The 113219-nt window shown below is 65.9% G+C and carries 106 protein-coding genes, 6 tRNA genes and 3 pseudogenes (1 of these 115 running past the window's edge); 45 read left to right on the plus strand and 70 right to left on the minus strand.

Annotated elements, in window-relative coordinates; genetic code table 11:
* Positions 1 to 114 precede the first annotated feature (114 nt).
* The gene (murA, locus tag VVR85_RS04700; RefSeq protein ID WP_368519804.1) at positions 115 to 1383 is read right to left on the minus strand and encodes a UDP-N-acetylglucosamine 1-carboxyvinyltransferase; all 1269 of its coding nucleotides are present in this window, start codon (positions 1381 to 1383) and stop codon (positions 115 to 117) included.
* Positions 1384 to 1403: 20 nt separating this feature from the next.
* Positions 1404 to 2246: an acetate metabolism transcriptional regulator RamA gene (gene ramA / locus VVR85_RS04705; RefSeq protein WP_368519805.1), complete on the minus strand. Its 843-nt coding sequence runs from the start codon at positions 2244 to 2246 to the stop codon at positions 1404 to 1406.
* Between the two features lie 358 nt (positions 2247 to 2604).
* Here ramA and cysK point away from each other — a divergent pair, with 358 nt between their 5' ends.
* Positions 2605 to 3543, plus strand: a complete 939-nt coding sequence (gene cysK, locus VVR85_RS04710) for a cysteine synthase A (protein ID WP_368519806.1) — start codon at positions 2605 to 2607, stop codon at positions 3541 to 3543.
* A 92-nt stretch (positions 3544 to 3635) separates the two neighbouring features.
* Positions 3636 to 4199, plus strand: coding sequence for a serine O-acetyltransferase EpsC (gene epsC, locus VVR85_RS04715; RefSeq protein WP_368519807.1), 564 nt, complete (start codon positions 3636 to 3638; stop codon positions 4197 to 4199).
* A 74-nt stretch (positions 4200 to 4273) separates the two neighbouring features.
* Here the strand turns inward: epsC and VVR85_RS04720 are convergent, their stop codons facing one another.
* The 5 genes from VVR85_RS04720 to VVR85_RS04740 all read right to left on the minus strand — a co-directional run bounded on the left by VVR85_RS04720 (position 4274) and on the right by VVR85_RS04740 (position 5220).
* Complete coding sequence (locus VVR85_RS04720; protein ID WP_368519808.1) at positions 4274 to 4648, minus strand: GNAT family N-acetyltransferase; 375 nt, start codon at positions 4646 to 4648, stop codon at positions 4274 to 4276.
* A tRNA-Phe gene (locus VVR85_RS04725) sits at positions 4613 to 4688 on the minus strand. The genes VVR85_RS04720 and VVR85_RS04725 overlap by 36 nt, the downstream gene beginning before the upstream one ends.
* Positions 4689 to 4708: 20 nt before the next feature.
* A tRNA-Asp gene (locus VVR85_RS04730) sits at positions 4709 to 4785 on the minus strand.
* A 233-nt stretch (positions 4786 to 5018) separates the two neighbouring features.
* Positions 5019 to 5092 (minus strand) — tRNA-Asp (locus VVR85_RS04735).
* Positions 5093 to 5147: 55 nt separating this feature from the next.
* A tRNA-Glu gene (locus tag VVR85_RS04740) sits at positions 5148 to 5220 on the minus strand.
* Between the two features lie 116 nt (positions 5221 to 5336).
* Here VVR85_RS04740 and VVR85_RS04745 point away from each other — a divergent pair.
* Entirely contained in the window at positions 5337 to 5669 is a 333-nt protein-coding gene (locus VVR85_RS04745) for a metal-sensitive transcriptional regulator (RefSeq protein ID WP_368519809.1), read from the plus strand.
* Positions 5670 to 5812: 143 nt separating this feature from the next.
* Here VVR85_RS04745 and VVR85_RS04750 read toward each other — a convergent pair.
* Positions 5813 to 5885 (minus strand) — tRNA-Lys (locus VVR85_RS04750).
* Between the two features lie 113 nt (positions 5886 to 5998).
* A complete protein-coding gene (locus VVR85_RS04755) occupies positions 5999 to 7498 on the minus strand; it encodes an acetyl-CoA hydrolase/transferase family protein (protein WP_368519810.1) in 1500 nt (499 codons plus the stop codon).
* 182 nt (positions 7499 to 7680) lie between these two features.
* Here VVR85_RS04755 and dusB point away from each other — a divergent pair, with 182 nt between their 5' ends.
* Together dusB and phoU are read left to right on the plus strand one after the other, a co-directional pair.
* Positions 7681 to 8826: a tRNA dihydrouridine synthase DusB gene (gene dusB, locus VVR85_RS04760; protein ID WP_368519811.1), complete on the plus strand. Its 1146-nt coding sequence runs from the start codon at positions 7681 to 7683 to the stop codon at positions 8824 to 8826.
* Positions 8827 to 8914: 88 nt separating this feature from the next.
* A complete protein-coding gene (gene phoU, locus VVR85_RS04765) occupies positions 8915 to 9643 on the plus strand; it encodes a phosphate signaling complex protein PhoU (RefSeq protein WP_368519812.1) in 729 nt (242 codons plus the stop codon).
* A gap of 166 nt (positions 9644 to 9809) precedes the next feature.
* Here phoU and pstB read toward each other — a convergent pair whose 3' ends face one another.
* From pstB to mshD, 5 genes are all read right to left on the minus strand, one after another.
* Positions 9810 to 10583 (minus strand): phosphate ABC transporter ATP-binding protein PstB, encoded by a 774-nt coding sequence (gene pstB, locus VVR85_RS04770; RefSeq protein WP_368519813.1) that lies wholly within the window; start codon positions 10581 to 10583, stop codon positions 9810 to 9812.
* 55 nt (positions 10584 to 10638) lie between these two features.
* On the minus strand, positions 10639 to 11553 hold the full coding sequence (gene pstA, locus VVR85_RS04775; protein WP_368519814.1) for a phosphate ABC transporter permease PstA: 915 nt from the start codon (positions 11551 to 11553) through the stop codon (positions 10639 to 10641).
* A 20-nt stretch (positions 11554 to 11573) separates the two neighbouring features.
* Complete coding sequence (pstC, locus tag VVR85_RS04780) at positions 11574 to 12650, minus strand: phosphate ABC transporter permease subunit PstC (protein ID WP_368519815.1); 1077 nt, start codon at positions 12648 to 12650, stop codon at positions 11574 to 11576.
* Positions 12651 to 12816: 166 nt separating this feature from the next.
* On the minus strand, positions 12817 to 13905 hold the full coding sequence (pstS, locus tag VVR85_RS04785) for a phosphate ABC transporter substrate-binding protein PstS (RefSeq protein WP_368519816.1): 1089 nt from the start codon (positions 13903 to 13905) through the stop codon (positions 12817 to 12819).
* A 327-nt stretch (positions 13906 to 14232) separates the two neighbouring features.
* Positions 14233 to 15153 (minus strand): mycothiol synthase, encoded by a 921-nt coding sequence (mshD, locus tag VVR85_RS04790; RefSeq protein ID WP_368519817.1) that lies wholly within the window; start codon positions 15151 to 15153, stop codon positions 14233 to 14235.
* A gap of 32 nt (positions 15154 to 15185) precedes the next feature.
* Here mshD and VVR85_RS04795 point away from each other — a divergent pair, with 32 nt between their 5' ends.
* Positions 15186 to 16004 (plus strand): DUF2993 domain-containing protein, encoded by an 819-nt coding sequence (locus VVR85_RS04795; protein WP_368519818.1) that lies wholly within the window; start codon positions 15186 to 15188, stop codon positions 16002 to 16004.
* Between the two features lie 6 nt (positions 16005 to 16010).
* On the opposite strand, the gene VVR85_RS04800 is transcribed toward VVR85_RS04795, so the two are convergent.
* Positions 16011 to 17063, minus strand: coding sequence for a diacylglycerol kinase family protein (locus VVR85_RS04800; protein ID WP_368519819.1), 1053 nt, complete (start codon positions 17061 to 17063; stop codon positions 16011 to 16013).
* Positions 17064 to 17156: 93 nt separating this feature from the next.
* On the opposite strand from VVR85_RS04800, the gene VVR85_RS04805 reads away from it, so the two are divergent.
* Positions 17157 to 17885 (plus strand): FABP family protein, encoded by a 729-nt coding sequence (locus VVR85_RS04805; RefSeq protein ID WP_368519820.1) that lies wholly within the window; start codon positions 17157 to 17159, stop codon positions 17883 to 17885.
* Positions 17886 to 17894: 9 nt separating this feature from the next.
* On the opposite strand, the gene VVR85_RS04810 is transcribed toward VVR85_RS04805, so the two are convergent.
* On the minus strand, positions 17895 to 18740 hold the full coding sequence (locus VVR85_RS04810; protein WP_368519821.1) for an aminodeoxychorismate lyase: 846 nt from the start codon (positions 18738 to 18740) through the stop codon (positions 17895 to 17897).
* A gap of 62 nt (positions 18741 to 18802) precedes the next feature.
* Between VVR85_RS04810 and VVR85_RS04815 the strand changes: the two genes are divergently transcribed.
* The gene (locus VVR85_RS04815) at positions 18803 to 19864 is read left to right on the plus strand and encodes a folate-binding protein YgfZ (RefSeq protein WP_368519822.1); all 1062 of its coding nucleotides are present in this window, start codon (positions 18803 to 18805) and stop codon (positions 19862 to 19864) included.
* A 193-nt stretch (positions 19865 to 20057) separates the two neighbouring features.
* On the plus strand, positions 20058 to 20267 hold the full coding sequence (locus tag VVR85_RS04820) for a DUF3073 domain-containing protein (protein WP_290223174.1): 210 nt from the start codon (positions 20058 to 20060) through the stop codon (positions 20265 to 20267).
* A 70-nt stretch (positions 20268 to 20337) separates the two neighbouring features.
* Here the strand turns inward: VVR85_RS04820 and purM are convergent, their stop codons facing one another.
* From purM to VVR85_RS04835, 3 genes are all read right to left on the minus strand, one after another.
* Entirely contained in the window at positions 20338 to 21399 is a 1062-nt protein-coding gene (gene purM / locus VVR85_RS04825; protein ID WP_368519823.1) for a phosphoribosylformylglycinamidine cyclo-ligase, read from the minus strand.
* A gap of 28 nt (positions 21400 to 21427) precedes the next feature.
* On the minus strand, positions 21428 to 22936 hold the full coding sequence (gene purF / locus VVR85_RS04830) for an amidophosphoribosyltransferase (RefSeq protein ID WP_368519824.1): 1509 nt from the start codon (positions 22934 to 22936) through the stop codon (positions 21428 to 21430).
* Positions 22937 to 23005: 69 nt separating this feature from the next.
* On the minus strand, positions 23006 to 23401 hold the full coding sequence (locus tag VVR85_RS04835; RefSeq protein ID WP_368519825.1) for a sterol carrier family protein: 396 nt from the start codon (positions 23399 to 23401) through the stop codon (positions 23006 to 23008).
* Positions 23402 to 23571: 170 nt separating this feature from the next.
* Between VVR85_RS04835 and VVR85_RS04840 the strand changes: the two genes are divergently transcribed.
* Entirely contained in the window at positions 23572 to 24522 is a 951-nt protein-coding gene (locus VVR85_RS04840; RefSeq protein WP_368519826.1) for an acyl-CoA thioesterase, read from the plus strand.
* A 38-nt stretch (positions 24523 to 24560) separates the two neighbouring features.
* On the opposite strand, the gene VVR85_RS04845 is transcribed toward VVR85_RS04840, so the two are convergent.
* Both VVR85_RS04845 and trhA read right to left on the minus strand, forming a co-directional pair.
* A complete protein-coding gene (locus VVR85_RS04845) occupies positions 24561 to 24752 on the minus strand; it encodes a hypothetical protein (RefSeq protein WP_368519827.1) in 192 nt (63 codons plus the stop codon).
* Positions 24753 to 24865: 113 nt separating this feature from the next.
* The gene (gene trhA / locus VVR85_RS04850) at positions 24866 to 25567 is read right to left on the minus strand and encodes a PAQR family membrane homeostasis protein TrhA (protein WP_368519828.1); all 702 of its coding nucleotides are present in this window, start codon (positions 25565 to 25567) and stop codon (positions 24866 to 24868) included.
* A gap of 127 nt (positions 25568 to 25694) precedes the next feature.
* Here trhA and VVR85_RS04855 point away from each other — a divergent pair, with 127 nt between their 5' ends.
* Both VVR85_RS04855 and VVR85_RS04860 read left to right on the plus strand, forming a co-directional pair.
* Positions 25695 to 26747, plus strand: a complete 1053-nt coding sequence (locus VVR85_RS04855) for an alpha/beta hydrolase (protein ID WP_368519829.1) — start codon at positions 25695 to 25697, stop codon at positions 26745 to 26747.
* Positions 26748 to 26975: 228 nt separating this feature from the next.
* Positions 26976 to 27143 carry a hypothetical protein gene (locus VVR85_RS04860; protein WP_368519830.1) on the plus strand — a complete coding sequence of 56 codons (168 nt, stop codon included), beginning with the start codon at positions 26976 to 26978 and terminating at the stop codon, positions 27141 to 27143.
* A gap of 39 nt (positions 27144 to 27182) precedes the next feature.
* Here the strand turns inward: VVR85_RS04860 and VVR85_RS04865 are convergent, their stop codons facing one another.
* From VVR85_RS04865 to purS, 6 genes are all read right to left on the minus strand, one after another.
* Complete coding sequence (locus VVR85_RS04865; RefSeq protein ID WP_368520045.1) at positions 27183 to 28013, minus strand: hypothetical protein; 831 nt, start codon at positions 28011 to 28013, stop codon at positions 27183 to 27185.
* Complete coding sequence (locus VVR85_RS04870; RefSeq protein ID WP_368519831.1) at positions 27976 to 28821, minus strand: ATP-binding cassette domain-containing protein; 846 nt, start codon at positions 28819 to 28821, stop codon at positions 27976 to 27978. Before VVR85_RS04870 ends, VVR85_RS04865 begins: the two co-directional genes overlap by 38 nt.
* Positions 28821 to 29345, minus strand: coding sequence for a hypothetical protein (locus VVR85_RS04875; RefSeq protein ID WP_368519832.1), 525 nt, complete (start codon positions 29343 to 29345; stop codon positions 28821 to 28823). Before VVR85_RS04875 ends, VVR85_RS04870 begins: the two co-directional genes overlap by 1 nt.
* Before the next feature lie 134 nt (positions 29346 to 29479).
* Positions 29480 to 31750 carry a phosphoribosylformylglycinamidine synthase subunit PurL gene (gene purL / locus VVR85_RS04880; protein WP_368519833.1) on the minus strand — a complete coding sequence of 757 codons (2271 nt, stop codon included), beginning with the start codon at positions 31748 to 31750 and terminating at the stop codon, positions 29480 to 29482.
* A 9-nt stretch (positions 31751 to 31759) separates the two neighbouring features.
* A complete protein-coding gene (purQ, locus tag VVR85_RS04885) occupies positions 31760 to 32437 on the minus strand; it encodes a phosphoribosylformylglycinamidine synthase subunit PurQ (RefSeq protein ID WP_368519834.1) in 678 nt (225 codons plus the stop codon).
* A complete protein-coding gene (purS, locus tag VVR85_RS04890) occupies positions 32437 to 32679 on the minus strand; it encodes a phosphoribosylformylglycinamidine synthase subunit PurS (RefSeq protein ID WP_070768624.1) in 243 nt (80 codons plus the stop codon). Before purS ends, purQ begins: the two co-directional genes overlap by 1 nt.
* A 321-nt stretch (positions 32680 to 33000) precedes the next feature.
* On the opposite strand from purS, the gene VVR85_RS04895 reads away from it, so the two are divergent.
* Complete coding sequence (locus VVR85_RS04895) at positions 33001 to 35730, plus strand: ExeM/NucH family extracellular endonuclease (RefSeq protein WP_368519835.1); 2730 nt, start codon at positions 33001 to 33003, stop codon at positions 35728 to 35730.
* Here the strand turns inward: VVR85_RS04895 and VVR85_RS04900 are convergent.
* From VVR85_RS04900 to purD, 5 genes are all read right to left on the minus strand, one after another.
* The gene (locus tag VVR85_RS04900) at positions 35727 to 36410 is read right to left on the minus strand and encodes a DUF2334 domain-containing protein (RefSeq protein WP_368519836.1); all 684 of its coding nucleotides are present in this window, start codon (positions 36408 to 36410) and stop codon (positions 35727 to 35729) included. The genes VVR85_RS04895 and VVR85_RS04900 overlap by 4 nt on opposite strands.
* 46 nt (positions 36411 to 36456) lie before the next feature.
* The gene (locus VVR85_RS04905; protein WP_368519837.1) at positions 36457 to 38595 is read right to left on the minus strand and encodes a S9 family peptidase; all 2139 of its coding nucleotides are present in this window, start codon (positions 38593 to 38595) and stop codon (positions 36457 to 36459) included.
* Between the two features lie 64 nt (positions 38596 to 38659).
* The gene (locus tag VVR85_RS04910; RefSeq protein ID WP_368519838.1) at positions 38660 to 39544 is read right to left on the minus strand and encodes a phosphoribosylaminoimidazolesuccinocarboxamide synthase; all 885 of its coding nucleotides are present in this window, start codon (positions 39542 to 39544) and stop codon (positions 38660 to 38662) included.
* A 26-nt stretch (positions 39545 to 39570) separates the two neighbouring features.
* Complete coding sequence (purB, locus tag VVR85_RS04915; protein WP_368519839.1) at positions 39571 to 41001, minus strand: adenylosuccinate lyase; 1431 nt, start codon at positions 40999 to 41001, stop codon at positions 39571 to 39573.
* A 102-nt stretch (positions 41002 to 41103) separates the two neighbouring features.
* Positions 41104 to 42393 carry a phosphoribosylamine--glycine ligase gene (gene purD / locus VVR85_RS04920; RefSeq protein ID WP_368519840.1) on the minus strand — a complete coding sequence of 430 codons (1290 nt, stop codon included), beginning with the start codon at positions 42391 to 42393 and terminating at the stop codon, positions 41104 to 41106.
* A gap of 34 nt (positions 42394 to 42427) precedes the next feature.
* On the opposite strand from purD, the gene VVR85_RS04925 reads away from it, so the two are divergent.
* Positions 42428 to 42853 (plus strand): HIT family protein, encoded by a 426-nt coding sequence (locus VVR85_RS04925; protein ID WP_368519841.1) that lies wholly within the window; start codon positions 42428 to 42430, stop codon positions 42851 to 42853.
* On the opposite strand, the gene VVR85_RS04930 is transcribed toward VVR85_RS04925, so the two are convergent.
* From VVR85_RS04930 to VVR85_RS04940, 3 genes are all read right to left on the minus strand, one after another.
* Positions 42850 to 44328 (minus strand): sensor histidine kinase, encoded by a 1479-nt coding sequence (locus tag VVR85_RS04930; protein ID WP_368519842.1) that lies wholly within the window; start codon positions 44326 to 44328, stop codon positions 42850 to 42852. The two genes, VVR85_RS04925 and VVR85_RS04930, sit on opposite strands and share 4 nt — an antisense overlap.
* Positions 44329 to 44371: 43 nt before the next feature.
* Positions 44372 to 45094, minus strand: coding sequence for a response regulator transcription factor (locus VVR85_RS04935; RefSeq protein ID WP_409338181.1), 723 nt, complete (start codon positions 45092 to 45094; stop codon positions 44372 to 44374).
* A gap of 231 nt (positions 45095 to 45325) precedes the next feature.
* Positions 45326 to 47068: a pyruvate dehydrogenase gene (locus tag VVR85_RS04940; protein WP_368519843.1), complete on the minus strand. Its 1743-nt coding sequence runs from the start codon at positions 47066 to 47068 to the stop codon at positions 45326 to 45328.
* 180 nt (positions 47069 to 47248) lie between these two features.
* On the opposite strand from VVR85_RS04940, the pseudogene VVR85_RS04945 reads away from it, so the two are divergent.
* Positions 47249 to 48735, plus strand: a pseudogene (locus tag VVR85_RS04945) (MFS transporter).
* Positions 48722 to 49270, plus strand: coding sequence for a TetR/AcrR family transcriptional regulator (locus VVR85_RS04950; RefSeq protein ID WP_368519844.1), 549 nt, complete (start codon positions 48722 to 48724; stop codon positions 49268 to 49270). Before VVR85_RS04945 ends, VVR85_RS04950 begins: the two are co-directional and overlap by 14 nt.
* Positions 49271 to 49366: 96 nt before the next feature.
* Here VVR85_RS04950 and VVR85_RS04955 read toward each other — a convergent pair.
* Positions 49367 to 49442 (minus strand) — tRNA-Thr (locus tag VVR85_RS04955).
* A 211-nt stretch (positions 49443 to 49653) separates the two neighbouring features.
* Here VVR85_RS04955 and thrE point away from each other — a divergent pair.
* The 5 genes from thrE (at position 49654) to otsB (ending at position 54568) form a co-directional block, all read left to right on the plus strand.
* Positions 49654 to 51399, plus strand: coding sequence for a threonine/serine exporter ThrE (gene thrE, locus VVR85_RS04960; protein WP_368519845.1), 1746 nt, complete (start codon positions 49654 to 49656; stop codon positions 51397 to 51399).
* Positions 51400 to 51474: 75 nt separating this feature from the next.
* Positions 51475 to 51834 carry a hypothetical protein gene (locus VVR85_RS04965; protein ID WP_368519846.1) on the plus strand — a complete coding sequence of 120 codons (360 nt, stop codon included), beginning with the start codon at positions 51475 to 51477 and terminating at the stop codon, positions 51832 to 51834.
* 9 nt (positions 51835 to 51843) lie between these two features.
* Positions 51844 to 53271, plus strand: coding sequence for a trehalose-6-phosphate synthase (locus VVR85_RS04970; RefSeq protein ID WP_368519847.1), 1428 nt, complete (start codon positions 51844 to 51846; stop codon positions 53269 to 53271).
* Positions 53268 to 53774, plus strand: coding sequence for a hypothetical protein (locus VVR85_RS04975; RefSeq protein WP_368519848.1), 507 nt, complete (start codon positions 53268 to 53270; stop codon positions 53772 to 53774). The genes VVR85_RS04970 and VVR85_RS04975 overlap by 4 nt, the downstream gene beginning before the upstream one ends.
* Before the next feature lie 29 nt (positions 53775 to 53803).
* Positions 53804 to 54568 (plus strand): trehalose-phosphatase, encoded by a 765-nt coding sequence (gene otsB / locus VVR85_RS04980; protein WP_368519849.1) that lies wholly within the window; start codon positions 53804 to 53806, stop codon positions 54566 to 54568.
* On the opposite strand, the gene VVR85_RS04985 is transcribed toward otsB, so the two are convergent.
* Positions 54521 to 55609 (minus strand): LacI family DNA-binding transcriptional regulator, encoded by a 1089-nt coding sequence (locus VVR85_RS04985; protein WP_368519850.1) that lies wholly within the window; start codon positions 55607 to 55609, stop codon positions 54521 to 54523. The two genes, otsB and VVR85_RS04985, sit on opposite strands and share 48 nt — an antisense overlap.
* Before the next feature lie 88 nt (positions 55610 to 55697).
* On the opposite strand from VVR85_RS04985, the gene VVR85_RS04990 reads away from it, so the two are divergent.
* The 4 genes from VVR85_RS04990 to VVR85_RS05005 are packed head-to-tail and all read left to right on the plus strand — an operon-like array spanning position 55698 to position 59110.
* Positions 55698 to 56642, plus strand: a complete 945-nt coding sequence (locus VVR85_RS04990) for a metal ABC transporter solute-binding protein, Zn/Mn family (RefSeq protein ID WP_368519851.1) — start codon at positions 55698 to 55700, stop codon at positions 56640 to 56642.
* A complete protein-coding gene (locus VVR85_RS04995; protein ID WP_368519852.1) occupies positions 56643 to 57347 on the plus strand; it encodes a metal ABC transporter ATP-binding protein in 705 nt (234 codons plus the stop codon).
* On the plus strand, positions 57347 to 58225 hold the full coding sequence (locus tag VVR85_RS05000) for a metal ABC transporter permease (protein ID WP_368519853.1): 879 nt from the start codon (positions 57347 to 57349) through the stop codon (positions 58223 to 58225). The genes VVR85_RS04995 and VVR85_RS05000 overlap by 1 nt, the downstream gene beginning before the upstream one ends.
* A gap of 18 nt (positions 58226 to 58243) precedes the next feature.
* Positions 58244 to 59110 carry a PHB depolymerase family esterase gene (locus VVR85_RS05005; RefSeq protein ID WP_368519854.1) on the plus strand — a complete coding sequence of 289 codons (867 nt, stop codon included), beginning with the start codon at positions 58244 to 58246 and terminating at the stop codon, positions 59108 to 59110.
* Here VVR85_RS05005 and rlmB read toward each other — a convergent pair.
* Genes rlmB through VVR85_RS05045 form a run of 8 tightly spaced genes read right to left on the minus strand, consistent with a single transcriptional unit; the run spans position 59072 to position 67332 of the window.
* Positions 59072 to 60019 (minus strand): 23S rRNA (guanosine(2251)-2'-O)-methyltransferase RlmB, encoded by a 948-nt coding sequence (rlmB, locus tag VVR85_RS05010; RefSeq protein ID WP_368519855.1) that lies wholly within the window; start codon positions 60017 to 60019, stop codon positions 59072 to 59074. The genes VVR85_RS05005 and rlmB overlap by 39 nt on opposite strands.
* A gap of 29 nt (positions 60020 to 60048) precedes the next feature.
* Positions 60049 to 61434: a cysteine--tRNA ligase gene (gene cysS, locus VVR85_RS05015; protein WP_368519856.1), complete on the minus strand. Its 1386-nt coding sequence runs from the start codon at positions 61432 to 61434 to the stop codon at positions 60049 to 60051.
* A gap of 32 nt (positions 61435 to 61466) precedes the next feature.
* Positions 61467 to 62213 (minus strand): glucosamine-6-phosphate deaminase, encoded by a 747-nt coding sequence (locus tag VVR85_RS05020; protein ID WP_368519857.1) that lies wholly within the window; start codon positions 62211 to 62213, stop codon positions 61467 to 61469.
* 44 nt (positions 62214 to 62257) lie between these two features.
* Positions 62258 to 63397 (minus strand): N-acetylglucosamine-6-phosphate deacetylase, encoded by a 1140-nt coding sequence (locus tag VVR85_RS05025; protein ID WP_368519858.1) that lies wholly within the window; start codon positions 63395 to 63397, stop codon positions 62258 to 62260.
* On the minus strand, positions 63397 to 65487 hold the full coding sequence (nagE, locus tag VVR85_RS05030; protein ID WP_368519859.1) for an N-acetylglucosamine-specific PTS transporter subunit IIBC: 2091 nt from the start codon (positions 65485 to 65487) through the stop codon (positions 63397 to 63399). Before nagE ends, VVR85_RS05025 begins: the two co-directional genes overlap by 1 nt.
* A gap of 39 nt (positions 65488 to 65526) precedes the next feature.
* On the minus strand, positions 65527 to 66015 hold the full coding sequence (ispF, locus tag VVR85_RS05035) for a 2-C-methyl-D-erythritol 2,4-cyclodiphosphate synthase (protein WP_368519860.1): 489 nt from the start codon (positions 66013 to 66015) through the stop codon (positions 65527 to 65529).
* The gene (gene ispD / locus VVR85_RS05040) at positions 65978 to 66745 is read right to left on the minus strand and encodes a 2-C-methyl-D-erythritol 4-phosphate cytidylyltransferase (RefSeq protein WP_368519861.1); all 768 of its coding nucleotides are present in this window, start codon (positions 66743 to 66745) and stop codon (positions 65978 to 65980) included. The genes ispF and ispD overlap by 38 nt, the downstream gene beginning before the upstream one ends.
* Complete coding sequence (locus VVR85_RS05045) at positions 66745 to 67332, minus strand: CarD family transcriptional regulator (RefSeq protein WP_368519862.1); 588 nt, start codon at positions 67330 to 67332, stop codon at positions 66745 to 66747. Before VVR85_RS05045 ends, ispD begins: the two co-directional genes overlap by 1 nt.
* 255 nt (positions 67333 to 67587) lie before the next feature.
* On the opposite strand from VVR85_RS05045, the gene VVR85_RS05050 reads away from it, so the two are divergent.
* Both VVR85_RS05050 and radA read left to right on the plus strand, forming a co-directional pair.
* Positions 67588 to 68178, plus strand: coding sequence for a hypothetical protein (locus VVR85_RS05050; protein WP_368519863.1), 591 nt, complete (start codon positions 67588 to 67590; stop codon positions 68176 to 68178).
* An 87-nt stretch (positions 68179 to 68265) separates the two neighbouring features.
* Positions 68266 to 69627 carry a DNA repair protein RadA gene (radA, locus tag VVR85_RS05055; RefSeq protein ID WP_368519864.1) on the plus strand — a complete coding sequence of 454 codons (1362 nt, stop codon included), beginning with the start codon at positions 68266 to 68268 and terminating at the stop codon, positions 69625 to 69627.
* Here the strand turns inward: radA and VVR85_RS05060 are convergent.
* Both VVR85_RS05060 and VVR85_RS05065 read right to left on the minus strand, forming a co-directional pair.
* On the minus strand, positions 69624 to 70349 hold the full coding sequence (locus VVR85_RS05060; RefSeq protein ID WP_368519865.1) for a hypothetical protein: 726 nt from the start codon (positions 70347 to 70349) through the stop codon (positions 69624 to 69626). The genes radA and VVR85_RS05060 overlap by 4 nt on opposite strands.
* Positions 70350 to 70430: 81 nt before the next feature.
* Entirely contained in the window at positions 70431 to 71057 is a 627-nt protein-coding gene (locus tag VVR85_RS05065) for a carbonic anhydrase (RefSeq protein WP_368519866.1), read from the minus strand.
* Between the two features lie 50 nt (positions 71058 to 71107).
* On the opposite strand from VVR85_RS05065, the gene VVR85_RS05070 reads away from it, so the two are divergent.
* Positions 71108 to 71977, plus strand: a complete 870-nt coding sequence (locus VVR85_RS05070) for an A/G-specific adenine glycosylase (RefSeq protein WP_368519867.1) — start codon at positions 71108 to 71110, stop codon at positions 71975 to 71977.
* Here the strand turns inward: VVR85_RS05070 and VVR85_RS05075 are convergent.
* The 3 genes from VVR85_RS05075 to VVR85_RS05085 form a co-directional block, all read right to left on the minus strand.
* On the minus strand, positions 71974 to 73227 hold the full coding sequence (locus tag VVR85_RS05075) for a threonine/serine exporter ThrE family protein (protein ID WP_368520040.1): 1254 nt from the start codon (positions 73225 to 73227) through the stop codon (positions 71974 to 71976). The two genes, VVR85_RS05070 and VVR85_RS05075, sit on opposite strands and share 4 nt — an antisense overlap.
* A gap of 34 nt (positions 73228 to 73261) precedes the next feature.
* Positions 73262 to 73432 (minus strand): DUF4236 domain-containing protein, encoded by a 171-nt coding sequence (locus VVR85_RS05080; protein WP_141759328.1) that lies wholly within the window; start codon positions 73430 to 73432, stop codon positions 73262 to 73264.
* Positions 73433 to 73524: 92 nt separating this feature from the next.
* Positions 73525 to 76212 carry an ATP-dependent Clp protease ATP-binding subunit gene (locus tag VVR85_RS05085; protein ID WP_368519868.1) on the minus strand — a complete coding sequence of 896 codons (2688 nt, stop codon included), beginning with the start codon at positions 76210 to 76212 and terminating at the stop codon, positions 73525 to 73527.
* A gap of 215 nt (positions 76213 to 76427) precedes the next feature.
* Between VVR85_RS05085 and VVR85_RS05090 the strand changes: the two genes are divergently transcribed.
* Genes VVR85_RS05090 through VVR85_RS05105 form a run of 4 tightly spaced genes read left to right on the plus strand, consistent with a single transcriptional unit; the run spans position 76428 to position 79298 of the window.
* Positions 76428 to 77273 carry a phytoene/squalene synthase family protein gene (locus VVR85_RS05090; protein WP_368520041.1) on the plus strand — a complete coding sequence of 282 codons (846 nt, stop codon included), beginning with the start codon at positions 76428 to 76430 and terminating at the stop codon, positions 77271 to 77273.
* On the plus strand, positions 77270 to 78763 hold the full coding sequence (crtI, locus tag VVR85_RS05095; RefSeq protein WP_368519869.1) for a phytoene desaturase family protein: 1494 nt from the start codon (positions 77270 to 77272) through the stop codon (positions 78761 to 78763). The genes VVR85_RS05090 and crtI overlap by 4 nt, the downstream gene beginning before the upstream one ends.
* Positions 78764 to 78796: 33 nt before the next feature.
* Entirely contained in the window at positions 78797 to 79225 is a 429-nt protein-coding gene (locus VVR85_RS05100) for a CAP domain-containing protein (protein ID WP_368519870.1), read from the plus strand.
* Entirely contained in the window at positions 79206 to 79298 is a 93-nt protein-coding gene (locus VVR85_RS05105; RefSeq protein WP_368519871.1) for a hypothetical protein, read from the plus strand. Before VVR85_RS05100 ends, VVR85_RS05105 begins: the two co-directional genes overlap by 20 nt.
* Positions 79299 to 79357: 59 nt before the next feature.
* On the opposite strand, the gene lysS is transcribed toward VVR85_RS05105, so the two are convergent.
* Positions 79358 to 80929 carry a lysine--tRNA ligase gene (lysS, locus tag VVR85_RS05110; protein WP_368519872.1) on the minus strand — a complete coding sequence of 524 codons (1572 nt, stop codon included), beginning with the start codon at positions 80927 to 80929 and terminating at the stop codon, positions 79358 to 79360.
* 162 nt (positions 80930 to 81091) lie between these two features.
* Here lysS and VVR85_RS05115 point away from each other — a divergent pair, with 162 nt between their 5' ends.
* The 9 genes from VVR85_RS05115 to VVR85_RS05155 all read left to right on the plus strand — a co-directional run bounded on the left by VVR85_RS05115 (position 81092) and on the right by VVR85_RS05155 (position 91173).
* Positions 81092 to 83158, plus strand: a complete 2067-nt coding sequence (locus VVR85_RS05115) for a PhoX family phosphatase (protein WP_368519873.1) — start codon at positions 81092 to 81094, stop codon at positions 83156 to 83158.
* A 59-nt stretch (positions 83159 to 83217) separates the two neighbouring features.
* Positions 83218 to 84177, plus strand: a complete 960-nt coding sequence (locus tag VVR85_RS05120; protein WP_368519874.1) for a FecCD family ABC transporter permease — start codon at positions 83218 to 83220, stop codon at positions 84175 to 84177.
* An 8-nt stretch (positions 84178 to 84185) separates the two neighbouring features.
* Positions 84186 to 85133 (plus strand): FecCD family ABC transporter permease, encoded by a 948-nt coding sequence (locus tag VVR85_RS05125; protein WP_368519875.1) that lies wholly within the window; start codon positions 84186 to 84188, stop codon positions 85131 to 85133.
* Complete coding sequence (locus VVR85_RS05130) at positions 85133 to 85906, plus strand: ABC transporter ATP-binding protein (protein WP_368519876.1); 774 nt, start codon at positions 85133 to 85135, stop codon at positions 85904 to 85906. The genes VVR85_RS05125 and VVR85_RS05130 overlap by 1 nt, the downstream gene beginning before the upstream one ends.
* A 46-nt stretch (positions 85907 to 85952) precedes the next feature.
* Entirely contained in the window at positions 85953 to 86990 is a 1038-nt protein-coding gene (gene fepB / locus VVR85_RS05135) for a Fe2+-enterobactin ABC transporter substrate-binding protein (RefSeq protein WP_368519877.1), read from the plus strand.
* A gap of 98 nt (positions 86991 to 87088) precedes the next feature.
* Entirely contained in the window at positions 87089 to 88303 is a 1215-nt protein-coding gene (locus VVR85_RS05140; protein WP_368519878.1) for an HNH endonuclease signature motif containing protein, read from the plus strand.
* A gap of 31 nt (positions 88304 to 88334) precedes the next feature.
* Entirely contained in the window at positions 88335 to 90035 is a 1701-nt protein-coding gene (locus VVR85_RS05145) for a carbon starvation protein A (protein ID WP_368519879.1), read from the plus strand.
* Positions 90032 to 90274, plus strand: coding sequence for a cory-CC-star protein (locus VVR85_RS05150; protein WP_290223308.1), 243 nt, complete (start codon positions 90032 to 90034; stop codon positions 90272 to 90274). The genes VVR85_RS05145 and VVR85_RS05150 overlap by 4 nt, the downstream gene beginning before the upstream one ends.
* Entirely contained in the window at positions 90265 to 91173 is a 909-nt protein-coding gene (locus tag VVR85_RS05155) for an ArsA family ATPase (protein ID WP_368519880.1), read from the plus strand. The genes VVR85_RS05150 and VVR85_RS05155 overlap by 10 nt, the downstream gene beginning before the upstream one ends.
* Here VVR85_RS05155 and VVR85_RS05160 read toward each other — a convergent pair.
* From VVR85_RS05160 to dacB, 12 genes and pseudogenes are all read right to left on the minus strand, one after another.
* Positions 91117 to 91935, minus strand: a complete 819-nt coding sequence (locus VVR85_RS05160; RefSeq protein ID WP_368519881.1) for a pantoate--beta-alanine ligase — start codon at positions 91933 to 91935, stop codon at positions 91117 to 91119. The genes VVR85_RS05155 and VVR85_RS05160 overlap by 57 nt on opposite strands.
* Positions 91919 to 92524: a hypothetical protein gene (locus VVR85_RS05165; protein ID WP_368519882.1), complete on the minus strand. Its 606-nt coding sequence runs from the start codon at positions 92522 to 92524 to the stop codon at positions 91919 to 91921. Before VVR85_RS05165 ends, VVR85_RS05160 begins: the two co-directional genes overlap by 17 nt.
* A 2-nt stretch (positions 92525 to 92526) precedes the next feature.
* Positions 92527 to 93231 carry a DUF6779 domain-containing protein gene (locus VVR85_RS05170; protein WP_368519883.1) on the minus strand — a complete coding sequence of 235 codons (705 nt, stop codon included), beginning with the start codon at positions 93229 to 93231 and terminating at the stop codon, positions 92527 to 92529.
* A 5-nt stretch (positions 93232 to 93236) separates the two neighbouring features.
* Positions 93237 to 93707 (minus strand): DUF3180 domain-containing protein, encoded by a 471-nt coding sequence (locus VVR85_RS05175; RefSeq protein WP_368519884.1) that lies wholly within the window; start codon positions 93705 to 93707, stop codon positions 93237 to 93239.
* Positions 93708 to 94175 carry a 2-amino-4-hydroxy-6-hydroxymethyldihydropteridine diphosphokinase gene (gene folK / locus VVR85_RS05180; protein WP_368519885.1) on the minus strand — a complete coding sequence of 156 codons (468 nt, stop codon included), beginning with the start codon at positions 94173 to 94175 and terminating at the stop codon, positions 93708 to 93710.
* Positions 94175 to 94546, minus strand: a complete 372-nt coding sequence (folB, locus tag VVR85_RS05185; protein WP_368519886.1) for a dihydroneopterin aldolase — start codon at positions 94544 to 94546, stop codon at positions 94175 to 94177. The genes folK and folB overlap by 1 nt, the downstream gene beginning before the upstream one ends.
* Positions 94546 to 95406, minus strand: coding sequence for a dihydropteroate synthase (folP, locus tag VVR85_RS05190; protein ID WP_368519887.1), 861 nt, complete (start codon positions 95404 to 95406; stop codon positions 94546 to 94548). The genes folB and folP overlap by 1 nt, the downstream gene beginning before the upstream one ends.
* A 5-nt stretch (positions 95407 to 95411) precedes the next feature.
* The gene (folE, locus tag VVR85_RS05195) at positions 95412 to 95984 is read right to left on the minus strand and encodes a GTP cyclohydrolase I FolE (protein WP_296203329.1); all 573 of its coding nucleotides are present in this window, start codon (positions 95982 to 95984) and stop codon (positions 95412 to 95414) included.
* Positions 95985 to 96057: 73 nt separating this feature from the next.
* Positions 96058 to 98052 (minus strand): annotated as a pseudogene (gene ftsH, locus VVR85_RS05200) (ATP-dependent zinc metalloprotease FtsH); the annotation flags it as partial.
* A 12-nt stretch (positions 98053 to 98064) separates the two neighbouring features.
* A complete protein-coding gene (gene hpt, locus VVR85_RS05205; protein WP_368520042.1) occupies positions 98065 to 98652 on the minus strand; it encodes a hypoxanthine phosphoribosyltransferase in 588 nt (195 codons plus the stop codon).
* Between the two features lie 36 nt (positions 98653 to 98688).
* A pseudogene (gene tilS / locus VVR85_RS05210) lies at positions 98689 to 99573 on the minus strand (tRNA lysidine(34) synthetase TilS); the annotation flags it as partial.
* A gap of 2 nt (positions 99574 to 99575) precedes the next feature.
* Positions 99576 to 100838, minus strand: a complete 1263-nt coding sequence (gene dacB / locus VVR85_RS05215; protein WP_368519888.1) for a D-alanyl-D-alanine carboxypeptidase/D-alanyl-D-alanine-endopeptidase — start codon at positions 100836 to 100838, stop codon at positions 99576 to 99578.
* An 85-nt stretch (positions 100839 to 100923) separates the two neighbouring features.
* Here dacB and VVR85_RS05220 point away from each other — a divergent pair, with 85 nt between their 5' ends.
* Genes VVR85_RS05220 through VVR85_RS05235 form a run of 4 tightly spaced genes read left to right on the plus strand, consistent with a single transcriptional unit; the run spans position 100924 to position 106046 of the window.
* A complete protein-coding gene (locus VVR85_RS05220; protein WP_368519889.1) occupies positions 100924 to 101400 on the plus strand; it encodes an inorganic diphosphatase in 477 nt (158 codons plus the stop codon).
* Between the two features lie 10 nt (positions 101401 to 101410).
* Positions 101411 to 101701: a rhodanese-like domain-containing protein gene (locus VVR85_RS05225; RefSeq protein ID WP_368519890.1), complete on the plus strand. Its 291-nt coding sequence runs from the start codon at positions 101411 to 101413 to the stop codon at positions 101699 to 101701.
* A gap of 58 nt (positions 101702 to 101759) precedes the next feature.
* Positions 101760 to 102203, plus strand: coding sequence for a MarR family winged helix-turn-helix transcriptional regulator (locus tag VVR85_RS05230; RefSeq protein ID WP_368519891.1), 444 nt, complete (start codon positions 101760 to 101762; stop codon positions 102201 to 102203).
* Complete coding sequence (locus VVR85_RS05235) at positions 102204 to 106046, plus strand: Pls/PosA family non-ribosomal peptide synthetase (RefSeq protein ID WP_368519892.1); 3843 nt, start codon at positions 102204 to 102206, stop codon at positions 106044 to 106046. It abuts the gene before it with no gap.
* On the opposite strand, the gene VVR85_RS05240 is transcribed toward VVR85_RS05235, so the two are convergent.
* The 7 genes from VVR85_RS05240 to VVR85_RS05270 all read right to left on the minus strand — a co-directional run.
* Positions 106043 to 107512 carry a metallophosphoesterase gene (locus VVR85_RS05240; RefSeq protein ID WP_368519893.1) on the minus strand — a complete coding sequence of 490 codons (1470 nt, stop codon included), beginning with the start codon at positions 107510 to 107512 and terminating at the stop codon, positions 106043 to 106045. The two genes, VVR85_RS05235 and VVR85_RS05240, sit on opposite strands and share 4 nt — an antisense overlap.
* 202 nt (positions 107513 to 107714) lie before the next feature.
* Positions 107715 to 108614, minus strand: coding sequence for a polyphosphate kinase 2 (gene ppk2, locus VVR85_RS05245; protein WP_070768679.1), 900 nt, complete (start codon positions 108612 to 108614; stop codon positions 107715 to 107717).
* 132 nt (positions 108615 to 108746) lie between these two features.
* Positions 108747 to 108896, minus strand: coding sequence for a hypothetical protein (locus tag VVR85_RS05250; RefSeq protein ID WP_368519894.1), 150 nt, complete (start codon positions 108894 to 108896; stop codon positions 108747 to 108749).
* A 91-nt stretch (positions 108897 to 108987) separates the two neighbouring features.
* A complete protein-coding gene (locus VVR85_RS05255; RefSeq protein ID WP_368519895.1) occupies positions 108988 to 109200 on the minus strand; it encodes a hypothetical protein in 213 nt (70 codons plus the stop codon).
* A 495-nt stretch (positions 109201 to 109695) separates the two neighbouring features.
* Positions 109696 to 111345, minus strand: a complete 1650-nt coding sequence (groL, locus tag VVR85_RS05260; protein ID WP_368519896.1) for a chaperonin GroEL — start codon at positions 111343 to 111345, stop codon at positions 109696 to 109698.
* Between the two features lie 188 nt (positions 111346 to 111533).
* The gene (locus VVR85_RS05265; protein WP_368519897.1) at positions 111534 to 112772 is read right to left on the minus strand and encodes a metallophosphoesterase family protein; all 1239 of its coding nucleotides are present in this window, start codon (positions 112770 to 112772) and stop codon (positions 111534 to 111536) included.
* Positions 112773 to 112879: 107 nt separating this feature from the next.
* Positions 112880 to 113219, minus strand: partial view of an OPT family oligopeptide transporter gene (locus VVR85_RS05270; RefSeq protein ID WP_368519898.1) — the end only. Its footprint extends 1619 nt past the window's final position; the window shows 340 of its 1959 coding nt (coding positions 1620-1959); its start codon lies off the right edge, out of view; it ends in the stop codon at positions 112880 to 112882.

Raw genomic sequence — 113219 nt, forward strand, 5'->3', positions numbered from 1 at the left:
TTAACCTCTCAGCTACCTCGCGGCGACTGGGATTAATTTACACACAGTCCCCGAAAGACACAAATCCGCCGGTCACCGGTAAAATCCGGGGCCGACGGATAGGGGCTTTGAGCGTTAGTACCGCTCCTCTTCCTGGGTCCGCTCCACCTGAGCGCCCAGCCGGTTCAGGTTCTCCACGAAGTTCGGGTAGCCGCGGTCGATATGGAAGACGTCGTGGACCACGGAGACCTCGTCCGCACACAGGCCCGCGAGAACCAGGCCGGCGCCGGCGCGAATATCGGAGCTCCAGACGTGGGTCGAAGACAACCGCTCCTGCCCCCGGACGATGACGTGGTGACCGTCGACTTGTGCGTCCGCCCCGAGGCGGAGCATCTCGTCCACAAAACGGAAGCGGGATTCGAAGACGTTCTCGGTGATCATCGTCGTGCCTTCGGCCACCGCCGACAGGCCAATGGCCATCGGCTGCAGATCGGTCGGGAACCCCGGGAAAGGCAGAGTGTTGAAGTTGACCGCCTTCGGGCGCCCGTCCATACGGACCCTAAAGCCGGTCTCGTAGGTCTCCACGTCGGCGCCCGCGGACTTGAGCTTTTCCAGCGGCAGGTGCAGGTGCTTCGGCGCAATCCCGCCCACAGTCAGATCGCCGCGGGTCATGGCAGCGGCATAGGCCCAGGTGCCGGCGACGATACGGTCGCCCACTACCTCGTGCTCGGTGGGCTGCAACTTGTCCACACCCTCAATGGTGACGGTCGACGTCCCCGCCCCACTGATACGCGCGCCCATGGAGTTGAGCATGTCACACAGGTCCACGATCTCCGGCTCGCGCGCGGCATTGTCCAGGACGGTGGTCCCCTCCGCCAGTACCGCTGCGGTCAGAATGTTCTCGGTGGCACCGACCGAGGGGAAGTCGAGCTTGATCTTCGCGCCGTGGAGGCGCTCCGCCTCGGCCACGACGGCGCCGTGCTCAATCCGGGTCTTGGCACCCATCTTCTCCAGGCCCGACTGGTGCATATCCAGCGGGCGGGAACCGATGGCGTCGCCGCCGGGGAGGGCCACCTTCGCCCGACCACAGCGCGAGGTCAGCGGGCCCAAGACGCAAACGGAAGCGCGGAACTGCCGGACGGCATCGAAGTCCGCGTCCGAACGCGGCTGGTCCGGGGTGTCGATGGTGACTACCGAGCCGTCGATAGTGACCTCGCAGCCCAGCCCCTCAAGAACCTTCTTCATGAGGGGTACGTCCAGAATCTCCGGACAGTTAGTCAACGTCGTGCGGCCCTCCGCCAGCAGGGCGGCCGCCATCAGTTTCAGCACACTATTTTTGGCGCCGTCGACCCTCACAGAACCCTGCAGGCGGGCGCCACCGGTGACAATAAATTGGTCCTTCACACCGACCAACTTACAGCCTCTTAGGGCAGTGCGCCGATCCGGCGAGCGGCATTGACCGCCTCGTAACGGGTGTGCGCGCCGAGTTTACGCATCACAGAGCGCAGATAAGACTTCACGGTTTCGGCGCCGATGCCCATTTCTTCCGCGGCTTCGACGTTCGTGTGCCCCAGAGCTACGCAGGAGAGCACGTCGAGCTCGCGGGCGGACAGCTTGGTGGACTGCTTGACGCGGACCGGCGAGACCATCTGGTCGCACAGGGTCTCGAGCTCCTTGCGGAGATCGTCTTCGGCCACCCGGTTGGCCAGCATGCGCAGCTTCGAGTGGGTGGAACGGACCTGCTCCCACTCCGCACCGTTCATCACGTGGCCACCGCGACCGGCCCCGGCCTTGCCGCCGTCGGTACGGCGCAGCACCGAGTTGACCGCCAGGTCCTGCTCGAGACAGCGAGCGGTCATGGTGACTTCCTCGATGACCTTGTCTCCCAGGCGGACCGGCGAGTGCACGCCGACGTACAGGACGCCGCGGATTTCGCGCTGGACGATGACCGGCACGGCCACGATGGAGTGCAGTCCCTCGTCCTGGATGAGGCGGTCGTTTTCGTGGGAGATGGTCTTGGCGCGCAGGTAATCCGAGACACCCACCGCGCGGCGACTCTTGACGACGCGGCCACCGACGCCGACGCCGGCATCGATAGTCAGGTTCTGCAGGGCGGGGGTGCGCAGGCCGACCCACTGTGTGATCTGCAGGCGATTATCCGGCAGCAAGGTGCCGTACATCGTCACCGGGATACCAGTGGCGGTCTTCAAGGAAGACAATGCGGCCCGTACGGCCTCGTCGTCATCTTTAATTCGGTGCGCTTCCAAGACGTACTCCTACTCGGGGGTACCCATTAAGGTGCACCCAGGGGTGCCCCTTTTGAACGGGTGTATTACAACACTGTTTCCCAACTGTATCGGGCTAACGGGGGTAATTCTAAATCAGAACTCTCATAAAACACGAATCCGCTACCTAATTAAAATACAGGCGGCGGGGTTAACCACGAGCGCCAGCGCGCCCGAACTGGTATAAGCGCCCGTCACCCACGGGACAACCACCACCGCAGCCAGCGTTTCCCACTGAATAAAACTCGGTCTATTTCTTGCGTACTGGTCGGTCTAGACAACTAGTGTAGGGTGGGAAAAGCAAATCGGAAAACAGCTGCACAAGGAGTCCCGAATACCTATGGCAAAGATTTACGACAACATTCTCGAGACCATCGGCGGTACCCCGCTGGTTCGCGTCAACCGTCTGACCGAGGGCCTCAAGGCCGACGTCCTCGTTAAGGTCGAGTCCTTCAACCCGGCTAACTCGGTCAAGGACCGTATCGGCCAGGCCATCGTCGACGCCGCCGAGGCCTCCGGCGAGCTGAAGCCGGGCGGCACCATCGTGGAAGCCACCTCCGGCAACACCGGCATCGCCCTGGCCCTGGTCGGCGCGGCTCGCGGCTACAAGGTCATCCTGACCATGCCGGAGACCATGTCCAACGAGCGCCGCGTCCTGCTGCGCGCCTACGGTGCCGAGATCGTCCTGACCCCGGGCGCCGCCGGCATGCAGGGTGCAGTCGACAAGGCCAACGAGATTATCGAGCAGAACGAAGGCGCCATCCTGGCCCGCCAGTTCGCTAACGAGGCCAACCCGACCGTCCACTACAACACCACCGGCCCGGAGATCTGGAACGACACCGACGGCAACGTCGACATCCTGGTCGCGGGCGTCGGCACCGGCGGCACCATCACCGGTGCGGGCCGCTTCCTGAAGGAGAAGAACCCGGATCTGAAGACCGTAGCCGTCGAGCCGGCCGCTTCCCCGCTGCTGTCCGAGGGCAAGGCCGGCCCGCACAAGATCCAGGGCCTGGGCGCTAACTTCATCCCGGAGGTCCTGGACCGCAAGCTGGTCGACGAGGTCATCGCCATCAGCAACGAGGACGCTGTGGAAACCTCCCGCAAGCTGGCCGTCGCCGATGGCATCCTGGGCGGCATCTCCACCGGCGCTAACCTGAAGGCAGCCCTGGAGCTGGCCCAGCGCCCGGAGAACGAAGGCAAGACCATCGTCACCGTCGTCTGCGACTTCGGCGAGCGCTACGTCTCCACCATCCTCTACGAGGACATCCGCGAAGATTAATTTCACGCGTTAAGTGCCTGCTTGAGCCTTGTATAGCCAAGCAGGCACTTTTTCTTGCCTTTTGGGCGACCGGTTTTTAGTACGCTTTGGATATGAACATCCTCAGCCGAATCCGCGAAGACCTAGCTAACGCCCGCGACCACGATCCCGCTGCCCGCGGCGACGTCGAAAACGCCATCGTCTATTCCGGACTGCACGCCATCTGGGCCCACCGCGTTTCCCACTGGCTCTGGAAGCGCGGCCTGAAGGGACCGGCCCGCGTCCTGGCGCAGCTTAACCGCTTCTTCACCGGCATCGAGATCCACCCCGGCGCCACCATCGGCCGGCGCTTCTTCATCGACCACGGGATGGGCATCGTCATCGGCGAGACCGCCGAAATCGGCGACGGCGTGATGCTCTACCACGGTGTGACCCTGGGCGGCCAGGTGCTCACCCAAACCAAGCGCCACCCCACCATCGAGGACAACGTCGTCATCGGCGCGGGCGCCAAGGTGCTGGGCCCCATCACCATCGGCCACGGCTCCGCCGTCGGCGCCAACGCCGTCGTTACCAAGGACGTGCCCCCGGAGCACAGCGCCATCGGCATCCCGGCTAAGAACCGCCCGCGTCGCCACGAAGAGCGCATCAAGCTCGTCGACCCCGACTACTTCATCTAGCCGGAGCACAATACCGCGCAGCGCCGCGCACGCGGCCCTGCAGCCGCCGCCTAGCTCCCTCGGTAGCTTCCCCCTTAAGAACCCGCCTGCAACTCCTTGTAGGCGGGATTTTTGTCGATAAAGCGCGCCACGGCGGAGCAGGTCGGGCGCACGCGCTTGCCGGCCTCCCGCGCATCATCCAGCGCGGCCTGAATCAGGGGCTTAGACAGGCCCCGACCCTGAAAGTCCGGGTGGACGACCGTGTGGTCGAACTCGCGGACGTCAGCGTCATCGATGTAGTGCGCGTATCCGGCCTCGTGGCCGTCCACGGTGATGACGAACTGAGAACGATCGGTCTGCTTGGCAACGGAGTAGTTTTCCATGGCCCCAGTATGCCAAAAAGGCCCGTTCCCTTTAGCGGAAACGGACCTTGCTGGTGGCCAGAGCCAGGATCGAACTGGCGACCCCACACTTTTCAGGCGTGTGCTCTACCGACTGAGCTATCTGGCCGAAGACTACCGGAGTAGCCTTGGCGACCCTGACGGGACTTGAACCCGCGACCTCCGCCGTGACAGGGCGGCGCGCTAACCAACTGCGCCACAGGGCCATTATTTAATTTGCTGCATTCCAGGGCTTAGCACCCTGTCTTGCACGAGTTATTACTCTACACAGAACGCCGAAACATAGGCAAATCGCCTGCTAGTCATCCATATTCATAGAGAAAGCTCGCACCAGATGGGACACGTCCACAAGTCTTGCCAAACCCTGGCCGCTCCGCCGTCCCCGCGCCCGAAAGACGCGAAAAAGGGCCGAGGTAAAACCTCGACCCTTCTGGTACTGCGACCCTGACGGGACTTGAACCCGCGACCTCCGCCGTGACAGGGCGGCGCGCTAACCAACTGCGCCACAGGGCCAGCACGTCTAAGACGTACATGGTGAAGAAAAACTCTTTAAAAGAGGCCTTCTCCGTACCCCCAACGGGATTCGAACCCGTGCCGCTGCCGTGAAAGGGCAGTGTCCTAGGCCGCTAGACGATGGGGGCCTGCCGCGGTATTCAAGGCAGAAAACTCTCGCTTTCCCTTGCGCGACTTCTCAAAATATACTGGAAGAATCACTCAATACAAAATCGCGCCCTACCCCGGAGATAAAACCACCGCTATGCCCGAAAATCAGGAAGCCTGCTCGTGCCACGCACCGCATAAACACGGCTACAACGCGGACGCCGACTCCAAGAAGAAGTACCTGGCCAGGCTGCGCAAGATCGAGGGCCAAACCCGCGGAATCCACCGCATGATCGACGAGGATCAATACTGCATCGACATCATCACGCAGATCTCCGCGGTCACCTCCGCCTTGGAAAACGTCTCCCTCGCCCTCCTGGAAGACCACATCGCCCACTGCGTGGCCGGCGCCCGCAACGCGGACGGTACCATCGCCCAGGACAAGCTGGACGAGGCCATGCGCGCCATCAAGAAGATGGTCAAGAGCTAGCCCCCCTTCCCCTAGCGCGCCGTCCAACCAACAGCCCCTGCCGGCGATTTAAACGCCGCCTCAGCGGCTGCCAGGCCTTAATCCTTGTAAAGACATGAAAGAACCCGCTAACGGCTCTTAGAGCGCGCTAGCGGGCTGGTGCGTGGGCCCTGAGGGGCTCGAACCCTCGACCTGCGGATTAAAAGTCCGTAGCTCTACCAGCTGAGCTAAAGGCCCAATGCGTTCCTTATTCTAATAGGAGGCCACGACAGGAAGAAAATAGCCCCCGATCCGGGCCTCAAAGGCCCTGTTCATAGGGGCTACTAACTGCCTAATGAGCGTCGGCGCGCTTACTGGGGACGCATATCCCCGGTCTCGGCGAAGCGAATCTGGAAGTCGAAGGCGGACTTCAGATCGTGCGGGGTGTGGATGAACTTGCCCTGCTTAGCACGCTCGAAGTACTCCTCCAGCGCAGGACGGTAATCCGGGTGAGCCACGGCGATGACCTTCTCGGCGCGCTCGCGCGGAGCCAGGCCGCGCAGGTCAGCCACGCCGTACTCGGTGATGATGACCATGGTGTCGTGCTCGGTGTGGTCGGTGTGCGCCACGAAAGGCACGATGGCGGAGATCTTGCCGTCCTTGGCAATCGACGGGGACACGAAGGTGCTGATGTAGGCGTTGCGGGTGAAGTCGCCCGAGCCACCGGTACCGTTCATGATGCGGGTGCCGCCCACGTTGGTGGAGTTGATGTTGCCGTAGATGTCGCCCTCAATCATGCCGTTGGAGGAAATCAGGCCGACGCGGCGGATGACCTCCGGGTGGTTGGAGATCTGCTGCGGGCGCAGCACAATGTGCTTGGCGTAGCGGTCGGCCTCGGCGTTCATCTTCTCCGCGTACTCCGGGGACAGCGCGAAGGAGGTGGCGGAGGCGACGGTCATCTTGCCGGCGTCGATGAGATCCAGCATGCCGTCCTGGATGACCTCGGTGTAGGCCTGGATGTTTTCGAACTTGGAATCCAGCAGGCCGGCCATCACGGCGTTCGGGACGTTGCCCACGCCCGACTGCATGATGAACTGGTCGTATGCCAGACGGCCGGCGGCAACCTCGCCCTCGAGGAAGTTGATGAAGTTCGCGGCGATCTTCTCGGAGGTCTCGTCCGGGGCCTTGAAGGGGGCGTTGCGGTCCGGGGCGTTGGTCTTAACGACGGCGACGACCTTGTCCTTGGGGATCTCGATGTAGGTCTCACCGATACGGTCGCTGACCTTGGTGATCGGGATTGGCTGGCGGTTCGGCAGCTTCTCGATGCGGTAAATATCGTGCATGCCCTCCAGGTTCAGGGACTGCCACTCGTTGACCTCGAGGATGATCTTGTCCGCGGCCTCGATGTACTCGAGGTTGTTGCCCACGGCGGACGACGGCACGATGTTGCCGTCCTCGGTAATGCGGACGACCTCGATGATGGCTACCTGGAAGTCGCCGTAGAAGCCCTCCTCGACCTGCTGGCCCATGTGGGACAGGTGGACGTCCTGGTAGAGCAGCTCGCCGGAGTTAGCCTTGTTACGCAGCACCGGATCGGAGTTGTACGGGGCGCGGAAGCGCAGGGCGTCTGCCTCCGCGAGGACGCCGTCGCAGTCCGGGGCGGTGGAGGCGCCGGAAAAGACGTCAATCTTGAACTCTTCGCCCGCCTCGTGGGCCTTGGTGGCCTTCTCCGCGATAGCGGCCGGCAGCGCCTTCGGGTAACCGGCACCGGTGAAGCCGGAAATGCCCACTCGGTCGCCATTGTTAACGTACTTGGCTGCCTCCTCGGCGGAGACCACGAGGTCCTGGTAATACCCAATCCGCTCAGTCAAGTCTTTACCTCCTGTGATTGTCGCGGCGCGCGGGTGTAACGCACGCCGCATGGTTTTAGTTACACGCACCACATTAGCGAATATTTGCAACCTTTTCCGCAACTGTGCCAAAACTGTGAAGACAAGGTGCACCCGCCGTCCCGGTTTGCCAGCGTTTCTGCCCACAGTCCACAATGTAAAACGTGACTTTGCGCATCGGTTCTATCTCTCTCAACTCCCCCGTCATCCTCGCCCCGATGGCCGGGGTGACCAACGTGGCTTTCCGGACGCTGTGCCGCGAGCAGGAGCTCGCCCGCACCGGCACCGTGGCCGGCCTCTACGTCTGCGAGATGGTCACCGTCCGCGCCCTGGTGGAACGCAACGAGAAGACCATGCACATGACGACCTTCGCCCCGAGCGAGGATCCGCGTTCGCTCCAGCTCTACACCGTCGATCCGGAATACACCTACCGCGCCGCGAAGATGATCGTGGACGAGAACCTGGCCGATCACATCGACATGAACTTCGGCTGCCCAGTCCCGAAGGTCACCCGCCGCGGGGGCGGATCCGCACTGCCGTATAAGCGCCGGCTTTTCGGCAACATCGTCGCGGCCGCCGTCAAGGCCACGGAGGGCACCGACATCCCGGTGACGGTGAAGATGCGCGTCGGCATCGATAGCGAGCACCACACGCACCTGGACGCCGGCCGTATCGCCGTTGAGGAGGGCGCGGCCGCCGTGGCGCTGCACGGGCGCACCGCCGCCCAGCGCTACTCGGGTCAGGCGGACTGGTCGGAAATTGCCCGCCTGAAGGAGCACCTCGCGGACAGTGGGGTGCCGGTCCTAGGCAACGGTGATATCTTCAAGGCTTCCGATGCCGCCGCGATGATGGAAGCCACCGGCTGCGACGGGGTCGTCGTCGGCCGCGGCTGCCTAGGCCGCCCCTGGCTCTTCGCCGAGCTATCTGCCCACCTGCGCGGCGAGCCGGTGCCCGAGGAGCCGACGCTGGGCGAGGTCACGCAGATCGTCTACCGCCACGCGGAGCTGCTCGCGCACTACGACGGCGAGGCCCACGCCTGCCGCGATATTCGTAAACACATTGGGTGGTACCTGCGCGGCTTCCCGGTCGGCGGCGAGGTCCGTTCGCAGCTGTCTAAGGTAAACTCCCTGCCGGATCTGCGCGAGCTGCTCGCCCCCTGGGCCGGCTCTAATGCCCGGGCTGACGATGCCTCTGGGCCCCGCGGACGTCAGGGTTCGCCGGCCAAGGTCGCGCTGCCGGACGGCTGGCTGGACGACCCGGAGGACGAGGCGGTGCCCGCCGGCGCCGAGATCATGAACTCCGGCGGCTAAACCCGCAGCTTGTATACACCTATCAGGGTATTGAAAATTACTAGTTCTTGGCGGGCGTTCCCAATAAACGTGCACTATACTGTTGGGCATGCGAATTGCCTACAGAGAGAAGTTAGATAACTTCGCGCACGACCTGATCCTGATGTGCGACACGGTTCAGGCGATCATGTCTCAGGCTTCGCGGGCACTTCTGACGGCCGCCTTGCAGCCGGCCGAAGATGGTCTATCCCTATCCGACGAGCTAGAAGAGCTGCGCACCCGGTGCGAAGAACGCGCCGTGTCCCTCCTGGCATTGGAAAACCCCATGGCCAAGGACCTGCGCCAAGTGGTCTCCTCTATCTATATCGTGGAGGACCTCTACCGCATGGGCCAGCTGGCCAAGCACATCGCGAAGTCCGCGCGACGCCGCCACCCCAACCACGTGGTTCAGGAAGAGTTCATGGGGTACCTCGAAGAACTCGCCCGCCTGGTCGATGAGATGTGCTCGCGCACCCGCAACGCTCTTATCGATCCGGATCCCCAGCTGGCGCTGGAGCTGGCGAGCGACGATGACGCGGTGGACGACATCAACCACCACCTGATCACCATCCTGACCCAGCGGGATTGGAAGTACTCCACCCGCTCGGCCGTCGACCTGGCTATGCTCTCGCGCTTCTACGAGCGCTACGCGGACCACTGCGTCAACGTGGCCGCCCGCATCCTCTACCTGAGCACCGGCATGCTGCCGGACGAGTACCTGGCCCGCCGCGCCGACGAGGACCGCCGCCAGGACATGGAGGCCCACTTCGCCGCCCTGGAGCGCCAGTTCCGCCGCTAGCCGGCCTCCCCTTACTACTTGCCCGCCCCGCATCCCGCGCGGCGGGTTTTTCTACGACTAATCCCCCGGCACCAGGGCTCAACCTGGCGCCGGGGGATTTAAGTCTTTAGCTCAGACAATCAAGTTTTAGCGCAGCGCGCGGTGCGGCCGCGCGCGGGGAGCCTCCTTAGCCGAAACGGCCGGAGATGTAGTCTTCGGTTTCCTTCTTTTCCGGGTTCTCGAAGATCTTGGTGGTGTCGTTGAACTCCACCAGGTGGCCCGGCTTGCCGGTGGCCTCCAGGGAGAAGAAGCCGGTCTTGTCGGACACACGGGATGCCTGCTGCATGTTGTGCGTCACGATGACGATGGTGAATTCCTGCTTCAGCTCGTGAATCAGGTCCTCGACCGCCAGGGTGGAAATCGGGTCCAGGGCCGAGCAGGGCTCGTCCATGAGCAGCACCTCGGGCTCGACCGCAATGGCGCGGGCGATGCACAGACGCTGCTGCTGACCGCCGGAGAGGCCGCCGCCCGGCTTGTCCAGGCGGTCCTTGACCTCGTCCCAGAGGTTGGCGCCGCGCAGGGACTTCTCCGCGACCTCCTTGAGCTTCTTCTTGTTCTTCTCGCCGGACAGCTTCAGGCCGGCGACGACGTTGTCCTCGATGGACATGGTCGGGAACGGGTTGGCCTTCTGGAAGACCATGCCGATGGTGTTACGCACGGAGACCGGGTCGACCTTGGAGTCGTAGACATTCTGGCCGTCCAGCAGGATCTCGCCCTTGACGTAGGCGCCCGGGATGACCTCGTGCATGCGGTTGAGGGTACGCAGCACGGTCGACTTACCACAGCCGGACGGGCCGATGAACGCAGTTACCGCCTGGGCCGGGATGTGCATGTTGACGTTCTGCACAGCGTGGAAGTCGCCGTAGTAGATATTGACGTCATTGAGTTCGAGTTTGGACATCTTGTGCTCCTGAGTATGAGAGTTGTCGGTGAAAGTTCGGGCCGGGCGAAGCAGATTACTGCTTGACCGAGAACTTCGCGGAGATGATTCGGGCGGCAACGTTGAGCAGCGCGATGAGAAGGACCAAGGTGAAGGCGGCGCCCCACAGCTTGTCGAGGACGGCTTCGGTAACGCCGGCCTTGTACATGTCCAACATCATCAGCGGCAGCGAGGACATGGTGCCACTGGTCGGGTCCCACTTCAGGGCGCTGGTGGAACCGACCAGGATGAGGACCGGAGCGGACTCACCCATGATGCGGGCGATTGCCAGCATGACACCGGTGGCGATACCGGACAGTGCGGTCGGCAGAACAATCTTGGCGATGGTCTTCCACTTCGGCACGCCCAGGGCGTAGGAGGCCTCGCGCAGGTCCATCGGGACCACGCGGAGCATCTCCTCGGTGTTACGGACGACAATCGGAATCATCAGCAGCAACAGGGACCAAGCCAGGGCCAGACCGGAGCGGTCGAAGCCCATGACGCCGATCCAGGCGGCGTAGACGAACAGGGCGGCAACGATGGACGGGACACCGGACAGGATGTCCACCATGAAGGTGGTCACGCGGCCGAGCCACCCGCCACGGGAGTACTCCACCAGGTAGATGGCGGTGAACACGCCAATCGGGACGGCGATGATGGTCGCCAGGCCAGCCTGGATGATGGTACCGACGATGGCGTGCAGCGCACCGCCGCCGGGCTGGTGGTACATGACGCCCAGCATGCCCTCGGTCCACCACTCCACGTTCAGAGTGACGGGCAGGCCCTTGACGATGAGCTCCCAGAGCACCCACACCAGCGGGATGAGAGCGACAATCATGCACAGGTAGATAAGGACGGTCGCCGCGCTGTTGGCGAACTTACGCTTGCCCGAGATGTCGGTAAAGGCGTTGTGTGTGGTCGAAACGTCAGAAGCAGCTACAGCATTAGACATTGTTTGTTATCCTCACTCTTCTACTTCTTGGAGACGATCGCGCGGGCAATGGCGTTGACGATGAACGTCAGCAAGAACAGCACCAGACCGGCGGCGATGTAGGCGCCCGCCTTAATCGGGTTGTTGAACTCCGGTGCCGCGTTCGCAATCGCGGTTGCGAAGGTGGTACCGCCATCGAACAGGGAGAAGCGGAACTCGGACGACGGGCCGACGACCATGTACAGGGCCATGGTCTCACCGAGCGCGCGGCCCAAGCCCAGCATGGCGCCGGAGATGTAGCCCGAGAGGCCGAACGGCAGAACGGTCATGCGGACGACTTCCCAGCGGGTAGCGCCCAGGGCCAGGGCGGACTCGACCTGCCCCTTCGGGGTCTGGACGAAAACCTCACGCGCGGTAGCCGCGATAATCGGCAGAATCATTACGGCCAGCACGATGCCACCGGTGAACATGTTGCGGGCGGTGGCGAACGACGGCGAGTTCTCGTAGACGGTGAAGAGGAAGAATCCGCCGGCCCAGCTGTGAATCCACTCGTAGAAGCCCGACAGCACCGGGCCCAGGACGAGCCAGCCCCACAGACCGTAAACGATGGAAGGAACGGCGGCCAGCATGTCGACCAAAAAGCCCATCGGCTTGACCAGGCGGGCCGGCGCGTAGTTGGACAGGAAGATGGCCACGCCGAGAGCCACCGGCATGGCGATAATCAGAGCCAGCACCGACATGGTGACCGTGGCGGCGAACAGGTTCGGGATACCGAAGTACATTTCGTCCACGTTGGACGTGTCCCACGGACCCGTGTAGATGAAAAAGCCGAGGTAGCCTTCGGCGTTGCGGTTCAGCGCGGGGACGGCACGAATAATCAGGAAGATGCCGATAGCCGCAATGAAGACAGTGATGAGGGTAGCGGACGCGGTGGAGAGAATCTCAAAGACGCGGTCGCCCGGGCGCTTAACGCCGCCGGTCTTCACGCCTTCGGAAGCGCCCTGGGGTTCGTTATCGGGTTTGCCCGCGGCGGTGGTGGTAGCCACGGAGTGGCCTTCCACGTTGCGGTCATCGTCGAGCTTCTTATGCTCACCCGTTGTCGAGTTGTACTCAGCCATGTGGCGGGGATCCTTCAACTTGTAGGGTTTTTACGTTTGTCACATCTTCCCGCTTAACGGGAAGAACCCCCGACGGCGTAACGAGCGGCCGGCGGGGGAAATTCAACCATCTAGCCCATCATCCCGCGCTGGGGCGGGGTGATGAACCAGTCAGTATGAGGATGCTTTAGGACGCCTGGATCTCGTCGACAGCCGTCTTCAGGCGGTCCAGGTGAGCACCGGTGACCGGGATGTGGCCGGCCTCGGTCAGGCCCTCATCCTGGTGGTCCAGAGCGGTCTTCAGGAACTCCTTCAGCAGGGCCGCCTCGGACTCGTCGTAGCCAGCGGAGCAGACGATCTCGTAGGTGGTCAGGATGAGCGGGTAGGAGCCCTCATCGGAGGAGGAGAACAGAGCCTCGGAGTTCACGACCATGTCGTTGCCCTCGGTCTCGAACTGCAGGTTCTCCAGAGCGGTGCCGACGGTCTCCTCGGACAGCTCGGTCGGGCCAGCACCGAAGTCGATCTTGGCAACGCCCAGACCGGCCTGCTCAGCGTGAGAGTGCTCGACGTAGGTGATGCCGCCGTCGATGCTGGAGACCTGGGTAGCAACGCCGGAGGAGCCGTTGGCGCCCTCGCCGACCTCGGTCGGGAAGTTCTTGCCACCCTCGTTGTCCCACTCTTCGGTGGCGTCGTGCAGGAACTTCTGGAAGTTGTCGGAGGTACCGGACTCGTCGGAGCGGTAGACCACGGAGATGCGGGTATCCGGCAGGTCAACGCCCTCGTTGTCAGCCTGGATAGCCTCGTCGTTCCACTCGGTGATGTCGCCCTTGAAGATCTTGGCAACGTTCTCGGTGGAAAGGTTCAGCTCGTCAACGCCCTCCAGGTTGTAAGCGATAGCAACCGGGCCGATAACGAACGGCAGGTGCCAAGCGTCGTTGCCGTTGCAACGGTTTTTAGCAGCCTCAACCTGTTCCTCCTCCAGCGGGGAGTCGGAACCGGCGAAGGTGACCTGGCCGTCGACGAACTGGGTACGGCCGGAGCCGGAACCGGTGGCGTTGTAAGCCAGGCTAGCGTCGCCGCCAGTGGTCTCCTGGAACTTGGAAGCAAAGTAGTCCATAGCGTTCTGCTGGGAGGAAGCGCCCTCACCAGTCAGCTCGCCGGAAACCTCGGTCTCGCCCTCAGCGGAGGAGTCAGAGTCGTTGCAGGCGACCAAAGCGGTAGAAGAAGCCGCGATGATGCCGAAGATTGCAGCGGTGCGCTTGAAATTGCGAATCACGGGAAACCTTTCCTGTGGAGATCAGATTCAACTTGATTGTCCGAGCACCTTTACCCGCGCGCAGCCACCCCATGGGACGGTGGTGCCGGGCTGACCTCCGACGCGGTGGAACTGGCCTATAGCGGTGAACTAGTCCGCGGCGCAGTACCTCCGCGCCTAGAAGGCCTGGATACTCACAACGCTTAAAGCTATCCAGTCTTGGTTAACCGGAAAGGTCCCTTTCGGTTAACGCTGAGTTAACAATCGCCCCAACGCAGGTGATTCTTCTCACCTTTCACACCGATCCATGGTTTCCTACTGAGTTTTCTCAACGTTCTTCCTCAGGTTTTAGACGCCGTAGACGCAGTGCCGCTCGGCCACCTCGAAACCCGCCTTGTCGTAGGAGCGCACGGCCGCGGCGTTGTCCGCCTCCACGTAGAGAATGACCTTGTCAGCGCCTTTGTCCTGCATGCGCTTGAGCCCCAGCGCCAGCAGCGGCCGGGACAGCCCCTGGCCCTGGTAAGAGCTGGCCAGGCCGATGACGTAGACCTCGCCGAAGGACTCGTCCTCCTCGGTGGTCACCGGGGAGTGCCACTTGGTCCAGTGGAAGCCGGCCAGCCTCGGTTCCGCGCCGCGGGTGTCCCACAAGAAGAGCACGTCCGCGGGGTCGTACCAGGAGTTGTCCTTGCCGCGCGCCAAGCGCTCGGCGTCCCAGCCGCCCTGCTCCGGGTGCCAGCTAAACGCCTCGTTGTTGACGGCCAGCCAGGCGCTATCGACGGCCTCGGCTCCGAAGCGCTGGGCGGCCGCCGGGTAGTCCATGGCCTCCAGGCCCGGCGCGTCGGCGGCGTCGAAGGCTGCGGCGGAGCGCAATAGGTCCCCCTCGAGCGCCATAACCAGCAGCTCGCGCTCGATGGTGCGGCCCGCGGCGGCGGCCAGGTGCTGGGCCGCGGGCAGGTTCCCGTGCGCCCAGACCGGCCGATCGCCGAGTTCGCCCAGCAGGGCCTTTCCCTCACCGTTACCGCGGTAGTCGGGGGCGACGAAGAGCTCGGCGCTGTCCCCGTCGTCGGCGGCCACCCCGGCCAGGTCCTCGCCGACCCACAGCAGGGTGTGGGTGTGGCCCAGGCGGGCATCGTCGAGCCCGGCCAGGAACTGCTCGGAGAGCGGCGCTACCCCGTCGGCCTGGGCGGCCTGGCGCGCTAAGGCGGCTACGGCGCGGGCCGTGGCGGCATCGTCGGGCAGGTGCGTGGTTTTAGTGGTAGTCGCTGTCATGGTTTCCAGGATAGTTTGCAACAATGGAGCATGTGACTGACGTTGTTGTGCCCGCCCGCGCCCGCAAGCCCCTCGCCTGGCTCCTGGGCATCGCCGCGGTGAGCGGAAGCCTGTTTGTGGTGGACTCCGGTTTCGCCATGCACGCGGAGCATTCCATTTCCCAGCGGGTCAAGGAAGAATCCAAGCTGGAAAACTCCCCCGAGGTCTACGTCGGGGGCATGCCCTACCTGGGGGCGGCGGTAACCAACGAGATCCCGCTGATCGAGGTCAAGTCCCTCGACGTGGAGGTGCCCCACTTGGGCATGATCAATGCGCAGACCACCCTGCGCGATATCACCGTCTCCGCCGACCAGCTGACCAGCGGGGACTTCGCCGGCGCACCGGTGTCGACCTTCTCGCGCGCCATCACCCTAGACGGCGTCGCGCTCGGGCGCCTGCTGGACATCACGGACCTATCCATTGCCAACCCCGACAACATCTCGCCTACCGGCGGCATGGCCTCCGAGGCCGAGCTCAGCGGCACCGTCGCCGGCGCGAAAGAGCCCACCCGGGTGCGCGTGACGCTGCGGCTCGTCGGCGAGCGCTTCTACATGCGCCCGGTGGAGATCCTGGAGCTGGCCGAGGGCACGAGCGAGGAAGAGGCCACCCAGGTCTTCGAGCTGGAACTGGATACCCGGCAGCTGCCCCTGCCCGCCCAGGCCACCGCCGTGCGCCTGCAGGGAGGCGGCATCACCTTCGAGACCCAGCGCCGCAACACCCACCTGCAGCCCGGCCAGCTTGCCCCCATCGAGATCGCCGGGGAATACGACTCCGACGGCCGCGAGGTCAACGACGAGAATTCCGGTAACTAGCCGCGCCTACTTAATCCGGATGAGGTCCAGTAGGATCTCTTTCACGCTCCGCTTGTGCGGCTCGCCCGCCTCTCGCGGGGCGAAGACCTCGAGGGCGTCCGGCACCGAACGCAGCTGGACCCGGGTATGCGTTCCTTCGGATTCCCCGTCCGACTGGAAGCGGTGCGGGGTCGGGCAGCTCAGCGTCACCGCGGAGGCGTCGTCGAATTGCAGGGTGCGCGCGCTGGTGACCTTGTTGAGCCAGCGGCGGTGGTCCACGCCAATCAGGTGCAGCATGCCCACCAGGCCGGACACGCCCTGCAGGCTGCTCAGCCCGAACAGGCCCAGGCCCTCGTCGAAGGAGTTGCGCGGGTTGGTCACCATGGGCAGCGGGCCTAAGAAGGTCCACGGGTTGGTATTCGACGCCAGCATCAGGGGGACGTTCTCGTGCTCCCAGCGTTTGCCGTCGTTGCCCTCCGCGACCACGTTGATGCGCGGCGGCCGGCGCAGCGCACGCGTGTAGGCGCGCACCCCGATGACCAGGTAGCGCAGCGGCGTGGCCGCAAAGCCGCGCTCGCGGGCCCGGTCCACCCGCGCCAGGACGTCCGCGTCCAACCCGAAGCCCGCGTTCACGGCGAACCAGCGGTCGTCCCAGGTGCCCAAGCAAATGGTGCGGGTGCTGTTGCGGTCGAGCAGCCGGGCCAGCACATGGGTCGCGTCCACGGCGCCGGCGGGAAAGCCCAGCGCGCGCACGAAGACGTTGGCCGAGCCGGTCGGGATGATCGCCAGCACGGGCAGCTCCTCCGGGCGGGGCCGCTGCCCGGGATCTGCGGAATCTTTCACCGGGCCGAGCAGGCCGTTGACGATCTCGTTGACGGTGCCGTCGCCGCCCATGGCGATGACCGCATCAAAGTCTGAACGGCGCATGCCGGCCACCATCTGCTCCGCATGCCCCGGGTACTGGGTCATCCGGGCTTCCATGGACAGCCCGGGCGCCGCCCGCAGCGCCGGCACGACCTGCCGCAGCAGGCCGGCGTTCTGGCTCGTAGAGTTCGGGTTCAAAATTAATAGGACACGCACACACCACACTCTATAGACCTGGCCCGGGTTTCGCTGCGCTTCTCCCCCGCCCAACCACGCAGTGCCGACGCACAGTTAGCTAGGATCGAGGGCATGACTGAGCGAAACGATCACTCCGAAACTCCCGAGAACACCACCCCGGCCGGCGAGCAGACCCCGGACACGGCCGCCGATGCCGCCGCAGCGAACACCGGCTCCAACGGCAAGCTCAACGGCAACGCCGCCGTGAACCACGCCGCCGAGGCCTGGAAGGACGCCTCTTCCCGCAACATCCCGGCCCCGGACTTCGCCGAGATCCCGGTCTCGGAGGACACCGCCAACCTGCGCCAGGGCCCGTCCCTGCACGACGGCCTGCTGGCCCTGCTGCCGCTGGTGGGCGTGTGGCAGGGCGAGGGTCAGGCGCACGGCACCGACGGCAACGAATACACCTTCGGCCAGCGCCTGATTATCGCCCACGACGGCGAGAACTACCTGTCCTTTAGCTCCCGGACCTGGAAGATTGATTCCGAGGGCACCCCGGGCGAGTCCGACGTGCGCGAGTCCGGCTTCTGGCGCATCTCCGCCAAGGACGAGATCGAGATGACCTACACGTCCTCGACCGGCATCGTCGAAATCTTCTACGGAGAGCCCTTCAACGAGCGCGCCTGGCAGCTCGAGTCCGCCTCGACCATGGTCACCGAGACCGGCCCGAAGAACCTGGGCCCGGGCAAGCGCATGTACGGTCTCATGCCCAACAACAACCTGGGCTGGGTCGACGAGCGCCTCGTCGACGGCGAGATGCGCCCGTACATGTCGGCCGAGCTTTCCCGCGTCGCCGGCTAGCTAATCGCGCTACGACGCCACCGCGGCGTCGATGAGCGCACGGATTTCCTCCGCGTTGTCCGGGGCCGCCAGCTTGGTCCCGTTCAGCGAGCGGACCCGCACCCCAGTGCGCACCGAGGAGACCAGCCAGACCGAGTCCGAGCGCTGCAGGTAGCCCAGGTCCATCTCCTTGGCCTTGCAGTTATAGCCGCGATCCTCGGCCAGCGCAAACAGCGCCGCCTGCGTGGTGCCCGGCAGGATCCCCGGGGCCTTGGGCGTGCGCAGCTTCTTCCCGCGCACCGCCACGACCGTCGAGGTGGCCCCCTCCAGCACCAGGCCGCTGTCCGGGTGGGTATAGATGACGTCGTCGTAGCCGTCGTGGCGAGCCTGGCGCAGCGTAGCCAGCGTCGCGGCGTAGTTCAGGGTCTTGGCCAGCACCTTGTCGTCCGCCTGCCAGCGCCGCGGGGTCGCCCACACCCGCACTCCCTTCGCCCGCTGGGCTAAAACGTCCGCGCCGATGGGCTGGACCGCGACCCACGCTGTCGGCACCCCGGTCGAGGCCCGCCCCCGTGAATAGGTCCAGGTGCACTTGGCTTCCTCCGCATCGAATTCGCTCGCAGCCAGCGCGGTGGCCTCCAGCCACTTGTCCAGGCACGGTTCCGGCAGCCCCAGGGCGCGGGCGGAGCGGGCGAAGCGCTGCGCGTGCCGCTCGGTGTTGCGGGCCTTGCCGTCCCTAATGAGCAGGGACTCGAAGACCCCGTCGCCCCGCGTGACGGCCGCGTCATCCCAAAAGACCAGCGGCAGGGAGGGGTTGTGGCGGCGGATCGATCCCCCGAAGGGCTCGACCACGTAGATTACGGGCGCAGGTTGTAGCATGCTCATAATTATGCCCGGTCCGACCTAGCCAAGCAGGCGAATGGAGCGTTACGATGGCAATTGTGAGTTATTCTTCTGTTCTTCTTCAGCGCTCCGGCGCTGCCGAATTCCAGTCAGAAACACCGCTCGATGCCGCCGGGGTCGCGTGGCATTACGGAAACCCCTTGGGTGAACAACGCGCCGCCCAGTCCGGCGCCATCGTCGTAGACCGCAGCCACCGCAGGTTCTTGCAGGTCAGCGGCCAGGACTCCGCGGAGTTCCTCAACAACCTCCTCTCGCAGAAGCTGGACGATGTCCCCGTCGGCTACAGCGCCACGGCCCTCGACCTGGACATCCAGGGCCACATCCTGCACCAGGCGGACATCACGCGGACGGAGGAAGGCTTCTTCCTTGACCTGCCCGCGGGCCAAGCAGACAGCCTGCGCGATTTCCTGACCAAGATGGTGTTCTGGTCCCAGGTAGAAATCACGGAGCCGGACTACGCCCTGCTGACCGTCCTGGGCGACGGTGAGGTAGCAGACCCCGCGGGCACCGTTTTTAGCCGGGAGGTCGACTGGCCGGGCATCCGCCGGCGCGACCTCGTCGTCCCGCGCGCGGAGCTAGCCACCGCCGTCGCGGAACTGGAAGCGGCCGGTCTCACCCTGGCCGGGCTGATGGCGTATACCGCCGAGCGCATCCGCGCCCGCGAGCCGGAGCTGGCCGTGGACTTGGACACCAAGTCCATCCCCCACGAGGTCCCGCAGTGGATCGGCCGCGGCGAGCAGGCCGGCGCCGTGCACCTGAACAAGGGCTGCTACCGCGGGCAGGAGACCGTGGCGCGCGTGGAAAACTTGGGCCGCTCACCCCGCCTGCTGGTGCTACTGCACCTGGACGGCTCGGCCCCGCAGCTGCCCGAGCCCGGCACAGGCATCACCTTCGGCGGCCGCCGCGTGGGGCGGATGGGTTCCATCGTCGACGACTGCGACTTCGGCCCCATCGCCTTAGGCTTGGTCAAACGTTCCGCCCTGGATTCCGGGCAACTGACCATCGGCCAGGCCGCCGCCAACCTCGATCCGGATTCCATCCCCACCACTGAGGGGCCGAAGGCTGGACGCGCGGCCATCAACAAACTGCGGGGGAAGTAGAGTCACCCGTTTAGAGACCTAGTGAGAAAACCTTAAGTCTCTCACTAGGCCATTTGCCCTGCCTTAGGGGGTCGTGCGGAATTTTTTTGACGCACAGGCTATTGTGTCTTACAGGAAGATACTCAAATGACAAGCCGATGGGGCCATCCGAAACCCTGGATCGTGCCCTACACACCTCAAGGGGGTCATGCACATGGGACGCGGACGCGCGAAGGCAAAGCAGACCAAAGTTGCACGCCAGTTGAAGTACAATTCTCCGGAGATGGACTTGGATTCGCTCCAGCGCGAGCTAGCCTCCAAGAAGCCGGGCGATGGATGGGGCCGAGAGGATGAAGAAGACGACCGCTACGAAGACCCATACGCCGACTACATCGACGACTGGGACGACGAAGCCAAAGGTTAACCCCTAAAAACGCCACTACGCCGCCGGCGACCAAGACTTGGTCACCGGCGGCGTTGGCGTAGGTCGGGCGCTAGAAGTTCGGGTGGTTGCCGGTCACGACGACGCGGGGCTCGCCCTCGGCAGACTTGCGCACCTCGCCCAGCTCCCAGGCATCCAGGTGGCGGGCCGTGAGCATGGCCAGCGCGCGGTCGCGGTCCTCGGCGGAGACGACCGCCACCATGCCGACACCCATGTTGAAGGTCTTTTCCATCTCGGACAGCTCGACCTTGCCCACCGAGGAGATGGTGCGGAAAATCTGGCCCGGGGTCCAGGTGGAGCGGGCCACGTGCGCGGTCAGCCCCTCCGGGATGACGCGCTCGAGGTTGCCGGCCAGGCCGCCGCCGGTGACGTGGCAGAACGTTGCCACGTGGCACTCCGCGGCCAGCGCCAGACAATCCTGGGCGTAGATGCGGGTCGGGATGAGCATCTCCTCGCCCAGCGTGCGGCCGAGCTCGTCCATGTAGCCGTCCAGCGGCAGGCCCGCCTGCTCCAGCAGGACGTGGCGGGCCAGGGAGTAGCCGTTGGAGTGCAGCCCGGACGAACCCATGGCGATGAGCACGTCGCCGTCGCGGACCTTGTCCGGGCCCAGCACGCTATCGGCCTCGACCACGCCCACGGCGGTGGCGGAGACGTCGTAATCGTCGACCTCCATCACGCCCGGGTGCTCGGCGGTCTCGCCGCCCAGCAGCGCGGCGCCGGCCTGCACGCAGCCCTCGGCGATGCCGGCCACGATCTCCGCGACCTTTTCCGGAACGACCTTGCCGACGGCGATGTAGTCCTGCAGGAAGAGCGGCTCGGCGCCGCAGACCACCAGGTCATCGACGCACATGGCCACCAGGTCGATGCCGATGGTGTCGTGCTTGTCCATTGCCTGGGCCACGGCCAGCTTCGTGCCCACGCCGTCCGAGCCCGCCGCCAGGATGGGCTCCTTGTAGTCGCCGAGCTTGAACAGGCCGGCGAACCCGCCCAGACCGCCCATGACCTCCGGGCGGGTAGCGCGCTTGGCGTGCGGGGCGAACAGCTCCACCGCGCGGTCGCCGGCGGCGATGTCCACGCCGGCGGCGGCGTAAGTGTTGTCAGTCGTATCGGTCATAGCGAAAGTTTCATTCCTTGGGGTCTTTTTAAGAGTTCTGGCTCATAAGCGTACGCACGGCCTCCGCGTTAGGGTTACCGGCCGGCAGGCCCAGCGGGTAGTGGCCGTCGAAGCAGGCGGCGCACAGCTGGCTGCGCGGCTGCTCGGTCGCCGCGATCATCTCATCCACGCTGACAAAGCCCAGGCTGTCAGCGCCGATGGCCTCGCAGATGGTCTGGCAGATGACCTCCGGGTCATCGCTCGGCGCGACGTTGGCGATGAGCTCGCCCGGGGAGGCGAAGTCGATGCCGTAGAAGCACGGCCACTTCACCGGCGGGGAGGCGATCCGCACGTGGACCTCGGCCGCGCCGGCCTCCCGCAGCATGCGGATGAGGGCGCGCTGGGTGTTGCCGCGGACGATGGAGTCGTCCACCACCACCAGCTTCTTGCCGGCGATGACTTCCTTGAGCGGGTTGAGCTTGAGCCGGATGCCCAGCTGGCGCAGGGTCTGCGTGGGCTGGATGAAGGTGCGGCCCACGTAGGCGTTTTTGACCAGGCCGTGGGCGAAGGTGATGCCGGATTCGCGGGCGTAGCCGACCGCGGCCGGGTTGCCGGACTCCGGCACCGGGATGACCAGGTCGGCGTCTTCGGCCGGGAACTGGCGGGCCAGGCGGCGGCCGATGTCCACGCGGGTCTCGTTGACCGAGCGCCCGGAGATCTGGGTATCGGGGCGGGCCAGGTAGACGTATTCGAAGACGCAGCCGTGGCGGGTGGGCTCGACGAATTTCTCGGAGCGGATCCCGGTCTCGTCAATGGCGACGAGCTCGCCCGGCTCGATTTCCCGGATAAACTGCGCGCCCACGATGTCGAGCGCACAGGTCTCGGAGGCGACCACGAAGCCCTGCGGCAGGCGACCCAGCGCCAGCGGCCGCACGCCGTGGCCGTCGCGCGCGGCATAAAGGGTGTGACCGTCGGTGAAAGTCAGGCAGAAAGCGCCCTGAACGCGGGGCAGCAGTTGGCGGGCGGATTCGAAAACGGAGGTCTCGTCATTGACGCCGTCGCCCAGCAACATGGACAGGCACATCGAGTCAGAGACCGACTCCTCGTGCGGCTTGATTAGCCCGCGGTCCACGGCCTCTTGGCGCAGCTCCAGGTAGTTGACCAAGTTGCCGTTGTGGCCGAGCGCGATGTCTACCCCGTTGGAGGACGCGCCGAACATCGGCTGCACGTTGGACCATTCCTTGCCCCCGGCGGTGGAGTAGCGGGTGTGTCCGACGGCCACGTTGCCCTGCAGGGAGCTCAGGATGGACTCGTCGAAGATGTTGGCCACGAGCCCCATGTCTTTGAACACCACGAGGCGGTCGTCGTCCCCGACCGCCATGCCGGCGGCCTCCTGGCCGCGGTGCTGGAGGGCGAAAAGCCCAAAATAGGTAAGTTTAGAAACCTCTTCTCCCGGGGCCCAGACGCCGAAGACGCCGCATTCTTCCCGGGGAGAGGTCTCGCCGTGATCGTCGAGATTAGTGAGGCCAGTTGTCTGAAGTGAGTTGACGGCTTCCACGCCGGTTATCTTAGTCGTTTAACCAGCGCGGCACTAATACCCGGCCGTCTTCCTGCCCGCTTGCGCGGCTTAGCGACCCAGCGAGATGACGGGCAGCCACTCCGCGATTTCGGCGGCGCGGGAGCCGGAAGCATCAACCTGCCCTGCGTCGACGGCGGCTTGCCAGCTGGTATGCCCGGCGGCCAAGCGCAGCCACGTGTGCGGATCCGTCTCCACGACATTGGGTGGGGTGCCGCGGGTGTGGCGCGGGCCCTCAATACACTGGACGGCCACGAACGGGGGTACCCGCAGCTCCACCGAGTGCCCCGGCGCGTCCTGCTCCACCAACCGGGCCGTGTTGCGTACCGCCTGCGCCAGCGTGGCCCGGGCCGGCCGCGCCGCGGTCTCCGGGTTGTCTTCCCGGATCCACTCTGCCAAAGCCACGACGGCCGCGCGCGCCGCGGCGGGATCTGCCTTCTTTGCCATGCCGCCCAGTCTAGTCGCCGCCACCCCGGCGCTGCCTGTGCACGACCTTCTGACTGTCCGCGACGCCACGTGCCCTAATCCTTCCTCCTGCCCTGGTAGCTTTATATATTATGACCACTACTCCGCAGACGCAGGATGCTCTCAAGTCCCCGCAAATCACCCTTCGTTTCATGGCTTCGCCCACCGATGTCCTCATGGCTGGCGCCCAGGGCATCAGCGGCGGCCGCGTTCTGGAGTGGATCGACAAGGCCGCTTACGCGTGCGCGGTCCAGTGGTCCGGCCAGTACTGCGTGACCGCTTACGTGGGCCACATCCACTTCACCCGCCCCATCCCCTCGGGCCACATCGTGGAGGTCCGCTCCCGCATCGCGATGACCGGCCGGTCGTCCATGCACATCGTCAACGAGGTGCTCTCCGCGGACCCGCGGGACGGCATCTTCACCCGCGCCTGCGACTGCCTGGTCATCTTCGTGGCCAAGGACGCCGAAACCAACAAGTCGACCCCGGTGCCCACGTTCACCCCGGAAAACGACGAGCAGCGCCGCGTCGCCGAGGCCGCCCAGTCCCGTATTGAGCTGCGCAAGGCCATCGAAGAGGAGATGGAACAGCAGACCTACGACGGCCCGTCCTACGCCCCGCGGCTCATCAACCGCTTTTTGGCCAAGCCGACGGACGTCAACTGGGGCGGCAAGGTCCACGGCGGCACCGCCATGGAGTGGATCGACGAGGCCGGCACCGCCTGCACCATGGAATGGTCCGGCGAGCACACCGTGGCCGTCTACGCCGGCGGCATCCGCTTCTACCGCCCGATTGCCATCGGCGACCTCATCGAGGTCGACGCCCGCATGATGCGCACCGACAACCGTTCGATGCAGATGTCCATCCACGTCCGCGCCGGCAACCCGCGCGGCGGCCGCAACAACCTGGAGACCGCCATCCACGCGACCGTGGCCTACATGGCCATCGACCGCGACTTCCAGCCGCAGGCCGCCCGCCAGTTCACCCCGGTCACCGAGGAGGACAAGCGCCTCGCCGAGCACGCCAACATCCTGCGGGAGCTACGCGGCAAGTACTCCCCCAAGCCGCTCATCGTCGCGCCCAACAACCAGCACATCGACTAAGCCCCACCCCAGCGGTCAAGGCCCAAAACGGCAACGCGCTAATCGGCGCTTGCCGGCCGGCGCAGCGTCCCCCAGTCCCGCGCCAGAAAGTAAATCAGGCCGATCCCCGCCACCACGGCCACGACGGTCCCCGCGATCGATCCGTTCAGCGCAAAGCCGACGGCCAGCATGGTAAGTGCAGCCAGGACCGCCAACCGGAATACGGCAGTTGCCTTTTCCTTTGCTTTCATACGGTTAATTAACCTTCTCTCGTGGCCTCGGCCCAGCCTTTGTGCCCTCAACGGCACTTGCCGGGCCCGCACGCCTTGTCTTCACTACTTATAGTAGCGGCCAGCCCGTGCTTTTAGCCGGCGCCGACCACCACCATCCACACGGCGACCAGGTGGACCGTGGCGGCCGCGATTGTCGCGGTGTGGAAATGCTCGTGGTAGCCGTAGATGCGCGCGTTGCGCCCCGGCCACTTAAACCCGTAGACCACCGCGCCTAAGGAATAAACCAGGCCACCGGCAAAGAGCAACCAGACCACCGCGGGGCCTTCCTGCCGCCACAGGGTCGGGATGAGCGGGACGATCAGCCACCCCAGCACCAGGTACACGGCCACGGATAGCCAGCGCGGGTGCTCGATCCAGACCAAGTTGAGTATCACCCCGGCCAGCGCGCCACCCCAGGCCACCCCGAGCAGGATCCACGCGGTCACCCCGTCGAAGGCGATAAGCGATAGCGGCGTATAGGTCGCCGCGATGAACACGGCAATGGTGGCGTGGTCGGCCCGCCGCCACCACTGCACGGCCCGGAAACTACCCCAGGGCCAGCGGTGATAGGTCGCGGAAACCGCGAATAGGCCGACCAGGCAGACCCCGTAGACCGTCACGCCCAGGGCCGGCGCCCAGCTCAGCGTCATCCAGGAATAGGTAATGAGCACCGTGGCGGCGACGAGGGCGGCCAGCGCGGCGAAGACGTGCCCCCACCCGCGGGTGAGCGGGCGCGGACCGCGGTCGGCCACCACCCTGGTCCGTTCGACTAGGCCGTCCTGTACCGGCGCCATATGTCCTCCTCTTAAGGCTCAAGTGACGTAGTGCGCACCACTTCTAGCCGTAGTATAACCTACGGTAGCGTAACCCACGGCTGTGAAAATCCTTCGAATTCGTTGCTATATGCGTTATAGTCGAACGGTGTTTAAATCTGTCTCCCTCCGCCGCCCCCGCGTACTAGCCGCCGCCTTCGCCGCGGTCGCCGCCCTGGGGTTCGGCCTCGCCAGCCCTGCCGCCCCGTCCGCCCAGGCCCAGTCGAGTCTCATCGACGGCACCTTCCAGCTGCCCGGCAACCAGAGCAAGCAGCCCTGGCTGGGCAACCAGCCGAAGATCGTGAACAAGCGCCACGTCAACGGCAACTTCTGGAAGGTGGACGTCTGGTCCCCGGCCAACCGCGCCGTTATCACCAATAACGTGCTGCTGCCCGGCGGCAACCAGCCGCGCGGCTCCTTCTACCTGCTGCCCGGCATCCAGGGCGGCGAGCAAGGCATGAACTGGATGAGCCACACCGACATCGGCCCGTGGTTCGCCGGCAAGAACGTCAACGTTGTCATGCCCATCGGCGGCGCTTATTCCCTCTACACCGACTGGAATACCGCGGATCCCATCCTGGGCGTTAACAAGTGGAACACCTACATGACCCACGAGCTGCCGCCGCTCATCGATGCCGAATTCCACGGCACCGGGCGCGACGCCATCGCCGGTCTGTCCTCCACCGGCGCCGCCGCCCTCGACATCGCCGGCCACGCCCCGCAGCGCTTCCGTGCCGCCGCCTCCTACTCTGGCTGCCCGGTCCGCTCCGGCGCCCTGGGCTGGCCGGTCTCCAGCGTCATGATGGCCGCCGGCGGCGGCTCCTCCGTCAACGCCTGGGGCCTGCCCGGCTCCCCGGCCTGGGCCGACCACGACCCGAACGCCCAGCCGCACCGCCTGCGCGACGTCAAGGTCTTCGTCGCCTCCGCCTCCGGCGCCCCGGGCCCAATCGACGGCAACTACGGCCCCGCCCAGCACCTGGGCCCGTCCGCAACCGAGAGGGTTGCCAACGAGTGCACCAATATCTACACCCGCAGCGCCCGCGCAGCCGGCGTCGACGTCAACCGCTACTACACCAACACCGGCTCCCACTCCTTCCCGCTGTTCTCCCACCAGCTCAAGGTCAGCTGGGCGCAGACCATCCAGCCGACCATCGGCGGCTAACCGCCGCGCTACCTTTGGCGCGGGGCGCCCCACGGTAGGCGGCGATCCCCGCAGACCAGAAAGCTGCGACGCCACCGCCCGCTACGAGGCCGCCCGCGCCTTAAACGAGGAACTCCATAGCACGGCGAAAGAGCCGCGGGCCGCGACCAGATCCCCCACTTCTTCTGCGAGACCCTCGACGACTTAACGGAGCGCTCCAAGCGCCTCTACCGGCCCGACGTCGTGGAAATGTCGAATGAGGAGTTCGCTTCTACCTACCAGCAGATCCTGGACGACTACGGCGCGCTCCCGCGCACAATCCCCGAGTTCAACCAGGGCGACGTCGACGACTTCCGCTTCTACTTCGCAAAGGACTACCGCGAAACCGACGCCACCGGTGTGCCGACTTACAACTAGCCGTCCCTGTCAGGTCGCGAACAAAAAATTGGACTCGCATTAGCGCTGCAAAAGGCGCCCTACCTTGGTGGTCGTAGCAACGACAGACACAAGCGCTACTGCCAACAGCAGGAAACACGCGGTAATGCACCACGCCGCGAAGGTGCTTTGGGCTGCCTTTGGAGAGAAAGTGAAAACTACGAACATCGCGACGGTGGGTACCATAGCTAGCAATTGTGCGATATTGCCGCTCGTCCCAGCTTTGACTCGGGACAGGCCGGGGAACAGCAGTTGGATTGTCAGCCCAAGCCCAATACCCATCGCCAAACATGGCCACGGTAAGACCAGAATCTTCCATAAGGAATCGGCAGCAAGACCTTTATCAGCGAGGAAGACTGCTGAGGCCCCATAGAAGGCCAAAACCAGCACGAGTGTCGCAATAGCAGTGAGAAATACGGCAATTAGAGCGAGAGATAACACGATATCCCGCTTACCGTAACCCCGACTAAGCACGATTTCGATGGCACCCGACCGAACTTCGATATCCGCCATACCGATGACAGTATTTGCGCCAATAAGCCCCGCAAAAAGAGATGCAATGAGCGGTGCTTGGCTGATAACTGCCGCTACAAGAAGTGAACTTTCAGGGCCTAGACTTGCCCGCGATTCTGCATCGATCTCATTCACCCCACTTTTGACGGCGCCTAGACTAGCCCCTGTAAGCGCATCAGGGAAGAAGTACACAGTAGCTGCCAGCGCAACCGCGACTACGAAGGCGAGTAAAGGCAATAGCAGAAGTGCTTTCCACTGTTCCCGCCAAGCCTTGAAGAAATAAAAACGCAAGAGCACAGTTCTATCCTCGATAGTAAGTTTCCAGGCCTTGGAGGTCATCGATTGCGCGTATGTCGATTCCCTCTGATGACAAAAGCTCAACAACACGGGAAATCCCGAAACTAGGAGTAACATCAACAGCAATCCAGCCGGAACTTTCGCGCTGCGGATTGCCTTCAACGAGAAGCTGTAGGGCCTTTTCTGTTTTTGAATTATCAACGGACAGCCGAATTCGACGGTCGTCCAAGGCTGCCACGGCACTAACTTCTTTTTGGCTCACTTCCGCCGAGCCTGATATCTGAATGACGGTTGTCGCTAGACCTGAAACTTCAAGCAGGTCATGCGAAGTCACAACGACGCAAGCTCGTTCCCCGAGCCTGCGCACGACATTGTGCGTCAAGCGCTTCATTGCTGGATCCATCCCAGCTGTCGGCTCATCCAAGAAGACCACGTCCGGCTGGCCCAAGAGAGCACGAGCTAGGCCCAGGCGTTGGCGCTGGCCTTGAGAAAGTGTGGAACCTTTCTGGCCGCCAATTTCAGACAAAGCAAGCTCATCCATGAGTTTTTGACAAGGAGACTGACCACTAGGGTCCAAGAAATTGGACCATTGTCGCAGGTTGTCTTCAACTGAAAGCTGCGAGTAGATTCCCGGAAGGTGCGACAAATAGCCGACTCGCCCATCAACCCTGACCAGTCCACCCAAAGGCGGAATCACCCCTGCCATAGTGCGAACCAAGGTTGTCTTACCACTACCATTCGCACCGGTAATGCAGTGAACGCCTACGGAAAGGCTGAGGCACACCCCCTTTAAGACAGGGTCACCGTCTGTCCACCCAACGGTAAGGTCTTCAGCGATCAAGCGCGCCATTAGGATTCCTCCGCGACATCCGACTGTCCTGCAAAAGCACGGCCGCCCTGTCGTTCTATACGCGTGTTAGCACTCATCCGGCGAAGAATTACCCTTTTAACGGAGAGGGAGTCTTTCACAACCTGCTTGAGGCTACCTCTAACTCTAATCGTCAAAGGATTAGCTGCCTTTTGCGAGGCGAACTGCGCCCGCCCCGCCACATTACCGCTATTGGCCAAAACCAACGAACGAAATCCTGGGAGCTCAGACGCGGGTTGCCATTCCACGGACGAAGGGTTATCGACGGTATCCAACAAATCATCACAACGTCTTGCATCTGTAAAACGTTGCCAACTTTTCCAAGATGCACCAGGCATTTCATTGGTTAGAAAAAACGCACTTTCCCGTAAAGAACAAGAAAGTGCGTTTTCTCCAGACTCGTCACGGAAAGATACTACGACCATCCGCGCCGTGTCAGACGCGGCCGAGGAGGCTAGTTGAGACGCACCGTCAAGCCAGAACCGAATGGATACTTTTTCACCCATTTCAGCCCCAGCTCCTCCGATGTGAACGTCAATGCCAACAGGGATGCTGGAGTGCGAACCCCTGCCGCATAGTGTGTATTACAGATACTCGATACTACTTAAACCCCTTTGCCTTTGCAACCCATAACACTCTCTTATTCCACCACGGAGTTAGCCCCCACGGCGTGGCCGAAGAGGTCGGGCAGGGTGGCGGACCAGGCGTCGACCAGCTGGGTCAGCGGGACGGCGGTCTGGCCCAGGATGAGGCTGTCCACCGCGGTGGTCTTACCGACCTGGGCGGCCGGGATGCCCAGCTCCTGGGCGCGCTGGAGGACGGCGTCCGCCTTGTCCTTGGTCGTGGCGACCAGGGCACGGGAGGCGGACTCGGAGAACGCCGCTACGAACTCGTCGTCGTGGACGGCGGCGAGATCGAGCTCGACGCCGACGCGGTTGCGCTTGGCCATCTCGAACGCGGCGACGGCCAGGCCGCCCTCGGAGACGTCGTGGGCCGCGGTGATATCGGAGTTGCCGTGGAAGAACTCGGCCAGCTTGGCCTCGTTGGCCAGGTCGACCTGCGGCGGCAGGCCGGACAGGCCCTTGCCGGATACCTGCTGCCAGATGGAGCCGCCAAACTCGTCCTGGGTGGAGCCCAGGAGGATGAGGACTTCGTCCTCAGCGGTGCCCAGGTTGTGGCCGATGGAGGCGGCGACGTCGTCGATAACGCCCAGCACACCGACGACCGGGGTCGGCAGGATGGGTTCCTCACCGGTCTGGTTGTAGAAGGAGACGTTGCCGCCGGAGACCGGGATACCCAGCTCGACCGCGCCGTCGGCCAGGCCGTGGACGGCCTCCCGGAACTGCCACATCACATCCGGGTTTTCCGGGGAACCGAAGTTCAGGCAGTTGGTGACGGCCACCGGGCGGGCGCCGGTGACGGCGACGTTGCGGTAGGCCTCGGCCAGGGCCAGGCGAGCGCCCATGTTCGGGTCCAGCTTGGTGTAGCGGCCGGAGGCGTCCGCGGAGACGGCGACGCCGCGGCCGGTCTCCTCGTCGATGCGCAGCACACCGGCATCCGCGTGGTGCGACTGCACCGTATTACCGCGGACGTAGCGGTCGTACTGGTTGGTAATGAAGTCACGGGAGCACAGCGCCGGGGAGGCCACCAGCTGGAGGAGGGCATCGCCCAGCGGGGCATGATCCACGCCGCCGAAGTCCTGCAGCTTGTCCTGCCACTCCGGGCGGGCGTAGGGGCGCTCGTAGACCGGGGCCTCGTCGGCGATGGTGCCGGCCGGGGCGTCCACGACGACCTCGCCCTGGTGGCGGATGACCAGGTGCTTGCCGGTGGTGACCTCACCAATCTCGGCGCAGGTGACGTCCCAGTGCGCGCAGATCTCGCGGAAGCGCTCGACGTTTTCCGGGGCCACGACCGCGCACATGCGCTCCTGGGACTCGGAAGCCAGGATCTCAGCGGCGGTCATGTGCTCGGCGCGCAGCGGGACCTCGTCCAGGTTGATCTCCATGCCGCCGTCGCCGGAGGCGGCCAGCTCACTGGTCGCGCAGGCCAGGCCGGCGCCGCCCAGGTCCTGGATGCCCACCACGACGCCGGCGTGGTAGAGGTCCAGGCAGCACTCGATGAGGACCTTCTCCGCGAAGGGGTCGCCCACCTGGACGGCCGGCAGCTTGCGTTCCGCGCCGTCCTCGAAGGTGTCCGACGCCAGCACGGACACGCCGCCGATGCCGTCCAGGCCCGTGCGAGAGCCGAACAGCATGACCTTGTTGCCGGTGCCGGAGGCGAAGGCCAGCTTCAGGTCCTCGACCTTTAGCGTGCCCACGCACAGGGCGTTGACCAGCGGGTTACCTACGTAGGACTCGTCAAAGACGGTCTCGCCCCCAATATTGGGAAGACCCAGGCAGTTGCCGTAGCCGCCGATCCCTTCGACGACGCCCGGCAGGACGCGTTTGGTATCTGGGGCATCGGCCGGGCCGAAGCGCAGCTGGTCCATCACCGCGATGGGGCGTGCGCCCATCGCCATGATGTCGCGGACGATGCCGCCCACGCCGGTGGCCGCGCCCTGGTAGGGCTCAACGTACGACGGGTGGTTGTGGGACTCCACGCGGAAGGTCACCGCGTTGCCGTCGCCGATGTCGACCACGCCGGCGTTCTCACCGATGCCGGCGAGGATCTTCTCCCCCATCTCTTCGGTCATGGTCTGGCCGAAGTAGCGCAGGTGCGTCTTCGAGGACTTATATGAGCAGTGCTCCGACCACATCACGGAGTACATGGTCAGTTCGGCATCGGTCGGCCTACGCCCCAGGATGTCCTTGATGCGCTGGTATTCGTCGTCCTTGAGCCCCAGCTCGCGGAAGGGCTGTTCCAGGTCCGGGTCCTGCTGGGCCTGGGAGACGGTGTCATTGTGTACGGTCATGTGCGCCTCCTAAACTGCGGCCGTCACGGCGTTGATAGCGGATACAAAAAGGCCCAGGCCGTCAGTGGACGGCCCGGTAAGCGGATCGATGGCGTGCTCGGGGTGCGGCATAAGCCCCACGACCCGGCCGGTCTCGTTGGTAATACCGGCGATCGCGTTGACGGACCCGTTGTAGTTGTCCGTGTAGCGGAAGACCACGCGGCCTTCCTTCTCCAGCTCCTCGACGGTCTCCGCGGCGGCCTGGAAACGGCCCTCGCCGTGCTTGGCCGGGATGAGGATCCGCTGGCCAGCCTCAAATTCGGTGGTCCAGGCGGTCTGCGCGTTCGCGACCTCCAGGTAGGTATCCGTGCAGTGGAAGTGCAGCCCCTGGTTGCGGGTCAACGCCCCGGGCAGCAGGCCGGCTTCGGTCAGGATCTGGAAGCCGTTGCAAATGCCCAGCACCGGCATGCCCTTGTGGGCAGCGTCGATGACCGAGCGCATGACGGGCGCGAGGGCGGAAATCGCCCCGGAGCGCAGGTAGTCGCCGTAGGAAAAGCCACCGGGGACCACGACCGCGTCCACGCCGCGCAGGTCGGCGTCGGCGTGCCAGAGGTTTTCCACCTCGGCGCCGGCCCGGCGCGCAGCACGATCCGCGTCGACGTCGTCGAGCGTGCCGGGGAAGGTAATTACTCCGATCTTGGCGGACACTACTTGACCTCCAGCCCGGTGACCTCGTAGTCCTCGATGACGGTGTTGGCCAGCAGGGTGGCCGCGACCTTCTCCAGCTCCTCGGCCGTCACGGAGTCCGCGACCTCCAGCTCGAAGCGCTTGCCCTGGCGGACATCGCTGACCCCTTCAACCCCGATTCGACCCAGCGCGCGGACAACAGCTTGCCCCTGCGGATCCAGAATCTCGGCCTTCGGCATGACATTGACAACTACACGAGCCATTAAATTTCCTTACTGTGCTCACGGCTAGGTCTGCGCGCACTAGTTTAGCCTGCCTAGGGCCGCAAAACCTACCCATCCCAGCGGTCACCCCCACACCAACGCCCGCTCCCCCAATCGGGGCCGGAAAGTAAACACCGGGTATCCCCCGCAAAGACGGAAACCAAATTCTAGGCCACACCTAGGCAAACCCCCTGCGGGCTTCGAACACGCGGCAGCGCTTGCTCCCGCGCGTGTCCGCTCCGTGTTCTACAACTGAGGGTAATGCGCTCGGAACGCATGAATTTGTCTGTCTTCTTCCCCAACTAAGGTGGTTCGTTCCCTATGTCTTCTCCCCAGTCCTCGCGGCGGGTGGCCCGCCGCCGCGGCGCGCTCGTACTCGCGGCCGTGACCTCTACCGTCGCCGCCGGTCTCGCCGTCCCCACTGCCTCGGCCGCCCCGTCCGGGGACAACGTCGTCATCTCCGAGGTCTACGGCGGCGGTGGCAACTCCGGCGCGGAGTACACCCACGACTTCATCGAGCTCTACAACCCGACGGATGGTGACATCAGCCTGGATGGTTGGAACGTCGAGTACTTCTCCGCCAAGGGCGGCTCCGGCGGCACTACCCAGCTGAACGGGACGATCCCGGCCGGGGCGCATTACCTCATCCAGCAGGCTCAGGGCAACGGCGGCAACACCGCCCTGCCGGCTGCCGATGCCACCGGCAGCCTGGCCATGTCCGCCACCAAGGGTTCGGTCCAGCTCAGCGACGGCGCGGGCGAGGTGGTCGACTTGGTCGGCTTCGGCGAGGCCAGCCTGTCCGAGGGCTCCCCGGCCCAGGCGCCGAACAACCGGAACTCGGTCCAGCGCGACGAGAACGGCACCGACACCGATGACAACTCCGCCGATTTTACGGCCGGCGCGCCCAGCCCGGCCGGCACCGGCGGAGGCGTGGCCCCGGAACCGGGCACCGATCCGGAGCCGCAGGATCCGCCCGCCGCGGGCGAGGCCGTGGCCATCGCCGATATCCAGGGCACGGGCCCAGCCTCCCCGCTGGTCGACCAGACCGTGACCACCGAGGGAGTCGTCACCGCCGTGTGGGAAGAAGGCGGCCTGAACGGCTACACCATCCAGACCGGCGGCGAATCCGCGGCCGGCGAGGCCAGCCACGGCCTTTTCATCTACGCCGGCAATGACGGCGCGTACCCGGAAATCGGCCAGTCCGTGCAGGTGACCGGCAAGGTCTCCGAGTACTACGGCAACACCCAGGTCTCGGCGCGCAACTTCACTGAGCTGGAGGAGCCGCTCGAGCACGTCGAGCCCATCGAGATCGACGAGCTGCCCGCCGGCGACGAGGCCCGGGAGGCCTACGAGTCCATGCTGGTACTGCCCGGCACCCACACCGTCACCAACAACTACGCGCTCAATACCTACGGCGAGGTCGGCCTGGCCGCGGGCCAAGAAGCCCTGCGCCAGCCCTCCGATGTCCATGCTCCCTCGACGGATCCGAACTCCCCGCTCAAGCAGCTGGAAAAGGACAACGCCGAGCGCCTGGTCACCCTGGACGACGGCCGGACCCGCGACTACCTGAAGACCGATAAGGACACCCCGCTGCCGTATATCTCCCAGGACGGCGGCCAGACCATCAAGAGCCTGCGCACCACCGACCAGGTTAAATTCCAGCAGCCGGTCGTCGTGCACTACTCCCACGAGCAGTGGCGTTTCCAGCCCACTTCCCCGGTCACCGGGGAGACCGCCGGTGCGGATCTGCCGATTAGCTGGGAGGACTCCCGCGCCGCGGAGCTGGACGCCCTCGACGTCGAAGGCGACTACACCATCGGCGCCTTCAACGTCCTGAACTACTTCACCTCGCTGGGTGAGGAGTTCGGCGGCAGCTCCTACGACGACAAGGACGGCAACCCAGTCACCGTCAACCGCGGTACCACCCGCGGCGCCTATACCCAGGCCGCCTTCGAAGACCAGCAGGCCAAGATCGTCGCGGCCATCAACGGCTTGGACGCCGACGTCATCGCGCTGTCCGAAATCGAGGACACCTTCGGCGTGACCGGGGACCTCTCCCGCCGCGACGAGGCACTCAACCACCTAGTCGAGGAGCTCAACGCCGCGGGCGGAAACTGGAAGGCCGTCGCCTCCCCGTCTCAGGGCGTGCCGGAGGACGTCGACGTCATCCGCACCGCGTTTATCTACGACCCGGACCGCGTGCGCCCGGTGGGCGAATCCCGTATCTTCAGCGACGCCCGCTTCACGGGCACCGCCCGTGAGCCGCTGGCCCAGGAGTTCGCCCCGGCAGATGCCGGCGAGGACGCCGAGACCTTCGTGGCCGTGGCCAACCATTTCAAGTCCAAGGGTTCCGTGGTCAAGGATGACGCGGACCGCGGCGACGGCCAGGGCAACAACCCCAACGTGCGCAACGCGCAGGCCCAGGCGGTCCTTGACCACCTGGCCAAGCAGCCGGACTGGCAGGACAAGGCCACCTTCGTCATGGGGGATCTGAATACCTACACCCGCGAGGAGGCCCTGGACATCTTCCGCAACCACGGCTACACCGTGCCGGCGGAGACCTTTGATGCCGACGCCTCCTACCAGTTCAGCGGCCTGCTTGGCTCCCTGGACCACGTCCTGGCCAACGAAGTGGCTAGCGAGAACGTCACCGACGCGCAGGTCTGGAACATCAACGCGGACGAGTCCGTCGCCTTCGAGTACTCGCGCCGCAACTACAACGCGGTCGACTTCTACGACGACTCCCCGTTCCGCTCCTCCGACCACGACCCGGTCAAGGTCGGCTTCTCCCTCGGCGGGGATGACGCCGCCGGCGATGACGAGAACGGAAACGACGGGGACGACAACAACGAGGATGACGACCAGGGCCAGCCGGCGGGTTCGGGGGATGCCGGCTCGAGCGGTTCCTCGGTGGGCGGCGCTGTCGTGGCAGTGATTGCTGGCCTGGCCGCGGTCCTGGGCATCGGCACCGCCCTGGCCGGTGGCCTGCGCGGCGTGCTGCCGATGTTGCCGGCGGATGTCCGCCGCGTCATCGAGCGCCTGCTGCCCTAGTTCGGCAGGTAGATGCTGTAGTCGGCCGGCTCCGCGCCGGCCGCTGCGGCCTTGTGCACGGCCTTGACGAAGTCCTTGACCACCTTCCGGTCGTCGAGGTTACGGCCGGAGACCGAGAGTCGGACGGTGTTGCCGCGCTGGGCGGAGCGTTCCGCTGCGCGGATGATGTTGCGGCGCCACCACTTGGCCGCGCCGAAGCCCTCGCCGTAGGAGAGGTTGCGCGACTGGTAGAACTTGCCGGATTCCAGCTCGTGGATGCCGCGGGTGGATACGGCCACGTCGAAGCCGAAGGCCGGCAGCACCTTGAGGGTTCCCTCCGACATGCGCCAGCGCGGCGGGGCGAAGATGGTGGGGGTGAAACCGATCTTGCCCATCTGCCGGGTCGCACCGGCCAGTCGCAGCTTCGCCTCGTGCTCATCGAGGTTGGCGAATTCCGCGCGGCGGCCCTGGACGGCTTGGTCGAAGCCGTTGAGAATCAGTACCCGGCCGGCGTCTGCTTGCTCTTTGACCCAGCCCTTCGTCTTGGAGTCCTTCGCCAAGTGCCAATTGCCGTCAATATGCGGGGCGATCAGAAGAGACACAGGAATCCCCTCGGCATCCAGGATGCGGAGGAGATTCGAGGCCTGTTTCCGGGTGTCGTCGAAAATACTGGAAATCGAAACCAGGAGGTGGCCATGCATAAGAAGTATTATCGCACAGCCTTCTAGGTTCCGCGCGTCGAGAACTCTACTCGGTACACCCCGTGGCCTGGTTGATGATCCAGGCGTATTCGAAGGCGTTCTGGCGCCACTTGTCGTAGCGGCCGGACACGCCGCCGTGGCCGGCGACCATCTCCGTCTTCAGCAGGAACTGGCCGCCGCTGGCAACGGTGCGCAGCTTGGCGATCCACTTGGCGGGCTCCACGTAGAGCACGCGGGTGTCGTTCAGCGAGGTCGTGGCCAGGATATTCGGGTAATCCTGCGCCGTGACGTTCTCGTACGGGGCGTAGCTGGCCATGTAGTCGTAGAAGGTCGGGTCGTGGTACGGGTCGCCCCACTCGTCCCACTCCACCACCGTGAGCGGGAGCTCCGGCATGAGCATGGAGGTCAGCGGATCGACGAAAGGCACGGCGGCCTGGATGGCGGTGAAACGGTCCGGGGCCATATTCGCCACGGCCCCCATCATCATGCCGCCCGCGGAGCCGCCTTCCGCCGCCAGCCGGTCCGGGCTGGTCAGGCCGCGGGCGATGAGGTCGTCTGCCACGTCGATGAAGTCGGTGAAGGTGTTCTTCTTCTCCATGAGCTTGCCGTGGTCGTACCAGCCGCGGCCCATCTCCCCGCCGCCGCGGACGTGGGCGACGGCGAAGATCATGCCGCGGTCCAGCAGCGACAGGCGGGTGATGGAGAACCCAGGGTCGACGCTGGTCTCGTAGGAACCGTAGCCGTAGAGCAGCATCGGCTGCGGCGCGGAGGTGTCCAGGTCCGCGCGGTGCACCACGGAGACGGGGATCTCCGTGCCGTCCTGGGCGGTGGCCCACAGGCGGTAGGCGGTGTAGTCGCCGGGCTCGTAGCCGCCCTGGACCTCCTGCTGCTTCAGCAGGGTGCGCTCGTCGGTGGCCACGTCGTATTGCAGGACCTGGGCAGGCTGCGTAAACGAACCGTAGACCATGCGGATGATCGGGGTGTCCCACTCCGGGTTGCCGGTGGTACCGGCGGTGTAGATCTCCTCGTCGAAGTCGACCTGGGTGAACTCGCCGAGCCCCTCGCCCTCGGGCAGCGGCATGATGGCGATGCGCCCAATGCCGCCGCTGCGGTAGACCAGCACCAGCTGGTGCTGGTAGGTATCCACACCCTCGATGCGCACGTCCTCGCGGTGCGGGACCAGCACCTGGGTATCCCGCAGGGCCGGCAGGCCGGTGTCCTTCGTCAGCGCCGGGCAGACGGCGACCTCGAAGTTGGCGCCGGCAGCGTTGTGGGTGACGATCCAGCGGTCCTCGCCGTCGATGACGGCGTGGTCCACCTCGTATTCGATCCCGGATTCGCGCTCCCAGAGCAGCTGGAATTCGCCTTCCGGCTGGTCCTGCTCCAGCACCCAGAACTCCGAGGTGATCTTCGAACTGGAGACCAAGAACAGGTACTTGTCGCTGCGGGTGCCGCCCACTCCTACGCTGAAGTGGGCGTCTTCCTCGTAGAAGATGCGCACGTCGTCGTCCTGCGGCGTGCCTACCTTGTGGCGCCACACGCTATCGGCGCGCCAGGCCTCGTCGACGGTCTGGTAAAAGATGTAGTCCTCGCCGACCCAGGTCGCGCCGTAGAACAGACCCGTCAGGTGATCGTCTAACAACTCGCCCGTAGCCAGGTCCTTGATGCGCAGCTCGAAGCGCTCGTCACCGCTGACGTCGACGGAATACGCCAGGTAACGCCCCGAGGTCGTGATGGAAGAGGCCCCTAAGGAGAAAAACTCGTTGCCCTCGGCCAGCTCGTTCAGGTCCAGCAGCACCTCTTCGCCTGCCGGGCGGCCCTCCTCCGGGATGACGGGCGGGAACCACGGGTCCGCGCCCTCCTCGACCGGCAGGCGGCAGGACAGGCCGTAGCTCTTGCCCTCCTGGGAGCGGCCGTAGTACCAGTAGTCGCCCTGGCGCACGGGAACGGACATGTCCGTTTCCTTGATGCGCGACTTAATCTCCTGGTAGATATTCTCGGTCAGCGTCTCCAGGTGCGCGGTCTGCGCCTTGGTGTAGTCGTTTTCCGCGTTGAGGTAGTCCAGCGTGTCCTGCGACTTCTTATCCCGCAGCCACTCGTAATCATCGACGAAAGTGCGGCCGTGGAATTGGCGCGAAATCGGACGAACGGGGGCTACCGGAGCATGCATGGATTCATCAGTCATAGGCCCCCATCCTACGTCACCGCGTCCCCCAGCCGGCGGGTCACTCCCGCCCGCTGCGTGGGCTTTAGCCTACCCAATCGATGAATTGCTTGCCCGACAGGCGCTCGTAGGCCTCGATGTAGCGCAGGCGGGTGGCGGAGACGATCTCGTCCGGCAGGGCCGGCGGGGTGGTCTCGGAGGCCTTGTCCCAACCGGATTCCGGCGAGGTCAGCCAGTTGCGGACGTACTGCTTGTCGAAGCTGGGCTGGACCTCACCCTCGACGTAGGAGTCGGCCGGCCAGTAGCGGGAAGAGTCCGGGGTCAGCACCTCGTCGGCCAAGACGAGGGTGCCGTCGCTGTCGAGGCCGAACTCGAACTTGGTGTCGGCCAGGATAATGCCGCGTTCTTCGGCGATCTGGGCGGCCTGGGCGTAGATGGTCAGCGTGGCGTTGCACAGCTGGGCGGCGCGGTCGGCGCCGAGGTCTTTCACGACGCGCTCGTAGGTGACGTTCTCGTCGTGATCGCCCTGCTCCGCCTTAGTAGACGGGGTGAAGATGGGCTCCGGCAGGCGGGAGGCCTCCACCAGGCCGGAGGGCAGCTCGATGCCGCAGACCGTGCCGTTGGCCTGGTATTCCTTCAGCCCGGAGCCGGTCAGGTAGCCGCGGGCCACGCACTCGAAGGGCAGCATCTGCAGTTTCTTGACCACGAATGCCCGGCCCAGGACCTCTTCCGGGATCCGCACGTCGTCGACCGGGCCGGCCAGGTGGTTGGGGAAATTGATGGCGTCGAAGAAGAACTGCGAGGTCGCAGTCAGCACCCGCCCCTTGTCCGGGATGGCGGGCTCCAGGGCGAAGTCGAAGGCGGAAATCCGGTCGCTGGCCACCATGAGCAGCGTGTGCTCATCGATGGCGTAGATGTCGCGGACTTTGCCGGATACGAGGTGCTGATAATCGCTAAGACGTGGTCGCATGCCCCACATCTTAGCGCGCCGGTGGGCTAAATAATCTCGCCCGGGCGGTACTGGGCGGCCTGGGGGTGCTGGTCCGCCTTTTCGGCGATCCGGGACAGAACCTGGCCTACCTGCGCTTCCGCAGCACCGATGAAGGCGTGCTTGTCGGCGAGAGCCGCATCCAGGGCAGCCCTGTCAAGGGGGAGGCGCTCATCGGCGGCCAGGCGCTCCACCAGGTCTTGATCCGCGCCGTTTTCGCGCATGTTCAGCGCCACGGCGACGGCGTTTTCCTTGATGACCTCGTGGGCGGTCTCGCGTCCGACCCCGGCGCGCACGGCCGCCATGAGGATGCGAGTGGTGGCCAAGAACGGCAGGTAGCGCTCGAGTTCGCGGTCGATCATGGCCGGGAAAGCACCGAACTCCTCCAGCACGGTCAGGAAGGTCTCGAACTGTCCGTCAAGCGCGAAGAAGGCGTCCGGCAGTGCGACGCGGCGGATGACCGAGCAGAAAACGTCGCCCTCGTTCCACTGCTGCCCGGCCAGGTCGCCGACCATGGTCAGGTAGCCGCGGAGGATGACCTGGAAGCCGCAGACGCGCTCGCAGGAGCGGGCGTTCATCTTGTGCGGCATGGCAGAGGAACCGACCTGGCCTTCCTTGAAGCCCTCGGTGACGGTCTCATTGCCGGCCATCAGACGGATGGTGGTGGCCAGCGAAGACGGCGCCGCGCCCAGCTCGACGAGGGCGGAGACGGCATCGAAGTCCAGCGAGCGCGGGTAAACCTGCCCGACGGAGTCGAAGATCCGGCTAAAGCCGAGGTAGTCCGCTACGGAGGTCTCCAGGGAGGCTAGCTTGTCATGGGACCCACCCATAAGGTCCAGCATGTCCTGGGCCGTGCCCATCGGGCCCTTGATGCCGCGCAGCGGGTAGCGGTTCAGCAGCGCCTCGACGCGCTCGATGGCCAACAGCATCTCGTCGGCGGCGGAGGCAAACCGCTTGCCCAGGGTGGTGGCCTGGGCGGCGACGTTGTGGGAGCGGCCTGCCATGACCAGGTGCTGGTACTTGTCGGCGTGCTCGCCCATGCGGGCCACCACGGCGATGGCCTTGTCGCGGATGATCTGCAGGGAGCGGTAGATCTGCAGCTGCTCGACGTTTTCGGTCAGGTCGCGGCTGGTCATCCCCTTGTGGATGTGCTCGTAGCCGGCCAGCGCGTTGAATTCCTCGATACGCGCCTTCACGTCGTGGCGGGTAACGCGCTCGCGCTGGGCGATGGAGTCCAAGTCGACGTTTTCGACCGCTGCCTCGTAGGCGCTGATCGCCTCGTCGGGGATATCCACCCCCAGGTCCTTCTGGGCGCGCATGACCGCGATCCACAGCTGCCGCTCGAGCACGATCTTGTGCTCGGGGCTCCAGATTTCGGTCAGCTCCGCCGAAGCGTAGCGGGAGGACAGGACGTTGTTAATCTTCTTCTTTTCAGCCACAAGCCCTCATTATTCCACGTGGTCTAGGCGCGGGGGCAATAATGCGACAGCGGCCCCGCCCGGTAGCCGGGACCTGGGGCCGCTGGAGGTCTGCTGCGGTTGCTAGCGGGTCTGGCCGGGCACCTCGATGCGCCCTTCCTGGGCGGCCAGCGCGATGTCGCGGCGGTAGAAGCCGCCGTCCATGGTGATGCCTTCGAGTACCGCGTAGGCGGCCTCGCGGGCGGCGGCCAAGGTCGAGCCCTTGCCCAGGGCGTTGAGCACTCGCCCGCCGTTGGAGACCACCTTGCCCTCGGCCACGGTGGTGCCCGCGTGCAGGATGCGCTCCGGATCCTCCAGGGCGTCGCCGGTAATTTCGTCGCCCTTGCGCGGGGAGGCCGGGTAGCCCTCGGCGGCCAGCACCACGGTCACGGCGAAGGCGGGCTCCCACTCCAGCGGGCTGAGCTCCGCCAGCTTGCCGGTGGCCACCGCGTTGAGGGCCTCCGCCAGCGGGGAGGTCAAAAGGCTCAGCACGGCTTGGGTTTCCGGGTCGCCGAAGCGGCAGTTGAACTCGATGACTGCCGGGCCCTCCGGGCCCCACGCCAGGCCGGCGTAGAGAAGACCCGAATAGGGGGTGCCGCGGGCGACCAGCTCGCGGGCAACGGGCGCGCAGACCTCGTCGACGATGGTGTTGACGCCGTCCTGCGGCAACCACGGCAGCGGCGTGTAGGCGCCCATGCCGCCGGTGTTGGGGCCCTCGTCGTTGTCGTAGGCGCGTTTGTGATCCTGGGCGGGCAGCAGCGGCACGACGGTTTCGCCGTCGACCAGGCAGAACAGGGAGACCTCCGGACCGGGCAGGAAGGACTCGATGAGCACGGAGTTACCGCCGTTGTGCACCGCCTTGATGTGCTCCTCGGCCTGCTCGCGGTCCTCGGTGACCACCACGCCCTTGCCGCCGGCCAGGCCGTCGTCCTTGACCACGTAGACCGGGCCGAATTCGTCGAGGACCCGGGAGATCTCGTCCTCCGCGGCGTCCGGGCCGATGGTCTCCGCGTGGGCGGTGCGCACGCCGGCCGCGTCCATCACGTCCTTGGCGAACGCCTTGGAGCCCTCAATTTGGGCGGCCTCCTGGCTGGGGCCGAAGACCGCGATGCCGGCGTCCCGCAGGGCATCGGCAACGCCGGCCACCAGGGGTACCTCCGGGCCGATGACCACCAGGTCCGCGGCGATGTCCTGGGCCAGGCCCGTCATCTGGGCCGGGTCGTCTACCTGGGTGTAATCCGCATGCACGGTGGCGATCCGGTCCATGCACGGGCTGCCCGGCGCCACGTGCAATTCAGTGGTCGCCGGATCAGCGGCTAGTCCTTTCAAGAGGGCATGTTCGCGGCCGCCCGAGCCAATCACGAGAATACGCATGCCGTCTATCTTAACTTGCCGGTAGCCTGGGGCCATGGCTTCTGTATTTACCAAGATCATCAACGGAGAACTCCCCGGCCGTTTTGTCTACCGGGACGAGCAGTGCGTGGCGTTTTTGTCCATCGAGCCGCTGCGCTACGGGCACACCCTGGTCGTGCCGGTGCAAGAGGTCGACAAGTGGACTGACCTCGATCCGGAGACCTGGGGGCACCTGAACCAGGTCGCCCTGCGCATCGGCCAGGCCATCAAGAACGCCTTCGGCACCCCGCGCGCCGGCTACATCATCGCCGGCTTCGACGTCCCCCACACCCACATCCACCTCTTCCCCACCGAGAAGATGTCGGAATACGATTTCTCCAAGACCTACGCCGCCGAGGACACGGACCCAGCCGCCATGGACGAGGCGGCCGCCCGCATCCGCCAGCACCTGGGCACCGACTTGGAGGGCCGCCCGGCCTAATCCGCCGAAGCCGCTGGGTCGTCGGCCTCCGGATAGGCCGGCAGGCGCACGGTAAACACCGAGCCCTCCCCCGGGGTCGAATCCACCGTGATGCTGCCGCCGTGCTGTTCCACCAGGGATTTCACGATGGCCAGCCCCAGGCCCGAGCCGCCCGTATCACGCGTGCGCGAACTATCCTCGCGGTAGAAGCGCTCGAAGATATGGGCGGCTACTTCTTTGTCCATGCCCTTGCCGTCGTCGATGACGTCGAGCAACACGTCGCGCTCGTCCCGGCGCAGCTGCAGCGTCACCGCGGCGTCCTCGCCGCCGTGGCGGATGCCGTTGGAAATCAGGTTGAGCAAGACCTGGTGCAGGCGGTCTGGGTCGCCGTCGACCACGGGCACAGAATTCGACTTGTTGACCACCTGGATGTTTCGGCCGGGGAAGGCCGCCCGGGCCGAAGACCCGACCGATAGGGCCAGCTCCAGCATGTCCACCGGCTTCTTATCCAGCCGGTTGCCCTCGGCACGGGTGAGCGAGAGCAGGTCCTCGACCAAAAGCGACATGCGGGTCGACTCGGAATCGATCTTGGACAGGACCAAGTCCACGTCCTGGGTGGCCCCGGAGCGGTAGAGCTCCGTGTAGCCGCGCAGGCTGGTCAGCGGGGTGCGCAGCTCGTGGGAGGCGTCGCCGACGAACCGGCGCATCTGCCCCTCCTTCGTCTGGGCCTCCTCCACGGAGCGCTGCAGGTGCCCCAGCATGACGTTGAGCGCGGCCGCCAGCTGGCCGACCTCGGTGTGCAGCGGCCACTCGGGCACGCGCTTGTTCAGGTCCCCGGCGGCGATTTCCGAGGCGGTCTTTTCCACCACCCGCAGCGGGCGCAGCGCCCACCGGATGGACCAATACCCGGCCAGCGCGATGAGCGCGATGACCAGGGACAGGATCAGCACCTGGACCACCGCCAGGCCCTGCAGGATGCTGGCCTCGCTGCCCAGGGACTTGGCCACGACCGTGACCACCCCGTCGGATTCGAAGGCCTGCGCGCGCCACTTGACCTCGTTGACTGCGGAATCGGTCGTGGACTCCACCGTCTCCGGGGAGCCGCCGATGTAGAGGCCGTCGACCCGCGGCATGGAGTCGAAGACGTTGAAGTATTCGATGGAACCGTTGGGGTAGATCTTGATGACGCAGAAATCCGTCGGCGGGCGCTGCGAGCGGTCGCCCAGGTTGAACAGCTCGGGGCTTTGCGCCCAGCCCTTGGCCGCGGAGGCGATGTCCTCGTCCACGCGGTTGTACAACACGTCCCGCATGATCGATGAAACGGCCACGGAGCTACCGACCAGGCCCAGGCCGGAGACCACGACCAGCAGGACCACCAGCCAGGTGCGCAGGGGCATCGCGGTGGTCTTGAAGCGGCCCTTGAACACCCGCTTTACCTTGGCCCACGCGGAGGTAGGGGCTGCGGCCTTACGGGCGCTAGTTTCGGTGTCGGTCATGCTGGGGGACGGGGCAATCTCTCTTGAAGGTCAGGTACGGGTCTTAGCTGCGCGGGGTGCGCAGCACGTAGCCCACGCCGCGGACGGTGTGGATGAGCGGGGTGTCGCCGGTATCAATCTTGCGGCGCAGGTAGGAGATGTAGGACTCGACCACGTTGCCGTCGCCGCCGAAGTCGTAGTGCCAGACGTTGTCCAGGATCTTGGCCTTGGACAGGACGACCTCCTTGTTCTGCATGAGGTAGCGCAGGAGGTTGAACTCGGTGGGCGAGAGATCGATGATCTTGCCCGCCTTGGTGACCTCGTGGGTGTCGTCGTTGAGCGTCAGGTCGGCATAGGACATGGTCGCGTTGTTGGACTCATCCTCCACGCTGGCCCCGCGGCGCAGGATGACGCGCAGGCGGGTGATGACCTCTTCCAGGCTAAACGGCTTGGTCACGTAGTCGTCCGCGCCAATGGTCAGGCCGTGGATGCGCTGCTCGACGCTGTCCTTGGCAGTTAGGTAGAGCGCCGGGCCGTCCAGGCCCTCGGAGCGCAGCTTGCCCAGCAGCTCGAAGCCGTCCATGCCCGGCATCATGACGTCCAGGATGTAGGCGTCCGGGTTGATTTCGCGGGCAATCCGCAGCGCCTCGGTGCCGGAATTGGCCGTGCGCACGTCGAAGCCCTGGAATTTCAGGGACACGGTCAACAGCTCGACAATATTGGGCTCGTCATCAACGACGAGGATTTTAACGTTTTCGGTGCTCTTGTCGTCCATTGTTGTGACCATCGCTTTCTACTATTGGGACCTCTCAGCCCGGCGGTGCCGCGGACCTACTCGAGGCGAAATCCGCGCCCGTTGCGGGGCTGTTAGGAGAGAAGGTAGTTCTCTCAGCTACTACACAGCAGTCTGCCACTTCAATTATCAAAGGTACTGACCGGTTACTGCAAGGACCCTGTGAGTTAGAAAAAGCGGGCCCAGCCGTGCTGGGCCCGCAGTTTTCACCGAAAACGCGTGGTACTAGACCACCGAGGCCGGGATGTTGCGCAGGTTGGACTTAGCCATGCCCAGCATCTTGCCCACGCCGCCGCCGAAGACGGTGCGGGTGGCGGCCTTGGAGAAGCCCAGCAGCTGCTCGAAAGTCAGCGTCGGCGGCAGGGACAGCGCGTTCGGGTCCGTGATCATGTCGATGAGGACCGGGCCGTCGAAGGCCATGGCCTCCTTGATCTGCTTGCGGGCCTTCTTCGGGTCCTCAATGCGGATGCACTTGATGCCGGCGGCCTCCGCGATTTTGGCGTAGTTGACGTGATCGTGGTCGGTCTGGAACTCCGGCAGGCCCTGGACGAGCATCTCCAGCTTGACCATGCCCAGCGAGGAGTTGTTGAACACGAACATCTTGACCGGCAGGTTGTGCAGCTTCACGGTCAGCAGCTCGCCCATCAGCATGGACAGGCCGCCGTCGCCGGAGAAGGTGATGACCTGCTTGTCCGGGTTGGCAGCCTGGGCGCCGATGGCCTGCGGCAGGGCGTTGGCCATGGTGCCGTGGCGGAAGGAGCCGATCTGCTGGCGCTTGCCGTTGGCGGTGATGTAGCGCGCGCCCCAGACGTTGCACATGCCGGTGTCCACGGTGAAGATGGCGTCGTCGTCGGCCTCGTCGTCGATAATGTCCGCCAGGTACTCCGGGTGCAGCGGGGTCTGCTTGTCCACGTCCTTGGTGTAGGCCTCGACGACGTGGTTGAGCTTGCGGTAGTGCTCCTTGAGCATCTTGTCCAGGAAGGAGCGGTCGGTCTTTTCCTCGACGCTCGGCAGGATGTTGGCCAGCGTGGCGGCGACGTCGCCGACCACCGGGTAGGAGATCTTGGTGCGGCGGCCGATGTGGGAGCCGTTGATGTCGACCTGGGCCACGTTGTGCTTGGGCAGGAAGTCGTTGTACGGGAAGTCGGTGCCCAGCAGGATGAGCAGGTCGGCGTCGTTGGTGGCGTCGTGCGCAGCACCGTAGCCCAGCAGGCCGTTCATGCCGACGTCGAAGGGGTTGTCGTACTGGATGTACATCTTGCCGCCCAGGGCGTGGCCGATCGGCGCCTTGACCTTCTGGGCCAGCTCGAGGACCTCCTTGCGGGCGTCCTTGACGCCGGCGCCGACGAACAGGGCGACGCTCTTGGCCTCGTTGATGGCCTGGGTCAGGGCGGCGGCCTCGCGCGGGTCCGGGTAGACGACCGGGCGGCCGGTGGAAATCACCGAGTCGGTAAAGGTGTCATCGTCAGCTTCCTGGGTGGTGACGTCGCCCGGGACGACCAGGACGGACACGCCGTTGCCGGCCATGGTGGACTGGATGGCGTGGTGGAGGACAACCCCGCCCTGCTCGGCGGAGTTAACCATCTCGCAGTAGCCCGAGCACTCCTGGAAGATGGCCTCGGGGTGGGTCTCCTGGAAGAAGGTGGAGCCGATCTGGCGGGACGGGATGTGGCTGGCGATGGCCAGCACCTTGGCGCCATTGCGGTTGGCGTCGTACAGACCCTGGATGAGGTGGGTGTTGCCGGGGCCGCAGGAGGCCGCACACACGGCCAGCTCGCCGGTGGTCAGGGAGTCGGCCTCAGCGGCGAACGCTGCAGCTTCCTCGTTGCGGACGTGCACCCACTCGATATCCGACTGGCGCACGGCGTCGACGATGGGGTTCAGCGAGTCGCCCACCAGACCGTAGATGCGGCGGATGCCCTGCTTTTCTAGCGTCGCGACCAACTGTTCAGCGTATGAACGAGCCATGATTCAACTCCTTTTAACTATTAATTAATCTCCCTCGCCATTGTGCTCCCTCACCGCCCCAATTTCCATACTCAGGACATATAAGGCTCGGCTTCTCACAGGAGAAGCGCCTCTATGACTTCCGCCACTCCACCCCCCTCCGGTTACAAACAGTACCGAACGGTCGTTACAGTAATCGCCATGCAAACGACGACACTGCGCCCCGAGGAGACCATGTCTAAGGGCGCCCGCTGGTCCTTCTTCGCCGTTATCTCCTCCGGCCTTTTGATGGTGGGACTCGACAACTCGATCCTCTACACCGCGCTGCCCGCGCTCAACGAGCAGCTCCACACGGACTCCACCCAGCAGCTGTGGATCATCAACGCCTACGCGCTGGTCCTGGCCGGCCTGCTATTGGGCACCGGCACGCTGGGCGACAAGATCGGCCACCGCCGCATGTTCGTTTACGGGCTGTGGATATTCGGCGCCGCCTCCCTGGCGGCCGCCTTCGCTCCCTCCGCCTGGGCGCTGGTTGCCGCCCGCGCGGTCCTGGGCCTCGGCGCCGCCATCATGATGCCGGCCACCCTGGCGCTTATCCGCCTGACCTTCCACGACGAGGTGGAGCGCAACACCGCCATCGGCATCTGGGCCTCCGTCGCCGTCGTCGGCGCCGCGGCCGGCCCGACCGTGGGCGGGTTCCTACTCGAGCACTTCTGGTGGGGCTCGGTCTTCCTCATCAACGTCCCCATCGTGGTGATCGCGCTGGTGGCCACCCGCCTGCTGGCGCCGCCGAACATCGCCAACCCGGACAAGCACTGGGACCTCCTCTCCTCAGTGCTGGCGCTAGTGACCCTGTCCAGCCTGGTCATGGCCATCAAGTCCGCCGCCAGCACCGATCCGAGCTGGGGCACGGTCGCCGGCGCACTCATTGTCTGCGCCATCGGCGGCTTCTTCTTCGCCCGCCGCCAGCGCCAGCTGAACCGCTGCTGACCTTCGACGTCTTCCGCTCGCCCATCTTTACCGGCGGCGTCCTAGCCGCCGGCGGGGCCATGTTCGCCATGGCCGGCGTGGAGATGACCACCACGCAGAAGCTCCAGCTCGTCGACGGCTTTAGCCCGCTGCAGGCCGGGCTCATCATCTCCGCGATGGCGATTGCCGCCGTGCCGACCTCGACGCTGGGTGGGGCGACCCTGCACCGCGTGGGTTTCCTGCCGCTTATCTCCGGTGGCTTCGTCCTCATGGCCGCCGGCGTCGGGGCCGCCTTCTGGGCCGGTCGCCACGACATCCTCTGGTTCTTCGTCGTCGCTATGGTCTTCACCGGCATGGGCGCGGGCTTGGCGATGTCCGTGGCCTCGACCGCCATCATCGGCGCCGCCCCGCCGCACCGCTCCGGCATGGCCGCCAGCGTGGAGGAAGTCTCCTACGAGTTCGGCACCTTGCTCTCCATCGCGATCACCGGTTCCCTGGTCCCGCTGTTCATGGCCCAGGGCCTGCCCGAAAACATCGCTTCCCTCGGCATGGAGGCCCTCTACCAAGACTCCACCCACGCGGCTGCCGCCGTGGCCTACAATGACGGGTACATGTACACGCTTTGCATCCTGGCCGCAGTCACCGTGGGCTTTGCCGCAACCACCGCCTACTGCTTCCGCCACAACCCCAAGTCTGGTGGTTTCGTTGGCTCGCACTAGCAAGAAGGATCAGATCCTCGCCAGCGCCATTGAGATCATCGGCGAGGACGGCATCCACGCCGTGACCTACGACCGCCTGGCGGAAACCACCGGGCTGTCCAAGTCCGGGCTCATCTACCACTTCCCCTCCCGGCACGCCCTGCTGCGCGACATCCACACCTATGGCGCCGCGCGCTGGGAATCCGAGCTGGAGGACTACTCCGGCGGACGAAAGGCTGACGAGCTCACCCCGCCCCAGCGTTTGCGCGCCCTGCTGAGCTCCCTTGCGAAAAACGATCCCCTGGCCGAGCTGCTGATGAATATCCACGCCCAGACCGATCCGGAATACTCCGCCCCCTGGGAATCCGTCAGCCTGCGCTGGGGCCCCGACCCAGCCGCCGCGATCGCTAGCGATGCCGACCTGACCGAACTCATCGCCCTCATCATGGGCGAGGGCCTCTGGATCCACGACCACATCACCGAGACCAAGCTCAGCGCCGACAACCGCGCCAAGCTCATCGAGTTCATGCTTAGCCAGCTACCTGAGGAAAACTAATTTCGGGAATCCCGGCCAATTTTCGGACATTTTCTGGACACGTGGGCGATCGGTATCAAGCCTCTACTTCCGGAAAACGTCTTTGAGATGGCGTTTTGGAGCTGGAGACGAGACTTGAACTCGCAACCTACGCATTACAAGTGCGTTGCGCTACCAATTGCGCCACTCCAGCCTTCGCCACGGTTGGGTTGCACTCCGTGACGACGTGTAAATGCTACCTTACGGGCTTTCGGGGGACGAAAAGAGTGGCGGCGATGGGGCTTTAGGGGTACCTAAAAGGCGCGGGTGAAGGCGGGTTATGCGTGAGCACTTTTCAGGCACTAGGCTTCCGGGTAGGTTCCTTATTCCACCCGTTTTTCACCCAGCTCGCTAAAGGATAGCGCGTGTCAGTTTTTTCCAAGTTGCGCGGGATTTTTCCGGGCAACAGCAGCAATATCGCCACTATCGATGCGGCGAAGGCCGCGCCGCCGCCCTCCCCGCTGGCGCCCATTGATCTGACCGACCCGGCCCAGGTCACCGGCGTCATGGAGATCGCCGCCCGGATCGGCGACCTCCTTATCTGCTCGGGCACGTCGAACTCCGACACCCGCGCGCAGGTCTACCTCGCGGCGGCCTCCTACGGCCTGCACTACTGCCACGTGGGGATCGTGCTCAACACGATCACCATCCACACCAATATCGGTACCGGCTCGGACCGCCGGCCGGTGACCGTGTTCCGGGTAGCCAGCGGGCTGGACGTGAACTTCTCCCGGCTGGCGGCGGTGGACCGTCTCATCCGGTCCATCCACTCGGGTGCCACCCCGCCGGCGATGGCGGAGAAGATGCTCGACGACATCGAGGCCATGAAGCCGCCGCGCAGCGTGCGCTCCTCCCTGGTGGGCTGGGGCGTGATGGGCGGGACTTTCTCCGTCATGCTGGGCGGCGACATCTTCGTCGGCGTCGTCTCCTTCTTCGTCGCCCTGCTCATCATGTCCATCAACGCGTGGCTGGGCAGGTTCCGATTACCGCCCTTCTACCAGAACATGGTCGGCGGTTTTATCGCCGTAGTGCCCGCGGCGTTTTTCTACCGGGTGGCCTCAAATATCGGCCTGACCTTCTCACCCAGCCAGGTCATCGGTATGGGTATCGTCGTCTTGGTGGCCGGCCTGACGCTGGTGCAGTGTCTGGTCGACGGCATCACCAAGGCCCCGGTGACCTCTTCTGCCCGCTTCTTTGAAGCCTTGCTGTCTACCGGCGCCATCATCGCCGGAGTCGGCGTGGGCATCCAGTTCGTGGACTATATCGGGTTTACCCTGCCGCCGCTGGCGACCATCGCCCCGCCGGTCTACCACGAGATTCCGCTGCTCATCCTGTGCGGCGGCGTGGGCTCGGCCGGTTTCGCCTGGGCCTGCTACGCCTCCTGGTCGGAGACGGTTATCTCCGGGCTGACCGCCGCGGCCGGTATGTTCTTCTACTACTTCGTCATCATTCCCTTCGGCGTCTCCACGGTCATCGCCAGTGGCATCTCCGCCGTGGCAGTAGGCCTGGCCGGCGGCCTGATGGCCCGCCGCTTCCTGATCCCGCCGCTGGTGACCATGATCTGTGGCTACACCCCCATGCTGCCGGGCCTAACGCTCTACCGCGGCATGTACGCCGCACTGAACGAGCAGATGATCACCGGCATGACCAACCTGGTCACCGCCCTGGCCATCGCCGGCGCGCTGGCCGCCGGCGTGGTCTTCGGCGAGCGCGGTGCGCGGCGCCTGCGCCGCCCGAAGTACTTCCGCCCCTACTCCGCCTTCAAGCGGCTGGGACGCTACTCCTTCCACCAGGCCACGCGCCTGGCCAACAGTCGCCCGCGCATCCCGCGCGTGCCGCTGTCCCCGTTCGCGCCGCGCCAGGAGCGCCCGGTTCCCCCACCGGTGCATGGCCCGAAGCCGCCGACCGCCGCGCAGCAGGCCCGCCAGCGCCAGGACGACACGGCCACCCAGCAGTGGCAGGCCCAGGTCGATGCCGGCGAGATCGACGACCACTGGCCGCAGCGCTCGGAGTGGCCGGCCCAGCCGGAGCCGCTGCGCGAGGAAACCATCTACACCACCCCCGGTACCGAGGAGTTCTACGCCGCCCACGCGGATCCCGACCAGCGCTGAGCCAGGCCGGTAGCGTACAATATACGGTCTGAAGCTACTAGCTTATTTAGCGCCGTCGCACCGTAGGAGGAATACGTGCCACCCAAGGTCACTGACACCCAGCCCAACGTTGAGCAGATGAACGCCGTGGAGGAAAAGACCGCCGCAGCCGCCCGCCGCGTGGTCGCCACCTATGCCGAGGATTTCCTGGACGGCGTGACCTTGATGTCCATGCTGGGGGTCGAACCGGACGGCCTGGTTCACAAGAAGGTGCTGGCCGAGTACGGCGAGCCCGAGCCGAAGAAGTCGACCAAGAAGTCCACCAAGAAGGCCGGGAAGAAGTCGACCAAGAAGTCCACCAAGAAGGCCAGCAAGAAATCGACTAAGAAGTCGACCAAGAAATCTACGAAGAAGGCCTCCAAAAAGTCCACCAAGAAGTCGACGAAGAAGTCTTAAGGACCCGCCATGGCCGGTACCAACAAGTTCGTGGTCGTGGCCAACCGTCTGCCGGTTGACCTTGTCACCCACCCGGACGGCTCCCAGGAATGGAAGGCCTCCCCGGGTGGGTTGGTCGCTGCCCTGTCCCCGGTCCTGCGGGAGCAGGAGGGCTGCTGGGTGGGCTGGCCCGGCGTGGCCGACGCCGCCCCGGAACCGTTTACGACGGACGACGGCATCCACCTGCACCCAGTGCGGCTGTCCCAGCGGGACTACGCGGAATTCTACGAGGGCTTTTCCAACGCGACCCTGTGGCCGCTTTACCACGATCTCATCGTGACCCCCTCCTACCACCGCGAATGGTGGGCCACCTACCGCGACGTCAACCTGCGTTTTGCCAACGAGGTGGCCAGCGTGGCCGCCCAGGGCGCGACCGTGTGGGTGCAGGACTACCAGCTGCAGCTGCTACCCGGCATCCTGGAGCAGCTGCGCCCGGATCTGACCATCGGTTTCTTCCTGCACATCCCCTTCCCGCCCGCGGATCTCTTCCGCCAGTTGCCCTGGCGCGAGGAGCTCATCCGCGGCCTACTCGGCGCCGACGTCGTGGGCTTCCACTTGGAGTCCAACGTGCACAACTTCCTGGGCCTGGCCCAGGCCCAGGGCTTGAGCGTGAGCGGAAAGGTGGCCACCCGGCGCGCCAGCGCGCAGATCGAAGCGCCCGACGGCAAGTTCACCCGGGTCGGCGCCTTCCCGATCTCCATCGACATGGGGGACTTCCCGCCGGCGACCGACGCGGACCGCGCCGAGGTCGAGCGCCTGCGCGCCGAATTGGGCAACCCGGAAACCGTCATCCTGGGAGTGGACCGCCTGGACTACACCAAGGGCATCCTCCAGCGCCTGAGCGCTTTCGAGGAGCTGCTGGAAACCGGCGCACTGGACCCGGAGAAGGTCGTGCTGGTCCAGATCGCCACGCCCTCGCGCGAGCGCATCGAGCACTACCAGCAGACCCGCTCCGCGGTGGAGGAAGCCGTCGGGCGCATCAACGGGCGCTTCGGGGGCATCGGCAAGCCGGTGGTGCACTACAGCCACCGCTCGGTGCCGAAGCCGGTGCTGCGGCAGTACTACCGCCTGGCAGATGTCATGCTCGTCACGCCGTTCAAGGACGGCATGAACCTGGTGGCGAAGGAATACGTCGCCTGCCACGGGGACGGCTCCGGCGCCTTGGTGCTGTCCGAGTTTGCCGGAGCGGCCGACGAGCTGGAGCAGGCCCACCTGTGTAACCCCTTCGACATTGAATCCGTGAAGTCCGCCCTCCGCCAGGCGGTGGTCGGGCTGCGCGAGACCCCAGAGACCATGGAGGCCAATATGAAAGCCCTGCACGCCCAGGTGCGCGACCACGACGTCCAAGTCTGGGCGCAAGCTTTCCTGCGGGCCCTCGGGGAGGCCAAGCCCGAATGAAGCGTCTGACCCAGGCCGGCGCCTGCCTGGCCGCCGCCGCGCTGGTGCTGGCCGGCTGCGGAGACTCCGAGCCGCCGGCGCCGACCGCCCCCGGCGACGAGCGCATAGTCGGCAAGGACTGGCAGGTAACGGGCATCTACACGGATCCGGAGGCCCTATCGACCATCTCCGAGGCGGTGACCAATGTGCCGTCCATCAGCTTCGGCGAGTCGACCGCGGTGGGCACCACCGGCTGCGCCCGGTTCGTGGCCAAGGTCTCTTACGCCGAGGGCGAGGACGCCGCCAACGTGCGCGACGCCGATTACCTGCGCTTCGACGAGGTCCGCTACGACGAGCGCAGCGAGGACTGCACGGGCGAGGCCGCCTGGGCGCACAACAGCCTGTCCCGGCTCATCGCCACGGACCGCGAATTCGACATCTCCATCAACCCGAACAACCAGCTGGTGCTCACCCTGCGCGACGGCAAGATCGACAGCCCGGCCGTGGAGTTCGTCTCGCTCTAACGGGCCGGGCGCGCGGTAGATTGGAGGGCATGGATTATTCTTCCGCTCTCGACCGCCTCGCCACCGCCGAACGGTTGCTGGTGGTCAGCGACTTCGACGGCACGCTAGCCGGCTTCGCCACCGATATCTACGCGGTTAAAGCCCACCCGGATTCCCTGGCCGCCTTGGAGCGCCTGTCTGCGCTGCCGCGCACCACCGTGGCCGCGCTGTCCGGCCGCCACCTGGCCGGGCTCAAGCAGGTCTTCCCGCTGGGCGCCCCGGTGCTGCTCGGCGGCTCCCACGGCGCGGAAACCGAGGGGCTGGACAACCCGGCGCTGGAGGCCGCGGCGGCCCAGATCGCGGCCATCGACGAGCGGCTGGAGGACCTTTCCGCCCAGCACCCGGGCACCTATATCGAGTACAAGCCCGTCCACCGCGTCTTCCACGCCTTAGCGCTCTCCCAGCGCGACCCGGACGCCGCCGCGCGCGCCCTGGACGCGGCCCTGGAGGTGGAGGCACCGGGCCTGCACGTGACCGAGGGCAAGAACGTGGTGGAGTTTTCCGCCTCCACCGCTACGAAGGGCTCCTGGATCGCCGACACCCGCCGCCAGCTGGGTGCTACCGCAGTGGTCTTTTTGGGCGACGACGTCACGGACGAGACCGGTTTTCAGGCCCTCGACCCGGCCACGGACGTGGGCGTGAAGGTCGGCGCGGGGGACACGGCCGCGCAGCTGCGGGTGGCCGATGTCGACGCGGTGGCGGCCTTCCTAACCGATCTGGCCGACCGTCGTGCCGGGGCGGTAGGTCGTCCCTAGGATCTTGCGCGGGCTGGCCACCGGCTCCCCCGCGATGAGCCGGGCCAGCAGGTGCCCGGCCGCCGCGCCCTTGGCCTTGTTCGGCTGCTGGACCGTGGCCACCCCGCGCAGGCGGGCGACCTCGATGCCGTCGAAGCCGGTCACGGAGAGATCCCCGGGCACGCTCCAACCGCGCTCGGCGGCGTAGTCCAAAACCCCCAGCGCCATGGAGTCCGTCGTGCACAGCACGGCGGTCAGCTCCGGGTTGGCCTCCAGCAGCTCCGCCGCGGCCTCCCGGGCGGTGGCCGGCGTGTTGAGGTGGCGGGTCACCACCGGCACGCCCGCGGGCTCCACGCCGACGGTGGCGAAGACCTCGAGCGCGCCCTGCACGCGGGAGCGCTGCACGTGCATCTCGGCCGCGTCCAAATCCGCCGGGGTCACGGGCCCGTCGAGGCGCGCGCGGCGCAGGCGGATGGACAGGATGCCGATGCGGCGGTGTCCGGCATCGATAAGCGCCTGGGCCGCCGGGGCGATGGCGGCGTGATCGTCGATGCCCACGAACGGCAGGCCGGTGTCCACCGGCTGGTCGCAGACCACCACGGGCAGCCCGCGGGCCCGGGCGGCGGCCAGATAAGGATCGTCCGCGGCCACCGAGTAGATGACAAACCCGTCAACGCTGGCGCGGCCGAGCAGCTCGGCGGCGCTGGCCTCCCGCCCGGTGGTGTCCGGCCCGGCGGGGATAAGCGTCAGGGAGAAGTCCGTCCCGGTGGTTGCCTCGGAGAGCCCGGCCAGGAAGTCCACGGAGGCCATGTCCTCGAAGGCGTAGGACAGGTGCTCGGTCAGCACCACTCCCCAGGACCCGGCGTGGCGGGTGCGCAGGCTGCGCGCGGTGGGATCGGGGCCGGGGTAGCCGCGGGCGGCCGCGGTGGCCAGGATGCGCTGCCGGGTGGCCGGGGCCAGCTGGTCCGGCCGGTTGTAGGCATTCGAGACCGTGGTACGGGAAACGCCCAGCTCAGCGGCTAGAGATGCCAGCGTCTTGCGCTGCGGGCTGCGTTTGACCATGCCTACTACCTTACCGGCTGCCGGTACCCCGGTATTTTCAACCCATTTCCATTTGACAACAATTTTCAACAAGTGCAGACTGGGGGACATGCATGTCGCCAAGAACAAACTCGTCCCCGTCGCCCTTCTCGCCGCCGGCGCGCTGACCTTAAGCGCCTGCTCCGGCCCGGGCGCTGACGGCGACGACGCTGGCACCTTGAAGGTGGTCGCCTCCACCTCCATCTGGGCGGATGTGGCCCAGGCGGTCGCGGACAGCTCCCCGGACCTGGACGTCGAGGTCCAGGCCCTGGTCGAGGGCAACGACGTCGATCCGCACCACTTCGAGCCCACCGCCGCGGACCTGGCCCGGGCCAATGAGGCCGACGTGGTCATCGCCAACGGCGGCGGCTACGACGCCTGGATGTACCAGGCCTTAAGCAACCAGGACGACATCATCTCCGCGCTGCCGCTGACCGAGCACGGCGCCCTCGACGAGGAGCCGGACGTCATGACGGTCACCGAGGCCAAGGAGCACCCGGGCGAGGTCACCAACATCGAGGGCAACGAACACGTCTGGTACGACGCCGCCGCCATCGAGAAGGTCGCGCAGGAAACCGCCGACCGCCTCAACGAGCTCTCCGAGACTCAGGCCGCCTCCGCGGACGCGGTGGTCCAGGAGGCCGAGGCCATCCAGGACAAGCTGGCGAATATCGGTTCTTTCCGCTACGCCCAGACCGAGCCCATCGCCGACTACCTGATGAAATACACCCCGGCGACTGACGCCACGCCGGAAGGCTACCGCAAGGCCACCGTCGCCGAGGGCGAGCCCACCGCCGCGGACCTGGCCCGCTTCCTGGGCGAGGTCAACGAGGACAAGGTGGATGTGCTCATTTATAATCCTCAGACGGAAACGGATCTCACCGCCCGCATCAAGAACGCCGCCGAGGACAAGGACCTGCCCATCGTCGAAATCGGTGAGACCCCACCGAAGGACACGAACTTCTTGGACTACTACGAACAGGTGGTGGATGATCTCGCCGCGGCGAGCAAATAAATGGCGCTAGTTAGCTTCACCGACGCCGCGGTTGATCCGCTGTGGTCCGGGCTCAGCCTGGACATCCAGCCCGGCGACTTCATCGCCCTGCTGGGCCCGAACGGCGTGGGCAAATCCACGCTGCTGGGCACCATCCTGGGCACCCGCCAGCTCACCGGCGGGCGCGTCGACGTCAACGCGCGCGTGGGCTTTATCCCGCAGCAGCGCATGTTCCCCGCCGAGCTACCGATGCGCGCGCGGGATCTAGTCTCCCTGGCGCTCGCGCACGGGGTGCTTAGCAACCGCCAGGCCGACCGGGCCCGCGTGGACGATCTGCTCGCCGCCGTGGGCGCCACGGGGATCGCCGACCGCCGGGTCGGCCGCCTGTCCGGCGGCCAGCAGCAGCTGGTGCGCCAGGCCCAAGCCCTGGCCCAGGACCCGCAGCTCATCCTGGCGGACGAGCCGCTGCTCTCCCTCGATCCCGCCCGGCAGCAGGCCACGGTGGCCCGCCTGCAGCGGCTCCAAAAAGAGCGCGATACCGCCATCGTCTTCGTCACGCACAGCATCAACCCGGTGCTCGACGTGGTCGACCACGTGCTCTACCTCGCCCCGCAGGGCCACGTCTTCGGCACCGTGGACGAGGTGATGCGCTCCGAGGTGCTCTCCGAGCTCTACGGGACAAAGGTCAAGGTTGTGGAAATCGACGGAAGGATGCTGGTGGTCTAATGGATTTCTCCCGCTTTGTCGAAGACACCCAGTACCTGCTCTCCGTCGACTTCGTCCAGAATTCGCTGGTGGCCTGCGCCCTGCTGGGCGTCCTGTCGGGCGTGATGACCTCGCTCATCGTGCTGCGCCAGATGTCCTTTTCCGTGCACGCGACCTCCGAGCTCGCCCTGATGGGCGCGGCCGCGGCCCTGCTCTTCGGCCTGAACATCGGCTTCGGCGCGGTCGCCGGCGCCATCGTCGCGGCCATCGTGCTGGCCACGCTCGGCTTCAAGGGCCAGCAGGACAGCGCCATCGGCGTGGTGATGAGCTTCGGCCTGGGCCTATCGGTGCTGTTTATCCACCTCTACCCCGGCAACGCCACCACCGCGATGACGCTGCTGACCGGGCAGATCGTCGGCGTGTCCCAGGCCTCGGTCTGGTGGCTGGCCGGCACCACCGCCCTGGTCGTCGCGGCTGTGACCCTGTTCTGGCGGCCGCTACTCTTTTCCTCCGCGGACCCGGCCATGGCCGCGGCCGCCGGCGTGCCCGTGCGCAGCCTCTCCGTGCTCTTCGCCATCCTGGTGGGCCTGGCCGCCTCCCAGTCGGTCCAGATCGTCGGCTCCCTGCTGGTCATGGCCCTGCTGATCACGCCCGGCGCGGCGGCGGTCCAGATCACCTCCTCGCCCGTGCGCGCCGTGCTCTGGGCCACCGTCTTCGCCGAGATCTCCGCCGTCGGCGGCCTGGTGCTCTCGCTGGCGCCGGGCCTGCCAGTCTCCGTGTTCGTGACCACCATTTCTTTTGTCATTTACCTGTTCTGCCGGGCCATCGGCTGGCGCCGCGGGCGCCACGCCCAGCGCGGCGAGACCGCCACCCAACAGCACTGTTCGGCGCAGGACTAGGGACTAGACTGGCAAGTTATGGGATACACGCTGCACCGGGAAGAACTAGAACACCAATCTAGGACGCGCAAATACCTGCTCATAGAGCCCGACAACCTCCCGGAGCACCCGGACATCGTGCTGTATTTCCACGGTTCCCTGCAGTCCGCCAACGTCTCCCGGCGGTTTACCAACGGCACCTTCGACGAGCTGGCCGAAAAGTACGGCTGCCTGGTGGCCTACCCGGACGGCGTGGACCGCCACTTCAACGACGCGCGCGGCATCCTGCCGGTCACCGCGCGCGAGGAAAACGTCGACGACGTCGGCTTCACCCGCGCGCTTATCGAGCGCCTGCGCCGCGAGTACTCCGCCGGGCGCGTTTTCGCCTGCGGGTACTCCAACGGCGGGCAGATGGTCCTGCGCCTGCTCTTCGACGCCCCCGGGCTGCTCAGCGCCGCCTGCATCTTCGCCTCGACGCTGGACCGCGGCGACAACCACCGCCCCAGCAACCCGGACTCCGCCCTGCAGCCGACCCCGGTCCTGCTGCTGCACGGTACCGAGGACCCGTATGCCCCCTACGCCGGCGGCACGGCCGGGCTGGACGCCCAGCGCACCCGCGGCGAGGTCACCTCGGCCGGCGAGACCGCCGCCCGGCTCGCCGAGCTCAACGGCGCTTCCCCCGCCCCGGCCACCAGCCGGCCCTACCCCGGCGTGCGCGCCGAGACCTGGGGCGGAGATGCCCCCGTGGTGCTGTGGACCATGGAGGGGCTGGGCCACGTGGTGCCGTCAGGCAACGAGGTGGACCCGCGGCTGGGCCCCAACACCCAGGAATTCCTCGCGGCCGAGGTGGCCGCGGAATTCTTCGGCCTAGCCGGCCGCGCGGCGCTGCCGGGCGAACTCGGATAGTACGGCGCCGGCCGCGACGGAGGCGTTCAGAGACTCCACGCCCGGGGCCATCGGGATGGACATGATGACGTCGCAGTTCTCCCGCACCAGGCGGGAGATCCCCTTGCCCTCAGAGCCGATGACGATGACCACCGGGTCGGTGCCGCCGTCGTAGCTGTCCAGGGTGTGCTCCCCGCCGGCGTCCAGGCCGACGACCTGGTAGCCGTTCTTCTGGAACTGCTGGACCGTGCGGGTGATATTGGTGGCGCGCGCCACCGGCAGGCGGGCCGCCGTGCCCGCGGAGGTGCGCCAGGCCACCGCGGTCACGGACGCGGAGCGGCGCTCCGGGATGATGACGCCGTGGCCGCCGAAAGCCGCCACCGAGCGCACCACCGCGCCCAGGTTGCGCGGGTCGGTGATGTTGTCCAGGATGACGAACATGCCGGTATCCCCGGTGTCCTGGACCTGCTGCATAAGGTCCTCGACCTCGGCGTACTTGTAGGGCGGGATCTGCAGGCCGATGCCCTGGTGCATACCGTTGCCGGTCATGCGGTCCATCTCGTGGCGCGGCACCTCGTGGATGGGCACGTTGCGAGTATTGCACATGGCCACCGCCTCGGACAGGCGCTCGTCGTTCTTGGTGCCCTGGGCGATGTAGAGCGCCGTGGCCGGCACGCGGGCGTGCAGGCACTCGATGACCGGGTTGCGGCCCACCACCATCTCCGGGGTTTCCTTGACGTGGCGCCCGGAGTCGCGGCGCTGGCGGGCCAGCTTCGCCTTGTGCTTGGCGTGGTAGACGCGGTCCTCCGCCTTAGGCGTCGGGCCCTTGCCCTCCAGGCCGCGGCGGCGCTGCCCGCCGGAGCCTTTAACCTGGCCCTTCTTGTTGGTCTTGCGGGTACCTGCCCCGCCGCGACCGTGCGTGCGTGCCATTGGTGGTCCTTCCTGAGTATTTAAAAGTCTTAAGACAGCTGCCAGGTGGCGCCGTCGGGAGTGTCGGTGACCGTAATGCCCGCCGCGGCCAGCCGGTCGCGCACCGCGTCCGCGGTGGCAAAGTCCTTGTCCTTGCGGGCCTGGGCGCGCCGTTCCAGTTCGGCCTGGACCAGCTGATCCAAGGCGGCATCGGCAGCCGAAGAGCTGGAGCCGGCTGCCCACTTCTCATCGAGCGGGTCGAAGCCCAGGACCGCGGCCATGGCGCGCACGGACTCCGCTAGCTTCCGGGCGGCCTCCTCGTTGCCGGCGGCCAGCTCCTTGTTGGCCGCGCGGACGGTGGTGTGGATTTCGGCCAGCGCCTTCGGCACGGCGATGTCCTCGTCCATCGCAGCGCCGAAGGCCTCGGTCCACTGGCCCAGCGCCAGGTCCGGGAAACGGTTGACCAGGTCCTCGATACGGCGGTAGCCGGCCGCGGCCTCGGTGAGCGCGGCCTCGGAGTATTCCAGCACCGATCGGTAGTGCGCGGAGCCTAGATAATAGCGCAGTTCCACGGGCCGGACTAATTCCAGCATGTTGTCCACGCTGAGCACGTTGCCCAGGGACTTCGACATCTTCTCGCCCGCCATGGTCACCCAGTGGTTGTGCATCCAGTACCGAGCGAAGCCGTCCCCGGCCGCGTGCGACTGCGCCATTTCGTTCTCGTGGTGCGGGAACTGCAGATCCAGGCCGCCGCAGTGGATGTCGAACTCGGAGCCCAGGTAGTAGGTGGACATCGCCGAGCACTCCAGGTGCCAGCCCGGGCGGCCCTTGCCCCACGGGGTGGGCCAGGCCGGCTCGCCCGGCTTGGCGGCCTTCCACAGCGCGAAGTCCAGCGCGTTGCGCTTGCCGGCGTTATCCGTCTCGCCCTGCTCCATCTCCTCGACGCGGTTGCCGGACAGGCTGCCGTAGTCGGAGCCTTCCGCCTTGGTCCAGGCGTTAACGTCGAAGTAGACCGAGCCATCGGCCGCGTAGGCGAAGCCGTTGTCGATGAGCCGCTGCATGTAGTCGACCATCTGGGTCACGAACCCGGTCGCGCGCGGCTCCACGGACGGCGGCAGCACGCCCAGCATGTTGTAGGCGGCCGTGAACTCGCGCTCGTAGGTGGACACCCACTCCCACCAGGGGCGGCCGTTTTCGGCGGCCTTGGTCAGGATCTTGTCATCAATATCGGTCACGTTGCGCACGAATGCCACGTCCCAGTCCTTGGCCAGAAGCCAGCGACGCAGGATATCGAAGGCAACCCCCGAGCGCAGGTGCCCGATGTGCGGCTTGGCCTGCGGGGTGGCCCCACACAGGTAGACCGACACATGGCCGGGGCGAAGCGGCTCAAAATCGCGGAGGTTACGGGTAGCAGTGTCATAGATACGCAAAGTCACAACAGTGATTCTACCTAACCGTATCTGCCGTCCTAGTTGGGCTTATTCGCCTCCGCGAACTCGTAATATTCCCGGTTGCGCAAACCACTCGCGGCGGCCGCGTCCACCACCACCGTGGCGTGCCGGTGCCACTGCAGGATGGAGGCCGGGCAGGCCGCGCTCAGGGGCCCTTCCACCAGCCCGGCGACCGCGTCCTGCTTGTTTGCACCGGTGGCAATCAGCAGCAGGTGCCCGGCGCGCTGGATGGTGCCCAGCCCCTGCGTGACGACGTGGCGCGGGACCTCGTCCGCGGAGGCAAAGAAGCGGGAATTGTCCGCCACGGTCTGCGGGTGCAGGGTTTTCCAGCGGGTCAGGGAGTTGAGCGAACTGCCCGGCTCGTTGAAGCCGATGTGCCCGTTTTGGCCCACCCCCAGCAGCTGGCAGTCGATGCCGGCGGCCGCCGCGATCTCGTCTTCGTAGCGCTCCGCCGCGGCCGCGTCCGGCACGTGCAGCCGCGCGGGCTCGACCCCGAGCGGATCGATGAGCTCGGTACGCAGCGTCTGGTAGTAGCTCTGCGGGTGGTCGTGGCCCAGCCCGACGTATTCGTCCAGGGCGAAAAACTCTACTTCGCTGGTCTCCAGGCGCCCGGCCCGCGCGCGGGCGATGAGCTCGGCGTAGGTGGCCAGCGGCGTCGATCCCGTGGCCACCCCAATGACCCCGCCGGGGCGGAAATAGCCGGACAAGATATCCGCGGCCGCCGTCGCGACCTCCGCCGCGGTCTTCCGGATGATGACTTCCATGCTGCTTTCCTCCAGTCCTGCCTCAGCGCGGTGCTTTAGCCCTATTATCCCCGCAATCGCTGCCCGCCGGCGAAGACGGTGCGAACGTCCCCGGCGGGGTCGAATTCCACGAATTCCGCGGGGTGGCCCACCTGCAGGCCACGCGCCTGATCCAGGCCCAGCAGGCGGCCGGGGTTAACGGAGGCTGCCCGCGCCGCGGCGGGCGCCCCGTGGCGGGCACTAAATCGCGCGAACTGCTGGGCCAGGGTGCTCGTCCCGCCCGCGATGGCGCCGTCCCCGCCGGCCAGCCGCGCCACCCCACCGGCGACGACGACGTCGAGCGGGCCCAGCCGGTAGGCCCCGTCCGGCATGCCGGCGGCCTCCATCGCGTCAGTGACCAGGACCAGGCCTTCCCCGGCGCAGGCGGCGATGACGTCCACGGTCCCGTCGGCCAGATGCACGCCGTCGCCGATGGCCTCGACGGCCACCTCGCCGCGGGCGGCGGCCGCGAGCAGGGCTCCCACGGCCCCGGGCTGGCGGTGGTGCAGCGGCGGCATGGCGTTGAACAGGTGCGTGGCCGTGACCGTCGCCCCGCGGGCGACCGCGTAGTCGAGGATCTCGGCCGTGGTGGCGAAGTCCGCCGTGGTGTGCCCCAAGGAGACGATGACACCGTACTCGACGCAGGCGTCCACCAGCGCCCGGGCGTGGGGCGTTTCCGGGGCGAAGGTCAGCTGGCGGACCGCACCCGCGCCGCGCTCCAGGATGCGGCGCAGCATGGCCGGGTCGCCGTCCTGGATGCGGTCCGGGGCCTGCGCCCCGCACTTGGCGGTGTGGATGAACGGGCCCTCCAAGTGGATCCCGTCCACCACGCCCTCGGCCACCAGCGGCGCCAGCACGCCGACCTGGCGGGTCAGCTCCTCCTCCGTCCCGGAGACCAAGCTCGCCAGGAGGTGGACGCTGCCCTGCTGACGGTGGAATTCGGCCGCCTGCCGGCATTCGGCGAGCGTTCCCGTGGGGAAGGCCCCGCGCGCCCCGCCGTGGTTGTGGACGTCCACCAAGCCCGGCGCGATAATACCCAGCTTATCGGGGGAAGACTCGAGGCGTTCCACGCTTTCGATAACGCCCTCAGCATCCACGCGCACCTGCGCGGGGTAGGGCTCGGCCTGGCCGTCGGTGAGCCGGGCGGCGACGGTACAACCGGCCATTAGCGGTACTCCACTTCCATGACGTGCTGGCCCACGGCCACGTCCCCGGTGCGGATCAGCGTGGTCTCAGCGACTTTCTTCTTGTTGGTCACGACCACCGGGGTGGTCAGGTCGATACCGCGTTCGCGCAGGGCGGCCGCGTCCACGCGCACCAGCGGGTGGCCCGGCTCCACCGCGTCCCCGCGGCTGACCAGGACCTCGAAGCCCGCCCCGCGCAGGCCCACGGTGTCCAAGCCGATGTGGACCAGCACGTCCAGGCCCTCGGCGCTGCGCACCGCGACCGCGTGCTTGGTCTTGGCCACCATGGTGACCTCGCCGGCTATCGGGGAGGCCACGACCAGCTCGTCCTCGTTGCCCGGCACGATGGCAAACCCCGGGCCCACCTGGCCGCCCGCGAAGGCCGGATCCGCCACCTCCTCCAGCGGGATGGCCTTGCCCTCGGTGGGCGCGGACAGCTCCGTCATGCCCGCCTTCTCCGGGGACGCGGTCGCGACAGCCGGAGCGGGAGCCGAAACCGCCACCGGGTGCTCCATCTGGCGCCGCACCTCGTCGTGGACGAACTGCACGTTGGGCCCGATGATGACCTGCACGCCCTTGGCCGAAGGCCGGTATACCCCGGCCACGCCCGCGGATTTGAGCGTCTGCTCCTCCACCCGCTGCGGGTCGTGCACGGTGGTGCGCAGGCGCGTGGTGCAGTATTCCATCGTGTTGAGGTTTTCCGCCCCGCCGAGGCCGGCCAGGATCCGGGCGGCCTGCGCGGCCAGCTGGTCGTCGCCTTCCGCGCTGTCACCACCGTCTTCCGGCGCGTCTTCCTCGTCGTCGCCGCGGCCCGGGGTCTTCAGGTTGAATTTGCCGATGAGGAAGTAGAAGAGGCCAAAGTAGATAAAGAAGTAGGCCACGCCCATCACCAGCAGCATCCACCACTGGTTGGCCAGCGGGTTCTGCGAGGACAGCAGCATGTCGAAGAAGCCGGCGGAGAAGCCGAAGCCCGCCGTCCAGTCGAAGAAGGAGGCGATCGCCATGGAAATGCCCATCAGGATCGCGTGCACCACGAACAGCAGGGGTGCTGCGAACATGAAGGAGAACTCGATGGGCTCGGTGACACCGGTGAGGAAGGAGGCCAGCGCGCCGGCCAGCATCAGAGAGCCGACCACCTTGCGGCGCGACGGCTTGGCGCGCAGCGTCATCGCCAGCGCCGCGCCCGGCAGGCCGAACATCATCACGGGGAAAAAGCCCGCCTGGTACTGGCCGATAACGCCGATGACCTCGCAGTTGGCGCCGTCCCAGACGCCCGGGCAGGAGGCGGCATCGCTAGCCGCCTGGGCGGCGACCAGGGTGTCCGCACCGCCCAGGAACTTGCCGATGTCGTTAATTCCGACCACGTCGAACCAGAAGATGGCGTTCAGCGCGTGGTGCAGGCCGGTCGGGATGAGCAGGCGGTTGGACACGCCGTAGACGCCGGCGCCGATGGCGCCCATGCCCTGGATCCACTGGCCGAAGTTGAAAAACGCGGTGTAGAGCACCGGCCAGAGGAAGTAAAAGGCCCCGGCCAGCGCGATGGAAAACAGGGAGGTCAGGATGGGCACCAGGCGCCGTCCGGAGAAGAACGCCAGCGCATCCGGCAGCTTGGTGGCGTGGAAGCGGTTATAGGTCCAGGCGGCGAGCACGCCGACGAAAATGCCCAGCAGCACGTTCGCCGGGCCGACCGCGTCCCAGCCCTGGGCCGCCCAGTCGAGGGCCTGCTGGCCTTCCAGGGCGGCAGGATCCTCGATGCCGCGGTAGTTGGCCACGGCCTCCGGTCCGACCAGCTTGGTCACGGTGAAGAAACCGAGGAAGCCCGACAGCGCGGCCGCGCCGTTGGAGTCCTTGGCCAGCCCGAAGGAAATGGCGATGGCGAAGAGCACGCCGAGGTTATCCAGCACCGCCCCGCCGGCCTGCTGAAAGACGGAGGCCAAGAAGCTTAAGCGTTCACCTCCCCGGGCGTCGAGGAAATAGCCGATGCCCGTCATCAGCGCCGCGACCGGCAGCACCGCCACCGCGCCCATCAGCGCCTTTCCGAGCTTTTGCAGCGGTCCCATGACCTTGTCCATGGCGCTTTTACTCCTTAGCTTTGTGACAACCGGGCAGGTTTAGCCCCGGTCGGAATACACCAGGGCGGTGGCAATGGCCGCGCGGCCTTCCTTGCGGCCGGTAAAGCCCAGGTGATCGGTGGTGGTAGCGGAAACGCTCACGGGAGCGCCCAGGATCTCGGTGAGGGTGCGCTCGGCCTCCTCGCGCCGCGGGCCCATCTTCGGGGTCTGCCCGATAAGCTGCGCGGACGCGTTGCCAATCCGGTAGCCGTGCGCGGCCAAGAATTCCCGGCACTCGGTGAGCAGGCGGGCCCCGGATACGTTGTCGTATTCGGCCCGGCCCACGCCCACAAACGAGCCCAGGTCCCCCAACCCCGCGGCCGACAGGAGGGCGTCGACCAAGGCGTGGGAGACCACGTCCCCGTCGGAGTGGCCCTCGCAGCCGTCGTCGGCGGCGAAAAGCAGGCCGGCGATCCAGCAGGGCTTGCCGGCTTCGATCTGGTGGGCGTCGCTAGCGATGCCCACCTTGGGCAGGATCGGTTCGTTCATTAGGCACCTCAAATACTGTGGGTTCAGCCTCAGATACTACGGCCTGAGCCAACCGCAGATCTATAGGGGTAGTGATTTTAAATGCCATGGCATCACCTGTCACAGTCACGACCGGGCAGCCGAACCATTCCATGAGGCTGGCGTCGTCGGTGGCGACGAAGTCGCGAGAATCGGTGGCGAAATAAGCCTCGTTGGCCTGGCGCAGGGTGGCCAGGTCGAAGCCCTGCGGGGTCTGGACCGCGCGCAGCAGGCTGCGGTCCGGGGTGGAGAGCACCCGGGAAGTATCCGCGGCCGCCACCTCTTTAATGGTGTCGGCGACCGGCAGGACCGGGATGACCGCCGGCGCCCCGTCGAGCACCTTGCGCACGACCCGGCTAATCATCCCCGGGGGCGTTAACGCGCGGGCGGCGTCGTGGACCAGCACCACCGCGTCCTCGTGCTCGATGGCCTGCAGCCCGGCCCAGACCGAGTCGGCGCGCTCGCCGCCGCCGGCGACAAAGCGCAGCGGGATCTCTTTAGCCTGGCTAGCCAGGGCGCGCTCGGCGTGGGCGCGCATGACCGGGTTGATGAGAACGACGACCTCGTCCACCACGGCGGAATTAATTATCGCCTGGACGGAGCGTTCCAGCAGGCTGCGGCCGGCCAGCTCGACGTAGGCCTTCGGCAGCTCGGCGCCCAGCCGCGTGCCGCTGCCGGCGGCGGCGACGAGCGCGATAACCCGGCGAGTCACTAGTCTTCGTCGTCGAAGGACAGGTCGCCCAGGTCGACGTCGTCCGTGTCGACGTCGGTGGTCACCGAATTGTCCTCGATCAGGCCGGCGGCGCGGTGGCGCTCGATGGTGGCGTTGATTTCGTCCATCATCTTGTCCGCCTTGGCGTCATCGACCGGCTTGGCCAGGGCCAGCTCGCCGACGAGGATCTGGCGGGCCTTGACCAGCATGCGCTTCTCGCCCGCGGACAGGCCGCGGTCCTGATCGCGGCGCCAGAGGTCGCGCACGACCTCGGCGACCTTGTTGATATCACCGGAGGCCAGGCGCTCCTGGTTGGCCTTGTAGCGGCGAGACCAGTTGCCGGCCTCTTCCACGTCCTCCTCGCGCAGGACGGAGAAGACCTTTTCCAGGCCTTCCTTGCCCACCACGTCGCGCACGCCGACCTTCTTGGCGTTCTTGGAGGGCACGCGGACAACCAGGTCGGACTGGTTGATGTGGAGCACCAGGTACTCCAGCTCTTCGCCGCCCATCACGCGCTGCTCGATGTCTTCGATCACCGCGGCGCCGTGGTGCGGGTAAACAACCACCTCTCCGACCTTGAACTCCATTGCCACTCCTTGCTCGATTGTTAAAGAGGTACCCCTAAAGCCTGCCTGGCAGGCACATAGGACAAATATTCTACCACGCGCCACCTCCCCCGGCGCCGGCCGGCCACATCCCCCAAAAGTACACCCCCAATTGCCCTCCCTAGAGCGGGGGCTAGGTCACGTTGAGGTCGAAAACTGTGTACTTGGTTGGAAAAAATACTAGGCTTGATGATCGACAAATCCCTGTGATCTTTAGTTGATGGAGGACAACCCAAAGTGAAGTCCCTGAAGTCTGCCGCCCGTCGCGGTGTCATCGTTTCGGTTACCGCTGCGTCCGCGCTGGCGCTGGCTTCCTGCTCCGCCGGCCATGTCACCCAGACCGCCGACCAGGTCGCTGCCGTTGACGGCTCCGAAGCTTCCACCGAAGATGGCCTGATTGCGGTGCGCGACGTGACCATCCTGGTCGAGCCGGACAACCAGCACGCCTCCCTGAAGTTCACCGCCGTGAATCAGGGCTACGAGGACCAGGCAGCCGAGCTGGAATCCATCACCGTGGACGGCCAGGAAGTCCAGCTGCAGCCGGCTTCCGTCGAGCCGATCAACCGCGATCAGCGCCTGGTGGGCGACTCCCAGGAGAACCTGGACAACATGCCGCAGGCTGAGTCGGACGACATCCAGTACGTCGCCACCACCATGCAGGATGACGACTTCGGCTACGCCGGCCACCGCACCGTGGTCTTCCAGTTCTCCAACGGCGACATCGAGGTCAACGCCACCGTCGCCGCCTCCCAGAAGGAAGCCGGCAAGTACAACCGCGACGTCGAGTCCACCGAGGGCTACACCACCGAGGAGCCCTCCGGCCACTAAGCGCTAAAACTCCTCATCTCCCCTGGCTACGGCCGGGGGTTTTGTTGTCTCTGCGGGAATGTCCGGGGTGTGTTTTAAGCTAGGGTCATGGCAAAGAAGCAGCGTCCCATCCACACCTGTACCGAGTGCAACTACGTCTCCCCGAAGTGGCTGGGGCGCTGCCCGGAGTGCGGGTCGTGGGGCACGTTCCAGGAATCCACGCCGGCCAGCCCGACGGCCGCGACCGCCAGCAAGCCCCAAGGGCTCACCCCGTCCAGCCCGGCGCAGCCGATGACCAAGATCGCCGCCTCGGCCACCCGCACGCGGAAGACCGGCATCTCGGAGCTGGACCGGGTGCTCGGCACGGGCATCGTCCCGGGTTCCGTGGTGCTCATGGCGGGCGAGCCCGGCGTGGGCAAATCCACGCTGCTGTTGGAGGTCGCCTCCCGGTGGACTCAGCAGGACCGCACCGCGTTATATGTCACCGCGGAGGAGTCGGCGGGCCAGGTCCGCGCCCGCGCCGAGCGCACCGGCGCGCTGCAGGACACCCTGTACCTGGCGGCCGAGTCCAACCTGGACGTCGTCTTCGGGCACGTGCAGCAGACCCAGCCCTCGCTCATCATCGTCGACTCGGTCCAGACCATGCAGGCGCCCGGCGTGGAGGGCGTGGCCGGCGGCGTGGCTCAGTCCCGGGCCGTGACCGCGGCGCTGACCACGCTGGCCAAGTCGACGGGGATCCCCATCCTGGTGGTCGGCCACGTCACCAAGGACGGCAACGTGGCCGGGCCTAGGGTGCTCGAGCACCTCGTCGACGTGGTCTTGAACTTCGAGGGCGACAAGCAGTCCAGCCTGCGCATGCTGCGCGGCATGAAGAACCGTTTCGGCGCCACGGATGAGGTCGGCTGCTTCGAGCAGACCGCCACCGGCATCCGCGAGGTCGCCGACCCGTCCGGCCTCTTCCTCTCCCACCGCGGGACCACCCCGGACGGCTCCGCGGTGACCGTGGCCATGGACGGCGTGCGCCCCATCCTGGCCGAGGTCCAGGCCTTGACCGTGGACCCGGTGGCCAAGAACCCGCGCCGCGTGGTCACCGGCCTGGACACCAACCGGGTGCCGATGGTGCTGGCGGTTCTGCAGGCCCGGGCCGGGCAGCGCACCAATGACAAGGACGCCTACGTCGCCACGGTCGGCGGCGTGCGTATTTCGGAGACCGCCACGGATCTGGCAGTCGCGCTGGCCACGTGGTCCTCCCTGCACGAGCAGCCGCTGCCGCCGCGCACCGTCGTTATCGGCGAGGTCGGCCTGGCGGGCGAGCTGCGCCCAGTGCCCAACCTGGCGCGCCGGCTGAGTGAGGCCGCCCGGCTGGGCTATGAAAGCGCCATCGTCCCGGCCACGAAGAACTTGGAGACCAACCTGCAGGTGCGCCAGGCGCAGACGCTACGGGAGGCGATCGAGCTGGTCAGCCCCTAGGACAGGTTGAAGGTGTGGGCCGCCGACGGGTTGTCGCCGATGACGGCGTGGAGGTAGTAGCCGCCCGGCTCCACGGCGGAGCGGTTGTTGCACTGCTCCGGGGCGGAGGTCTGCCGCGACCAGGTCGCCTGGAAGTGGCGCTTCTTGCCAGACTCGAAGGTCTGCTCGCCTTCCTGCACCGACGGGTAGCAGTCTGTGTCCGCCCACATCCGCTGGTTGGTGCCCAGGTTGTAGACCTCGAAGCGCAGCTCCTGGTCGTCGAGGTTGATCTTGCAGTCGGCCTTGGTGGGGTTTTCCACCGTCATGTAGAAGGTGGGCAGCTCTCCCTCACCGTAGGTGGCCTTGTCGCTGCTGGCGGTGATCTCCAGATCGGAGAGCTGACAGGTGTCCTTAGCGTCGGCCGCGACCGGCTCCGAGCTCGCTTCCGCGTCCTCGCTCTCGCGGGCAGATTCCGACTCGGTCTCAGACTCGGTTGCCGTTTGAGATTCCGACTCGGTTTCTGATTCCACCGCGGTCGTTTCGGTCTCCGCTGCCGGGGTTGACTCCGAGGTGGTCTCGGCGGCCGGCTCGGTCGCCTCGTCGTTGCTGGAACCGCCGACCATGCTTAGGACCCAGACCAGCAGAACGACGACCACGACGATGATGACCAACGCCGCGACGCGGCGGCGCTGGTAGATCTCGTTGGGCAGGGGGCGCTTCTGCTGGGGTTTACGGTTAGTCACGGCTTATAGTTTATTGCCTTAGCAGCGGCGACGGCTGGCACCTTCAGGGGTGTGTCTTCGATTGGCCGGCGGTTTCGCAGCTCAGTCCAGCCCGTGGGTCACCAGGGTCTCGACGGTGGAGTCCTCCAACAGGTAGCGGGCGCCGACGACGCCGACGGTCCCCTCCTCGACCTTGTGCTGCAGGACCGAGAGGCTAGCCACGAGCTGATCGACGGTCTCGCGCACGTGCTGGCGTTCGTAGTCGTCGGTGCTCGAGCTGCCGGCGCGCTTGGACTTCAGCGTCGACAGCGCGACTTTCTCGATGATCGCGCGCTGGAAGCCGGCGGGTAGCTCGGCGTGCTGGTCCACCACCGCGGCGGTGGCGGCGACCGCGCCGCAGGACTGGTGGCCCAAGATAACCACCAGGTTGCAGTTCAGGTTCTCCAGGGCGTATTCCAGCGAGCCCTTCACCGCGGTATCCAGGATGTGCCCGGCGGTGCGGATGACGAAAGCATCCCCCAGGCCCAGGTCGAAGAGGATCTCCACGGGGGCGCGGGAATCCGAGCAGGACAGGACCACCACGCGGGGATCCTGCCCGCCGCGCAGGCCGGCCCGCCGCTCCTCGTCGTTGTGCGGGTGCAGCGGAGAGTTGTCGCGGAAGCGCGCGTTACCGGCTTGGAGGGTCTCCCAGACTTCCCGGGGGCTTTGCTTTTTATCTTTCAGTGGCATGGCTCAAATTATAGTCCTGCGCACCGCTCCTATTAGACTCCTGCACAGATATGGATACTGGTGCTTTGCTCGAATGGTTCGCCCACGCCCGCCGGCCCCTGCCCTGGCGGGAGCCGTCGACCACCGCGTGGGGCGTCCTAGTCAGCGAGGTCATGAGCCAGCAGACCCCGGTGGCCCGCGTCGCGCCCGTCTGGCAGGAGTGGATGCGCCGCTGGCCCACCCCCACCGATTTCGCTGCCGCCAGCCGGGACGAGGTCCTGCGCGCCTGGGGCAAGCTAGGCTACCCCCGCCGCGCCCTGCGCCTGTGGGAATGCGCCCAGGTGGTCCGCGACGAGCACGGCGGCGAGGTCCCCGACGGTGTCGATGATCTGCTCAGCCTGCCGGGCATCGGCGACTACACCGCCCGCGCCGTGGCCTGCTTCCACTACGGCCACAACGTCCCGGTGGTCGACACCAACGTGAGGCGCGTGGTCGAGCGGGCCGAGAACGGCAATTTCTTAGCCCCCAACCCTTCCAAGAAGGAGCTCGCCCAGGTCGCCGAGCTCCTGCCGGAGGACGATGGCCCCACCGTCTCCGTGGCCCTGATGGAGCTGGGCGCGCTAGTCTGCCGCGCCAAGTCCCCAGACTGCCCCGCCTGCCCGTTGAAGGAGTCCTGCGCCTGGCAGGCCGCCGGCTGCCCCAGCCCGAGCGCCGAGGAGCTGACCAAGGCCAAGAAGCGGGTCCAGAAATTTGCCGGCACCGACCGGCAGGTGCGCGGCAAGATCATGGACGTGCTGCGCGCTGCCGATGCCCCTGTCCCCCAGGCCGACATCGACGTCGTCTGGCCGGACGCCCCGCAGCGCTCCCGGGCACTGGCCTCGCTTCTGGCCGACGGCCTCGCCGAACAGGACGAGCAGGGCCTTTTCCACCTGCCGCGCTAGGTCCGGATGGAAAAATCGATGAGCCGGGTCAGCGCCCAGTCCGGGTCCGTGAACAGCCGGGCCAGGACCAGGCCGGCACCAATGGAGGCGACCACCATCATGCTGGTGGCCAGGTTAGCCAGGGCCTGTTCCATCTGCCCCTCGTTGAGGTAGTAGACTGCCCGGAACATGGTCACCCCGGGGATCATGATGACCGCGGCCGGCACCGTCGTGGTAATCCGCGGCAGCCGCGCCTTCCGGGAGGCCAGCGCGCCCAGCAGGCCGATGACCAGCCCGCCGCAAAACGCCGCGAAATACCCGGTGGTGCCCAGGTGCAGCAGCAGAAGGCGCGCCGCGTTCGCCACGGTGCCCACCATCGCGGCCACCAGGATCATCCGGCGGGAGGAATTAAACAGGAAGGCGAAACCGGCGATGCCGAAGAAGCTGGCCAGGACCGCCATGGTGTACCAGGTGGCATCGGTAGCCGGCACCGGCGGGGCCGGGTTCAAGTCAGTCAGCCAGCTGACCATGGCCACGGTGAAGGTGGCGGCGAAAATGACGGTGAAGGCATAAGCCAGGCGCACCATGCCGGCATCAAAGTCGAAGCGCGCGATATCAATCAGGGCGGAGAACAACGGGAAACCCGGGATCAAAAAGAGCACCGCCGCCACGTAGCCGGAGGAAAAATCCCCTGGGTCGGCCAGCCCGAGCGCCCCGACGAGCTCGGTCACGAGGAAGAAGACCAGGCTGGCCGTCGCCCCGCCGGCCACGATGCCGCCGATCTGGTGGACGTGGTTGCTCAGCACGAAATGGCGCACGAATTGCCCGCTAAAAGCGGCCAAGGCGACGATGCCCACCGCCGCCAGCGGAAAGAAATTCAGCAGCGCGAAGGCCGCGCACGCCACGGCCGCCGCAGCCGAGAGCACCCAGCCGTTCCAGCGCTTGCGCACGTTGTGCTCGATCCGGTCGAGCTTTTCCGCCAGCTCCTCGGCGGTTATCCCGAAGTGCAGGTGGTGCCGCGTCAGATCCTCTAGCGCCTCAATGCGGGAGGCGTCCACCGCCGGCGAATGCTGCCGGGAAATGACCGTGCGGAAAAGCTCGCCGCGGTGGAAGGTACAGGTAATCTGCGTGAGCCCGACCGTCGCGTCCAGCCGGTCGAAGCCCAGGGCCCGCGCCGCGCGTTTCATCCCGCGCAGGACACGGTAGCCCGACGTGCCCGCCCCCATGAGCAACATTCCCAGGCGCAAGACCACGTCGGCCTCTACGCCCATGCGGCGGTGCTTTTCGTATGGCGGCGGGGTCACTTTAGCGCCAGCGTCCCCGCCAGTTGAGCCCGCCGGGCAGGTTCACCCAGAACCCGCCGCGGGAGTTGAAGGTCACCGGACCAATCTTGGTCGAGGCCGAGGCCCCGCGGCCGGAAAAGTTAATCCAGCTGTTCTTGCCGGTCTTCTTGCGTGAGCGGTATTGCAATCCCATGCCAGTGATTCTAACTCACGCTTAGTGCCCGGTTTACAGGCACTAAAAAAGCAACCTCCCGCAGGAGGCTGCTTTATCACGTCAGCGACGTCTTACATCGGCTGGCCGGCTCCGGCCGGGCCGTCCTCATCGCCTTGGTTCTCAGGCGTTTCCGGCAGGGTATCAGCCGTGATTTCCTCCGGCTCGCCGGTTTCCTCGTTCTCGCGGACCTCGTCCTCGTCCAGCTCCTGTTCGAAGGTGCCTTCCGGCAGCGGCTTCGGGCGCGGGCTGAAGGTGAAGGTGGCCTGCGAGTTGTCCTTGGACTCGCCGTCCCAGTTCTCCACGTCGACGCTGATGATTTCACCCGCGCCGATCTCGCCGAAGAGGATCTTCTCCGAGAGCTGGTCCTCGATCTCGCGCTGGATGGTGCGGCGCAGCGGGCGCGCACCCAGCACCGGATCAAAACCGCGCTTGGCCAGCAGGCGCTTGGCCTTCTCGCTGAGCTCGATGTCCATGTCACGCTCCTGCAGGGACTTGGACACGCGGCCGATGAGCAGGTCGACCATTTCCATGATCTGCTCTTCGTTGAGTTGGTGGAAGACCACGACCTCGTCGATACGGTTCAGGAACTCCGGGCGGAAGTGCTTCTTCAGCTCGTCGTTAACCTTGGCCTTCATCCGCTCGTACTGCGCGTCCTGATCCGAGGCGGCGTCGGCGGTAAAGCCCAGGCCCACGGCCTTGGAGATGTCCTGGGTGCCCAGGTTCGAGGTAAAGATCAGCACGGTGTTCTTGAAGTCCACCACGCGGCCCTGGCCGTCGGTCAGGCGGCCGTCCTCAAGGACCTGCAGCAAGGTGTTGTAAATCTCCTTGTGGGCCTTTTCGATCTCGTCGAAGAGCACCACGCTGAACGGCTTGCGGCGGACCTTCTCCGTGAGCTGGCCGCCCTCCTCGTAGCCGACGTATCCCGGAGGGGCACCGAACAGGCGGGAGGCGGTGAAGCGGTCGTGGAACTCACTCATGTCGATCTGGATGAGGTCATCATCCGAGCCGAAGAGGAAGTTAGCCAGCGACTTCGACAGCTCCGTCTTACCCACGCCGGACGGGCCGGCGAAGATGAAGGAACCGGAAGGACGGCGCGGATCCTTCAGGCCCGCCCGCGTACGGCGGATGGCGCGGGAGACGGCCTTGACGGCCTCGTCCTGGCCGATGATCCGCTTGTGCAGCTCATCTTCCATGTGCAGCAGTCGCGAGGACTCCTTCTCCGTGAGCTTGAGGACCGGGATGCCGGTCCAGTGCGCCAGCACCTCGGCGATCTGATCCTCGCCGACCTCGGCGATGTCCTCGAGCTCACCATTGCGCCACTGCTTTTCCTTCTCGGCGCGCTCCTCGCCCAGCTGGCGCTCCTTGTCGCGCAGGCCGGCGGCCTGCTCGAAGTCCTGGGCGTCGATGGCCGCTTCCTTCTCCTGGCGGACCTCGGCGATCCGGTCGTCGACCTCGCGGACAGAGTCCGGGGCGGTCATGCGCTTGATGCGCATGCGGGCGCCGGCCTCGTCCAGCAGGTCCACGGCCTTATCCGGCAGGAAGCGGTCGTTGATGTAGCGATCCGACAGGGAGGCAGCCGCCTTCAGGGCGTCGTCGGTGTAGGACACACGGTGGTGCGCCTCGTACTTGTCGCGCAGGCCCTTGAGGATCTTGATGGTGTCCTCCAGCGAGGGCTCTTCCACCTTCACCGGCTGGAAGCGGCGCTCCAGCGCGGCGTCCTTCTCGATGTGCTTGCGGTATTCCTCCAGCGTGGTCGCGCCGATGGTCTGCAGCTCGCCTCGGGCCAGCTTCGGCTTGAGCAGGGAGGCGGCATCGATAGCACCCTCGGCGGCACCGGCACCAACCAGGGTGTGGATCTCATCGATGAACAGGATGATGTCGCCGCGCTGGTTAATCTCCTTGAGCACCTTCTTCAGGCGCTCCTCGAAGTCGCCGCGGTAGCGGGAACCAGCGATCAGCGAACCCAGGTCCAGGGAGTAGACCTGCTTGTCCTTCAGGGTCTCCGGGACCTTGCCGTTAACGATGTCCAGGGCCAGGCCCTCGACGACGGCGGTCTTACCGACGCCGGGCTCACCGATGAGCACCGGGTTGTTCTTGGTGCGGCGCGAGAGCACCTGCATGATGCGCTCGACCTCGGACTCGCGGCCGACGACCGGGTCCAGCTTGCCGTCCTTGGCGGCCTGGGTCAGGTTGCGGCCGAACTGGTCCAGCACCAGGGAATTAGAGCGTTCCCCAGAGTTGCCCTGGGAACCGCGCCCGCCGGCACCGGCGCCCACGGGGCCGCCGCCCTTGTTGCTGTTGTCGTTTTCCTGGTTGTTGCCCTCGTAACCGGACAGCAACTGAATAACCTGCTGACGCACGCGCGGCAGATCCGCGCCCAGCTTGGTCAGCACCTGCGCGGCGACGCCGTCGCCTTCGCGAATAAGGCCCAGCAGCAGGAACTCCGTGCCGATGTACTTGTGGCCCATCTGCAGGCCCTCACGCAGGGACAGCTCCAGGACCTTCTTCGCGCGCGGGGTAAACGGGATGTGCCCAGTGTGCGGCTGGGTTCCCTGGCCGATGATCTCCTCGACCTCGCGGCGCACGTCCTCCAGGGAAATCCCCATGGACTCCAGCGCCTTGGCGGCTACGCCTTCACCCTCGTGGATAAGGCCCAAAAGGATGTGCTCGGTGCCGATATAGTTGTGGTTGAGCATGCGTGCCTCTTCCTGCGCCAAGACAATGACGCGGCGGGCACGGTCAGTAAACCTTTCGAACATCTGCTATCTACCCCTTGTGGTTTTTCCTAAATTCTCTATCCACTCTAACGCGCTTTCCCCAGCCTCCATTCTCACTTTCTGCGCCAAGGTAGTAAATCAGCCGCTTTTAGCAGGTCATGAACCTGTACGCCGGTAGCGAACAGGCGAATTTAGCGGGGTGAATTACCCCGCACTAGGCTTTAGGGAAAAGTCCAATTATGAAAGGCTTCGTGAACATTTCCCACCGCTCGGCGCTCCGGCACTACCACGCCGCCGCGGGCCAATCCGCGGGTCGCATTATCAATTACTATTCCACCAGTTTCTCGTGGAGTACCCGGCTTTTCCCCGCTGCGATCCGGCGCGATATCCAGGCCCTGTACGCGGTGGTACGCATTGCGGACGAGATCGTCGACGGCGCGGCCGCGGAGGCCAAGACCGCCGACATCCGCGCCCTGCTGGACGGCTACGAGGAGCAGGTCGTCCACGCTGCCGATGCCGCCTTCCACACCGATCCGGTCCTCCACGCGTGGGCGAACGCGCAGCGCCGCTGCCAGTTCTCCGAAGACCACATCCGCGCGTTCTTCGCCTCCATGCGCAGGGACTTGGACCCCTCCCCGCATGACGCGGCGAGCCTCCAGCGCTACATCCACGGCTCGGCGGAGGTCATCGGCCTGATGTGCCTGGATATCTTCCTGGTCGGGCGCCACCCCGCCGAAGAAGACCGGGCCACCATGGCAGACGGGGCAAAGGCCCTCGGGGCGGCCTTCCAGAAGGTCAACTTCCTCCGAGACCTCGCCGAGGACACCGACTGCCTGGGGCGGGGTTACCTCCCGGAGCTGGATGCCTCCACCAAGCGCCGGTGGTGCGCGGAGATCCGCGACGAGCTCGCCCGCGCGCGCCGCGCCGCCCACCTCCTGCCGCCCGGCGCACGTAGGGGAGTCCTCGCCGCGACGGGCCTGTTTACGGACCTAAACGAGCGCATCGACAGCGCCAGCGTCGACGAGCTGTACGCGCGCCGGATCCGGGTGCCCGCGCCCCGTAAGGCCCAGATCCTGGCCGGCAGCCTCTGGAGGAATGCATGAGTACCTGCGTTGTTATCGGCGCGGGCGTGGCCGGCCTGGCCACCGCCTGCCTCCTGCAGGACGAAGGCTACGAGGTCACCGTGGTCGATCGCCTCGCCGAGCCGGGCGGCCGAGCGGGAAGATTCACCGACTCCGGTTTCCAGTGGGACACCGGTCCGTCCTGGTACCTGATGCCCGAGGTCTTCGAGCGTTTCTTCGGCCGGCTGGGGCACCGCACCAGTGATTTCTTCGAGCTCACCGAACTGAGCCCCGCCTACCGGATTTTCAACGAAGCCGGCCACGCCGCGGACATCGACGGCACCGTGGTCGAATTTTTCGACCAACGCACGCCCGGGCAGGGCGCTCGCCTAGGCGACTACCTCGCCACCGCCAGCGATACCTACCGGCTGGCGCTCAAGCACTTCCTCTACACCACCTTCAGCCACCCCTCGCAGCTCCTGCACCCCGATATCCTGCGACGCCTGCCGCGCCTGGCGAAGCTCCTGGGCCAGTCCCTACAAAGCTACGTCGGCTCGCGTTTTAGCGATCCCCTGCTGCGCCAGGTCCTGACCTACCCGGCGGTCTTCCTGTCGACGGAGCCGGCCGCCGCCCCAGCGCTGTATTCCCTGATGAGCCACGCGGATCTCACCCAGGGCGTGCGCTACCCGCAGGGCGGCTTCGCCGCGGTCATCGACGCGCTTTTGGACCTCGCCACCGACCTGGGCGTGCACTTCCAGTGGGAGACCGAGGCCACCGCGATCGTCACGCACGGCAAGCAGGCGACCGAAGTGACCACCAACCGCGGCACGCTGCCGGCGGACCTAGTGGTCTCCGCTGCGGATCTCCACCACACGGAGACCCGCCTGGTGCCCGCCCACCAGCGGACCTTCTCCGATAAGTTCTTCGACCGTCGCGATCCGGGGCTGTCCGCGGTGCTGGTGTTGACTGGTGTGCGCGGTCCGCTGCCCGAACTTGCCCACCACAATTTATTATTCAGCCGCGACTGGGACCCCGATTTCGACGCTGTCTTCCGAAAAGGTGGCGCCTCGAATTCCATCTACGTTTGCAAGACCTCGGCTAGCGATACCTCCGTGGCCCCGGAAGGGTGCGAGAACCTCTTCATCCTGGTGCCCGCTGCCGCCGATGCCGCCCTCGGCCAGGGCAGCGCCTACGGGGAGGAATCGGCGACGGTCGCCGGCATCGCTAGCCGGGCGCTCGACCAGCTGGCCGAGTGGGCAAACGTCCCGGATCTGCGCGACCGCGTCTTCGTCCAGCACACCATCGGCCCCGCCGACTTTGCCGACCGCTACCATTCGCTGTCCGGCGGGGCCATCGGGCCCGCGCACACCTTGTTCCAGTCCGCGTTCTTCCGCGGGCGTATCCAATCGAAAAAGATTGACAACCTGTTTTATGCCGGGGCCACGACCGTTCCCGGAGTGGGGGTACCAATGTGCCTCATTTCTGCCGAAAATGTACTGACAGCCGTGAAGGAATTTAAACTAAAGGTGTAGGCCCTATCTCTCTCTCGAAGAGGAAACCTCACCATGCCACGGTTCAACTTCAATATTCAGCAGATCATCTCCGCTGTACTGTCCCTGCTCACCATTCTGGGGATCATCATCGGCGGCATCTCCTCCGGCAGCTCGATTCCTGCCGCGCCGCCGGCCGCAACGTCCTCGGCCAGCCAGCAGGCCGTCCTCGACGCGACCAACGACTTCCGCGCCCAGAACGGCCTCGCCCCGGTCAAGGCCAACGCCGCGCTCAACGACTTGGCCCAGGACTGGGCCGAGACCATCGCTCGCACCGGCGAGTTCAAGCACCGAGCCAACTACTGGGAGCACTACCCGGCGAATATGCGCCCGGGTGGCGAAAATATCGCCCAGGGCAACCGCGGTGACTCCGGCCGCGTCTTCGTCAACCGCTGGGCCAACTCCCCCCGGGCACCGCAAGAACATGTTGGATCCGGAAGCTAAGTCCCTCGGCGTGGGCGTAGCCCAGGCTGCCGACGGCAGGCTCTACGTCGTCCAGAACTTCGGCCACGACTAGAACCTAAAAAGCAGACCAGAGAGCGGATTCACTCTCTGGTCTGCTTTTTCTTGCCCTTTTTAGCTCTGCTCAGGCTTAACGATGGGGAATAGCACCGTCTCGCGAATGCCCAGGCCGGTCAGGGCCATCAGCAGGCGGTCGATGCCCATGCCGGTGCCGGCTGTCGGCGGCATGCCCTGCTCCATCGCGGCGAGGAAGTCCTCGTCCAGGACCATGGCCTCCTCGTCGCCGCCGGCGGCCAGGCGGGCCTGATCTTCGAAGCGCTCGCGCTGGATGACTGGGTCGATGAGCTCGGAGTAGCCGGTGGCCAGCTCGAAGCCGCGCACGTAGAGGTCCCACTTCTCGGTAACCCCGGGCTGGGTGCGGTGCGAACGGGTCAGCGGGGAGGTCTCCACCGGGAAGTTCTTGACGAAGATCGGGCCCTCGAGCTGGTCCTCGCAGAGCACCTCCCAGATTTCCTCCACCAGCTTGCCGTGGCCCCAGCCGGTGCCGACCTCGAGGCCGATGACGTCGGCGATGCCCTTGAGCTCCTCCACGGAGGAGTCGATGGTCACCTCCGGCTGGCCCGGGAACTTGCGCGCCAGCGCCTCGTTCAGCGAGGGGTACATCTCAATCTCCGGCCATTCCTCGCCGCCGAAGTCGTACTCGGTGCCATCGGCCAGGGTGACCTTCTGCGAGCCGAAGACCTCCTGGGCCACCGCCTGGATGGACTCCCGGGTGGTGCGGGCGCAGTCGTTGTAGTCACCCCAGGCCGCGTAGGTCTCGAGCATGGCGAACTCCGGCGAGTGAGACTTGTCGATGCCCTCGTTGCGGAAGTTGCGGTTAATCTCAAAGACGCGATCGATGCCGCCGACCACCGCGCGCTTCAGGAACAGCTCGGGGGCGATGCGCAGGTAGAGGTCGATGTCCAGCGCGTTGGAGTGGGTCACGAACGGGCGAGCTGCCGCGCCGCCGTGCAAGGTCTGCAACATCGGGGTCTCGATCTCGTTGAAGCCCTGGGACTCCAGGTAGTTGCGCAGGGCGCGCACGACCTTGATGCGGATCATGGCATTGTCGCGCGCTTCCTTGCGCACGATGAGGTCGTTGTAGCGCTGGCGCACGCGGGTGTCCTCAGCCATGTCGGCAAACGAGACCGGCAGCGGGCGCAGGGACTTCGAGGCCATGGTCCACTCGGTGGCCATCACGGACAGCTCGCCGCGGCGAGAAGAGATGACCCGGCCGGTCACGGAGATGAAATCGCCCAAGTCGACGTCCTGCTTCCAGGCATCGAGGCGCTCCTTGCCGACCTCGGCCTGGGAGAGCATGGCCTGCACCTGGGTGCCGTCGCCGTCCTGCAGCGTGGCGAAGCACAGCTTGCCGGTGTTGCGCATAAAGATAAGGCGCCCGGCGATGGAGACGACGTCCTCGGTCTCCTCCCCTACCGCCAGGTAGGTTACGCCTTCTTCCGAACCGGCGGCCTCGTCCTCGGCCAGCACGCGGTACTTGGCGCGCAGGTCGGCCAGGGAGGTGGTTCGGGCTACCGACACCGGGTAAGCCTCGGTGCCGTCAGCGAGCAGGCGGGCGCGCTTGTCGCGGCGGATCCGTAGCTGCTCCGGGATGTCTGGGGTCTCATTCTTCTTTTGCTCGCTCACGCCCAACAGAATACCGCATGCCATCTGCGGCGGTGTTAACCCGTACTTCATGAAAACGTCGTCCGATATCAATCTGAATCTAAATATCCAGTTACTTCACCGAACTAAGTTCTAGGCGCAACTTTCCATGACTTTCTATAATCGATTTTGGAGCATTCACCCATGGCACTGAAGGGCCGTAATCTTCTTAGTTCCTTGTTTACTTCCTCCCGTTCCAGCCTGACCTGCACCTACAAGTGCGGCAACGCCTGCTTCGGGGAGGCAGACAACCCGACCTCCAACCCGTACTTCGGCGATCAGTTCAGCCGCCGCACCGCGCTGCGCGCCGGCGGCCTGGGCGTCGTCGCCGTCGGCGGCAGCGCCGCCCTGGCTGCCTGCTCGGCCCCGGAGGAGAACACCGGCAGCGCCTCTACCACCACCACCGAGGCCGACGTCGAACTGACCTCCGCCGAGGGTATGAAGTTCGAGCCGGTCGAGCCGAACACCAAGGACGAAGTCGTCGTACCTAAGGGCTACCAGCAGTCCGTGCTCATCGCCTGGGGCGATCCGGTCATCGAGGGCGCCCCGGAATTCGACGTCCACAACCAGACCTCCCAGGACGCGGAGAAGCAGTTCGGCTTCAACAACGACTTCGCCGGCCTAGTAGAGCACCCGAACGACCCGGAGCGCTTGGTCTACGTCTGCAACCACGAGTACACCACCGAGCCGCAGATGTTCCCGGACTACGACGCTGAGAACCCCACCGAGGAGCACGCGAAGATCGGCTGGGCCAACCACGGCCTGACCGTGCTGGAGGTCTCCAAGGCTGAGGGCGGCAACCTCAAGCGGGAGTTCGGCCCGCTCAACCGCCGCATCACCCTGACCACGCCCTTCCGCCTGACCGGCCCGGCGGCCGGTTCGAAGTACGTGAAGACGGACAAGGATCCGGAGGGCACCACCATCTCCGGCACCATGGCTAACTGCTCCGGCGGCGTTACCCCGTGGGGCACCATCCTGTCCGGCGAGGAAAACTTCGACGCCTACTTCGCCAACGCCAAGGTCGACGACGAGCGCGCCCAGAAGTCCCTGGACCGCTTCGGCTTCGAGGACGAGCCCTCCCAGCGCAAGTGGGAGCGCTTCGACGACCGTTTCGATATCGCCAAGACGCCGAACGAGCCGAACCGCTTCGGCTACGTCATCGAGCTGGATCCGCTCGACCCGCAGTCGACGCCCATTAAGCACTCCGCCCTGGGCCGCTTCAAGCACGAGTCCGCGAACGTCCACGTCACCGACGACGGCACGGTGGTCACCTACTCCGGCGACGACGCCCGCTTCGAGTACATCTACAAGTTCGTCTCCTCCCGCAAGATCAAGGAGGGCGACACCCGCCACAACATGACCATCCTGGACAACGGCACCCTCTACGTCGCCGAGCTGAAGGGCAACTCCCCGGAAGAGGAGATCGACGGCTCCGGCGTCCTGCCGGAAGACGGCAAGTTCGACGGCACCGGCGTGTGGAACAAGCTGCTGACCGTGGACGGCGACAAGGCCGAGTCCCACGTGGAGGGCTTCAGCGCCGAGGAGGTCGCCATCTTCACCCGCGAGGCCGCCGACAAGGCGGGCGCGACCAAGATGGACCGCCCGGAAGACGTGGACATCCACCCGCAGACCGGCAAGGTCTACGCCGCCCTGACCAACAACTCCTACCGCGGCGCCACCGGCGAGGACGCGGGGAAGAACCAGGAGGACCCGAAGGAATGGGCCCCGGTCAAGGAGAACAAGAACGGCATGGTCATGGAGATCTCCGACGACCACGCCGGCGAAAAGTTCACCTGGAACCTCTTCCTGGTCTGCGGCGACCCGGCCACCGCGGACTCCTACTTCGGCGGCTTCGACAAGGAGAAGGTCTCCCCGATTTCCTGCCCGGACAACCTGGCCTTTGACTCCCACGGCAACCTGTGGATCTCCACCGACGGCAACGCCCTCGAGTCCAACGACGGCCTGTACGCGGTCACCACGGAAGGCGAGACCCGCGGCGAGCTCAAGTGCTTCCTCACCGTCCCGACCGGGGCCGAGACCTGCGGGCCCATCGTCACCGACGAGCGCGTCATGGTCAACGTCCAGCACCCGGGCGAGGATGACGAGGCCGCCTTCGACGAGCCCTCCTCCCACTGGCCGGACGGTGGCAACTCCACCCCGCGCCCGGCCGTCGTAGTCGTCTGGAAGGAAAACGGCAACATCGGCGTATAGGGTACACTAACCTAACTGTGTTCAGGTTTAGGTTAGTCGCACCCTTGTGCCTAGCGCTCGTGGTCGCCCTGTGTCTGGCAAGCCTCTTTGTCGGCGCGCGGGCGACCACTTTTGCGCAAGTATGGGAGGCCATCCCGGGCGGTTTCCGCTACGCTTTCGACCCCGGCGCGCCCGCGGACGAATTCGAGATGCTCCTGGGCATCCAGCGTCTCCCGCGCACTCTTCTCGCGCTCATCGCCGGCACCTGTCTCGGTGCCGCGGGCGCGCTCACCCAGGCTTTTACCCGCAACCCGCTGGCCGATCCCGGCATCCTCGGCGTGACCGCCGGGGCGGCCGCGGCGGTGGCGCTGGCCGTGTCGACCGGCGTGACGGATTCCTTCGTCTGGCCCGCCATCCTGGGCGCGGTCCTAGTGACCAGCCTGCTGTTCGCGCTTAACTCCAGCGGTAGCCCACTGACTTTCGTGCTCGCCGGCATGGCCCTGTCGGCCGTCCTCATGGCGCTGGTCAACGCCCTGGTCCTCACCAACGACGAGGTGCTCGACGCCATCCGGCAGTGGGCCACCGGCTCGGTCGCGGGTCGCGACTTCGGGACGGTAGAAGTCACCGCGCCCATCGGCATCGTCAGCCTGGTGGCCGCCATCCTGCTGTCCCCGCTGGTCAACCTGGTACTGCTCGGCGATGCCACCGCGCAGTCCCTAGGCGTGCCCGTCTCGGCGGTCCAAGCTGGCGGGGTTATCGTCATCGCCGGCCTGACCGGCGCGGCCGTGGCGGCGGCCGGTCCGGTGGCGTTCATCGCCTTGGCCGCCCCGCACATCACCCGTCGGCTAGCCGGCGTGGACTACCGCCTGATTGTCCCCCTGTCCGGCCTCGTAGGCGGGGTGTGCGCCCTCTTGGCCGACATCCTGGGCCGCCTGCTTGCCCGCCCCGGGGAGCTGCCCATGGGCATCGTCCTGGCGCTGCTGGGCGTCCCGATCTTCATCCTCCTGGTGCGCGGCAACAAGATTGGAGGCAACCTATGATTCGCTGGTTGACTCTCATTGCCCTGGCTGTCCTCGGCGTGGTCGTCTCCGTCATGCAGGGCGATTTGGCGCTTTCCTTCTCCGACGTGGTGGCCGTTTTTACCGGCGGCGGCTCGGCCGCCCACCGCGCGGTCATCCTGGAATTCCGGCTCGGGCGCGCCGTCGTTGCCCTGGTGGTCGGCGCGGCGCTGGCCTACTCCGGCGCGCTCACCCAGTCCGTCGCCCGCAATGGGCTGGCCAGCCCCGATATCCTGGGGGTGACCAACGGGGCATCGTTAGCCGCGGTGGCCGCCATCGTCTTTGGTTGGGGCATGACGCCGGTAGCCGCCATCCTCGGCGCGGCTCTTACCGCCGTGGCCATGGTCTTTTTGGCCGGCCGGGGCCGCAGCATGGTGCAAATCGTGCTGGTCGGCGTGGGCCTGTCGATGTTTTTGTCCTCGCTCACCACCTGGCTTCTGGCCTACGCGCAGCTGGATCGCGCGGCCAGCGCCCGCATGTGGATGGCCGGCTCCCTTAACGGGAGGGACTGGCACCACGCGTGGGTTCCCCTGGCCACCGTGGTCATCGCCGTCGCGCTGGCCGGTTGGCTTTCTTTCCAACTGGCCGCGCTCAGCCTCGGCGACGCCACCGCCCACATCCTGGGGCACAACGTCCGCCTGGCCCAGCTCATCCAGCTGCTGGTGGCAGTCGTGCTGGCTGCCGTTGCCGTCGCGGCCGCCGGTCCGATCGGCTTTTTAGCTTTCGTGAGCCCGCACGTGGCGCGAATGGTCTCCCGCGCCCCCACCCCGCCGCTGCTTTTCTCCGCGGCGGTGGGTGCTACCGCACTGTTGTGGGCGGACATCGTCGCCCGCGTGGTGCTGCCGTGGCCGCTGCCGGTGGGCGTGGTCACCGCCTTCCTGGGCGCACCCCTGCTGTTTATCTTGGTCATGCGCACCCGAGCAAAGGAAACTGTGTGATGGATATCTTTTCTTTGGACAACGTCAGCGTCGGCTACGGGAACAAACCCGTGGTCACGGACCTGAACCTGCGCCTGCCGGAAGGCGGCATCACCTGCCTCATCGGCCCGAACGGCTGCGGAAAATCCACCCTCCTCAAGTCCCTGTGCGGACTCTTGCCCCACACTGGAAAGCTGGAGTTTTATAACCGCGATCTGGGCAGCTGGAACCGGCGGGAGCGCGCCCGCTACCTGAGCATGCTGCCGCAATCCCCCGTGGCCCCGGAGGGGCTGACGGTCGGCCAGCTGGTCGCGCGCGGGAGGCACCCCTACCAGACGTGGTACCAGCGCTGGTCTGCCGGCGACGACGCCGTCTACACCGACGCAGTCACCACCACCGGCCTAACCGATCTCACGGACCGGCCCCTCCACCAGCTCTCCGGCGGGCAGCGGCAACGCGCCTGGATCGCTATGACCATCGCGCAAGATACCCCAGTCATGCTGCTCGACGAACCCACAACGTACCTCGACCTGGCGACGTCCGTCGACGTCCTGCGCTTGGTCCGGCAACTAGTCGATGCCCGGGGCAGCACCGCCATCATGGTCCTCCACGATCTGAACCTGGCGGCCCGCTGGTCCGATCGTCTAATTCTGCTCGGCGCGGACGGAAAGCTAGCGGCCCAGGGCTCCCCGACCGAGGTCCTCACCGAGGACCTTTTGGCCGCAGTTTTCGGCCTCGAGGCGGTCATTGCTACTGACCCCATAAGTGGGGGACCCTTGGTGGTGCCGCGATAGGTTAGGCTAACCTTCTAGGGAATAGTCCGCTACCTAGGAGGCACCCTTGCCCGTCGCACGACGCATCCTCGCCCTGTCCGCCACCGCAGCTCTTTCGCTCGGCCTCGTCGCTTGCAGCGACAACGCTGAGAATTCGGAAAACGCAGAGAACTCGGAGGCCGCTTCCTCTAGCACCGCAGACAGCACCTTCCCGCGAACGATCCAGACGCAGGACAAGGACCGCCAGGAAACCGATCTCACCATCGAGTCCCAGCCCAAGAAGATCGTCTCCGCCTCCGTCACCCTGACCGGCGCCCTGCTCTCCCTCGACGCGCCCGTCGTCGCCTCGGCCGGCGGCAACCCGGACGCCCCGATGTTCGCCGACGGCACCGGCTTCGGCCTGGCCTGGGACGAGGTCGCCCAGCAGAAGGGCATCGACTCCATCTACACCATCGGCTCCGCCTCCGCCGAGGCCGTCCTGGCCCAGGATCCGGACCTGGTGGTCATGTCTAACGTCGGCAACGACTCCGGCGCCGAAATCTACGACCAGCTCAAGGACATCGTCCCGGTCCAGGTCATCGACTACTCCGACCAGTCCTGGCAGGACACCACCCGGGAGGTCGCCGAGGCCGCCGGACTGGAGGACAAGGCCGATGAGGTCATCGGGGACTACGACGCCGCCGTGGAGAAGGCCAAGGGCAACCTGGACATCGAGCAGCCCGTCAACATCGTCTCCCCCACCAAGGACGGCATGAACTTCTTCACCGAAGAATCCGCCCAGGGCCAGATCTTCAGCGACCTGGGCATTGAGGTCGCCACCCCGGCAGAGGACCTCGTCGGCACCTCGGCGCAAGGCTCCAAGCGCGGCGACGTCAAGGCCGTTAACACCGAAAACCTCCCGCTCGCCCTGGACGGCAAGAGCGCCTTCGTTCTCAACCTGGGCGGCAAGCCGGCCGATGAGAAGGTCCGCAAGGATCCCCAGCTGGCCGACACCGAGTCCGTCCGGAACAACCACGTCTACCCGCTGGACGGCGAGTTCTTCCGAATTGACGCCTTCTCCGCGAAGGACCTGGTGGACCACCTGCAGGAAGAATTCGGAAAATAATTCGTACATTTTTTCGAAAAAGGGTAGCACAATGTCGGACGGTTGCGTATTGTGTGGGTTAGTTAGAACAGATTAGCTAACTCACAACCGGGGGAATTATGCAGCCCTACTACACCGTCAATACTCCCTACTGTCCGACTGCTACCGCCTGTACCACCTACCGCCGCAACTACTACTACCTCTGGCAAGACCTCCGCCCTGCTCGCAGCGCTGACGACGAGCTCGCCATCAAGCGCTTAGCCCTAAAAACCGGTCTCTCCTTCACGCGCGCACGGGATTATTGCGAGAGCCTAGAACGGCTCGACACCTTGCCGAAGTTAAAACACTTAGTCGAAACCCTGCACCACCTCGAGTTCAAACAACTCACCCTCATTGATTCCGTCCTCAACAAACTAGGCGCCACCCCGTCCTCGGAATCGCTCGCGCGGATCGATACCGGACTCGCCGACTACCTGACCCCAACGCAGCCCGCCCAGGTCCTGCCCTCCCACGAAAATCTCCGCCGGAAGCTCAACCGGCCCGTCAACGCAGAATTGGAACTTACCCAACCACCCCACGAGCCTCCCCCGCCGCATTATTCCGCCGGGCCCGTCGGCTCCAACCGCGGCGAGATCGTCGCGGAATACGACGCGGAGACCACCGCCGCCATGGACGCCGCCATCCGGAAGGTCGCCAAAGACAACAACGTCAGCCCGGCCAAAGCGCTGGCCGGGCTCGTCCTGGGCAAGTATGGCTCGCCGCGCGTCGTACTCAACATGTTCATGGCTCAGGACCTCCCAGAAAGCGGCGGGTTCATCGACGGCTACGGCTGGGTCGACGCAGACACCGCCGACCACATGGCCGAAAAATCCGACCATCAGCGCGACATGGCAGCCGCGGCCGAAAAACGCAGCTCGAACTACCAGACCCCGGAGGACATCAAGGCCTTCCTCAACGGCCGGGACGGCTGCTGCCGGTACCCGGGCTGCAGCATCCCCGCCATCAGGTGCCAGAAAGACCATTGCAAAGACTTTCACGACGGCGGCCCCACTGCCGCGAGCAACCTGGTCAACCTCTGCCAGCACCACCACAACATCAAGACCGACGGCCGGGTGACTTATATCCTCGACCCGCGCACTGGGACCGTGGTGTGGCTTTCCAACGACGGCACCTGGGAGTCCACGTCGCCGGAAGGCCCGCTGTCCGCGAAAAACGTTAACTGGATGCGGACCATGGCACAGGCGCAGCACTCCCGCCGCGACCGCGCGCACACCAAGGCCACCTCCCCCGTTTTGGAAAACCAGCCCCTACACGAAACTTTCGTGCCACAATAGTGATTCATTGCACACTTCCACGGAGGGTATCATGAACTCACTCATACTCGCTGCCATCGGCGTCGCGATGATGGCCGCCGGGTACCTGCTCTATTCCCGTTTCCTCGGAAACCGAATTTTCCGACTTTCCCCTAACTACGCCACCCCCGCGCACACCATGCGCGACGGCGTCGACTACGTGCCCACCAACAAGTACGTCCTGTGGGGGCACCACTTCACCTCTGTTGCCGGCGCGGCCCCGATCATCGGTCCGGCCGTGGCCGTCATCTGGGGCTGGCTGCCCGCGTTCCTGTGGGTGACCATCGGCACCGTCCTCATGGCCGGAATGCACGACCTCGGCGCGCTGTGGGCATCGCAGCGTCACCGCGGCCAGTCCATCGGTACGCTGTCCGGCCGTTACATCGGCTCGCGCGGGCGCAACCTCTTCCTGGTCGTTATTTTCCTCCTCCTGCTGATGGTCAACACCGCCTTCGCGGTCGTCATCTCCAACCTGTTGGTCTCCACCCCGACCGCGGTCATCCCGACCTGGGGCGCCATCGTCGTGGCATTGTTGATCGGTCAGGCAATCTACCGCTTTAACTGGAACCTGCCGGTGGTCTCCATCGTCGGCGTCGTGGCCCTCTACGCGCTGATGATCATCGGCGACCGCGTGCCGGTGGTGCTCCCGGAGACCGTGCTGGGGATCCCGGCCAACGGCGTCTGGATCATCGCGCTGTTCATCTACGCCTTCGCGGCTTCCCTGCTGCCGGTCTGGGTGCTGCTCCAGCCGCGCGACTACATCAACGGCCTCCAGCTTTTCATTGGCCTGGCCATCCTCTACGGCGCCTTCCTGTTCACCGCCCCGGACATCGTCGCCCCGGCGCTTAACGATGCCGTCCCGGACGGCACCCCCTCCATCTTCCCGCTGCTGTTCGTCACCATTGCCTGCGGCGCGATCTCCGGCTTCCACGGCGTGGTGGCCTCGGGAACCTCCTCGAAGCAGCTGGACAAGGAAACCGACGCCCGCTTTGTCGGATATTTCGGCGCCGTCGGTGAGGGCCTTTTGTCCCTGGGCACGATCATCGCGACCACGGCCGGGTTCAAGACCATCCAAGATTGGGAAGAGATTTATCACGAGTTCAACGCCGGGGGCGTGGACGCCTTCGTCGCCGGTGGTGGCTCGTTGATGAACGAGGGCCTCGGTATCCCCACCTCGCTGTCGGGGACCATTCTCGCGACCATGGCCGTGCTCTTCGCCGCCACCACCATGGACTCGGGCATCCGCCTGCAGCGCCTCGTGGTCCAAGAAATCGGCGAGGTCGTCGGGGTGCGGATCGGCGCCCTGGTGGCTACCTGCATCGCGGTCGGCGTGGCCTTCGCGCTGACCTTCTCCCAGGGCACCGACGGCTCGGGCGGCATGACTATCTGGCCGCTGTTCGGCACCACCAACCAGCTGATGGCCGGCCTGACCCTGGCTATCCTGGCCGTCATCCTGACCTACCTGCGCCGGCCGACCCTGCCGGTGCTCATCCCCTTCGCCTTCCTCATGGTCATGTCCGTCTGGGCGCTGATTATGCAGCTCGGCACCTTCTGGCAGGAGCAGAACTGGCTGCTGCTGGTCATGGACGTCATCATCCTCATCGCCGCCCTGTGGGTCACCGTCGAGGCGCTCGCTTCCCTCCAGCGTGCGCGGCGAAGCCCGGCCATTACCTGGACCGACGAGGACGTCGACGCCCCGGAGCCGGTCCGATGAGCCTGCGGCAGCTGCTCCAGGATTACTACGCCGGCCCCTACCGGGCGACCTTCGCCAAAGCCAAGCAGGAGGAGGATGACCTGTTCCTGCTGCTGGTGATGTCGGAGGCGCTCGGGGTTCCCAACCCGGCGACCTATTACACCCTGGAATTGCTGCCGGTCGTCTACGACGAGTTCCACGCCTGGCATCGGCGTATGGGGATGGATCGCTCCCCGCTGGAGGGCATCTCATGCTGCTAAAACCGGTGACGTTTTTCGGCGGCAAGGGCGGCGTCGGCAAGACCACCCTGGCGGCCGCCGCGGCGTGGAAGGCCGCGCAGCAGCATTCGACGCTGTTGGTTTCGACGGACCCGGCGCACAACCTGGGGCACCTCTGGGACGTCTCGCTGGGCGATACCCCCACGCCAGTCGCCGACCGCCTCGACATCGTGGAGATCGACCCGGCCGAGGTCACGGAAAAACACCTGGCCGAGGTCCGGCACACGATGCACAAGATGATGCCGGAGCGGCTGCACTCCCAGGTCAACCGGCACCTGGACCTGGCCCGGCAGTCACCGGGGACGCACGAATCCGCGCTGCTGGAGCGCATGGCGGACCTGGTCGATACCGACTACGAACGGATCATCTTCGATACCGCCCCCAGCGGCCACACCGCCCGCCTGGTGGAGCTGCCCGAAATTATGCAGGCCTGGACCGACGGGCTGTTGGAGCGGCGGGACCGTTCGGATCGTTTTAGCTCCCTGGTCCGCGGGCTCGGCGGGGAGGCCGGTTCCGAGCAGGTGGATAAGCGCAACCAGGAGATCCGGAGCATCCTCTGGCGCCGCCGGGAGCGTTTCGTGCGGCTGCGGGCGACGTTGCAGCAGGACTCCGAGTTCTATCTGGTGCTAACCCCCGAGAGGCTCCCGGTGCTGGAAACCACCGAGTTTTATCACCAACTCCGGGACAGTGGGATGACCGTGGGCGGGGTTATCGTCAATCGCCGGTCACCGCAGGGGCAAGGCAGCTTTATGGAGGCCCGCCGGCGGGTCGAGGACGCGGCGCTTAGCGGCTTGGCGCTGCCAGTCCCGACCGTGGAGGTGCCGCTACTTCCCGCGGACGTCGGACCGGAGCAACTCGGCTTCATCGCGGAGCTGCTCTGACTGGTACTCGTCCCAGTTCTTAAAGCCCACGCCCAGCGGCAGGCCGACGTTGTCGATAAGGCGTATTCCGCCCAGGGTGGCGGCGACGAGGAGGCGGGCATCGCCCTGCTCGGGCGCGGGGCCGAGGTCCTTGCCGCGTACGGCGACGTAGTCGGGATCCACGCCGGCGGAGTGAAGTACGGCCTCGGTGACCTCGAGGACGTGATCGGCGCCGGCTTCGGCCGCATGCGCCCCGGCGGTTAGCGCGGCGGAGATGGCGGTGGCCGCGGTGCGGTGCTCGGCGGGCAGGCGGGTATTGCGCAGGCTCATCGCCACGCCCTCGGCGGTGCGCACGGTGGGCACGCCGTGGAGGCGAGCCCCCAGGTGCAGGTCGCGCACGGCCTGGTTTAAGGCCAGGTGGTATTCGTAGTCCTTCTCCCCAACCACGACGTCGGAGGGGCGCAGCGCGCCGATGAGCGCCAGCGGCAGCGCGAGATCCTGAACGGGTTCCAGGCCCCGGTCGGGGGTCGGCACGGCGATGGTTTTTCCGTGCGGCCAGAGGGTCTCGGCATCGTAGCGCCAGACCACGTCGGCGTCGGGAGCCTCGCCTTCCCGCAGCGCGACGACCACGACGGCGGAGCGGATGGCGCGGGCCGCGCGGATGAGCGCCTGGTGGCCGGCGTGTACGCCGTCGCCGAGCATGACCAGCACAACGGGCCGGCCGGTCTTCGCGTAGGCGCTGCCAACCATGCGGATCTTGTCGAGATCACTGGTATCTATCATTACTCCCCCAGAATTCTAGGTCGATGTCCCCGCGCAATTCTGCCAGGCGGCGGGCATAGGTCAGGTAGGCGGGGTCGCCGTTGTATCCGGCGATGATCTGCCGCGCGCTCAGCGGCGTGTAGTCGTTGCCGCCGCCCTCCCGGGCGAGAATCTCGCGGAGCATCTCCCGCTTGTAGACTCCGGCGACGAAGTCGGGGCGGTCGGCATCGCTGAGCAGCATGTACTTCCCGTGAGACTCGAAGACCAGCAGGGTGGCGACGGTCTCGCCGAGCTCGTCGAGGGCGTCGACGGCCCAGGCCTCGTCGTCCACCGGGCAGACGGCGGCGACGATCGCGCCGCGGGTCTCCAGGGCATCGAGAGCCTGGGCCCCGCGGGTCAGGCAGGTGTGCATGACGATGGTGCCGGAGCGGACGATGCCGGCCGCCTCCTCAATGGCCGCCGGCAGCCGGTCCTCCTCGACCGCCAGGATGAGAGCCTCCGCGTCCGCGGCGTTGCCGACCTTGTGGCCGGCTTGGGCCAGGCGCTCGGCAAAGAGTTTTCCGGGGGCGGAGTCACCGATCACCCCGATGCGCATGCGCGGTGCGTCCACGACTACTTGTTTTTCTTCATCTGGGCCATGAGCTGCGCGACGGAGACCGAGCCCTCGCGGTGAGCGTCCTGGCGGCGGCGACCGCGCTTTTCTTCCTTTGGCTTGCTCACTTCCGGATCCCCGCCGGAGTCCCAACGCACGGCCTGGAAGGAATCAGTCTGGAAGGTGGGTTCTTCCTTCTTTGGCTCCTGCTCTTCGGCTTCCTGCTTTTCCTTGATGATTTCCTCGAGCGGGGTCTCCTGCTGCGTCTGGTTGCCCAGGCGGCCGGCGATGGCGTCCTCCGAAGGCGCGCCGGCGGAGGTCTGCTTGAAGTTATCCTCGAGCTCCATGATGCGGCGGGCCTCGGCGCGCAGGGCGGCCGGTTCGTAGCCGAACTCGCGGCCCGAAAGGTCCTCCAGCTGCTTGCGGATGGTGCTCAGCTGCTCGCGGATTTCGGCGAGGATCTCCGGTTCCTCGGCGCTCTGCGCCTTCTCCAGCTCCGCCTGGTGGAGCTTCTCGCGGTAGGCGAGCTCGTCCTCGCTCTTCTGCGCCAGGCGGCGGTAGCGGGTAACGAGGAAGAACCCGACCACAGCGGCCCACAGAGCAGCAAGGAGTGCGATCTTTAGCGCGGCGTCGGAACCGGCAATGAGCATGACGATGCTGGCAATAATTGCGAGCACCACCAGCACTGCGAGCCCAATCTGGCCGCGATCGGTCTGGTTATTCATGGGTACTACTCTAACGCGTCCGATCCAGTTTCGGGCGGAGGGACTTCGCAGTATCGTTCCAAAACCACGCCGGCGATGGCCATGGCCAGCCCTCCCAGGGCGGAGGCCAACACGCCGGTCAGATCGTCGGAGGCAGCAGCCAGGCGACCGGCGTTGGGGATGACGTAGCAGGCGATGCCCGCGTACGCGCCGCCGACGATGGTCCCGGTCCAGGCCGAGGCCTTCGCCACGAGCATGAACTGGGCGATGGTAAGCGGGTTCAGCTGGGTGCGGTCCAGGCCGATGCCGTCGTCGCTTTTGGCCTGCCGTACCTTCCAGGCCAGCCCTAAGCAGAGCACGGTCATGACCCACAAGGTGATGGACACCGTCACGGGGATGGACAGCATGGAGCCGTAGAAGCGAGCGGTGAGGATCGCGGCCGCGGCGGCCACGAAGAGCCCTACCCCGATGAGCGTTCCGATGGAGGTGCGTTTCACTTAGCGTTCCTTGATCTCAGCGACCTCGGCCGGTTCCAGCTTCGCGACCAGCTCGCGGACGGGCGCGCCGTTCAGGGTGGCACCCGGGTCGGCCGCCAGCCACGGGACTAAGACGAAGGCGCGCTCGTGGGCGTACGGGTGCGGCACGGTCAGCTCGGGATCGTCGCTGGTATAGCCGGCGATGTCGACAATGTCGACGTCCAGGGTGCGCGGGCCCCAGTGGCGGATGCGCTGGCGGTCGGCGGCCTGCTCTAGCTCCTGGCCGCGGCGCAGCAGCTCGATCGGGCTGTCCGCGACGTCGACGATGAGCACCGCGTTGAGAAATTCGTCCTGGTCGGTAACGCCCCACGGCGGGGTGGAATAGATGGGCGAGGCCGCCACCGTCTCCGCCGCGAATTCGTCGAAGACGGTCTGCAAGAGCTTTTCCCGGTCGTCCAGGTTGGAGCCGATGGATAGTACCGCGCGCATTAGCCCCTCCGGATCGTCTTCTTCGAGCGCCGGGCGACGACGGCGACGTCACCGAAGTTGCGCTCGATGGGCGCCTGCGGCTTATGCACGGTCACCTCGACGGCGAAGAGCTGCTCGTAGGATTGCATGGCGGCGTCGGCGATGCGGGAGGCGACGGTCTCGATGAGATCGTAGGGCTCGCCCTCGACGAACCCGGCGGCGAGATCCGCCAGTTCCGCGTAGTTGATGGTCTCGGCCAGGTCATCGTTCGGGCTGAAGCTTAACCAGCAGGTGATATCGACGAGGAACTTCTGCCCGTCCCGCTTTTCGTGGTCGAAGACCCCGTGGTAGCCGTAGCACTCGAGGCCGGTCAGCTCAATGCGGTCAGCCATTAGTTCCCCTGGTAGTCCGCGCCGAGCTTCCAGGCGGCGGCGACATCGACGGCGTCGCGGGAGACGGCCACCTCGTGCACGCGCACGCACCACGCGCCCAGCTGGGCGGACAGCGCGGTGACGGCGGCGGTGGCGGGGTCGGCTTCCTGCGGGCCGGCCGGCAGGTCGCGGTTTTTCCGGATGCCGGTCAGGAAACGCTTCCGGGAGGCGCCTACGAGCACCGGGTAAGGCCCGTCGATGAATTCGGGCAGGGCTTTCAGTAGTGCCCAGTTGTCCTGCGGGGTCTTGGCGAAGCCCAGGCCCGGGTCAATGCTGATGTTGTTTTCTTTCACGCCGGCCTGCAGCGCCTGCTCGACCAGGTCGTCCAAGACGTTGTGCACATCGCGCACGACGTCCCCGCCGTGGTCAGCCGCGCCCGCGGCGTCGCCGAAGCGGACGGTGCGCCAGTGCATTAGGCACACGGGCAGGTCAGTCTCCCCCATCACGCGGAACATGTCCGGATCGGCCAGGCCGCCGGAGACGTCGTTGAGCAGATCCACGCCAGCCTCGGCGGAGGCGGCCGCCACGCTGGCGCGCATGGTGTCCACGGAGGTAAGGATCCCGTCTTCGTGGAGGGCCTTGATCACCGGGGTGACGCGGTCGCGCTCAACCTCCGCGTCCACGCGGGTAGCCCCCGGGCGGGTGGACTCGCCGCCGACGTCGATGATGTCCGCGCCCTGGGCCACGAGCTCGTGGGCGTGCGCGATGGCGTCGTCGACGGCCAGCCACTTGCCACCGTCGGAAAAGGAATCCTCGGTTACGTTAACAATCCCCATGACCAGCGTGCGGTCGGTCGGGGCGGACAGATCTGCAATCGACATGGTTTCTAGCTCCGGATAAGGCTCATGACCTCAGCGCGTGAGGCCGCGTTGGTTTTGAACCCGCCGCGCACGGCGGAAGTCGTGGTGGTCGCGCCCGGCTTGCGGATGCCCCGCATGGCCATGCACAGGTGCTCGCACTCGATGACCACGATAACCGACTGCGCACCCAGGGTATCGGTCAGCGCGTCGGCGATTTGGGTGGTCAGGCGCTCCTGCACCTGGGGGCGCTTGGCGTACATATCCGCCAGGCGGGCCAGCTTGGACAGGCCGGTGACGTGCCCGTCCTTGCCGGGGATATAGCCGATGTGGGCCACGCCGTAGAAGGGCACCAGGTGGTGCTCGCAGGTGGAATAAATCGGGATATCGCGCACCAGGACCAGCTCTTCGTGGTTCTCGGCGAAGGTCTTGTGCAGTACCTCGGTGGGATCCACGTGCAGGCCGGCGAAGATCTCCGCATAGGAGCGGGCCACGCGGGCCGGGGTCTCTTGCAGGCCCTCGCGGTCCGGGTCTTCGCCCACGGCGAGGAGGAGTTCGCGGATAGCCGCCTCTGCGCGCGGTTGGTCGAAGGAATTAGTCATCGTCGCGGTCCTTGTCGTAGTCTCCGGTGTGTTCGCCGAAGTTGAATCCGTACTCGCCGGACAGGGTCTCGCCGGCCTCTCGGCGCTCGCGGGCCGCGCGGGAAGCATCCAGCAGCGTCATGCGCTTGGGCAGCTCCTCGCCGCGCTCCTTGGCGAGCTCGACCGGGGTCTTGACCGGCTCGCGGCCGGCCTGCTGCGGGAAGCGCACGTTTTCGCCCGGGAAGACGTCGTAAGACTCGCGCGGGACGATGTCGGTGAACAGGCGCTCTAGGTCCGGGCGGCGCAGCGTTTCCTTCTCCAGCAGCTCAGTGGCCAGGGCGTCGAGGTAGTCGCGGTGCTCGGCCAGGATCTCGTAGGCCTGCTGGTGGGCGCGATCGAGCAGGTAGTGCATCTGCTCGTCGATCTTGGCGGCAACCTGCTCGGAGTATTCGCTGGTGCCACCCGGGCGCCCGGCGAAGGGGTCTCCCTGTTCCTGGCCGTATTTCACGGTGCCCAGCTCCGGGGAGAAGCCGTATTCAGTGATCATGGCGCGCGCGATCTTGGTGGCCTGCTCGATATCGGCGGACGCGCCGGTGGTCGGGTGGCCGAAGACCAGCTCCTCGGCGGCGCGGCCGCCCATGGCGAAGACCAGGCGGGCAAACATCTCATCCCGGGTGTACATGCCCTTGTCGTCTTCCTGGGCGGTCATGGCGTGGCCGCCGGTGCGGCCGCGGGCCAGGATGGTGACCTTGTAGACGCGCTCGATGTCCTTGAGCGCCCACGCGGACAGGGTGTGCCCGCCCTCGTGGTAGGCGGTGACCTTCTTCTCCTGCTCGGAGATGATCTTGGACTGGCGGCGCGGGCCGCCCACCACGCGGTCGGTGGCCTCCTCGAGGGCGTCGGCGGTGATCACGTTGCCGCCGATGCGGGCGGTCAGCAGCGCGGCCTCGTTGAGCACGTTGGCCAGGTCGGCGCCGGACATGCCGGCGGTGCGCTTGGCCAGCTGGGTGACGTCCACGTCCTTGCCCAGCGGCTTGTTCTTGGAGTGCACGCGCAGGATCTGCTCGCGGCCGGCCAGGTCCGGGGCGGTGACCGGGATCTGGCGGTCGAAGCGGCCCGGGCGCAGCAGCGCCGGGTCCAGGATGTCCGGGCGGTTGGTCGCGGCGATGAGGATGACGCCCTCGCGGTCGCCGAAGCCGTCCATCTCCACCAGCAGCTGGTTCAGGGTCTGCTCGCGCTCGTCGTGGCCGCCGCCCATGCCGGAGCCGCGCTGGCGGCCGACGGCGTCGATCTCATCGACGAAGATGATGCACGGGCTGTGCTCCTTCGCCTGCTTGAACAGGTCGCGCACGCGGGACGCGCCCACGCCCACGAACATCTCCACGAAGTCCGAGCCGGAGATGGAATAGAAAGGCACGCCCGCCTCGCCGGCCACGGCGCGGGCCAGGAGGGTCTTACCGGTGCCGGGCGGGCCGTAGAGCAGCACGCCGCGCGGGATCTTCGCGCCGAGTTCGTGGTAGCGGGTCGGATCCTCCAGGAAGTCGCGGATCTCTTGGAGCTCGTCGACGGCCTCGTCCGCGCCGGCCACGTCCTCGAAGGTGTTGGTCGGCATGTCCTTGGTGAGCTCTTTGGCCTTGTTGCCGCCGATGCCGAACATTCCCCCGCCCTGCTGCATGCGGGACATGAAGAAGAACAGGAGGCCGAACAGCAGGAGCATCGGCAGCAAGAAGCTGAGCATGGAGCCCAGGAAGGATTCCTGGGTCACGTTGGTCTCGTACTTCTCGGCGTCGGTGTCCTTGACCGCGTTGAAGATCTGCTCGCTGGCCCGGGCCGGGTACTGCGCGACGATTTGCTCGACGCCCTCGCGGTCCTCGACCGTGATGGGCTTTTTCAGCTCCAGGCGCAGCCGCTGTTCGCGGTCGTCGATCTGGGCTTCCTTCACGTTGCCGTCCTGCAACTGCTGGATGGCCACCGACGTGTCCGCCGGCTCGTAGCCGCGGGTGTCGTCGGTCAGGAAGGTAAAGGCGTACAGGGCGATGAGCAGGATCGCCGCAATGCCGCCGTAGCGGAGGATTTTCTGGTTTTTCATCAAGGAATAAGTCTAGTTGTTGCTGTAGACACTGGGGTGCAGGGTGCCCACGAACGGCAGGTCGCGGTAGCGCTCGGCGAAGTCGAGGCCGTAGCCGACCACGAACTCGTTCGGGATGTCGAAGCCGACGTCGAACAGGTCCAGCTTGGCCTTGACGACCTCCGGCTTGCGCAGCAGGGAGACCACCTGCAGGGACTTCGGGTTGCGGTTTTGCAGGTTGCCGATGAGCCAGGACAGGGTCAGGCCGGAGTCGATGATGTCTTCGACGATGAGCACGTCGCGATCCGCGATGTCCCGGTCCAGGTCCTTGAGGATGCGCACCACGCCAGAGGAGGAGGTGGAGTTGCCGTAGGAAGAAACAGCCATGAATTCCAGCTGGGCCGGGATGGACAGCGCCCGGGAGAAGTCCGTCAGGAAATAGGCCGCGCCCTTGAGCACGCAGACCAGCAGCAGCTCGTCCTCGGCGTCGCGGTAGTGTACGGAGACCTTGTCGGCCATTTCCTGGACGCGACGGGCGATGTTGTCTTCGGAGAGGAGGACCGCTTCCACATCGGAGCCGTACCGCTTATCCGGCACGGAGTAGTCCTTGGCCTCGTGCAGAGTCATGGTGGGGTGACCTTTCTTCTTCGCTTCTACCAGTGACAGTTTGCCACCTTGGCGCACCACTTCCAAGCTCTGCACCGCCACCGGACCCTGGCCGCGCCAGTCGGTGCACAGCTTGTCGATACCCCGGATGGCCGCCCGGCTCACCGGCACGCCGTGTGCGTTCAGCCAGCCGGCTATCGCCCGGCGCCGCTGCGGCTCGGCCAGCGCGGCCAGCTCCGCGCAGTCGTCGGTTAAGCGATCCGGGCTCAGCAGCGCGTCGTCGGCGGCGGCGTCCGCGGCCGCCTGGGCCAGCGCCGGGGTGGGATCTCCGCCGATGATGTCGCGCAGCAACGGCAGGACCTGGGTGCGGATGGCCACGCGGCGGAAGCGGGCATCGGCGTTCTGCGGATCCTGCCAGGGGGTATAGCCCAGCTCCCGGCAGGCGCCCTCGGTGTCGGCGCGGCGCACGCCCAACAGCGGACGCCAGACGTTGTTTTCCACCTTTCGCATTCCCGTCACCTTGCCACGCAGGGCCCCCAGCAGCAGGGTTTCCGCCTGGTCGTCGGCGGTGTGGGCGACCAGGACGGGCCGTTGGGCGCCCAGCGCCTGATACCGCGCGAGCCGCGCGGCGGCCTCGGTGGGCTCGGCAACCTCGACGGAGATGACCTTCCCGGCCACGCCCAACTGGCGGGCGGCCTCCACCGCGCGTTCGGAGACTTCCCGCGAGCCGGATTGCAGGCCGTGGTCGACGGAGACGGCGGTGATTTTGTTCTTGTGCTCTCCGTACTCGGCCGCCAGGGCGGCGGTGAGGGCGAATGAATCGGCCCCGCCGGACAGCCCGACGGTCACAGGGGGATAGCCCTCCACGAAGGGCCGCACCGCGGTGCGGCAGGCCAGAAAGTGCGGGGATTTCCGCGGCCAGAAGGGCTCGGTCATGGCTAGTACTGGGCCAGGATGCTGGTCAGCGCGTCCTGGTTGGCGCGGGCCGAGAGCAGCTCGCCGTCGTTGGTCAGCAGGGCGAAAGCGTAGATGCGGCCGGACTGGCCCTGGGCGGTGCCGGCCAGGGCGGCGGTGCCCGTGAGCGTGCCGGTCTTGGCGCGCACGTAGCCCTTGCCGGCGCGGTCGCCGTAGCGCTCGTAGAGGGTGCCCTCCCCGCCGGCGACCGGCAGGTAGGTCAGCAGCGGGCGCAGGCTATCGTCCTCGGCAGCGCGCTCGACCAGGTGGGCCAGCAGCTGGGCGGACAGGCGGTTATCCGGCGACAGCCCGGAATTGTCCTCCAGGTGCGCCCCGCTCAGGTCGTAGCCGGCTTCGCGCAGGACCTCGAAGGTGGCCTCGACCGCGCCGGTGAAGCTGGCCGGCTTGCCCTGGTGGAGGGCGAGCTCGCGGGCGATCGCCTCGGCGGCGACGTTGTCGGAGTGCTTGACCATCTGCTCGGCGCGCAGCGACAGCGGCTCGGATTCGATGGTGGCGGCGACCTGCGCGCCTTCTGGGGCGCTGCCTTCGCCGGCCTCCGCCCCGAGGCGATCGGCCAGCTGCTGGGCGACGTCGTGGGCGGGCTGGTGGCTGCGCGGGACGTCGCCCTCGGTGGTACCCAGGCGCCCGCCGTAGAGCATGGACGGCTGCATGGGGGCGACGTAGCCTTCGTCCACGTTGGCCGAGTCCCAACCGGCGGCCTGCTCGGGGCCGGACCAGACGGAGTTGTCGATCAGCACGCGGGAGGCGCTGCCGATTTCCTCGGCCGCGCGGTCCAGCTGCTCGTGAGTGATCCACACGTCGCCGGCGGATTTAATGATGACGTCGTCGCCGGCGCGGACGATATCGGTGCGCAGCCGCTCGTTTTCATCCAGGGCCAGGGTGGCCGCCGCCGTGGTCAGCACCTTGGTAGTCGAGGCGGGCACGAGGGCTTTGCCCGCGTCCTTTTCCCACAGCACCGCGCCATCGGTGGTGTCGATGATTTGGGCGCCGTAATTGCCCAGGTCTTCCTTGTCCAGCGCCTCGATTTCGCCGACCAGCGCGGCCGCGTCAATATCCTCCGGGGTGGCCGGGGTGAGCGCGTCGTCGGGGGCGGAGACGGCAAACGCCTCGCCGTGGTCCAAGTCGCTGTAGGCCTGCTGCACCGTGATGCCTACCGCCGCAGTCGTGCCTACCGCGGCGGCGGTGACCACCGCAGCGAGGGTCCACCACACATGTTTTGCCTTCATCGCCTAATACCCTACCCCGGGCGCACGCTAGGATGTTCACTAGAATCAATACCGGCAATTTGCATTTCTTTCATGGAGGTACAACGTGAGCGTTGAAGTAACCATCGAGATCCCGAAGGGCTCCCGCAACAAGTACGAGGTGGACCACGAGACTGGGAAGATCTACCTGGATCGCTACCTGTTCACTCCGATGGCCTACCCGGCGGACTACGGCTTCATCGACCACACCCTGGGCGAGGACGGCGATCCGCTCGACGCTCTGGTCCTGCTGCCGGAGCCGGTCTTCCCGGGCGTCATCGTGGAAGCCCGCATCGTCGGCGTGTTCAAGATGACCGACGAGGCCGGCGGGGACGACAAGCTGCTGACCGTGGTCGATGACCCGCGCTGGGAGCGCTACCAGGACATCGACGACGTCGAGCAGCACATCAAGGACGAGATCGAGCACTTCTTCACCCGCTACAAGGACCTGGAGCCGAACAAGGAGGTCACCGGTTCCGGCTGGGGCAACAAGGAAGAGGCGGAGAAGATCCACGCCGCCGCTATCGAGCGCTACCAGGGTTAGTCCTTAAACTATGCGCAACGTTAACCCGACCGAGGTCCCCGCGGGCGCCCAGCTCATCGACGTGCGGGAGGACAGCGAGTGGGCCACCGAGCACGCCGCTGGCGCCACCCACATCCCGATGGGCGGCATCATCGACCGCGTGGGCGAGCTGGATAGCGATAAGACCGTCTACGTCATCTGCCATTCCGGTGGGCGCAGCCTGCAAGTGGCCGCCTACCTGGAGCAGAACTTTGGTCTCGACACGGCGAACGTCGTCGGCGGGACCGATAACTGGAAGGCCAGCGGTTGCGAAATGGCCTAAATAGTTGGCTGACGCCAATCATTTAGGTTTTCGACCTTAGGGGCGCTACTATGATGGAATGACCTCAATACCCACCGAATTGCTAGAATCCCCGTCCTTCCAGTTGGAGCGCCTCCGCCGCCGCACCCGCGACGGCGTGGAGGCCGCCTTGTCCACCAAGCAGACCACCCTGCGCGAGTACTGGGTGCTGACCTGCTTGGTGGATTCTTCTGCCACCTCCCAGTCCTCCCTGTCCGAGCTTTTGGCTATCGATGCCTCGGATATGGTCCGCCTGCTCGACTCGCTGGAAAAGCGCGGCTGGGCCAAGCGCGAGCGCGACCCGCAGGACCGCCGCCGCCAGATCGTGGCCTCCACCAAGAAGGGTGCGAAGGCCCAGAAGGAACTGGCCCAGCTGGTCGACTCCGCCGAGGAAGAGGCCTTGGACTCTTCCACCAACAAGCAGCTCAAGCACCTGCGCAAGCTGGCCAAGTCGATCATTGCCGCGGACGAGGAAGAAGCGTAAATGGTCCCGCAGCACTACCTAGCCAGTGCCCTAGCCCCGCGCCCGCGGACTCTCTGGGACGTGCTGTGCACCACCGCTGAACTCTTCCCGGAAGCAGCGGCCATCGACGACGGCGAGGTGATGACCTACGCCGAACTCATCGACAGCGCCCGCGCCTGGGCGGCCGAGCTGGCCTCCCAGGGCATCCGCCGCGGCGACCGCATTGGCATCCGCATGACCTCGGGCCACCGAGAGCTCTACCTGGCCATCGCGTCCACCCTGGCGGTGGGCGCGGCCTACGTGCCGGTGGACGCGGACGACCCGGACGAGCGCGCCGAGATGGTCTTCGGCGAGGCCGACATCGACGGCCTGTTCACCGACGCCGGCTTCCGCCCGTTGCGCCGGGGCGAGCCCGTCCCGCTGGAGGAGCCGCAGCCGGAGGATAACGCCTGGATCATCTTCACTTCCGGCTCGACCGGCAAGCCCAAGGGCGTGGCGGTAAGCAACCGCTCTGCGGCGGCCTTCGTTGATGCGGAAGCCGCGCTCTTTTTGATCGACAACCCGCTCGGCCCGGACGACCGCGTGCTGGCGGGCCTGTCCGTGGCCTTCGACGCCTCCTGCGAGGAGATGTGGCTGGCCTGGGGCCACGGCGCCTGCCTGGTGCCGGCTCCGCGCTCGCTGGTGCGCTCCGGTATGGATCTGGGCCCCTGGCTCATCCGCCGCGACATCACCGTCGTCTCCACCGTCCCGACCCTGGCCGGCCTCTGGCCGGCAGAAGCGCTGGACCACGTGCGCCTGCTCATCGTGGGCGGCGAGGCCTGCTCGCAGGAGCTGGTCGAGCGCTTGGCGACCGCGGACCGCGAGATGTGGAATACCTACGGGCCCACCGAGGCCACCGTGGTTGCCTGCGCCGCGCAGCTTCGGCCCAGCGAGTCCGTCTCCATCGGCCTGCCGCTCAACGGCTGGGACCTGGCCGTCATCGACGGCTCCGGTAACCCGGTGGCTTACGGCGAGGTCGGCGAGCTGGTCATCGGCGGCGTGGGCCTGGCGACCTACCTGGATCCGGTCAAGGACGCGGAGAAATACGCGCCGCTGGATTCCCTGGGTTGGCAGCGCGCCTACCGCACCGGCGACCACGTGCGGCTGGAGGAAGACGGCCTCTACTTCGTGGGCCGCGTGGACGACCAGGTCAAGATCGGCGGCCGCCGCATCGAGCTCGGCGAGGTCGAGGCGAACGTCGCCGCCCTGGACAACGTCTACAACTCCGCCGTCGCCGTGCAGAAGACCCCCGGCGGCGAGTCCGTGCTGGTGGGCTACGTGAGCCTGGAAGATCCGGACCGCGGCTTCGACGAGCGCCAGGCGCACGAGCGACTAGCCGAGACCATGCCGGCGGCCCTGGTCCCGCGCATCTGCGTGATGGACAAGCTGCCGGTGCGCACCTCCGGCAAGGTGGACAAGAAGGCCCTGCCCTGGCCGCTGCCCGGCGTGGGCGTGGACAGCGCGGGCCTGACCGCCACCGAGGCCTGGCTGGCCCAGCTGTGGGTCGACGTGCTGGGGGTGTCCGTCGATAACGAGAACGCGGACTTTTTCTCCCTGGGCGGGACCTCCCTGGCGGCCGCGACCTTGGTCGGCCGGATCCGCGAGCGCTACCCCACCGTGGCCGTGCGTGATCTCTACGATCACCCGCGGCTGGGTTCGCTGGCCGAGCACCTCGCCGGCGCCGAGCCGCGCCCGGAAACCCACGAGCCGCGCTCGGTGGCCCCGGTGGGTACTGCGACCCGCGTGGCCCAGACCCTGACCAACGTCGTCGCCATGACGCTGTCCGGCATGACCTGGCTCGCCTGGCTCCTGCTGGGCTCGAACCTGGCAGCGGCGGCCGGCGTCGATTTCGCCGTGCACACCAACTGGTGGCTGGTGGCCGTCCTGCTGGTCGTCTTCGCGACCCCGTTGGGGCGCATCCCCATCGGCGCTTTGGGCGCCCGCGCGCTCACGGCCGGGATTTCCCCCGGCGACTACCCGCGCGGCGGTTCGGTGCACCTGCGTATCTGGGCCGCCGAGCGCTGGGCGGACGCCTCGGGCTCCCGCGGTATCGCGGGCGCGACCTGGGTCAACAACTACGCCCGCCTGCTGGGAGTGAAAATCGGCAAATCCGTGGACCTGCACACCCTGCCGCCCGTGACCGGCCTGCTGACGGTGGGCAAGCACGCGGCCATCGAGCCGGGCGTGGACCTGTCCGGCTACTGGGTGGACGGGGACATCGTCCACGTCGGCGCCATCGACATCAAGGAGGGCGCTCGCATCGGCGCGCGCTCGACCCTGCTGCCCGGCGCGGTCATCGGGGCTTACGCCCACGTGGAGACCGGCTCCACCGTGACCGGGGCCAAGAAAGTCAAGGCGGAGCAGCGCTGGTCCGGCTCCCCGGCGCGCAAGGTCGGCCGCTCCAAGCACCGCTTCCCCGATCACCCGCCGGCGCGGCGCTCCGGCTGGGTGCCGGTCTACGGGCTGACCTCGGTGGTGCTGTCGCTGCTGCCGATTTGCGCCCTGGCCGCCGGCGCCGCACTGGTGGTCTGGCTGGTAAACAGCCCCGGCAACCCCGCGGTCGGCGCCATGCTTTTCGCCCCGCTAGGCGGGCTGGTGGCCTTCGCGGTCTACCTGGCGCTGACCTGGGCGGGCGTGCGGCTGTTCTCGCTGGGTCTCAAGCCCGGCACGAACCCGGTGCGCTCCGCGGCCGGCTGGCGCACGTGGACCATCACCCGCCTGATGGACGACGCCCGCACCCACCTCTTCCCGCTTTATGCGGGCCAGCTGACCCCGGCCTGGCTGCGTAGCCTGGGCGCTCAGATCGGTTCCGACGTGGAGGTATCCACCGCCGTGATGGTGCCCAAGTTCGCGGAGGTCAAGGACGGTGCCTTCCTGGCCGACGACACCCTGCTGGGCGGCTACGAGCTCGGCGGCGGCTGGATGCTCACCGGCGTGTCCAAGGTGGGCAAGCGCTCCTTCCTGGGCAACTCCGGCGTGACCGGCCCGGGCCGCAAGCTGTCCAAGAACTCCTTGGTGGCCGTGCTCTCCTCGACGCCGAAGAAGTCCAAGGCCGGCGCCAACTGGTGGGGCTCCCCGCCGGAGCGCATGCGGCGGGTGGAGGCCCACGTGGAAGGCAGCAGCGGCGAGTCCCGCACCTACCGCCCGGGCACGGGCGTGAAGGTCGCCCGCGGGCTGGTGGAGACCCTCCGCCTGCTCGCCCCGATGGCCTCGGCCATGCTTGCCGCCGGCGTCCTGGCCACCCTGCTGTGGCTGCTCAAGACGGCCAACCTGGGCGTGGCGATCGCGCTGTGCGGCCTCGTCCTCATAGCGGCCGGCGCCGTCGCGGTGGCGATCGCCTGGGTGGCGAAGTGGGTCTGCGTGGGCAAACACCGCGCCGCGGATCACCCGCTGTGGTCGGCGTTCGTCTGGCTCAACGAGCTCCAGGACACCTTCGTCGAGGTCGTCGCCGCGCCGTGGTTTTTCAACCACACCACCGGCGCGGGCGAAATCAACCTGGCGCTGCGTTCGCTGGGCGTCAAGATCGGCCGCGGCGCCTGGATTGAGACCTACTGGTTCCCGGAGACGGACCTGTGCGTGGTCGGCCGCGGCGCGTCCGTGGGACCAGGCACGGTGGTCCAGACCCACCTTTTCCAGGACCGCGTGATGAGCCTGGATACCGTTACCGTCTCCGACGGGGCCACCCTGGCCGCCCACTCGGTGGCCCTTCCGGCCGCCACCATCGGCGCCGGCGCGACCGTCGCGCCCGGCTCCCTGGTCATGCGCGGCGATGCCGTGCCGAGCGACTCGGCCTGGCAGGGCAACCCAATCGAGCCGGTCGCCTAGCGCGGGAAGTCCTGGAATTTCAGCATCTTCTCGGCCTTGAAATCCCAGGCTTCCACGCGCACCCGGTCCGGGTAGACCTTCACCCGCAGGCCGGACGATGCCTCCTCCTTGTCCTTCACGATTTCCTCGTCGTGGTCGCCGTCGGGCAGGTATTCGTTGAGGATCGCCCCGGTGTTGACCACCGGGAAGGCGGCGTCTTTGTAACGGTAGGTGCCCCACCAATTGTTCTGGCGCAGCGAGGAGTGCGAGTGGCTGGTAAAGGCCACGATATTCGGGTGCCGGGCGAGCACCTCGCTGAGCGCCTCCAGATCCTCGAAGTCGTTTTGGTACCACGCCGAGTGCGACATCGACACCGTCTGCGGCAGCAGCGGGTGGGTAAACACCAGCGGGGTCACTCCCCGGCCTTCCCAGTAGGCCAGGCGGGACTCCAGCCAGTCCAGCTGTTCCTCCGAAAGACGCTGGAAGGGCTCCTTGCCGCCGCGGTCGATATCGGAGTAGTACTCCGTGTTGATAGAAATCAGCGGCACCCCGCCGGCCGTGACCTCCGCCCAGGGCTTGTCCTGCCCGGAATGCTCCAGGAAGCGCTGGAGATAAGTCTCGGAACCTTCCGGCCCGTACATCTCGTGGTTGCCGATGGTCCACAGTTCCGTGCCGGAATCATGCGGCTGCGCCCGGTGCGCGGCGAGGAAGTCGTCCCACTGCGCCTTCGAGCCGTCATCGACCAGGTCCCCGTTGATCACCAGCGCGTCCGCCTTGTCCTCCATGCCGTTGAGCTGGCGCACCGCGTCCTGGTAGTCCTCCGGGTCACCCTGCACGTCGGAGAGCACATCCACGACCGCCTGCGGCGTGCCCACCTCACCAAGCGGGCGCGTGACTTCCACGTTGTCCAGCGCCCACCACCAGTCATCGTTGCCGTTGCGGTAGACGAATTCCACCCGCATGGTCTGGGCCCCCGCCGGCACGTCGAGCTCCAGGCTCTCGTGCTTGGAGAAGACGTCCTCGGAAAAGACCGCGACCTCGCGCGCCTCGCCGCCGTCAAAGGCCACGCGCACCGTCGCCGACTGCTCCGGGGAGCCCTGCCGGTAGTGGTGGTCGAATTCCAGGTTGACGGTCTCTCCGTCCACCGGGATCTCCGGGCTGCGCAGCGCCGTGGTCATGGAATCAGTCTCGTTGAGGCGCTGCTGCTTGTTATCCACGATGGCCACGTTGCCGTGCGCCTGCGTGAACCAGTGCCGCATGTCCGTGCCGGCCGCCCAGGTCCAATCGCGGATGGTGGACAGCGCCCACCCGTTCCAGCGCGCCTCCCCGGAGCTGACCCCGGACGTAGACACCGACCAGCCCTCCGGCACGTTGTGCGTGAACTTCGCGGGATTAGGAACCGCGTCAAAGCCCTCCGACCACAGGACCCGGTCGCCGGAGTCAGCATCAGAGTCAGAAACAGAAGAAGAACTAGACGACGAGCTCAACGAAGAACCCGACGATAACGAGGATAAAGAGGATAGAGATGAAGTAGAAGACAAAGACGACTGTGCGTGCGCGACCGGAACAGAAAGGGCCGCGGTGCACAGTAGGCTTACGAAAAAACGGGAAGAGTTATTCACCCCAATAACTCTTCCCTACCCCCATCACCGCAGGGTAACGACGAGATTAACCCTTAGGAAACTTCTGTTAGTCACCGATCTGGTCGCGGCCGCGCTTGACGATGTTCTCGTCCACCTCGCCGACGACGGAGTGGTCCTTGTTCGTGTACTCGAACTTGGACAGCACGTAGCGCATGGCGTTGATGCGGGCGCGCTTCTTGTCATTCGACTTGATGGTGATCCACGGGGACTCGTCCGTATCCGTGTAGCGGAACTGCTCTTCCTTGGCGCGGGTGTAGTCATCCCACTTATCCAGGGAGGCCAGGTCCATCGGCGAGAGCTTCCACTGGCGCACCGGGTCGATCTGGCGGATGGCGAAGCGGGTGCGCTGCTCCTTCCGGGTCACGGAGAACCACAGCTTGGTCAGGGAGATGCCGGAGCCCAGGATCATGTTTTCCAGCATGGGCACCTCGCGGAGGAACTCCGCGTGCTGCGACTCGGTACAAAAGCCCATGACGCGCTCGACGCCGGAGCGGTTGTACCAGGAACGGTCGAAGAAGACGATTTCCCCGCCGGCCGGGAAGTGCTGGATATAGCGCTGGAAGTACCAGGAGGTCGACTCCCGCGGGGACGGCTTCTCCAAAGCCACCGTGCGCGCACCACGCGGGTTGAGGTGCTCGTTGAAGCGCTTAATGGTGCCGCCCTTGCCCGCGGCGTCGCGGCCCTCGAAGAGGATAATGTGGCGCTGGCCCGTCTCCTTGGTCCAGTTCTGCCACTTCAGCAGCTCGATCTGGAGCGCGCGCTTGGTGGACTCGTATTCGTCGCGGGTCATGCGCTCGTCATAAGGGTAGTTTTCCCGCCAGGTCTGGACCGGCGAGCCATCCGGCATGATCAGCGCCGGGTCGTCCTCGTCAGAGTCGTCGACGACGTAGCCGTCGGTCTGCGCCAAATCAATCTCGGGAAGTTCGTCGTCTTTGTGTTCAGCCATGTATTAAGTGTAACCTGCCTACCCCATTCTGGCGCGCCGATCTAGACATCTACTTTGCACAAAAGATCAAAAAAGACCCCGTCCGAAGACGGGGTCTCATGCCGACTGCGTCAAGCATTCAGAGCGAAGCTCTTAGGCGAACATGCCGACGAGCTTGGACAGGCCCTTGGCGAAGTCGACCAGCGGCTCCATCCACTCGGTGACGCGGAACAGGTCGGCAGCGAAAGCGGAAGAGCCCTCAGCGAAAGTCTGGAAACCCTCGTTCTCGAAAGTGTGCTCCATGATTTTTTCTCCTTAGTGAGTCGAAACAGATTGTGGGTGGGCATTCAGCCCGTGGTTAGTGGCCGTCTGTGCCACTAACCGATGGAATTACTTAGGCAGCAGCCTCGGCAGCCTTCTCGTTAGCGTCGATCAGGGCGTCGGTCTTCGGGAAGAAGTCAGAGCTGCCCAGGTTCTCGCGGCCCAGGAAGTTGACCAGGCGGGCCAGGCCGTCGAAGATTCCTTCAACGTTGCCGAACAGCTTGCCCCAGCCTTCCCAGGTGTCAACGAAGTTGTCGATGTGAGTCTGGATGAGAGAGAGATCCATATTGAACTCCTAATCTAGTTCCGACTTACGCCGGAGAGGGTTTGCGGTTTTGCAGACACCCTACGGGCGTCACACGAAGTAATTTTGCCACAATATTTTCGGACGTCAACCGGAGCGTGTCTTCATAATTTATTCAACACCAAAAACTCACGTCACACTCGACACTCGATACACAGGCGGTTCAGGTGTGTCACCCCCGCTTTTCCTGCGGTTTTGCCGCAAAATTCCGGATATTTTGTTATTTAGACTTAGCCACGTAACGGACATTTGTTTCGTCGCGATAAACTCGACCGACTTTCAAAGGTGCTAGTGTCAGAATCCCTTAGGTCTCTACCCCAATTTGGGGGCGGGTTCGGGCTCTCGCTTCGAGCTTTTCTGCAGGCTACACCTTAAGTCTGAACAACTCTTAAACGGGCGCTGCGAAGCCCTTAGATGCGCGGAAGGCCGCCTCCCTCATAGGGAGGCGGCCTTAGCGGTTTAGGGTTGCTGGTCGGCTTAGAAGCCGCCCATGCCACCCATGGCATCGGCAGCAGCAGCTGCGTCGCCAGCACCGGCCGGCTGCGGCTTGTCAGCCACGACGGCCTCGGTGGTCAGGAACAGGGCGGCAATGGAGGCCGCGTTCTGCAGGGCGGAACGGGTGACCTTCACCGGGTCGTTGATGCCCTTCTCCATCAGGTTGACGTACTCGCCGGTGGAGGCGTCCAGGCCCTCACCAGCCGGCAGGGAAGCAACCTTGTCGGCCACCACACCCGGCTCCAGGCCGGCGTTGTGGGCGATCTGCTTCAGCGGAGCGGACAGGGCCTCGCGGACGATCTTGACGCCGGTGGCCTCGTCGCCGGTCAGGTCGGACAGGCTGTCCAGGGCGGAAGCGGCCTGCAGCAGGGCCACGCCGCCGCCGGCGACGATGCCCTCCTCGACGGCTGCCTTAGCGTTGCGGACAGCGTCCTCGATGCGGTGCTTGCGCTCCTTGAGCTCGACCTCGGTGGCCGCACCGACCTTCAGGACGGCCACGCCGCCGGACAGCTTGGCCAGGCGCTCCTGCAGCTTCTCGCGGTCGTAGTCGGAGTCGGAGTTCTCGATCTCGGCACGGATCTGCTTGATGCGGCCGTCGATCTGCTCCTGGGCGCCGGCGCCCTGCACGATGGTGGTGTCGTCCTTGGTGACAACCACCTTGCGGGCCTGGCCCAGCAGCGGCAGGTCGGCGGTCTCCAGGGACAGGCCGACCTCTTCAGAGATGACCTGGCCGCCGGTCAGGATAGCCATGTCCTGCAGGGTGGCCTTGCGGCGGTCGCCGAAGCCCGGGGCCTTGACGGCGACGGACTTGAAGGTCCCGCGAATCTTGTTGACCACCAGGGTGGACAGGGCCTCACCCTCGACGTCCTCAGCGATGATCAGCAGCGGCTTGCCGGACTGCATGACCTTCTCCAGCAGCGGGACCAGGTCCTTAATGTTGGAGATCTTGGAGGAGACCAGCAGGATGTACGGATCCTCCAGGACGGCCTCCTGGCGCTCCATGTCGGTGGCGAAGTAGCCGGAGATGTAGCCCTTGTCGAAGCGCATACCTTCGGTGACCTCCAGGTCCACGCCGAAGGTGTTGGACTCTTCCACGGTAATGACGGAGTCCTTGTTCACCTGGCCGTTGCCCACGGTGTACATGGCCTCGGCGATCTTCTCGCCGATAGCCGGGTCTGCAGCGGAGATGCCAGCGGTGGTAGCGATCTGCTCCTGGGTCTCGACCTCCTTGGCCGAGGACAGCAGGGAGTCGACGACGGCCTTGGTGGCGGACTCAATGCCGCGCTTGATGCCCATCGGGTTGGAGCCAGCAGCGACGTTGCGCAGGCCCTCGCGAACCAGGGCCTGAGCCAGGACGGTAGCGGTGGTGGTGCCGTCGCCGGCCACATCGTCAGTCTTCTTCGCTACTTCCTTGACCAGCTCGGCACCGATCTTTTCGTAAGCATCTTCGAGCTCAATCTCGCGTGCGATGGAAACGCCATCGTTGGTAATGGTCGGAGCGCCCCAGGATTTCTCCAACACAACGTTGCGGCCCTTCGGGCCCAGGGTGACCTTGACGGCGTCGGCCAGGGTATTCAGGCCGCTTTCCAGGCCGCGGCGGGCCTCTTCATCGAAGGCGATAATCTTTGCCATGGTGTTTGTGCTCCTCGTTTATTAGATAGGACGACACTCACGTCAGTGCTTGCATGGACGCCCGCGACGGCATGATTGGCGAGTGTTAGACCAACCTCAACCATGCAAACCAAGATTTCTAGCACTCGCCTTCTGCAAGTGCTAAAGACCATTCTGGCACTCGGGACCCCCGAGTGCAAGGACGCCACCTACCACGAGCTGCCCGAGCTCAGGCTGCTCGAGTTTGAGCGGCTCGAGCCTTCATCCGGTTTCGCCTCGTCTACCGTGCTGAGGTAGTCCGGCAGAGCCTTCGGCGCATCCAGGGGTTGCTTAGCCGGGGCCATGTCCAGGCCCAAGTCCTTGGCGAAGATGACGCGGGGGGATTCGTAGACCTCCGGGGCGTCCAGGTTCAGCTCGAAGACCCGCGCGCCGCGCAGGGTGTGCATGGCCAGCGTGCCGTCCCGCAGGCCGTAGGGGCCGAAGCCGGTGCCCGGCGCGTAGCCGAGTTCCACGCCGAAGTAGTTGCCCTTATACGTATTGATGTGGTCGTGGCCGCAGTAGATGCCCTTGACGTCCCCGCGGTTGGCCACCGCGGCGTAGATGCCGGAGTTGAACGCGCCCTTGTAGACGTCCTCGTTCTTCTCCCCGACAATCTGGTGGCGCTGCTTGGCCTTCCCATGGTCGATCAGGGAATTCTTGTCCGGGCCGCCGAACCACATATCGCGGTGCTCGTAGGTGGGGATGTGGAAATACATCAAACCGGGGACCACGGCGCCCGCCTGGGCCTCCAGCTTCCGGGAGTTGTCCTCGTACCAACGGATCTGGGCCGGGCGGAGATAGTCGTAGCCCGGCAGATCCTCCACCGACTGGCCGGCGACTTCCTCCCCCAGGTACGCGCCCGAGTCCAGCAGCCAGAGCGCAAACGCCGGTATCTCCCCGTCCAGGATGGGAATCAGCGTATTCGAAACACCGTAGCCCTCCCCCGTGGCCGGCGCGTTGTGGTTATGGCGGTACTGCCTGACAAAGCGGGTCATCTCCGGCTTCCGCACGGTCACCGCCGCGGCTTCCTCGGCTGGGTCCTCGTCATGGTTGCCGAAGGTCACCGCCCACGCGATGCCGCGCTCTTCCATGGGCAAGACCACGTTGTTGATGGCCTGGTAGACCTGCTCGTTAGTGGTCGGCCCGGCCGCGATGACGTCACCGTTGATCAGGGCGAAATCGGGTTTCTCGGAAACCAGGACCTTCTCCATGAACTCGATGGTCCGGCGGTCGGTGAGGTGGTCGTCCTGCGTGTCGTTGAACTGGATGACCTTAAAGCGGCGCTCGGCGTTGAAGCGCAGGGCATGCGGCGCTGGGGCCGCGACGGCGGCCGGCTGGTGGGCCGCGGCGGCGGCCATCCCCAGCGCGCCGGTGGCGGCAAAAAGTGTACGGCGGTTAAAAGGGCTCACGGGTTTTTCTCCTCTTATATACGGATGCAAAAGCAGAGCCTACGCAGTGGAGATAACCCGTGAGTTAATACTGCGTAAACTCTGCTTATAATTCCGCCAGCGTGCCTTTAGGCCTCCTGCGACTTCTTCGCGGTGTAGCGGTAGACAAAGGCGAGCACGACCACGAAGAGGATGGCGCCGACCCAGTTGGCGGCGGGGCCGCCGTCGAAGATCTCCAGCGGGCTGTCGCCGCCGGAGGCGGCGATGATGGCCGCGTTGACCACGCCGAACAGGGACTCACCGACGATGAGGCCGGTGGCGGCCAGGGTGCCCAGCCGCTTCTTGGCCTCCGCGCCGTTTTGCTTGGCGGCCCAGCGGTTGTAGAAATAGCCCAGCAGCGCGCCGATCGGGATGGTTACCGAGAGCGTGGCCGGCAGGTACATACCCATGCCGGCGGCCAGCGGCGAC

This window comes from Corynebacterium sp. LK2590 (assembly GCF_040946105.1).
Taxonomy (GTDB): Bacteria; Actinomycetota; Actinomycetes; order Mycobacteriales; family Mycobacteriaceae; genus Corynebacterium.

Excerpts from the sequence above, each read along its gene's own strand:
- cysK (WP_368519806.1), top strand. The coding sequence starts at position 2,605 with ATGGCAAAGATTTACGACAACATTCTCGAGACCATCGGCGGTACCCCG.
- epsC (WP_368519807.1), top strand. The coding sequence starts at position 3,636 with ATGAACATCCTCAGCCGAATCCGCGAAGACCTAGCTAACGCCCGCGAC.
- VVR85_RS04745 (WP_368519809.1), top strand. The coding sequence starts at position 5,337 with ATGCCCGAAAATCAGGAAGCCTGCTCGTGCCACGCACCGCATAAACAC.
- phoU (WP_368519812.1), top strand. The coding sequence starts at position 8,915 with ATGCGAATTGCCTACAGAGAGAAGTTAGATAACTTCGCGCACGACCTG.
- pstB (WP_368519813.1), bottom strand. The coding sequence starts at position 10,583 with ATGTCCAAACTCGAACTCAATGACGTCAATATCTACTACGGCGACTTC.
- pstA (WP_368519814.1), bottom strand. The coding sequence starts at position 11,553 with ATGTCTAATGCTGTAGCTGCTTCTGACGTTTCGACCACACACAACGCC.
- pstC (WP_368519815.1), bottom strand. The coding sequence starts at position 12,650 with ATGGCTGAGTACAACTCGACAACGGGTGAGCATAAGAAGCTCGACGAT.
- mshD (WP_368519817.1), bottom strand. The coding sequence starts at position 15,153 with ATGACAGCGACTACCACTAAAACCACGCACCTGCCCGACGATGCCGCC.
- VVR85_RS04805 (WP_368519820.1), top strand. The coding sequence starts at position 17,157 with ATGACTGAGCGAAACGATCACTCCGAAACTCCCGAGAACACCACCCCG.
- VVR85_RS04810 (WP_368519821.1), bottom strand. The coding sequence starts at position 18,740 with ATGCTACAACCTGCGCCCGTAATCTACGTGGTCGAGCCCTTCGGGGGA.
- VVR85_RS04820 (WP_290223174.1), top strand. The coding sequence starts at position 20,058 with ATGGGACGCGGACGCGCGAAGGCAAAGCAGACCAAAGTTGCACGCCAG.
- purM (WP_368519823.1), bottom strand. The coding sequence starts at position 21,399 with ATGACCGATACGACTGACAACACTTACGCCGCCGCCGGCGTGGACATC.
- VVR85_RS04835 (WP_368519825.1), bottom strand. The coding sequence starts at position 23,401 with ATGGCAAAGAAGGCAGATCCCGCCGCGGCGCGCGCGGCCGTCGTGGCT.
- VVR85_RS04840 (WP_368519826.1), top strand. The coding sequence starts at position 23,572 with ATGGCTTCGCCCACCGATGTCCTCATGGCTGGCGCCCAGGGCATCAGC.
- VVR85_RS04845 (WP_368519827.1), bottom strand. The coding sequence starts at position 24,752 with ATGAAAGCAAAGGAAAAGGCAACTGCCGTATTCCGGTTGGCGGTCCTG.
- trhA (WP_368519828.1), bottom strand. The coding sequence starts at position 25,567 with ATGGCGCCGGTACAGGACGGCCTAGTCGAACGGACCAGGGTGGTGGCC.
- VVR85_RS04860 (WP_368519830.1), top strand. The coding sequence starts at position 26,976 with ATGTCGAATGAGGAGTTCGCTTCTACCTACCAGCAGATCCTGGACGAC.
- VVR85_RS04865 (WP_368520045.1), bottom strand. The coding sequence starts at position 28,013 with ATGACCTCCAAGGCCTGGAAACTTACTATCGAGGATAGAACTGTGCTC.
- VVR85_RS04870 (WP_368519831.1), bottom strand. The coding sequence starts at position 28,821 with ATGGCGCGCTTGATCGCTGAAGACCTTACCGTTGGGTGGACAGACGGT.
- VVR85_RS04875 (WP_368519832.1), bottom strand. The coding sequence starts at position 29,345 with ATGGGTGAAAAAGTATCCATTCGGTTCTGGCTTGACGGTGCGTCTCAA.
- purL (WP_368519833.1), bottom strand. The coding sequence starts at position 31,750 with ATGACCGTACACAATGACACCGTCTCCCAGGCCCAGCAGGACCCGGAC.
- purS (WP_070768624.1), bottom strand. The coding sequence starts at position 32,679 with ATGGCTCGTGTAGTTGTCAATGTCATGCCGAAGGCCGAGATTCTGGAT.
- VVR85_RS04895 (WP_368519835.1), top strand. The coding sequence starts at position 33,001 with ATGTCTTCTCCCCAGTCCTCGCGGCGGGTGGCCCGCCGCCGCGGCGCG.
- VVR85_RS04900 (WP_368519836.1), bottom strand. The coding sequence starts at position 36,410 with ATGCATGGCCACCTCCTGGTTTCGATTTCCAGTATTTTCGACGACACC.
- VVR85_RS04905 (WP_368519837.1), bottom strand. The coding sequence starts at position 38,595 with ATGACTGATGAATCCATGCATGCTCCGGTAGCCCCCGTTCGTCCGATT.
- VVR85_RS04910 (WP_368519838.1), bottom strand. The coding sequence starts at position 39,544 with ATGCGACCACGTCTTAGCGATTATCAGCACCTCGTATCCGGCAAAGTC.
- purD (WP_368519840.1), bottom strand. The coding sequence starts at position 42,393 with ATGCGTATTCTCGTGATTGGCTCGGGCGGCCGCGAACATGCCCTCTTG.
- VVR85_RS04925 (WP_368519841.1), top strand. The coding sequence starts at position 42,428 with ATGGCTTCTGTATTTACCAAGATCATCAACGGAGAACTCCCCGGCCGT.
- VVR85_RS04930 (WP_368519842.1), bottom strand. The coding sequence starts at position 44,328 with ATGACCGACACCGAAACTAGCGCCCGTAAGGCCGCAGCCCCTACCTCC.
- VVR85_RS04935 (WP_409338181.1), bottom strand. The coding sequence starts at position 45,094 with ATGGTCACAACAATGGACGACAAGAGCACCGAAAACGTTAAAATCCTC.
- VVR85_RS04940 (WP_368519843.1), bottom strand. The coding sequence starts at position 47,068 with ATGGCTCGTTCATACGCTGAACAGTTGGTCGCGACGCTAGAAAAGCAG.
- VVR85_RS04970 (WP_368519847.1), top strand. The coding sequence starts at position 51,844 with ATGGCCGGTACCAACAAGTTCGTGGTCGTGGCCAACCGTCTGCCGGTT.
- VVR85_RS04975 (WP_368519848.1), top strand. The coding sequence starts at position 53,268 with ATGAAGCGTCTGACCCAGGCCGGCGCCTGCCTGGCCGCCGCCGCGCTG.
- otsB (WP_368519849.1), top strand. The coding sequence starts at position 53,804 with ATGGATTATTCTTCCGCTCTCGACCGCCTCGCCACCGCCGAACGGTTG.
- VVR85_RS04985 (WP_368519850.1), bottom strand. The coding sequence starts at position 55,609 with ATGGTCAAACGCAGCCCGCAGCGCAAGACGCTGGCATCTCTAGCCGCT.
- VVR85_RS04990 (WP_368519851.1), top strand. The coding sequence starts at position 55,698 with ATGCATGTCGCCAAGAACAAACTCGTCCCCGTCGCCCTTCTCGCCGCC.
- VVR85_RS04995 (WP_368519852.1), top strand. The coding sequence starts at position 56,643 with ATGGCGCTAGTTAGCTTCACCGACGCCGCGGTTGATCCGCTGTGGTCC.
- VVR85_RS05000 (WP_368519853.1), top strand. The coding sequence starts at position 57,347 with ATGGATTTCTCCCGCTTTGTCGAAGACACCCAGTACCTGCTCTCCGTC.
- VVR85_RS05005 (WP_368519854.1), top strand. The coding sequence starts at position 58,244 with ATGGGATACACGCTGCACCGGGAAGAACTAGAACACCAATCTAGGACG.
- rlmB (WP_368519855.1), bottom strand. The coding sequence starts at position 60,019 with ATGGCACGCACGCACGGTCGCGGCGGGGCAGGTACCCGCAAGACCAAC.
- VVR85_RS05020 (WP_368519857.1), bottom strand. The coding sequence starts at position 62,213 with ATGGAAGTCATCATCCGGAAGACCGCGGCGGAGGTCGCGACGGCGGCC.
- VVR85_RS05025 (WP_368519858.1), bottom strand. The coding sequence starts at position 63,397 with ATGGCCGGTTGTACCGTCGCCGCCCGGCTCACCGACGGCCAGGCCGAG.
- nagE (WP_368519859.1), bottom strand. The coding sequence starts at position 65,487 with ATGGACAAGGTCATGGGACCGCTGCAAAAGCTCGGAAAGGCGCTGATG.
- ispF (WP_368519860.1), bottom strand. The coding sequence starts at position 66,015 with ATGAACGAACCGATCCTGCCCAAGGTGGGCATCGCTAGCGACGCCCAC.
- VVR85_RS05045 (WP_368519862.1), bottom strand. The coding sequence starts at position 67,332 with ATGGAGTTCAAGGTCGGAGAGGTGGTTGTTTACCCGCACCACGGCGCC.
- radA (WP_368519864.1), top strand. The coding sequence starts at position 68,266 with ATGGCAAAGAAGCAGCGTCCCATCCACACCTGTACCGAGTGCAACTAC.
- VVR85_RS05065 (WP_368519866.1), bottom strand. The coding sequence starts at position 71,057 with ATGCCACTGAAAGATAAAAAGCAAAGCCCCCGGGAAGTCTGGGAGACC.
- VVR85_RS05070 (WP_368519867.1), top strand. The coding sequence starts at position 71,108 with ATGGATACTGGTGCTTTGCTCGAATGGTTCGCCCACGCCCGCCGGCCC.
- VVR85_RS05075 (WP_368520040.1), bottom strand. The coding sequence starts at position 73,227 with ATGGGCGTAGAGGCCGACGTGGTCTTGCGCCTGGGAATGTTGCTCATG.
- VVR85_RS05080 (WP_141759328.1), bottom strand. The coding sequence starts at position 73,432 with ATGGGATTGCAATACCGCTCACGCAAGAAGACCGGCAAGAACAGCTGG.
- VVR85_RS05085 (WP_368519868.1), bottom strand. The coding sequence starts at position 76,212 with ATGTTCGAAAGGTTTACTGACCGTGCCCGCCGCGTCATTGTCTTGGCG.
- crtI (WP_368519869.1), top strand. The coding sequence starts at position 77,270 with ATGAGTACCTGCGTTGTTATCGGCGCGGGCGTGGCCGGCCTGGCCACC.
- VVR85_RS05100 (WP_368519870.1), top strand. The coding sequence starts at position 78,797 with ATGCCACGGTTCAACTTCAATATTCAGCAGATCATCTCCGCTGTACTG.
- VVR85_RS05105 (WP_368519871.1), top strand. The coding sequence starts at position 79,206 with ATGTTGGATCCGGAAGCTAAGTCCCTCGGCGTGGGCGTAGCCCAGGCT.
- VVR85_RS05115 (WP_368519873.1), top strand. The coding sequence starts at position 81,092 with ATGGCACTGAAGGGCCGTAATCTTCTTAGTTCCTTGTTTACTTCCTCC.
- VVR85_RS05130 (WP_368519876.1), top strand. The coding sequence starts at position 85,133 with ATGGATATCTTTTCTTTGGACAACGTCAGCGTCGGCTACGGGAACAAA.
- VVR85_RS05140 (WP_368519878.1), top strand. The coding sequence starts at position 87,089 with ATGCAGCCCTACTACACCGTCAATACTCCCTACTGTCCGACTGCTACC.
- VVR85_RS05145 (WP_368519879.1), top strand. The coding sequence starts at position 88,335 with ATGAACTCACTCATACTCGCTGCCATCGGCGTCGCGATGATGGCCGCC.
- VVR85_RS05150 (WP_290223308.1), top strand. The coding sequence starts at position 90,032 with ATGAGCCTGCGGCAGCTGCTCCAGGATTACTACGCCGGCCCCTACCGG.
- VVR85_RS05155 (WP_368519880.1), top strand. The coding sequence starts at position 90,265 with ATGCTGCTAAAACCGGTGACGTTTTTCGGCGGCAAGGGCGGCGTCGGC.
- VVR85_RS05160 (WP_368519881.1), bottom strand. The coding sequence starts at position 91,935 with ATGATAGATACCAGTGATCTCGACAAGATCCGCATGGTTGGCAGCGCC.
- VVR85_RS05170 (WP_368519883.1), bottom strand. The coding sequence starts at position 93,231 with ATGAATAACCAGACCGATCGCGGCCAGATTGGGCTCGCAGTGCTGGTG.
- folK (WP_368519885.1), bottom strand. The coding sequence starts at position 94,175 with ATGCGCGCGGTACTATCCATCGGCTCCAACCTGGACGACCGGGAAAAG.
- folB (WP_368519886.1), bottom strand. The coding sequence starts at position 94,546 with ATGGCTGACCGCATTGAGCTGACCGGCCTCGAGTGCTACGGCTACCAC.
- folP (WP_368519887.1), bottom strand. The coding sequence starts at position 95,406 with ATGTCGATTGCAGATCTGTCCGCCCCGACCGACCGCACGCTGGTCATG.
- folE (WP_296203329.1), bottom strand. The coding sequence starts at position 95,984 with ATGACTAATTCCTTCGACCAACCGCGCGCAGAGGCGGCTATCCGCGAA.
- dacB (WP_368519888.1), bottom strand. The coding sequence starts at position 100,838 with ATGAAGGCAAAACATGTGTGGTGGACCCTCGCTGCGGTGGTCACCGCC.
- VVR85_RS05225 (WP_368519890.1), top strand. The coding sequence starts at position 101,411 with ATGCGCAACGTTAACCCGACCGAGGTCCCCGCGGGCGCCCAGCTCATC.
- VVR85_RS05230 (WP_368519891.1), top strand. The coding sequence starts at position 101,760 with ATGACCTCAATACCCACCGAATTGCTAGAATCCCCGTCCTTCCAGTTG.
- VVR85_RS05235 (WP_368519892.1), top strand. The coding sequence starts at position 102,204 with ATGGTCCCGCAGCACTACCTAGCCAGTGCCCTAGCCCCGCGCCCGCGG.
- ppk2 (WP_070768679.1), bottom strand. The coding sequence starts at position 108,614 with ATGGCTGAACACAAAGACGACGAACTTCCCGAGATTGATTTGGCGCAG.
- VVR85_RS05250 (WP_368519894.1), bottom strand. The coding sequence starts at position 108,896 with ATGGAGCACACTTTCGAGAACGAGGGTTTCCAGACTTTCGCTGAGGGC.
- VVR85_RS05255 (WP_368519895.1), bottom strand. The coding sequence starts at position 109,200 with ATGGATCTCTCTCTCATCCAGACTCACATCGACAACTTCGTTGACACC.
- groL (WP_368519896.1), bottom strand. The coding sequence starts at position 111,345 with ATGGCAAAGATTATCGCCTTCGATGAAGAGGCCCGCCGCGGCCTGGAA.